Here is a 111,929-nt window from a genome sequence, read left to right on the forward strand (position 1 = left end):
GTTTTAAAACAAGAATATTAGCAAAAATTACAGCATTAACTTTAGTTCAATATATCAATAAATTCATCTTTGATAGACCAATAAATAATATTAAAAATCAAATAATTTAATTACACCCAACGGGTTATCTTTATAATCAGGAAGAGCGTTTATTTCGCGAAAGATATATTCAGCAAGAGATTTTATAGACTCAAACCCGTAATCCTCTGGCACATCAATATCTCGGATACCCAAAGACTCAATGGTAGCCATGACTACTCTCGTACTTACAGGCTTACCAACTTTATCTTTGATGTTGTGCATCAAAAATTCTATGTTATCAAATTGATTTTTCAATGTGGTAGGTTAGGGCAAAAATGAAAACTCTTTTTTATCTAAAGAATTACGAAGCTTCTTGAGCTTCCACTGGTATGAAAATTGGGTGAGGCATTTGAACTTGTTTGTGAGCTATAACTTTCTCATAAGCGTTTTCATATCCTTTAATGAATTTATCAATCGTAAAATTATCGATTACTTTTTTACGGGCATTTTTGCCCATTTGTAAACGCAATTGTTCATTTTGAAGTAATTCTACAACTCTGCTTCCAATTTCGATATAATCTTTAGGTTTGCATATAAATCCACATGAAGCATCTAATGCTTCAGAAACTCCACCAACGTCAGTAGCTACAACCGGAATTCCACAACTCATTGACTCAATAACTGTATAAGGAAATCCTTCTGATATAGAAGTTAAAATTGAAATATCGCCTTCACAAAATAATTGGTGTGGTTTTGCATGATAACCGGCTAATTTGAAATTTTCTTCAAGTCCAAGCTGAGCAATTAAATCGGTACACTCTTTGGTATATTCAGGAACGGCATTATTATCACCATAAACCAAATATTGAACATTTGGTATTGACTTTTTAACTTCACCACATGATTTAATCATGGTAATTATATCTTTCAATTCAAAGATTCTAGCCGCAGCAACAACCGTGGGAACATCTCTTAAATTTTCAGGTTTAGGCGAAGGCGAAAATAAATTATGGTCTACACCGTTATAAATAACATCTATTTTATCAGGATTAGCACCATACATTTTTTCCCAACTCATATTGAATTTATTTACTGATAATATAGCATCGGCTTTATAGTAAACTAATTCTGTTATACTCTCAGAAAAACGAATTAATAATTTTTTCAGGAAAAATGAATATTCTGATGTATTTATTGCAATTAATCGTTCTCTTATGAATACACCATGTTCAGTTGCAATAATTGGCGTGTTGTATTTATATTTTAAAACTAAGGCAGGAATAACAGGAAAACCAGAAATTGTTAAATGTGAAATATCTACCTTAGGAACATCTATTGAAATTGGAATTAAAAAACGATAAATCCATCTCATTCCCAATGTTAAATCATATAATGTTGCTTTCTCGTTATCTTTAAAAATAATTTCTTTAACAAGCGAACAAAATGTACTCCAAACTTCCTCGTGTAGCATGGTTTTTTTTGTAATCGTGCGTTTGGAAATATTCCCACATCAAAAACATAATCACATCAAAATCAGAAGCAACTCGTGTGTCAGAATATATACTTTTGATTAGCCTTCTAAAAATTGGAATAAATTTTTCAATTATGTCTTTATCATCTGATTTTTCTTTTATTCGAACAATTTTGTGAAACTTTTTGCCATAATCAATCATTTCTTGCGGCTCAAGTGGCGACCATAAAGGAACTTGTATTATTTTTTTAACGTTTTCTCCTAGCTCATACTTTGGTTTCAACTCATAATTAGCATTAATCGAATATAAAGAAAAGTTTGCATTGCTAACATCATTACACAACATATGTGACCAAGTTGAAACTCCACCACCATTAAATGGATAAGTTCCTTCTAAAATCAATAATATGTCATATTTTTTCTTCATAATGTTATACTTTATTTATTGGTTGAACAATTGTTAAAAAAATGTTTTTAGAATTACTATTTGGCTAACAATCACAGTACAAATTTATTTCGAAATTTGCAGTAATTACTATTTCTGACAATATATCTGTTAAAATTAAAAATATCATCGACGAACTGCATTTAGGTGAAAAATACATCGATGTAGTGCACACTTTAAAAGTGGTGAAATCGAAAATTGATAGTAAGAAAACAGAAAATTGAGATAATTTTAGTTGAAAAATGTCGTAAAAATCAAAAAATTAAACGCTCTCTGTATTTTTTGCCAATAGCTATATTAAGTTTGGTTTTATAGTCTTCAATTAGCCATTCACGATAATTTTTACTAGTTTTTCCGAGACAATTGACATATCGTATGACGCGACTTTCAATATCATCATTTAATAGCTTTGATAACATCCGAGCTGCTGTCAAATCAGTTGTATTATCCACACACATTAAAGCGTGTTGGTCAATAGATCTATCAATTACTTCTTTTGAACGCAAATTCTTGGCGGTAATTTTTTTAAATTCAGCTTCAATATCGATAGTTATTTCTGTTGATTTAGAAAACATTTTTCTTATAGCTTCGGGCATTGTATACTTAAAATGAGATTCAATTTCAGCATCATCTCTTAGATTTTCCAAATAAAACTCGGGCGATTTAAAAATATGTTGCCAATCTATTGGGTCGTTCCACAAACCAAATCGTAAAGCATTATTTCCTAAATCTATAACTATAAAACTGTCTTTGTTTGCTAGTTTTCTTGAACCACGACCAATCATTTGAAAATATAATGTCAATGATTTTGTGGCTCTGTTTAAAATAATACTTTCCACTGTAGGTTCGTCAAATCCTGTTGTCAATATACCTACTGAGGTTAAAATAGCGTCGGGCGTTTTCTTAAACCATTGCAAAATATCTTTTCTGTCCTCTGCTGATGTTGTATTGTCTAAATGTTTTATTGGAAATCCTGCTTCTTTAAAAGTTTGATATACATACAATGAAGTATTGATCCCATTGTTAAAAATAAGTGTTTTTTTTCTGAGTGATTTTTCTGTGTAAGCATGGAGTAATTTTTCTTGCATAACCATATTCATGTATAAATCATCGGAAGATTTTACAGTGTAATCTCCATTTATTCCAACCTTGAGCGATGTTAAACCAACGTCATAACTGTAAGTTGTAGCTTTTGCTAAAAAACCTTTGTCTATTAATGATTGAATAGTATCACCAACGATTAATTCACTGTAATTATGATGCATTGGCAATTTGATATTTGAGCTTAATGGCGTTGCAGTTACACCAAGGATGAAAGATTTTTTAAACTGGCTAAATAATTTTCTGAATGAATTATAATGCGCTTCATCAATAATTACTAATCCAACGTTATCAATCATTAATTTTTCGTCATTTAAACGATTTTTAAGTGTTTCCACCATTGCCACAAAACAAGAATATTCGTTTTGATCGGGCAATTCCTTTATTTTGCTATTGATAATTTTGTTTTTTACATCAAAACCTTTTAGCATTTTTGAGGTCTGCTTGCACAGTTCTATGCGATGCGTTAATACAACGACTTTTTTATCGTGTTTTGATAAAAACCGTCTAACAATTTCTGAAAAAATAACGGTTTTTCCTCCACCAGTTGGAAGTTGATACAATAAGTGGTAATCGCTTGGAGCGTTGTCTAATCGTTCAAAAATTTTGTCAATATCGCCTTTTTGGTAACCGTAAAGTTCCTTTTTTTCTTCAATTTCGATACTTAAATCTTTGTTAACCATATGTATTTTTACAATTTTGCAAAAGTACATTTAAAAAACACTTCACTCACAGTTTTCAGCTAAAATAACTGAAACTTAATATTCAAAACGCTCGACAATAGCATTAAAATCGGAAGCATTGACCCAGTTTTGCTCAATAGTTTCCTCTTTAATTGCTTCTGCTCTACTTTTAAAATCTTGTAAAATTCCGTTTTCGATTAAAAAAGCAATAGCTTGTTGAAAAGAAATGAGCATGCTTTTATAAAATGTTTCATTTTTTATTATTTTTTCAGAAGAGTAGGTTTGAACAATTTCTAAATTATAAAGCATTAAATCGGCAATAATGAAAGCATCAACTCCAAGTTTAGTGAATTGTTTTATGAACTTTTGCGCAACAGAACGACGCATTTTGGGTCTTTTCCCTCTAATTGGAAAATATTCGTTTGAAATTTTAAATTTTGCTTCTTCTAACAATTTATCTTCATTAGGATTGAAAACAAAGTCATAGTATGTTTTTACATCATTAAATTTATGATATAACTCAATTATTTGTTCTTCTAATTGCTCTTTGGTAAGTTCACTGAGGTATTTTTTTAAATCTCTTTTGCTCATTTTAAATGTATACGTACAAAAGTACTGGCTTTTTAGTATCTGTATAAATGTTATTACTTAATTTTGGCATTAAAAATTACATCATGATTAAACTTTTCAAATTTGTAGCCATTGCTGAAGGCATTTCATATTTAATTTTATTCTTTAATATGTTAGTTATTAAACCACAAAATCTAACATTATACAAAACCTTGTTGTTTCCTGTTGGAATGAGCCATGGACTATTGTTCATGGGTTATGTTTTACTGGCATTTATTATTAGAAATAATCAAAAATGGAGTTTTAAAGAATTGTTAATTGTACAGTTAGCTTCTCTGCTTCCTTTTGCTACTTTTTATGTTGAAAAAAAATATGTAAGAAATGCATAAAATCACTGAAAAAATATTTGGATGGAGTTATCCCATTTTTAAAAACCTTGATTTTGATGAAACGCTTTCCTCCTATTTAAGTCTGTTTGTCAATGTTTTATTACTTTCAATTTTATCTTATACTATTTTTTTAGCATCCAGATATTTCTTGGTTAGATTTATGATTGCATTAGCAAGAAAAACAAAAACTAAATTTGACGATTTACTGGTTTCAAATAAAACCGCAAAATATACGGCACATTTAATTCCTCTTCTTTTTATATATAAGTCTGTTCCAATCATTTTACAAGATTTTGTTTATTGGGAAACTATATTTGGCAAGCTAGTTGGAATCTATATCGTCATTCTTAGTCTTTGGATTATTAAAACTATTTTCAATGCACTTAAAGATTATTTAAAACAAAATCCTTCATTTAGTGATAAACCTATTGATAGTTACATTCAAGTAATTATGATTGTGCTTTGGGTTTTTGGCTTTGTTGTAATAGTGTCAAAAGTTTTTGATATCAGTACAGGGAAAATGTTAGGAACATTTGGTGCTATTTCTGCAATAATTATATTAATTTTTAGGGATACTATCTTAGGTTTTGTAGCCAGCGTACAAGTTTCTTTAAATGATATGGTTAGAATTGGCGATTGGATTACTTTTGATAAATTCGGTGCAGATGGTGACGTAATCGAAATAAACCTAGCTACTGTTAAGGTTAGAAATTTTGACAATACCACGACAACTATTCCTACCTACAGCATGATTTCAGACTCTTTCAGAAATTGGCGTGGTATGATTAATTCAAGTGGAAGAAGAATTAAAAGACATATTTTAATAAAAGCCAATACAATTCGTTTTTTAAATAAAAGTGAATTGGAAGAACTAAAAAAAATACAATTGGTAAGCAGTTACATCGAAAATCGCCAAATGGAAATTGATAAATTTAATGATACACATCAAATAGATAAGTCAATACTTATAAATGGTAGAAACATGACAAATTTTGGGTTGTTTCGTAAATACATCACCCAATATCTATATCAATATCCTGGATTGAATAAAGAAATGATTGTACTTTGCAGACAGTTACAACCTACGCCACATGGAATTCCACTTGAGATCTACGCGTTTTCAAGTGATAAAAGATTTGAAAATTATGAATATATCATGGCTGATATAATGGATCATATTTTTGCTTCTATTCAATACTTTTCATTGGAAATTTATGAAATGCCATCAGGAAAAAGTGATTTTATTATTTAATTTTTGATTTTTTTTCCTCTTTCTACCTAAAAAAATTGATTATCAATTGGAAAAAATTATATTTGTAAGGTTATTAACTTAATTTAATAATTTAATTTAATTCTAATGAAGAAATACTTACTAATTTTAGTACCATTTTTGTGCATTACAACATTTATTAACGCACAAAAGAAAGATGAAAATAAGAAAAAAAACCAAGAACTGATTAACGTTGAACCAGTAAATGAAGCAGTTGGTGAACGATTTAATAGATGGTCAATTGAAGCAAGTTTTGGTCAAGCAAAAGGTTCTAAACCATATACTGTAGGCTATTACGGAAACAAACCTGGTAGCTCTTTTGGAGGAATAGCTATTAACTCATACAGCATTGGAGCACGTTATATGTTCAGTCCAAAATTTGGTGTGAAAGCAAATGTTAACATCGATAATTTACAAGAACAAAATGGTTCTGGTAGTTTACCTTTTCAAATGGCTCATCATCAATTTACTGCCGAAGGTGTAACAAATTTGATGCGATTATTTGACATCCAAAAACAATCTGGTCGTTTTGGACTGTTATTCCATTTTGGTTTTAACATATCTAGTATGACGCCCGGAATGGGACCACAAGATAAAACAGAATGGAATGGCGGCGCTGTTGCTGGATTATCACCTCAATTTAGAATTCTTAAAAATGTTAGTGTTTTTGCTGATTTTACGATCAATTCAAATATTAGACAACATTATAATTGGGATGGAGTTACCTTTTCAGAACCTAATAATAATTTAACTGGAAGTTTAGTTCGTACTTCATTAGGTATTTCTGTTGCTTTAGGTAAAGGAAAAATTCACGGAGATTGGGCAATTATTGAAGACAAAAATGATGCAAAGCTTGACTCTTTAAATAGTAGAATTGGCGAAATTGAAGGTCTGATGAATGATAGCGATAAAGATGGCGTACCAGATTACCTAGATGTTGAAAACAATTCAATCGCAGGCGTTGCTGTAGATACTAAAGGTAGAATGGTTGATAAGAACAATAATGGTGTTGCCGATGATTTAGAGAAATATGTTGACAACTCTATCAACAATAATAACAATAAGACAGGTATTAACGATGGAATGCTAGATAAACTTATAAATGACGGTTATATCGCTGCTTATTTTAACTCTGGTAGTAAACAACCAACTAACGAATCATCCGACAACATAGGATTTATTTTAAATTATTTAAGAAATAATCCTAGTAAATCTGTTGATATAATTGGTTATGCCGATGAACTAGGAAATTCTGATAAAAACATTAAATTATCAAGCGACAGAGCACAAAGTGTTAAAACTATATTGATGAAATCAGGAATTAGCGAGTCTAGATTAAATATCGTTGGAAATGGTGTGGATGACTCTGTAGATAAAGACTCTGAATACGCAAGAAGATTGGTTCGAAAAGTTGTATTCAAGATAAAATAATTAACAAATAATTATTAATAACTATAATTTAACCTCTGCTTTTTAGCAGAGGTTTTTTTATAACTTTATAATAAAAAAATGGAAACTCGAGATATCACGGTACTTGAATTAAGAGGCAATGCAATTGGTTCAATTTTTAACCAATCTTCTGTTGAGGAAGCATTTCAAAATAAAACATTACGACCAATTCTTAAACTACAAAATGATTTACTAATTCAAGTATTTATCAACTATGCTGTAAAACAGAAAAGTGTGTTTTTTAGTCTTAGTCCTGATAAAAAATTAAATTACATAGAAAATGTTATTCAGCGAGACATTAAATTTAGAAATGCATTAAAAGGAATGATAATAGCTTTTTTTACTCTAGACGAATATGCGGAGTATATATTAAATTCTTCAAATTTAAATAAACGAATGATGAATATGCTCGTTGAAAGACTAAAAAGCCAAGTGCAGTTAATCGAGCTTAACTAGTAAATATCAAATTCGTAACATTTCTGCACGATTAATTTCCTGTTTTTTCTTTTTCCTACTGTTTTGAAAATTAAAAAAAGTCAATTTTTATTAAGGAAAATAAAATTCCCTGTGCTGATTTTCTGTTTTTTTTAAATAATTTCCACAAACTTGTAATCAATAAAAATTATATCATAATTATTGACTGAACGCAAATTTTTATTCTTTTCACAACATATTTTTTATTATAATTGTTAAAACTATTAAACATTTATGAAAGAAGAATATTTTAAATGGTATTCACCCAATTTAAGCCGTGAAATACAGATGCTAGTTTTTGGTCATTCAGGATACCCAATCATCCTATTCCCTACTTCTATGGGAAGTTTTCACGAAAATAAAGACCAAGGATTAATAGATAGTGCTCGATGGTATATTGAAAACGGACTGATACAAATTTTTTGTCCAGACAGTATTGATAAAGACAGTTTTTACAATAGAAATATTCATCCAGTACATCGCATTCGTAATCATATGTGGTATGATAAAATGATTTGCCACGAAATTGTAGAACGTGTTAAAAACAATACTCATGCCGGAAAAGTAGCTGTCGCAGGCTGTAGTTTTGGAGGATATCACGCAGCTAACTTCGCCTTTCGTCATCCAGGTTATGTTAGCCACATGTTTTCCATGAGCGGTGCTTTTTCTATCAAAAGTTTTATGGATGGACATTGGGATGATGATGTATTCTACAATTCACCCGAAGATTATCTACACGGATTAAACGATGGCGAATTATGGAATATGGATATTATTCTAGGAACATCCAATTGGGATATTTGTCTAGATTCTAATTTGAAATTAAGTAAAGTTTTAGCTCAAAAAGACGTTCCACATTGGCTTGATATTCGTCAGGATAGAGAACACGATTGGCCGGTTTGGAGAGAAATGTTTCCTCACTATTTATCTAGAATTAAATTTTTCTAAAATAATAAACCAAATCGAGTTTGGTTTAAATAAAACAAAGAAAGTAGTAAACCGAATCGAGTTTGGTTCAAGCAAAACAAAGAAAGTAGTAAGCCGAATCGAGTTTGGTTTAAATAAAACAAAGAATGTATAAAGCCGAATCGAGTTTGGTTTAAGCAAAACAAAGAAAGTAGAAAGCCGAATCGAGTTTGGTTTAAACAAAATAAAGAAAGTAGAAAGCCGAATCGAGTTTGGTTTAAGCAAAATAAAGAAAGTAGAAAGCCGAATCGAGTTTGGTTTAAGCAAAACAAAGAAAGTATAAAGCCGAATCGCGTTTGGTTTAAACAAAATAAAAAATTCAATAAGCGTAAATAAATTTTAAAACAAAAATTATAATCAACTAATAGCAGAATTATGAAAAAGATTGGAATTTTATTCGGAATGGAAGATACTTTTCCGCAAGCATTTATAGACAGAGTAAATTCAAAAAATGTAAAAGGTATAGTTGCCGAGGCAGTGACTATTGACAAAGTGGTGCAAAACAAAGGTGGCGAATATGCTGTAATTATCGATAGAATTTCGCAAGACGTTCCGTTCTATCGTGCTTATTTAAAAAATGCAGCGTTAACTGGAACCAATGTAATTAACAATCCGTTTTGGTGGAGTGCTGATGATAAGTTCTTCAATAATGCGCTAGCTGATACACTTGGTGTTCCATTGCCAAATACCGTAATACTTCCTTCAGCTGAACATCCAACTGATACCACTTCCAAATCATTTAGAAATCTTAAATATCCTATGGATTGGGATGGCATTTTTGACTACATCGGATTTCCAGCTTATATGAAACCTTATGCTGGCGGTGGATGGAAAAACGTTTATCGATTAGAAAACAAAGAAGAATTTTGGCAAAAACACCAAGAAACGGGACAATTAGTAATGCTTCTGCAAGAAGAAATTGTTTTTCAAGACTATTATAGAGTGTATTGTTTAGGTGGAAAAGCCGTTCGTATAATGCCTTATGAACCAAGAAATCCGCATCATTTGCGCTATGTAGTTGAAAACCCAAATACGGATAAAAAACTAATGGCAACTATTAAAGATTACACACTTCGTCTTTGTAAAGGCTTAGGATATGATTTCAATACAGTAGAATTTGCTGTTCGCGACGGAATTCCTTACGCAATTGATTTTGGAAATCCAGCTCCAGATGCAGAATACACTTCGGTTGGTGCTGAAAATTTTGAATGGGTTGTAGAAGAAGCGGCTAAAATGGCGATAGATTTTGCTAAAAAACACAAAGACGGAAAAATGAACCTCACTTGGGGAACATTTATCAAGGATTCTGTTAAATAGTTTTTAGTCTCAGTAATCAGTAAACATACTGAGAACTGCGACTGCTACTGAACACTAAAAGTAATGATTATGTCAAAAAAATTACCAATATTCACACTTGGTGTGGAAGAAGAATACCAAATAATTGATCCTGAAACACGTGATTTGCGCTCTCATTTATCCAAAATTGTAGATGGTGCAAAAATCATTTTAAACGAACAGGTAAAAGCTGAAATGCACCAATCTGTTGTTGAAGTGGGAACCAATATTTGTAAAAATGTAAAAGAAGCTAAAGACGAAATTCGATTTCTAAGAAGTAAAATCGTTGAACTTGCTCATAAACAAGGATTGGTAGTTGGTGGTGCAGGAACGCATCCTTTCTCTCGTTGGCAAGACCAACCAATCACTGATGATCCGCGTTATCATCATATTGTTAACGAATTGCAAGATGCGGCTCGTTCTAACTTAATATTTGGAATGCATTGCCATGTTGGTATAGAAAATCGCGACATTGGATTGCAATTGATGAACCAAGCAACGTATTTTTTGCCACATATTTTTGCGCTTTCTACTAATTCTCCTTTTTGGGAAGGAAGAAATACGGGTTATAAATCCTTCAGAACCAAAGTTTTTGATAAATTTCCACGAACGGGTTTACCAGAATATTTTGATAGCGTTCAGTCGTATGATAACTATTTGGATACGTTGGTAAAAACAGGTTGTATTGATAATCCAAAGAAAATTTGGTGGGATTTACGTTTGCATCCTTTCTATGACACGATTGAATTTCGTATCACCGATATGAGTTTGACTGTGGATGAAGCCATGTGTATTGTGGCAATTATTCAAGCTATTGTAGCAAAATTGTATAAATTAACTGTTTCAAATACTAGTTTTAACATCTATCGAATTGCCTTAATCAGAGAAAATAAATTCCGTGCCGCTCGATATGGTATCGAAGGAAATATGATTGATTTTGGACTGAAAGAAGAAGTTGAAACCAAACTTTTATTACACGAATTGTTGGAGTTCATTGACGATGTAGTTGATGAATTGGGCAGTCGCGACGAAATTAATTACATTCATACCATTTTGAATGAAGGAACTGGTGCTGATAAACAATTGCGTGTTTTCGAACAAACCAAAGATTTATCAAAAGTTGTGGACATGATTACAACAGAATTTACTAAAGGACTTTAAATACTTAAAAATGAAAACATTAAGATTACTATTTTTATTTACTTTATTTTTTTCTAACTTTATTGTGGCGCAAAAAGATGTTCCTCAGTTTGAAATAAAAATTTCTTTGCAAAGAAATAAAGTTGTTTTACAAAAAGTTTCTGGAACAAATTTTATTGATATGTCTATTAGCAAAAATGAATTTTATCTCAATCAAAACGGTATGATTGACATCGATAAAGATCAAGAAGAATTAACAATCTCTGACTTTGTTTTTAGTATCAAAAAAGTAGGTAAAACAATTTATTTTAAGAGTTTTAAAGGTACTATTTGGCGAGATATGAGTATTGTATTAGATGATTTTTCATACGGTGTAATTAATCAAAACGGAATCTCTACCAAACCCCTTTAAATTATTTCTTTTTTGTTACTATTGCATAATAATTTATTCCAATGAACAATACCATCAAAATAGCGATTTTAGACATGTATAATGGCGAACCCAATCAAGGAATGCGCTGTATTATAGACATTATCAATCGATTTAACCAAATAGTTACGTTTCAGATTTTTGATATTAGAGGAAAATCGCAGTTCCCCGATATTAAAAAGTTTGACATCTACATTTCCACTGGCGGACCAGGAAATCCATTAGAAGGCGATGGAAATTGGGATTTAAAATGGTATGATTTTATCGACCAATTGTGGCAGTGGAATAAAGAGCAATCCCGAAGTGTCGGGACAAAAAAGCATGTCTTATTCATTTGTCACTCGTTTCAAATGGCTTGTCATCACTTTGGTTTGGCTACATTGAATAAACGAAAATCAACTTCTTTTGGCGTAATGACCATTCATAAAACCGAAGACGGAACAACCGATCCAGTTCTTGAAGGTTTACAAAATCCATTTTACGCTATCGATAGCAGAGATTATCAAGTGGTGCAACCAAAATTGAGTATTTTTAAGAAAAAAGGCGCTCAAATTATTGCTTTGGAAAAAATCCGAAATCATGTTGAATACGAACGAGCGATTATGGGAGTTCGATTTTCGAATGAATTTGTGGGTTTACAATTCCATCCTGAAGCCGATGCCCTGAGCTTTGTGGCTAACCTTAAAAGCAAAGAAAAAAGAGAAAATATCATCGCGATGAAAGGTAAAACCAAATTCCGAGACATGCTTGAGGATTTATTGGACGAAGATAAAATCTACAAAACCAATGAAACGATTATCCCGAATTTCCTCCGAATTGCTATAAACGATTTGATGAAACATAGAAAAACGTTATCTAATTAGTATCAAGTAAAAAGTATTAAGTATCAAGACTATATTTTGACTGTCAAAATCTTAATACTTAATTTTCCTGTCTTAATACTTTAGTCTTAATACTCAACCAATGAACACCAACTATAGAAATCAATTCAACCAAGCTTTTTCAGTAGAAAAATACAATGCTTTTATTGACGACATTAACTCTGATTTTGATTATAAAGTAACCTTTAGAATCGGAGAAACACCTTTTTTTATTCCCAATGAATTAAAAGAACAATTGCTCGAAGGTTGCCAACAAGTAATTGATTTTATTCAACGTGATGATTTCAAGAGTTTAACCGAAAGAGCTTTGGAACTCAACAGAAAAGTACCAAATGAGGATAATCATACTACATTTTTAGCCATCGATTTTGGAATTTGTGAAGAAGATGGAAAAATCGTTCCTAAGCTGATTGAAGTACAAGGATTTCCATCGTTGTTTAATTTTCAAAATCATTTATCCGAAAAATTCGTTTCGCATTATCCTTTTTTATCAGAACTCACACCTTTTTTGAATGGTTTAAATCAAGAAAGTTATTTGGCTTTAATTAAAGAAGTTATTACTAATAACATTCCAATAGAAAATGTAATTCTGCTGGAAATTGAACCTGAGAAACAAAATACCAAAATCGACTTTTATTACTGCAAGAAAGACATCGGAATACCTTTTGTTTGTGTAACTGAATTATATGAAAAAGGAAATCAATTGTTTTATAAAAATGACAAAGGAGAAGAAATTCAAGTAAAGCGAATTTACAACCGTGTGATTTTTGATGAATTGGATTTACGCACTGATTTGCAACTCAATTTTGATTTCTCAAAAAGCTATGATGTAGAATGGGCTGGACATCCAAACTGGTTTTTCCGAATTAGTAAATTTATTTTGCCTTATTTGAAAGGAAAGTATTTTATAGAAACCACACTCCTATCTGATTTAAAGGAAATTCCAAATGATTTAGAAAATTATGTATTAAAACCTTTGTTCTCTTTCTCAGGAAGTGGCGTAATTTTCCACGTAAAACGAGAAGATATCGAAGCCGTGACCGAAAAAGATTTATACATTCTTCAGAAAAAAGTACATTACAAACCTATTATTCAAAGTCCTGACGGATTGGTAAAAGCCGAAGTTCGCTTGCTAGCCGTTTGGCCAAAAGATGACGGAAAACCAACATTAGTAACCAATTTAGTTCGACTAAGTCGTGGCGAAATGATTGGCGTAAAATTTAACAAAGACAAAGACTGGGTTGGCGGAACTGTTGGAATGTTTGAGAAGTAGTTTAAATTACTATTATTTTAAACACAAACTTGTCATTTCGTAGAAGGAGAAATCCAATAAGAATGGGTTTAATAGATTAACATAAAAGAAATTATGCAAAAAGAGCTTATTAAAATTATTGAACTAGAAAATAGTAATGATTTTGAGTTAGCATTTCTAGAATATGATAATTTATACAATCAAAATAAAAGTGATTTCGAAGTTTGGAAATATTTTTATTTTTTTCTTTGGATAATAATAGAAAATATGCCTAATGATTTTGTTGAAAAAATAAAACGAGAAGAAAGGTTAAAAGAAATGTTTTCTGATGGTAATTCAAAATTCTCAAATAATCCTGAATTTAATTTTATTGTTGGCTACACGATGTCTATTTTTCCATATGAGTTTGGAGATTTTGACGAATATGAAAAAAAAGCAGAAGAGTTACTTGAAAAAGCAAGAAATCTTGACCCAATTAATCCAATTTATAAAATGGTTTGTTTAAGTAGTTCTATAGATGATAATTCAGAAGAATATCTTTTGGCTTCGGCTGAAGCTGCACAAATTGTAAAAGAAAAATATAACGGTATCGGACTTTATAATGATTATTTTATTCAAGTTTTATATAGGATATAAAACTCTATATCGATTCAATACAAAAAGTTGAATTGAAGTGACTATTATGTGATTTCTCCTTCGTCGAAATGACAACTTAGAGATACATCTTTTTTATTTCCAAAAAACTCTTTTCTGTTGTAACCAATCTCTCTACGATTTCTTTTCGCAATACTTCCAAATCATCAAATTGTAAATACTTTGACCAAGCGGTTTCGGTTAAAATTTCTTTAATGACTTTAATGGTTTTTGCAGTTTCAGAAGCATTTCTTAGAACATATTTCGGCTCATAATCTGGTGAAAGTTTATGATAAAAATTTACTTCCTTTCCCGAAGTTTCGGGACTAAAATCTACTTTTATAAAAAACAATTTTGAGGTTTCATCATTTGGATAGAAATCGGTCCAATGTGCAAAACCAACTTTAGTTTGCTGCGATTTGAAGTTTTCATCGGCTATTAATCGCCAGCGACAATTGGCAGCTCTTCCCCAATGATTGGAAGTTCGATACACACCAACTTCCGTAAAAATATAACCACTACCCGATTTGCTTTTGTGATTTATCGGTAGATTTTCAATTTCAGCAAAAGAAACTTCTCGCCAAAGGCAAAAAGTGTGTTTGTGGAAGTTGAGTTTGGTGTAGGTTTTCAAGAAACTTTTTTTTTAAATCGTAAATTAAAGTCAATTTAATAAAACCATTAAGATATTAAGTTTCATTAAGATTGTTGAGCTTAATTTTCTTAATCTCTTAATGGTTTCAAAAAACAATTAATTTAGATTGAAAAATTTAAACTAATAATTTGTGAATTTTTATGTTACTAATTAATGCAATTTTTTTACCGCTTCTTGTTGTGCAACGGTAGCAAAATCTCGAACCAATCTTTCGGCGTAATCATCTAATAATTCACGAACTCTGGCGTGATTATCGCTTTTTACAATCAATCCAGCGTGGTATTCTAGCGGCACACGGAAACACACTTCGCTATCGTTGAAACCCGATAAATCTGGATGTTCAAATTTGGATAAAGTCAATACAATTCCGGCAAAGCCTTTGTTTATTTTTGGTAATTTATATTCTTTACCTTTTACTAAACTATCTTCAATTTTTGCCCATTCGCTCCAAAGATTTACACTCGAAGCTGCTTCGACCATTTCGGCTAAATGCGCGCCACCAACTCGCGACGATGTTTCTAAAAAGTAAATTTTTCCGTCATCATTGCATTTGATAAACTCGGTATGATTGGCACCGTGTTGCATACCAAAAGCTTTCAAAACTTGTTCGTTTACTTTTTTGATTTCTTTATCATCTTTGGTATTGTATGGAATATTGGCACTTCTAAAAATGCCGCCACCTTGCGAAATTTCCATTGGTGTTGCTAAATATTGTGATGTAATCGAAAATAACGTTTTACCTTTTAAATTTAAACCATCACAATGATAAACTGCGCCAGGTTTGAATTGTTCCACCAAATATTTAATACGATTTTCATTACCTAATTCATGAATTTTTTGCCACAATTCTTCTTTGGAATGTACTTTCATAATTCCTGATGCTGAAGCTTCGGAACGCGGTTTTAAAACCCATGGTGCGTCAACGCTATCGGCAAATTCATTGATTTCTTCATCGTTGAATAAAGCACTAAACGCTGGAATTGGAATTCCTGCATCTTTGGCACGCATGCGCATAGCGAGTTTATCACGGAAATATCTTCCAGTGGTTTGTCCCATTCCAGGCATACGAAGGTTTTCACGAAGAAACGCTGCTTTTTCTACATCAAAATCGTCCAATGCAACGATTCCATCAATTTTTTTATGACGCATTAAACCTGCAACTCCTGCAAGCAAATCGTCTAAATTCCAATCAACATCTTGTCCAGGCATGAAAAATATTTCATCAATATATTCCATTGCCCATGGTTTATCACGAAGTTTTTCAGAGGTAATTAAATAGACACGATTTCCTTGTTTTTTTAAATTGATTAAAAAATCATTTCCTTTAAAATAATTGGAAATACAAATAAAATTTTTGATTGGATTTTCCATATGCTATAGATTTTCGATGAATTTAGTAATTAAATGTACGCCATAAGCCGTAGCGGTTTTGGTTTTGGCAAATTCGCTGTCGCCAAAAGCAACTCCAGCAATGTCAAGATGTGCCCAAGAGGAATGTTTTTCGGTAAAAAATTCTAAAAATTTAGCTGCCGAAATTGCTCCAGCAACAGGTTTTCCTGAATAGTTTTTTACATCGGCAATTTCGCTATCGATATCGCCTTTATAATCGTCCCAAAGTGGTAATTGCCACAACTTCTCTCCTATTTGGCTACCTGAATTTTGCAGTTTTTTGGATAAATCTTCATTGTTAGTGAACAAACCAGCGCATTCGTAACCTAAAGTTCCCACAACACTTCCAGTTAAAGTAGCTAAGTCAAGAACCGTTTCGGGTTTGTAATTTTTAATTAAATACGATAAACCATCGGCAAGAATTAATCGACCTTCGGCATCAGTATCAATGATTTCAATGGTATGACCTGAATAACTGTTAATCACATCACTAGGTAAAAACGAAGTCGCATCAACAGAGTTTTCACAAGCAGGAACAATTGCCGTAACTTGATACGGTAATTGCAAATCGGCTATCAATTGCATTGCGCCTAAAACAGCTCCAGCTCCAGCCATATCGCATTTCATTTGCACCATTCCAGCTGTTTTAATATTCAAACCACCAGTATCAAACGTAATTCCTTTTCCAACCAAACCAATATGTTTTTTGGCGTTGGCTGGATTGTATTCCATAATTATAAATTGTGGTGCGCGAGCACTTCCTTGCCCAACGGAAAGGAACGAATGCAAACCAATTTCAGTTGCTTTTTCTTTGCCAAAAACAGTTACATTGAAACCATATTTTTTTCCAGTTTCGGTTGCCCAATCGGCTAAGTATTTAGGTGTTACTTTATTAGGCGGTAAATCAACTAAGTTGAATGTTTCAAGTTGTGCTTGTGCGATTTTAATTCCTTTTGAAATTATTTCGTCTAGATTTTCTTTAGCAATATATTGAAAGACAAAATCATTTGTCAAAAAAGGATGTGCTTCTGTTTTTTTATAATGTCCTAAATTATATGTTCCTAAAACTAATCCTGAGAACAAGGCTTCTACTTGTTCGTTTTTAAGTTCATTTGGAACAACAACAATAAGATTTTTGCTAAAAAGTTCTTTTTGTTTTGCAGCAATTCTTCTAAATATTATTTTAATTGATTTATAATCAATTTCTTTTCCTAATCCAATGAAGATATGAGTACAATCGTATTTTTCTACTACATAATGTGTGTCTTTCTTTCCATAAAATACTTTTGATGGCACAGAAATTCCGTGATATTCTATGGGAATTATATTTTTTTCATATGTTTCAAAAACAGGAATTAAAATCGTTCCTGAGAAATTATCCAGATTTTGTATTTGTTTTGTTTTCATTTTTTTATTTTTTTCTTAACCACTAAGAACACGAAAGAAGCAAGAAGCTCAACAAGTTATTAATATTTAGGATTTGATTTAATTACTCATTTTTATCACTAAAATACAACCATTCAATAGCTTTGGGAAATTCGTCACTCCAATAGACTTCGTTGTGTTTTCCTTCCATATTGATACTTAAACGGATTTTCATTTTGTCTTCGTAGCCTTCTTTTTTTAGCAATCGTTTTTTAAACTGCTTTACATGATCAATCATTGTCGCACTTTCATCGCCTCCAGCATAAAGATAAATTCTCATGTCTTGTGGTTCATCCATATCTAGAAAAGACAATTTTATTTTTGGAACAACCCAAAGTGATGGTGAAAAAATCATCAATTTTCCAAAAACTTCAGGATACATAATTCCAGAAAAAATACTTACTAATCCGCCCATTGAGCTTCCTCCAATTCCCGTAAATTCTCGTTCGGGTTTCGTTCTGAAATTATCGTCTACAAAAGGTTTTAGTGTATCGGTTAAAAAGCGAATGTATTTTTTTCCTTGACCATTTCCTAAAACGGTATTGCCAACGTTGTATTCTTTTATGCGTTCTTTTTCAGCATGTTCCACTGCAATAACGATTATTTTCCCAATGTTATACTCCGCCATTACGGCTAATTTTTTATCAATTTCCCAGTTGCCATATTTGGCTTTTTCATTAAACAAATTTTGAGCATCTTGAAGATATAACACCGGATAATGTTCTGTTGATGTCTTGTAGTCATGTGGTAATAACGCCCAAATTCTTCGGGTTTTATTTAGTTGTGGGATTTCAAATTCTTCGGAAATAAGATGTACTTCAGGTAAAAATTTTGATTTAAAAGGCAACCAATTGTGTCGCCATTTAGCAACATGTTCTTTTCTGACGCCATTGTGTTGTTTGCAACTTCTATTTTCGGTACGATTCCCGAATTTGTCAATTTCAACCTCACTCCAATCACCGCGCGTAAATTTATAGAGTAATTCATCGGGATAATTGAAATCGCGAGCAAACTTATAGTGATATAGGCCTTGTCCAACGCGATCCATTTCAAATTTTTTGTCCTGCGTTACCCAATTGTTGAAATTTCCTGAGATATAAACTGGTCGTTCGTCGTCTTCGTCTGTGGTTAAAATAATATTGAGTTGGGGTTCAACTATTTTTTTGATTGCTAAATTGTCTGTCAGACTACTTAATTCATTACTCATTGTGGCTACTATTATCTTTACTTGATTAAAGGTAAATATACAGCAATGGTTTTTGTTTACAAAGTATTTTAAAAAATTTAGTTGATGTTTTATAAACTACAATTTTTATTGAAGTAAATGAATTTTAATTAAGCATTAAACAAAAAAACCTAATAGTTGTTGGCTATTAGGTTAAATTGTAAATTAAAAATTAAAGAAAAATTATTCTTTTTCTTCTTTATTTTCTTGTGTTTCTACATTTGTTGAAGCATCATTAGCTCTTATTTCAGTATGACGAATTTCGCCACCGCTTGTGCCTACTTTTTGAGCAATAAAAATACCAATTATAGAAATGCCTAGCACAAGGAATGATAGTAGTTTAGCTTTACTGTGATTTTTAAAGTTTGTGTATAAACCTAACAAAGAAACCACGCCCAAGACATACAAAACTACAGCAAGTTTTTCTGCAATTTCCTCGTGTTCATGAATAATTTTCTTTCCAATATTTGGCATTTCCTCTACTATTTCCTCTGCACCTTCGCCAGTTGACATACTGATAGCTGCAAATATTGCAGCAATTACGAATAAAAAATAAGAAACATTTTTTATTGATTTATTTTTTAATAGAATTCCACTCAAAAGAATTCCTGCGCCAAAAATCGTCCCAATGATAGGAAAATGATTAACTAAAAGATGTAGATGTGCGTCGTTCATAATTTTTTTGTTTTATTGGTTAATTGTAATAATTACTTTAGTTCCCTTACTTTCCTCACTCTCAATGTTAATATCAAATTCGAGCAAATCGCATAACCTTTTTACGATGGAAAGACCAAGTCCTGTTCCTTTAATCTCGCTTTCGTGAGTGTTTTTAGAACGATAGAATTGATTGAATATTTTATCCATATCATCCTTAGCGATGCCAATGCCATAATCAATGATAGAACAACTGATTTTAGTATGTTCTTCATGCAATTGAATTAAAACATCTGAACCTTTATTAGAATATTTTATAGCATTTGTCAATAGATTGTTGATTATAATCGAAAACAAATAACTATCTGTTTTTACTATTAATTCTTTAGAAAATTCAAAATTTAATTTTAATTTTTGATCGGCGATAGCGACCTTATTTCTAGAAATAGTGTCAGCAATCAAATTATTTAAGCTAATTTCTTCAAGTTTTAAATTTTGTTTTTGATTTTCAAATCTAGCCAATAAAAGCAACTCATCTACAAGATTGTTTAAGCGATTAACTTCTAGAATACAGTATTCAATTTTTTCTTTATATTCCTCAGGATTACGAGGTTTACGTACTAAAACTTCTAATGTTCCCTTAATTACAGCCAACGGTGTTCTAAGTTCATGCGAAGCGTCAGAAGTGAATTGCTTTTCCCTTTCTATCGCATTTTCAACTCTATCCAATAAGTTATTGATGGTCTTTGACAAGGTGAACAATTCGTCTCGATTGGCAGGCAAAGGAATTCGAGATTTTAAATTATCTTTTGTGATAACATTTGAAGTTTGGATGATGGAACTAATTGGTTTTATGCTTCTACCCGCGATGAAGCGCGCTATAAGAAAAAGTACAATTAATATCAATGGATAAGCGACCACAAGTACTGTAAATAAATTATTTAAAACCAGTGCAGTATCAACAAGTGAAACCGCAACAATTAAATAGCCAATAATTTTACTGCCTTGATATAAAGGAACTTGTATTTGACGAACGGCAATGTTTTCCAGTTTGGCATCAAATAGCGTATTGTTTGGAAGTTCAGAATAAAAGTTAAGTTGTTTTTGTTTTAGATTAGGAGATTTTTCAACCAATGCGCCCAATTCATCTACAAACTGAATAAAAGCCGGACTTACATCTACTTTATTTACTTGAGCCGTTTTCCATTGCTCTTCTCTAACTAAGAGTACGCAGTTTTCGATAACTTCAATCTCTTTTAGATGTTTTGCTACTTCAATTTTTATGTCATTGTTTACTTTTACATACACGCTGTAACGTACAATGGCATAAATAACAAAAAACACTACAAAAATTAATAGTGCTGTTGAAAATAAATAATTAGAAGCGATTCTGTTTTTAAAAGATAGTCTTTGCATTGTTAATCATTAGCGATGTAACCAACGCCACGAATGGTTTTGATATAATCTTCATCAACTTTTAAGTTTAACTTTTTTCTTAATGCATTCATAAATACATCAATAACGCCAGTATCATAATCAAAATGAATATCCCAAACCTCCTGTATAATTTGTGTTCTAGAACAAACAACACCTTTATTTTTTACTAAATAGTGCAGTAAATCAAATTCTTTTTGAGTTAAAGAAACTTCTTTCTTATCTACTGTTACTTGATGTTTTTGGATGTTAATTTCTATCGGACCAAGATTCAGAACATCATTTTCGTTTTTATCCCGAAGCTGCACTTTTATGCGCTCTAGCAATTCTTCAAAGCTAAAAGGTTTTTTGATATAATCATTAGCTCCACTTTTTAAACCTTCGACGGTTTCCTGAACAGTATCTTTTGCAGTTAAAAAAATAATAGGTACATTATTGTTCTCTTGCCTAATTATTTTACATAACTCTAAACCTGTCATTTTTGGTAGCATCCAATCTAATAAAAGCAAGTCAAATTTAGTTTGTTGAAATTGTTTCAAACCTTCTTTGCCATCGTTAGCAGAAGAAATGCTATAGCCTTCTTCTTCTAAACCTTGTTTTAAGAATTGAATAATTCCATCTTCATCTTCTACTATTAGTATGTGCTTCATCTCAATGAACAATTTTATTGAAAAATAAATTTAAACGCCATGGAGGCAATATCCGCCTCTAATGTATCACTTCTTGAGTAATGATTGTAACGAAAATCAATATTTTTTAACCCAAATTTCCAAATGTGTGCTTTTGTAAAAATATCTACATAAGAAGCACCTACACCATATTGATTGCTACTAAATTGAGATAAATCATAATCTGAGGTATAATATTTTTCAGTTGAAGTATGAGTTTCAAAAGGAGCAAAATATTTAGATGCAGTTTGAGTGTAAAAACGGTACATCGGGAAAACACTAAATTTATCATTCAATTTAATTGGAATTTCAATATTAGCCGTGTGCGATGTAACTCCCCAATCATCAAAATAATATCGATAGTAAGTTCTTATTTTGAAAGTTTCATTCACATAATAATTTAAACGCAAGCCAACCGGAAGTTTAAATCGATTGCCAGGTAAGCGTTCTATATCATCGGCTAACCTGTAAACACCAGTATTTTCGGGCGTCTCATAAACAGGAATGAACTGATTTTTACCGATATAATAATTTTCCTTATCAGCAAAATAAATTCTGTGGTAAGGAGTTGACAACATTCCTTCTTGTTGCAATACATCAAAAAATAGTGAAACTTGTGATTTTTTGGTCAAAATTTGCGAAAAAGCAAATGATAATGAGTAAGAATTTCGATTAACGGATTGCCAAGTTTCAAATTTTGATGGTAGATATCCATCTGACATTTCGCCAGCTTGATTATACACTGTAACTCCCGAAAAGTATCCATTATTTAAAAATGCACTGCCATATTTAGAATACTCATAAAGTTCAGTTGGATAAATAGGTCTCCATTGGTCTAAATAGACATTAGCTTTCAAACTTAATTCGGTATTTTTTTCATTAAATAGTTTTGCAATTCCACCACCAAAACCTATAGAAGTGTAATCATATTCATTAGAAAAGGAAACATCGGCACTCCAAATAAAATTTCTATCGTCAGAGCTATGACTATAATTAGCAGTAATACTTGTCAAGGCATCTTGAGCCGAAGCACCAGAAGATGCTAACCATGGCGTGCCGTAAGGCCCATTTTCATTTTCAACTTTATCATCATCTCCACCACCAGAAGCTCCTGAACTATTAAATGGGTTAATATTACTAGACGAAGCAGATGTATAAGCTGATATTCCTGCATCTACAGTCAAAATATCATCATCATTTAGTGGCATGCTGACAACAATATTTGATGCGAGGTCAGTTAACTTTTCCGAGCCCATTCCACCAGAAACTGCAGAGTGTATTCCATCTTGTTTGTAATAGCTAATTAAGAAATCTACTTCAGTAGCATCTAAAACCCTCTTTTTAAATGTTGCTGTGGTATCTTTCTCTTGTGCATTGGCGCAAAAGGCAACTAATAGGGCAAATACAAATAGGTACTTTTTCATTTTTTTATTAATTACAACCACAACCACCGCCTGTTTTTCCTCCATTGGCTCCAGCTGCTGCTTCGCGATAGACTTGGAAAGTAACATCATATCGTTCCGCAGGTTTACCCGCTAATTTCATGTCGGGATCATTAATATATTCCTTTTCATACTCTTTCACAACAGTGCATGAAGACAGTAAAACAAAAACTATGAGTAATCCAAAAACTTTATTCATGTTGGTATTTTTTTAAATCAATATTTTTTGACGTAGCTATTTTTCCTTCTTCATCAACCATAATACAACCTATTCCTGGTAATTGATTAACAAAATCCATCCCTACTTCTTTTCCCATTACAAATACACCAGTAGCTAACGCATCAGCTAGTTCAGTGGTTTGTGCAAAAACACTTATACTAATTAATCCTGTTGCAGGATAACCAGTTCTAGTATCGATAATATGAGAATATCTTTTTCCGTTGAAGGTTACATATTTTTCATAACTACCCGAAGTTTCAACAGCAGTATCTTCTATTGGAAAAGTTGCAAATATTTTATTTTTATTCATAGGGTTTTTAATTCCTACTTTCCATTGTTCACCATTGGGTTGCTTTCCCCAAGAGCTTATATCACCTGATACGTTCACCAATCCTGCACTGCAACCTTTTGACTTTAATAATAACTTTATTTTATCGGCTATATATCCTTGACCGATACCACCCATACCTATTTTCATACCCTCGTCTTTAAGCATGATAGTTTGATTTTCTTTGTCAATAATTATTTTTTGATAGCCAACTTTTTCAACCGATTTTTTGATGGCATCTTCCGATGGCATTGCAGTCATACTTCCGTCGAATTTCCAAATTCTATCCATTGATGCATAGCTTATATCAAATGCTCCATCTGTTAGTTTAGATATTTTGATGGCGCGTTCAATTAATTCGATTAACTCTAAGGGAACTTTGACTGCTTTTTTCCCAGCATTTTTATTGATTTCTGAAAGAGGTGTTGTAGGTATCCAATCGGATATTAAATTTTCTATTCGTTTTACTTCGGCTACGGCATCGTCTTCAAATTGAATGGCTTGAACACTATCTTTTGCTACAACGGTTATTTCAAACGGACTACCTAATAAACTAACTTTTCGTTTGTGAACTAGCTGTGCCTTGGTATTTATTCCAATTAATAATACTATTATGATTAAAAATCTTAGCATAAATTATTTGATTATTGCTTGTAATTCAGCGATATATTTATCAGCAGTTTGATTTTCGTATCCTTTTTTAGCAAGTACTTTTCCATTTTTATCTAATACAACAACCAACGGAAAAAATCCTTCCTTATTGTAACTATCGGCTAAGACTAGATTACCTTTTTTAATAGCTTCAGGAAGAGTATTGGCTTTCTTTTTAGGGAAATCAGCACGCAATAAAACTAGCTTGTTCTCTGAATAATTCTTAAAAGCTTCCGATTGCCAAACATTTTTATCTAACTTGATACATGGCCCACACCAATCTGAACCTGAGAATACTAATAATATATTTTTGTTTTGTTCATTTGCCTGTTTTTTAACTTCTTCATAATTAGTTTGCCACGATTGTGAATAAGTCCAGCAACTAAAAATCAAAGCCGAAAGGAGAAGGATGTTTTTCATAAAGCAATTTTTGTGTTGGTAAAGATTTCAATGTTATTTTCAAATACGTAGTAAAAATATAGCTTTTACCTCCAACAAAAACTGACATCTGTCATCTTTAATCAAACATTAATCATAACTTAAGCAAATGTTAATTAAATAAAAAATCATTATAATAATGTTATGGTAAGTTTGTTTTACAATAAACATCGAGCCAATGAAATATTTTAAAATAACCTCTCCTTTTATCAACTTACTTCTAGTTTTCATCTTTGTTAATGTAATTTTGAGATTGGTACTTCTTTTTCATCCCATCACGCAATCTAGTTTTGGTTGGATTGAATTAGTAAAAATATTTTCTTTTGGTTTTGTTTCTGATGTGCTATTATTTATTGTTGGTAGCCTTTTTCTATGGTTGTATTTATTGTTTTTATCAGACAGCAAATATGATAAACCACTTGGATTTATCGTTTTTGGAAGTTTGATTTTGTTATTGCTTTATATTTCATTTGGCAACACTATTTTAAATGAATATGGTAGCGCAGTTCCTAAAATTGCCATTATTTTTTTATCGTTAAAAACGTTGTTTTTTGGATTGATATTATTTTTACCTCAATACAGAAAAAACATTCGAACACTACTATATACTAGTACAATTTTCATTTTTGTATTGATTATTATTCAAAATGCTGTTAGTGAATTTTTCTTTTGGAATGAATTTGGAGTAAGATATAACTTCATTGCAGTAGATTATTTAGTGTATACAAATACCGTTATAGGTAATATCATGGAGTCTTATCCAGTAATTCCATTGTTTGTAGGCGTTGGCTTGATTACTGCTTTGTTTACCTATTTTATATTAGTGCATACAAAACCGTTTTTACTACAACTTCCAACTTTTACTGATAAAATCAAAGGTTTTGGTTTGTATATAATCAGTTTTATGATTGCACTTTATACATTACCGATGATGGCCGATAAAGAAAAATCAGCCAATGTATTCACAAGTGAACTACAAGCCAATGGTATTTACAAATTTTATGTAGCATTTAAGAACAGTGAACTTGACTTTGAAACTTTTTATAAAACAATACCAATGGATGAAGCTTTCAAGATACTACAAAAAAATCTTCAAGGTATTTCAAAATTCAATGCATCGCATACAATAAAATCAAATAAAATTGAAATACATAAAAACGTGGTACTTATCACAATTGAAAGTTTAAGTGCCGATTTTATGACCGAATTTGGTAATGAAAAAAAACTAACTCCTTTTCTTGACACATTGGCACAACAGAGTTTACAGTTTACCAATTTATATGCTGTAGGCAATAGAACAGTTCGCGGATTAGAAGCTGTTACACTGTGTTTACCGCCAAGTGCAGCCGAAAGCATTATTAAAAAATCGGATAATAAAAACAAATTTAGTACCGCGAGAGTTTTTAAGAAAAAAGGATACGCTGTGAAGTTTATGTATGGTGGCGATGCTTATTTTGATAACATGCAAGACTTTTTTGGTGGAAATGGATATGATATTATTGACAAGAAGTCGTTTCAATCTAATGAAATTACTTTCGAAAATATATGGGGAGTTTGTGATGAAGACATTTATGTAAAAGCTATTAAAGTCATGAATGAAGAAGCAAAACAAAACAGACCTTTTTTCAATCATATCATGACGGTTAGCAATCATCGACCTTTTACTTATCCCGAAGGTAAAATTGATATATCTAGTCAATCAAAATCTCGAGATGGCGGAGTTAAATATACTGATTATGCTCTGCAGCGATTTTTTATGATGGCAAAGCGACAAAATTGGTATAAAAATACCGTTTTTGTGATTTTGGCAGATCATTGTGCGTCGAGTTCAGGAAAAACAGAATTACCGTTAGAAAAATATCGCGTACCAGCTATGATTTATTCACCAGGATTTATTGCACCGCAAAACTATGATGTTTTAATGTCACAAATAGATGTAATGCCTACCGTTTTTGGATTGCTAAAATTTAATAATCAAAGTAAGTTTTTTGGAGAAAATGTATTTCATAAAAATTACCAACCACGAGCATTTGTAGCTACTTATCAGGATTTAGGATTACTAAAAGATAACACTCTCACAATTATTTCACCAATAAAACAAGTAAAACAATTTGAGCTACAAAGGATAATAGTTCCTAAAGTAAAATCAGTTTTTCAATCGCATTACAACGAAAAACCTATAAAAAAATTAAGGGAAGATTTGGTTAAAGAAACAATATCATACTATCAAACAGCAGCATATTTGTTGAAAAATAAAAAACTTAATTATTAAATAAATAAAGCCATTTCTTTGGAAATTAATTTTTTGCATCTCAAAAATGCTACTTATTTTTTTAAAGTAACTTCACGTTGTTTTATCTAATGGAAATCCTTTTTTTTATTTCCATCAATTCATTACTTTAGTGCCTTGAATACTTATTGATTGAATATATTATTGTAACTCATAAATCTTAAAATAATACCACATGAAACTACTCGGAATTAGCTCTAGAATAAATCATCCCGAATATGGAAAAGGCGTAATAACAAATGTATCTACATCGGAATATTGGGTTACATTCATTGATAGCGGACTGGAAACTATTCCAATAGATAGTGAATTTGAAGTCATTGAAGCGTCAGATAATGAGCTTGATACTGTTAGTTTTTATGAAGTGGAACAAAGTTTACTTTCTATTTTAAAAAAATGGAATGGCCTTGGTGAACCTGTCGCCATTGCCGATAAATGGAAAGGTGGAAATTTAAAATTAGAGCCAGGTCAAGCGGGAGTTGCAGGGAAAGACGTTCCAATAGATGTTTTTTTTCATAAAATAGTTATGCTTCGTGATCGTCTTCGCGTTATGGAACAAAAAATAAACGCAAGTAAACTTGAGGAAATAGAAAAAATAGAATTGCAGCAATATATTACAAGAATATATGGCACTCTAACCACTTTTAATGTATTATTTAAACTGCAAAGTCAATATTTTGTGGGCGAAAAAACAAAGTAACAGTTCTGGTTTTAAGGTTTTTTTCATTTATAACTGCATGGTAATTTTGATGTAAAAAATGAAATAAATATAGCATTCTAACCGCATTTTTCTGTTATCTTTATAGTTCAAAAAAATTAACCATGAAAAAAACAATTACAGTAATAGCCATCTTTGGTCTGCTCGTTTTAGGTTGTAAAAGTTCTACTTCGAATAATGCAGCTAATTCGCTAAATCTTGCACTGGAAACAAAAAGTAATAGTGGCGTAACCGGAACCGCTGTTTTCACTCAAAAAGGAGATGACGTTGCTCTTGTTGCAAAAATGAAAGGATTAAAACCAGGAGTTCACGCGATACATATTCATGAAAAAGCAGATTGTTCGTCTGCTGATGCTACATCGGCTGGTGGACATTGGAACCCAACGTTTAAAAAACATGGGAAATGGGGAGAAACAGAATGTCATAAAGGCGATATTGGCAACTTTATTGCTGATGCTAACGGAAACGGAACAGTAACTTTTAAAACTAATGAATGGTGTATAGGTTGTGAAGATGAAACAAAAAATATCATTGGAAAAGGCTTGATTGTTCACGACAAACCCGATGATTTTATTACACAACCTACCGGAAATGCTGGAGCAAGAGTAGCATGTTCTGCCATTATAAAATAGGAATTTCACATGATTAATCCATCGACTCATGGCTGGATAGTTAAATTTTTTGAAGAGCATAGGCAATCGCCTCATCATTTTCCCGAAACTGAATTACACTTTTATTTACAAACTAGAGCTACAGGGTTTATTTTTGGACACATCGTTGGTTTTGATGTTTCGCATCCTATTGAAATTTCTAAAAGACTACCGCAAGAATTATCAAAAATTGGTTTGCTCAATTCACTTTATCAAATGTTTCGTTTAATAACAAAAACCAATAATCCAGAAAAATTTATAACCGAAGTACTAAATTTTTATAACACAACTTCACCAAAAGGATTTAATCCGTTACAAAAAATACTTCAAAGCAGTTCACCAGAACAAAAACTTGAAAAAATTATACATGACAGAGTACAAACCAACGAAGATTTAATAACTAAGAATTTCTCTCATGTTATTACTAACGCATTACTATTTATAGATGTTTTAGCTTTCAAACAACACTTAGAATATGGAAAAATTTCTAATACCTATAGTAATAAAATAGAAGGAATTGTGATTGCTATTGTTTCGCTTTCATTAAAAGTGAAAACAAACATTTCTCAACATGACAATTTATTATTGAAACTTTTTGATGCCTCGGTACGTTTCAACAAAACATTCGATACCAATATAAAAACTATTGAAGATTTAGATTTGAGTTATCTTAAAAATGATTTAGAAAAGTTTTACTTGATTGATTTAGCGGGAATTAGTTTGTGGAGTGATGAAAAAGTGGAAAATGAAGAGCGCTATTTTTTGTATCAATTGGGAAATAATTTAAATATTGACGACACTTTTGTAACAAATAGTATCGATTTTATCAATGGATTTATCGCTATTTACAAGAAAGAAATACCTTATTTTAATTACTCAAATCCTGTAAAACACTTTTATGATCAAACTTCCGAAAGTGTTTTAATTTTAATTAGTAGAAATAAAAAACGGTTGTTAAAAGAAATATCTCAAAGCAAAGAATTGATGCAACTTTTAGCAAAATCAACACATAAAGATTTAGATAAAGACGAAAAGAAGAAAATCAAGAAACAGCTATTAGATGTTTGTAAAACAATTCCATCGCTCACTATTTTTCTATTGCCTGGAGGAAGTTTATTGTTACCATTACTAATTAAATTCGTTCCAACGTTATTACCTTCATCATTTAATGAGAACACAGAGGATAAATAATTTTTATCCAATACATTATACTTCGATTATATAGTTGTCAATCCATGAAAAATACTCATTTCGCAAATTACTTTTTTCTTCTTTGATATACTTTAAATAGGCTTCTGCGATGGGACGCATTGATTTATTTCTTAACCATACCAAATGCCAACTTGATTGAATCGGAAAGCCTTTCATTGGAATAATCTTTAAAGTTCCGTTTTCCAGTTCGTTTTTAAGTCCAATAATAGGCATAATTGAATAACCCATACCTGCAATAACAGCTTGTTTAACTGCTTCGTTTGAGGTAAGTTGTATTTTTTTTGCTGATTGTAAACCATTGCTTTGGAGGTAATTTTCAATAACTAGTCTAGTTGCTGATCCTTCTTCCCTAAAAAGCAAAGGAAACTCATGAAACAAATCGGGATTGTCATAAAAATTTTCAGTTGATACACGATGATTTCCAATTAAATACAATTTATTTTCAAGTAAAACATCTGATTGCAATTGAATATCATCGGGTAAAATAGATACCAACGCAAAATCTATTTCATTGTTTTCTAAACTTTTCACCACTTTTGATTTATTGGTTACATCCATAACCAAATCGATACCTTTATTTTTATTTAAAAAATCAGACAAAAAATAAGGCATTACATATTTACCGGTTGAAACCACAGATAACATTAATTTACCTGATAAAATGCCCTGAAAAGTTTTAGATTTATAATTTATAGTAGCCACTTCATCCAATACTTTTTGAGCAGTGATAGCTATTTCATTACCAAAATGGGTAATATATAGTTGTCTTCCAATTACTTCAGTGAGTGGAATATCAAACTGTTCTTGTAGTTTTTTAAGTTGAATTGAAACCGCAGGTTGCGTTAAATTTAGTTCGTCTGCCGCCTTGGTAATGCTTTTTGTTTCTGTAATTTTTAAAAAAATTTGGAGCTGATGAAGTGTATATTGCATAAAAAATAGTTATGTATAGTATAACAAATATAAATAAAAATATATAGATATAACGATGTAAATTTGCAGTAAACAATTTAACTTAATTATTATTATGCAAAGAATAACAATCGCAAAAGGAGACGGAATAGGTCCAGAAATTATGGACGCTACATTAGAAATCATCAAAGCAGCAGGCGCACAACTTGAATATGATGAAATTGAAGTGGGTGAAAAAGTTTATTTATCTGGAAATACATCAGGTATAGCAAAAGAAAGTTGGGATACCATTATTAAAAATAAAGTGTTTTTAAAAGCACCTATTACAACACCTCAAGGCGGTGGTTATAAAAGTCTAAATGTTACCACTAGAAAATTTTTAGGATTATACTCAAACGTTAGACCATGCGTAAGCTTATATCCTTTCGTAGAAACAAAACATCCAAAAATGGATATTGTAATTGTTCGTGAAAATGAAGAAGATTTATATGCTGGCATTGAACACCAACAAACAGACGAAGTGGTGCAATGTTTAAAAATAATCAGTCGTCCAGGTTGTGAAAAAATTATTCGTTACGCCTTTGAATACGCAAAAGTATACGGAAGAAAAAAAGTGACTTGTTTTACTAAAGATAACATTATGAAACAATCGGATGGTTTATTTCACCAAGTATTTGATGAAATAGCAGCTGAATATCCTGAAATCGAAAACGAACACTGGATTATTGACATTGGTGCGGCAAAAATGGCTGACACACCTGAGGTTTTTGATGTTATTGTTACTTTAAATTTATATGGTGATGTATTATCTGATATTGCAGCACAAATTGCTGGTTCAGTTGGTTTAGCTGGTTCTTCTAATATTGGTGAAGAGTGTTCTATGTTTGAAGCTATCCATGGTTCAGCACCAAGAAGAGCAGGTCAAAATATGGCAAATCCATCTGGATTGTTACAAGGTGCTGTTTTGATGTTAAATCATTTAGGACAAACGGAAGTTGCTACTAAAGTTCAAAATGCGTGGTTAAAAACTTTAGAAGACGGAATTCATACATATGATATTTTTAAAGAAGGCGTAAGCACTCAAAAAGTAGGGACAAAAGAATTTGCACAAGCTGTAATTGCTAATTTAGGTCAATCACCAAAACAATTAAACGCAGTAGATTATCAAAAAGGTCAAGTTCTTAATTTACCAAAATATAAGAAAAGACCACAAGCCAAAAAAGAATTGATAGGTCACGACATTTTTGTGCACTGGAACGGCACTAATGCAGATGAATTGGCTGCTAAAATGAACAAAATTGGAACTTCTAATTTGAAATTAAATATGATTACCAATCGTGGTATTAAAGTTTGGCCAGAAGGTTTTTCGCAAACATTCTGTACAGACCATTGGCGATGCCGTTTCAAATCAGAGGATGGAAAAGCAATTTCTAAAGATGAAATTATTTCGTTACTTCAACAATGTATTGAAAACGAAATTGATACCATAAAAACGGAGAACTTGTATATGTTTGACGGAAAAATGGCTTTTTCACTAGGACAAGGACAATAATAATTAAAATTATGAATGTACAATTAGTATCTGGAGAATTTAGCAAAATTGAAACTTTGAATATGGTTACTCAAATGTTTGAAATGAGAATAAAATTTCATGAGGACAAAATTAAGAGTTTGCATAACGAAGAAGATATAAAAATGAGAGAGAAGAAAATTAAATTTCTTCAAAATGAATTGGCACAAGCTAGAGCATATCTTGTAAACAAAGATGAACCAATAGCGGTTTCATGCACAATTTCATTGTAGTTTTTTCGTAAGAATAAATTAATGGAGATTTTTGAAGGTAGAAAACTAGTCATTGCTACAAAGCATCATAAAGAAAGTGTTATTGCTCCTATTTTAGAAGCTAATCTAAAAGTTAAGTGTTTTGTACCCCATGATTTTGATACCGATACTTTAGGAACATTCACAGGTGAAATAGAGCGTAAAAATGATGCGTTGTCTACAGCAAGACAAAAATGTCTTCTGGCTATGGAACAATCAAATTGTGATTTAGGAATTGCAAGTGAAGGTTCTTTTGGACCACATCCAACGATCTTTATAGCTCATGCTGATGACGAATTTCTAATTTTCATTGATAAAAAATACAATCTAGAAATAATTGTAAGAGAGTTAAGTCTCGATACCAACTTTAATGCAGCAACTATAAATAGTTTTCAAAATTTGGTTGATTTAGTAAAGAATGTTGGATTTCCTGAACATGCGGTAATTTTAAAAAGTACTGCACCTAATGATAATTTAGTTGTTAAAGGAATTCAATCCTGGGAATTATTAGAAAAGAGCTTTCATAAGCTCACTACTAATAATTCCCAAGTTGCTGTAGAAACCGACATGCGCGCTTTGTTCAACCCAACGCGAATGAAAGTCATTGAAAAAGCGACTGAAAAACTAGTTGAAAAAATTAAATCGTTGTGTCCTGAATGTAAAACGCCAGGTTTTGGTGTAGTAAATAGTAAGTCAGGTTTACCTTGTGAATGGTGTGGATTACCAACTAATTCTACGAAATCACACGTTTATCAATGTCAAAGTTGTAACTTTGAACAAGAGAAAATGTTTCCTAATGATAAAAAAACAGAAGATCCAATGTATTGTGATCGCTGCAATCCATAAATTATGAATGAAGAAATATTAAAAGCGGCAACCTTGTTAAAGCAAGGTAATGTTGTAGCTATTCCAACTGAAACAGTGTATGGATTGGCCGCGAATGCTTTTGATGGAAATGCAGTTAAACAAATATTTGAAATAAAACAAAGACCTTTATTCAACCCATTAATTGTTCATATAAAATCCATTGATTATTTAGAAAATATTGTTTCTTCCATTCCGCCGAAAGCAATGATTTTAGCTAAACATTTTTGGCCTGGTGCATTAACTTTAGTATTACCAAAAAAAGAGATTATACCAAATGTAGTGACGGCCGGAAAAGATACTGTTGGAATTCGTGTGCCTTCTCATCCAACAGCCTTAGAATTATTAAACCAATTAGATTTCCCTTTAGCCGCACCGAGTGCGAACCCTTTTGGCTATATAAGTCCGACAACTACCGCACATGTTCAAAATCAATTAGGTGCAAAAATTCCATTTATTCTTGATGGAGGAAATTGTCAAAAAGGTATCGAGTCAACTATAATTGGATTTGAAAATAACGAACCTATACTCTACCGAGTTGGTGCGATTTCAAAAGAAGAAATTGAAAATTGTATTGGTAAAATAAATAGTAAAACAAAAGCTGCTTCATCACCAGAAGCGCCAGGTATGTTGAGTAAACATTATTCACCGCGGACACCATTGATGGTTTCTGATGATATAATTTCTGATTTAGAAAAATATAAAAACCAAGCAGTAGGATTTATTGTGTTTTCTGATTTAAATCTTAATGCATCAGAAAAGTACATTCAAGTATCAACTACCAGTAATTTAGAAGAAGCAGCACAAAATTTATATGCCGCGATGCATCAATTAGACGCGGCTGGTTTTGAATTAATAATTGCTGAAAAATTTCCTGAAACGGGTTTAGGAATTAGCTTAAATGATAGATTATATAGAGCTCAAGAAGTTGAATTTGATGAAAGTACTTTAAAAGAACTTAAAACGCTAACTCGAAAATAATTGGACATGAATTTAGATTTACTCTATGAAAATTTAACTAGTCCTGCGTTACTATTTTTTATTTTGGGCATTTTAGCCGTTCAGTTAAAAAGTGATTTAGAAATTCCGGCGCAATCTTCGAAGTTTATATCACTTTATCTACTATTTGCGATAGGTTTTAAAGGCGGACAAGAATTAGCGCATAGTACTTTTACGCCAGAAATACTGTGGTCAATTGTATTCGGAATATTCATATCAATTGCTATTCCAATATATACTTTTTTTATTCTGAAAAAAAAATTAGGTATTGAAAATGCTGGTGCAATTGCTGCATCATATGGTTCAGTGAGTGCAGTTACATTCGTTACTGCTGTATCTTTTTTAGAACTTCAAAAAATGACATTTAATGGTCATATGGTAGCGATAATGGCATTGATGGAAGCACCAGCCATTATTGTAGGAGTAATGTTAATTACTTACTTTTCAAAGAATAACGCTATAAAATTATCCAAAATCGTAAAACATTCTTTTACTAACGGAAGTGTGTTTTTAATAATAGGTAGTTTAATCATCGGTATGGTAACAAGCGATAATCAAGCACAAGGGATAAAACCTTTTACCACCGATTTATTCAAAGGCTTTTTAGTTATTTTTCTTCTTGATATGGGAATGACTAGTGGAAAAAAATTAGGTGATTTTATTAAAAATGGATGGTTCACCACCGTTTTTGCTCTATTTGTTCCTTTATTAAACGGCGCTATAGTTGCTTTTTTCAGCCAATATGTAACTAGTGAAATTGGCGATCGATTTATTTTTGCTGTATTAGCTGCTAGTGCATCTTATATTGCTGTTCCTGCTGCGATGAAAATTGCAGTACCTAAAGCAAACCCTGGCTTGTATCTTCCTATGGCTCTTGCTGTAACTTTCCCTTTTAACATTACCATCGGAATGCCTTTGTACTTTGGAATAGTCAACATTACTTAAATATAATTAACTTTTGTTAATCATAAATTATAATTATAGTTTTTATATTTGCATCAGAAAATATTATAATTATGACTATTACCCAGTTGAAGTATGTACTTGCTGTTGCAGAACACAAAAATTTTACACTCGCAGCAGAAAAATGCTTTGTTACACAACCTACTTTGAGCATGCAAATTCAAAAAATTGAAGAGGAACTTGATATTCAAATTTTTGATCGCTCAAAAAAACCAATTCAACTTACTGAAATTGGTCAAAAAATTGTTAATCAATCCAAGAATATTGTAAATGAAGCAGATAGAATTCAAGATATTGTTGATCAGCAAAAGGGTTTTATTGGTGGTGAATTTCGTTTAGCGATTATCCCTACAGTTATGCCAACGCTGTTACCTATGTTTTTAAATAATTTTATAAAAAAATATCCGAAGGTTCAATTAATAATCGAAGAATTAAACACGGCTGAAATCATCACACGTCTAAAAAATGGTCATTTAGATGCTGCAATTGCTGTAACACCATTAGAAGACGAAAAAATAAAAGAAGTTGTCTTATATTTTGAACCTTTTGTCGCTTATATTCCCACTAACCATCAATCTTTTCACAAAAAAGAAATCGAAATCTCAGATTTAAATTTAAATGAAATATTACTGCTTCAAGATGGGCACTGTTTTAGAGATGGAATTTTAAATCTTTGTAAAAATCTAAATTCGGATGAAAAAAACCATTTTCAAATAGAAAGCGGCAGCTTTGAAACATTGATTAAATTGGCAGATGAAGGTCTAGGAACTACACTTCTACCCTACTTGCATACGCTTGATTTAAATGAAAAAGACAGAGAAAAACTGAAGCATTTTGTAGAGCCAAAACCAGCAAGAGAGGTAAGTTTAATCTATCCTAAGAACGAGCTAAAAATTCATATTATCGATGCTCTACGATCAACAATTGCAGGAGTTGTGAAAGGCGCGATTACTTTTCAAAATGTTGAAATCATTAGTCCATTACAAAAAAAATAAGGAGCTTTTGCACAAACTCCTTATTTTCTTTTTTTAACTAACAACAGTCAAACATTGTTTGAGCTCAGGATGTTCTGAAGTAAAAAATTGCAACCATTTTTTCAGCTGCTCAATTTCATACGGTAATAAATTTCTAACTGCTTTTTTTAATTCCTTAGCAAAAAGAACCGGATCAAAACTAACTCTCTCGAGTACAGATTTTGTGTAATCGTAAATCATTCGTGGCATAATTATTAAGATTTGGGGTTATCTTATTGTAAGAACGTAACGTAAATGTACAGCAAAAAAAATAAATTATCAAAAATAATATTGAAAAAACATCGTTTAAACACTAAAATAATCGATAAAATGGAATAAATGAATAAATTATAAAGCTTTATCTTACTTTATTTTGTTAAAAAAAATAAAACTATTATTGCCGATAGAAATGATCAACTTTTTATTTTATAAACACAATGTTGTAGTTCTGGTTTTTTATCGACAAATTTCATTAACCATTTTGTCAATTTTTCAAATTCGTGTGGAAGTAAAACTCTGTATGCCTTTTCAAGCTCTTTGCAAAATAAAGTAGCATTAAAACTCACTTTTTTTAATACAGATTTTGTATAGCATAACATTGATTTTGACATAATAAAACAAAATTTAAAATTACAATTCAATTTCTAGTAAAATTATATCTCAAATTTAAAAATATTATTATCACAAGAATTAAATTAAAAGTTAAAAATATTTAGTAAAAATGTTAATATTTCAAATATCATTTATAACCACGCAACATTTCTCTTTTGCCTGGCGGACCAACTAATTTTTCTACTTTAAAACCTGCTTGTAACATGGCATTCTTAATAGAAGTTCTACAAGCATAAGTAACCAATATTCCTCCAGGTTTCAAGGCATCATACATTTTGTTGAAAATTAGTTCAGACCACAATTCGGGTTGAACTCTAAATCCAAAAGCATCAAAGTATATTAAATCGAATGACTCCTTATCGTTTATATCTTGAAAAAACTGTTCTCTTTTTACCAAGGTGAAATCTTCTGAAATTGGTACCACTTCGTTCCATGCGGATTTATGAATTAAATCAAAAACAGTACTTTTATTTTTGTCAATTTGTTCCACAAAATTCATTTTTAAAGCTTCATCATATGAAACTGGATAAGCTTCAACACTGGTATAATGAACAGATTGATGATTTTTTTGAGCTTCAATAAAAGTGATAAAAGCATTCAAACCAGTTCCAAAGCCAATTTCCAAAATAATAATGGGTTTCCCTTTAAAAAGTGAAAACCCATTATTGATAAACACATGATAAGCTTCCTGAATTGCCCCATGTTTCGAATGATAATTTTCATTCCAATCAGGCAGATGAATAGTTGTAGAACCGTCTTTGGTGGTAATGATTTCTCTCTTCAAATACTATTTTATATATAACTTTTTTATTCTAGGAATTGGTCCACCACATTTTTGTTGGTGACATTTTATGCAGGCATCAACACCGTTATTAAAATGTTCTTTTGCATTTTTTGGATCTTTATAAATCAATTCTTGTGCAGCAATAAATTTGGACGCTTGTTCTTTAAAAAAATCGTCATTTTCTGTCTGATCAGTCATCACTGCTTTATGAATTTTTAAAAAATGTTGAGGAAATTCACCAATTTTTTCACCTTTTTTAATACGTTCTTTTAGTCGTTGATTATCAACATACATTTGTTCCATCAAAGTTGCCATTTCTGACATTTGATACATCTCAAGTTTCTTTTCACTTTCAGGTACACATTTTTCAGGTTGATTTTTATCAGCACTAATTTCTTTTTTTTGACAAGAAACAAGTGTAAAGAAGCTAAAAACAAGTAAAATAAGGATATTATTATTCATTGATAGGTAGCTATTTTTTTATGTAAACACCAGAAGCTAGGAAAGAATATGTTACTTCAGGTTTAGTAATTTTGGCAATTTCAGCGGAAGACTTTCCACCATCTTTTGCATAATGCTTTAATTCATCAACAGATATAACGTCAACAAACGCTTTTCCACTTACAATAGCTAAACTATTATCAGCATTAAGTGGAACAAAAAAGCCGTAATCCACAAATTTCACAAACGAAGTATCATCGCCAGCCAAGTCCATTTTCATCCAACAACCTTTCTTTTTACAAACCGATTTAATATTAGATTGAAATTGAACATTAATTGTATCTCCTTTTTTAAGGTTTTTATATTTCTTGAGCATTTCATCTTTACTCAAAATTTTACCTACTTTAAATTTTTCACCAAATAATGCGTAGTTTTTACTATCAAATGTTTTTGACGCTGATTTGGATTGCGCTATTATAGTAGAGCTAATCACTAACAAAAAGGCAACTAATAAAAGATTTATTTTTTTCATTTTTAAAATTGTTTAAGTCTCACAAAGGTAGAAATATTAACACTTGTATTGTATCTATTGACAAAGAATTTCTTTTACCGTTGATAAATTATACTCAAAAGCCATCTTTGTTAACGAAATTTATAAAAATCATTCATTCTTTTTTAAGGTTGTAAAAACAAATAATTTTTCATTAGTTTTACAAAAAAATAGTATTCAACTTTTAATTACTTGGAAACACTTCATAACTAATTAATATATAATTACATATGACTTTTTTCTTTATTTAATTTTTAAATAAATGATGTTAAAAACACCTAACGAAATCGATATAGTTAGAGCTAAATCTTCAAAAATTACTGAAGTCGATTTTGAAAATCTTTCTTTTGGAAATATTTTTACAGACCACATGCTCGTTTGTGACTTTAAAAACGGCAAATGGGAAAAACCAATAATAAAACCTTACGAACCATTTCTAATCGATCCTTCGGCTAAAGTTTTTCATTATGGTCAAGCTATTTTTGAGGGAATGAAAGCCTATAAGGATAATCAAGATGATGTTTGGTTGTTCAGACCTGATGAAAATTTTCATCGTTTTAACAAATCAGCCTCGAGAATGGCAATGCCCGAAGTTCCTGAAGATATTTTTATCGGTGGTTTAAAAACCATTGTAGACTTAGAAAGAGATTGGGTTAAAAAAGGATTAGGAAACACGCTTTACCTTCGACCATTCATGATTGCTATTGGTTCAGGCGTTATTGCTCAACCGTCAACTCAATACAGATTTATGATAATACTTTCGCCAGCGCGTTCTTATTATCAAGGAGAAGTTAAAGTAATTATTGCAGAGCATTATAGCCGTGCGGCAAATGGTGGTATTGGCGCAGCGAAAGCCGCTGGTAATTATTCGGCGCAGTTTTATCCCCAAAAATTAGCGCAAGAAAAAGGATTTCAACAAATCATTTGGACGGATGATGCAACGCACACTAAGCTTGAAGAAGCTGGAACGATGAATGTTTTTTTTAGAATAAATGATACCATAATCACAGCGCCTGTGAGCGAACGAATCCTTGATGGTGTAACCAGAAAGAGTTTGATTGCATTGGCAAAACGCGAAGGAATAAATATTGAAGAACGAGATGTTTTGGTAAATGAAATTGTAAAAGCAGCAAAAGATGGAAGCCTGAAGGAAATTTTTGGTGCTGGAACCGCAGCTGTTGTTAGTCCTATTGTTGGGTTTCAATACCAAGAACACTATTATGAATTGCCTAAACTTGAGAACTCATTAGCAATGCATTTAAAAGAGGAAATTACAAAAATTCAATATAAATTGGCTGACGATACTTTTGGTTGGACAGTAAAAATTTAGTAGTCATATAAAAGTTTTCAGACATATGTAAATAACTCCAAGAAAACTTGGAGTTATTTATTTTAAAATTTCCTCAAAATTGGGTTTGAAATAATTTGGACCTTTCATTACTTTTCCGTCTTCTCTGTAAATAGGTTTTCCATCTTCGCCCAGTTTACTCATGTTACTTCGTTGAATTTCATCAAAAACTTCTTCAATCTTATGCTGTAATCCGTGTTCTAAAATTGTTCCACACAAAATATAAAGCATATCGCCCAATGCATCGGCAATTTCTACTATATCATCGTTCTGAACAGCTTCAAGATATTCCTCGTTTTCTTCTTTCATCAAATTAAAACGAAGCGTATTTTTTTGTTCTCCCAAATGACCTTTCATTTCATAACTAACACCTAATCCGAATGAGGTGTGAAATTCTTTAACAGCGTTGAGTTGTTTTTGCATAATTTATTTTATTAATTGACAACGCAAATTACAACTTTACGTCACAAATGTCTAAATTTGTTCAAAATTTCAAATTTATGTTCACAACTGGTCAATGGATTTTTGCTGCCTTATTTTTTATAGCTTTTGTAATTGCAATGTTTATTGCCTACGGCAAAGACAAAGGATTACATCAAAAAATGTATAAAGGAAGTTATAAAATATTAATAGGTTTTATCGTTTTCATCCTCATACTATTTTTCATAAAAGTATTTTTAAAACATTAATGACCTCGTTTTATCGAGAGTTTCCTGTTTCAATACTATCAAAATAAAACAATAGATGCGAATTTTAAAGTACTTTTTTCTACTCATACTCTTACTTCTAATAGGTATAACAGTTTATGTTGCCACCCAAAAAGGAGATTTTGAAATAGTAAAAAGTGCCATAATAAAAACGCCTAGAAGTACGGTTTTTGATTATGTAAATGATTATAAAAACTGGGAAACTTTTGGTATATGGATGCATAAAGAAAACAATATGAAAATTGAATATCCAACAAAAACAGCTGGTGTAGGTGCATTTAGCTCGTGGAAAAGTGATTTTGGTACTGGCGCTATTAAAACTTATTTTGTTCAAGAAAATGATAACATTTATCAAAAAACCAATTTTAATGGCACAAATGCTACTATATTTTGGAAATTTAAAGACACTATCGGTGGCACAAAAGTTTCAGTTCTTTGCAAAGGAAAAATGGATGTTTTAACAAAAATAAAAATCTTTTTCAAAGGCGGAATTTCATCAGTTTTGACAGATGTTTTTGAAAAAAGTTTGGTAAAACTAGACAAAACATTAGCATTTGAAATAAAAACCTATTCAATAAAGGTTAATGGTATTGTTCAAAGAGGTTCTGGATATTGCATTAAGCAAACAGTTTCATGTAAAATAAAAAATGTTTCAAAAAACATTAAAATTATCTTGCCAAGACTGGTTCGTTTTTTCAAAAAAAATAATATCAAAATGGTTGGCAAACCATTTGTTTTATATGATACCTATGACTTATCCAAAGATTTTGTAACTTTTTCAGTTTGTATTCCTACTGAAAAACAAATTTTCATTTCTGCTGTGAGTGATATGACTACTGCTGAAATCGTTCCTTTTACTTGTTTAAAAACAACTTTAATAGGTGATTATTCACATATAAACGAAGCGTGGAAAAAAGCGGAAAAGTATATCGTTGATAACGGATTGGTTCAAAATTTTGCCGGCAAATATGTAGAAGTCTATGTCAAAACTATAGATGATGTAAAACAACCTTCAAAATGGGTTACCGAAATTTACATTCCTGTCTTTCCAAAAGTTAGTGTTGTACAACCTCTTGTTCCCGTTATTAAAACAGAAGCTCAAACAGTGGAACCAGTTTCAACTCCTGCTGAAATTCCATAATTTTTCAACTAATTAAACCTTTTAGCGTATCTTTATTCCAATTGATAAATTTTCGCTTTGCAAGAAGAAAAAGAATTCATTGAAGCATTAATAAATCCAAAAACGCAAAATCAAGCGTTTGAAAAGCTCTTGCGCGAGTATCAAAAACCACTTTACAATCATATTAGAAATATTGTTCTTAATCACGACGACGCCGATGATGTGTTGCAAAATACCTTCGTGAAAGTTTTTCAATATTTGAAAAATTTTAAAGGAGAAAGTAAATTATTCTCCTGGATGTATCGTATTGCTACTAATGAAGCCATCACTTTTATCAACTTAAAAGCAAAAAGAAATGGCACAACTAGTGAAGCCTTACAAAGTAAAATAGTAGATAATTTGAAAGCAGATAGTTATTTTGATGGTAATGAAATTCAACTCAAGTTACAAAAAGCCATTATTTCATTGCCTGAAAAACAGCAATTAGTTTTTAAAATGAAATATTTTGAAGAAATAAAATATGAAGACATGTCAGAAATACTAGGCACATCTGTTGGTGCTTTGAAAGCATCTTATCATCATGCTGTAAAAAAAATTGAAAACTATATGACAACAAATTAAACCAAATACAATTAAAAAAGTCTATAAAGCATGAAAGAATTTAAATTAGATAATGGATCAAAAATCAATTCGGGATTTAACGTTCCTGATGATTATTTCGATTCATTCTCAGAAAAACTACTAACCAAATTACCTGCGAGTGAGACAAAAGTATTTTCAATTTTTGAAAATAGAAAAAAATGGTTTTTTAAAGTAGCAGCTATTTTGATTTTATTGCTATCAATTCCGGTATACTTTATATACCAATCGAGTTCGAATGAAATAAATTCAGAAGTATTAGAAGATTATCTAACCTTTCATTCCAACATTACAGAGGAAGAACTAGTAAACTCTCTAGAAACCGAAGATCTAGAAAAAATTAAAATTGACTTACAACTTGAAGAAGAAGATTTAGAAGAAATTTTAATTAACAATTTCGAATTTGAACAATACTTAATTAATTAAATTATGATACATAAAAAAATAATTCTTGTCATTTTAATATCGTTTTCAGCATTTGGGTTTGCGCAAAATGGCTTACTTATAAAAGGCAAAAGAGATAAAATCAAATCTTTAAAAATAGCCTTCATCACTGATGAACTATCATTAACTTCTGAAGAATCTGCCAAGTTTTGGCCTATTTATAATGCTTTTGAAGAAAAACAGCAAGACATTAGAAAACAAAAAATGAAAGGCTATTTAGATAGAATAGATGACGATTCACTAAATAAAATGTCCGAAAAAGAGGCTTCAACTTTATTGTTACAAATGGAAAGCACCGAAGACGAGTTGTATCAAGCCAAAAAGAAATTAATCAGTAATTTGAAAGGTGTAATTCCTCCAATTAAAATTTTAAAGCTCAAGAAAGCCGAAGAAGATTTTAACAGAAAGCTATTGCAACAATATAGAGATAAGCGACCAAGATGAAACTTAAAAAGAGCGAATGCTCTTTTTTTTATTCAATAAAATATGGACATGAAAAATAGATTTAAAAAAAATGTACATTTGCAATCCTTTTTAACATTATTTTATGAATGCTCATAATCATCAGCTTCACAGCAAACTTACCACTGGTGGATTACTAGTAACATTAGGAATTATTTATGGTGACATCGGAACTTCGCCTTTATATGTAATGAAAGCTATATTAGGAGTTCATGCAATTTCGAGGGATATTGTTTTAGGAGGAATTTCTTGTATTTTTTGGACATTAACACTACAAACAACACTAAAATATGTCATTATCACGCTAAGTGCTGATAACCACGGCGAGGGCGGAATTTTTGCCTTGTTTGCTCTTGTAAAAAGGACCAAAATTAAATGGCTAATTGTACCAGCCATAATTGGTGGTAGTGCTTTACTTGCCGACGGAATTATAACACCACCCATTTCAGTATCATCAGCAGTTGAAGGACTTAGAAATTTTAATCCAGAAATAAACACAATACCTATTGTTATAGGAATTTTAATTGCATTGTTTACCATACAGCAATTTGGTTCAAAGCTTGTTGGGCGTTTTTTTGCACCGATGATGCTAATTTGGTTTACTATGTTAGGAGTTTTAGGAACTATTCAAATTCTATCAGATTTCAGTGTTTTCCATGCTGTAAATCCCTATTATGCCTATGAATTACTGCAAATTCATCCTGAGGGTTTCTTTGTTCTTGGCGCAGTTTTCCTTTGCACAACAGGAGCAGAAGCTTTATATTCTGATATGGGTCATTGTGGAAGAAAAAACATTAGGGTAAGTTGGATTTTTGTTAAATTGATGTTGCTTTTAAACTATTTTGGTCAAGGTGCTTATTTAATAAATCACGAAGGACAAACCTTGGCAGAGCTTGGTGGAAAAGCAGGTAATCCGTTCTATTTAATTATGGCAGATTGGTTTTTACCGATTGGAATTGTAATTGCAACTATGGCTGCTGTGATTGCTTCACAAGCGCTGATTAGTGGTTCTTTTACTTTAATTAATGAAGCAATGCGTCTTAATTTTTGGCCGAAAGTTAAAATTAAATATCCTACAGAAGTAAAAGGTCAACTTTATATTCCGTCAATAAATTGGTTACTTTTATTAGGGTGTATTGGAATTGTTTTGTACTTTAAAGAGTCTTCTAATATGGAACATGCATATGGTTTAGCTATAGTTTTATGTATGATAATGACCACTGTTTTATTGAATTTTTATTTGATTTTAAAAAGAGTTAAACTATTTTTCATCATTCCATTAATAACAGTTTATATAGTAATAGAATTCAGCTTCCTTTATGCAAATGTTGTAAAATTTTTTCATGGTGGTTTTGTAACATTAATAATTGCAATTGGCTTAATAGGCATCATGGCAACTTGGTATTTGGCCAAACAAATTAGTAAAAACTATACTAAAATTGTCAAAATTGACGATTACAAAAAAGTACTTTCTGAGTTAAGTGTCGATTTATCTATACCCAAATATGCTACACATTTAGTATATATGACTAACTCAAACAGAAGCGACGAAATTGAAGAAAAAGTAATGTATTCTATACTTCAAAAAAGACCAAAACGTGCCGATTTGTACTGGTTTATTCATGTAAATGTATTAAATGAGCCTTATAAAAAAGAATATAAGGTCACTGAAATAATGAAAGATGATATGTTTAGAATTGATTTCTATCTTGGTTTTCGTGAGCCAACTAAAATTAATTTGATGTTCAAAGAAGTTTTAAAAGATATGGTGAAAAATGGCGAAGTTGATATTACAAGTCGATATGAGTCATTAAATAAAAATAATATTATTGGAGATTTTAAAGTTGTATTATCTGAAAAATTCCTTTCAAACGATAGTGACTTAACCTTTTTTGAAAAAGTAGTAATGAACACTTATTTCATCATCAAAAAATTCAGTTTATCTGAAGAAAAAGGTTTTGGATTAGATAGTAGTTCTGTTAAAATTGAGCAATTTCCGTTAGTTCTGCATGCACCAGAAAAAATTGAGATGCACAGAATTAGAGGCGATAAAACTATATTGTAATCTTTCTATCATTAAATATAACATCATTATTTTTAAAAAAAAGATTAGATGAAAATATAGTATTTTAGATTATTTCATAAGTGTGTTTTTGAGAAATAGTAATTTTGATTATAAAATGCTAAATAAAAATTTGATACCCTACACTTTTGTTACGTGAAATATTTTTTAAATCATTTACTGAATTTAACAACATAATTGTTTGATTTGAAATAATTGAATTTGTAAAATCCAAAATAAAATGTCGTGTTAAGTTTTTTTGTGATTTAATAGATGTAATATTTATCATTTTAAATTTATTTGAAAAATTAAAAAGTTTTGAGTTTCAATATCCGATTTTAAACTAAACTATGGCATAAATAGCAAGTAATAATGTATCATTTCTATTTTTAGGCAGTTAAATTTGATTAACTGTATTAAAAAACCAATATCTTTGTTTGCTTATTTTTATTACAACATGCGATTACATCGAAACTTAGTCTATACCACCATTGACGCTTTAAATGCTATTTTTAACGAAGGAGAATATGCTGATAAAGTTGTTGCTCGTTCCCTAAAAAAAGACAAACGTTGGGGAAGTTCCGATAGAAAATTTGTTGCAGAAACCATCTACGAAATAGTTCGCTGGAAAAGACTGTACATGGAAATTGCCGATGTTAAAGAACCATTGAATAGAGAGCAATTGTGGCGAATATTCGCTGTTTGGGCAGTTTTACGTGGTTATCCGATACCAGATTGGAGACAACTAGAAGGTACGCCTGAAAGAAAAATTAAAGGCCGTTTTGACGAATTATCAAAAATTAGAAAAATGCGTGAGTCCATACCTGATTGGATGGATGAGTTAGGTTTAAAAGAATTAGGAGAAGAGTTGTGGACAAAAGAGATTGAAGCTCAAAACAAGCAGGCACAAGTTATTTTGAGAGTTAATACTCTTAAAACTACAAAAGAAAAACTTCGAGCTATTTTAATGGATTTAAATATTGAAACCGATTATTTAAAAAATCAGCCTGACGCTTTAATTTTGAAAGAAAGATCTAACGTTTTTTTGACTGATGCTTTTAAGGAAGGTTTATTCGAAGTACAAGATGCTTCTTCACAATTAGTAGCCGCTTTTCTAGATGTTCAACCTGGTATGAGAGTTGTTGATACTTGTGCTGGTGCTGGTGGAAAAACTTTACATATGGCTTCATTAATGCAAAATAAAGGACAATTAATTGCTATGGACTTGTATGAAAGCAAGCTGAAACAATTAAAACTAAGAGCCAAAAGAAATGGTGCTTTTAATATAGAATATCGAATAATTGACAGTACCAAAGTGATAAAAAAGCTCCATGAAAAAGCTGATCGAGTATTAATTGACGCACCATGCAGCGGACTAGGGGTTTTAAAGCGAAATCCTGATGCTAAATGGAAATTGCAACCAGAATTCATCGAAAACATAAAAAAAGTGCAAGCCGAGGTGTTAGAAAATTATTCTAAGATTGTAAAACCAGGAGGAAAATTAGTGTATGCTACATGTTCTATTCTTCCATCTGAAAATCAAGAACAAGTTAATCGGTTTTTAAACACTGAAATCGGTAAATCCTTTACTTTTATAAAAGATACCAAAATATTAGCGCAAGATACTGGCTATGATGGCTTCTATATGGCATTACTTGAACGAAAAAATTAAATAATATAATGAAAAAATTAATCACATTACACTTTTTATTAACCTGCTCTATCATTTTTTCGCAAGCTGGTGCACCAGCAAGCCCATATTATAATGGATTTAATTGGACGCAAACAGGTACAAACTTGCGAAATGCTTTAGCACAAACTACTATTAATAGGCATACTAATTTTTTGTCTTATACTCCTGATGTTTGGAATGCACTTAAAATTGTAGACTTAGACCCAACAAATAGCAATAACGTTCTATTGGTATATGGATGGGAAAATGGCTCCGACGCCGATGTAACAAATGATCGCTCTAGAAATAAGGAATTTAATAGCGGTGCTGATGGAAATTGGAATAGAGAACATATATTCGCACAATCTCTTGGAGTTCCTGATTTAGGGCAGTTCGGACCAGGTGCTGATGCACATATGTTGCGAGCTTGTGATGTGCAAAGAAATAGTAATAGAGGAAATAGATTATTTGCCGCTGGTTCAGGAAACTCGGGACCTGTTGGAGCAAATTGGTATCCAGGAGATGAATGGAAAGGAGATGTAGCACGGATTATTATGTATATGTATTTGCATTATGGTATACAATGTCTACCAACATATGTTGCAACAGGAACTACAAATGCTAATGATCCCAGCATGGTTAATCTTTTACTCCAATGGAATGCGGAAGATCCTGTTTCTCAATATGAAGATAATAGAAACACCTACTTGGGTAATCCATTTAATGCCCTTGGACAAGGAAACAGAAATCCATTTATCGATAATCCATATTTAGCAACTTTAATTTGGGGTGGACCAATGGCACAGAATAGATGGCCGACGGTATTTCTTGACAATCCAACTTTTGACTTCGAAAACACGATATCAATCTATCCAAATCCGGCTAAAGACATCATCACAATTCAATCAAATAGTGCTGTGGAAGAAATTGACATCATCACTATAAATGGTCAACTAGTTCAGCAAATAAAGAAACCAATTTTTGATAACAATACTTACTCTATAAGCAATTTACCAAAAGGATTTTATTTTTTGAGATTTACTTCCGATAATGCATCAGCTACAAAAAAAGTAATCATAAACTAAATTTTATTTTATTTTTTCAAATAAACTCTGTTGTAAAGCAACAGAGTTTTTTAATTGTGATTAAAGCTATTTATTGTTTTGCACGAAATACACAGAAAACATTGATTTTCTTTGTATTTCAACAGTAGTTTACTATCTTTCGCCCTCAAATTGTTTAACCCTTAAACATTCACAAAATGTTAGAAGAAAAGAATGATAACCTGCAAGATGCAGATGGAAGTGTAATTAATAACTCATCAGAATTTTCCGCTACCGAAGCTTTAAACCAAGCTTCATCAAGTGAAGAAAATATTGAAACTGCTTTAGAAGTAGAAATTCCTAAAGAGGAAACTATAACACCTGTTCCAGATACATCAACAGAGAAAGTTGTTGCTATTTTAACACAGGAACTTACAGAAGACGAGATTGAATTAGCTACTGAAATCAGAGAATTGGTAGAAGAAACGGTTGAAAATACTGATGAAGCACCAGTTGAAGAAACGCGTTTTAATGAAAATAGTATTAATTCGTCAGTAAAAGAATTAGCAAATGATAACGCGATTGTAGTAATAGCTGCTGACGAAAATATAGCATATACAGAAAATCAATTCGTTATTAATGCCATTGAACAAGTTAATGCTGAAGAAAGTGAAGATGAAACTTTGAAAGATCGACATGAAATTCCAATGCTCGATTATGAAGCACTTTCAATGGAACAGCTCGTTGATGAGCTAGGACATTTAGTTACCATTGAAAAAGTAATGTCTGTTAAAGACCATGTAGAAGAATTAAAAAAATCTTTTTTATCAAAATACCACCATTTTATTGAAGAGAAAAAAGAAGAATTCTTAGCTGAAACACAAAGTAACGAAACAGAACCTAAAGAAGATTTTCACTATCACTTTCCACTAAAAATAAAATTTGATCAATTATATACGCAATACAGAAATACATTAAATAATCATTTTAAAAGCCTTCAAAACAATCTAAAAGCTAATTTAGAAAATAGATTATCGATAGTTGAAGAATTGAAAAATCTTGTTCATAGTCAAGATAGTATTCCTGTTACGTTAAAAAAATTCAATGATTTAAGAGATCGTTGGAAAGTTGCTGGTCCGATACCGAAAGATAAATACAACCACGTGTGGAATAATTATCATTTCCACTTAGAAAATTTCTATGACATTCTACATTTAGATAGAGAGATTAGAGATTTGGATTTTAAACATAATTTAGTACAAAAGCTAAAAATTATTGAGCGCGTTGAAGAACTAATTAAAGAAGATGATATCAATAAAGCTTTCCGTGAGTTACAAGACTTACATCGAATTTGGAAAGAAGAAGTTGGTCCAGTTTCTAGAGAGCATCGTGATGAAATTTGGAACAGATTTAGCGAATTAACCAAACAAATGCATGATAAGCGCGAAGTTTTATTTGAAAAGCTCCGTGAAGTTGAAACCAATAATCTTGTAAAGAAAAAGGAACTTATTGAACAAATTGAAGTTTTAGCCCAAGAAAAAGTGAGCTCTCACACAGCTTGGTTAGCACAGGTTGCAAAAGTTGAAGTCTTAAGAGATGAATTTTTCAAGACAGGAAAAGTACCATCAGAAGTTAATGAAGCAACTTGGACTGCTTTTAAAAATGCAGTTAGAGACTTCAACTCGTTAAAAAACTCTTTTTATAAAGAAATTAAGAAAGACCAAAATGACAATCTTTCTAGAAAGCAAGCACTTGTAGCTAAAGCCATTGAGTTAAAAGATAGTACTGACTTTGCTGCCACAACACCATTGATGAAACAGATTCAGGAAGAATGGAAAACCATAGGTCATGTTCCAAGAAAATTTTCCGACAAACTGTGGACTGATTTCAGAACGGCATGTAATCAATATTTTGAAAAGCTTAAAGAAGAAAGAAGCGAGTCCAATGCAGAGGAACTAGAAGCCTTCGAAAAGAAAAAAGAATACCTAGAAAAATTAAAATCTTTCGAGTTAATTGGAGAGCATAAATCAGATCTAGACTCTATTAAAGCACACATTGAAACTTGGAAGAGTTTTGGAAAAGTTCCTTTTGCTCGCAGACATATTGAAGGTAAATTCAATAAAATACTCGATGCTTTATTCGAAAAACTGACTCTTAGTAGAAAAGACAATGAAATGGCGCGATATGCCAATAAACTTGACCATTTAGCCGGAACAGACTCTAGAAAACTAGATAATGAAAAAGTTTTTATCATGCGTAGAATCGAAGAGGCTCAGAGCGAAATTTTTCAATTAGAAAATAATATTCAATTTTTTGGTAGAGCTAAAGCCGATAACCCCATGGTTAAAGAAGTTTTGAAAAACATAGAATTGAAGAAAGAAGAATTAGCCACATGGAAAGAAAAGCTAAAGCAACTTAAAAATTTTAAGATAGAATAGATAAAATTCCTCTAGTTAACGCTAGAGGATTTTTTATTGTTGAATTTTTGCTGCTAATAAATAAATCACAGCCATTCTAATTGCTACACCATTTTCTACTTGATCCAATATTACAGATTGTTGAGAGTCGGCAACATCAGAAGTAATTTCTACACCGCGATTGATTGGCCCAGGATGCATGATAACAATTTCTTTGTTCAGCGAATTAAGCAACGATTTATCAACGCCATATTGCTGCGCATATTCTCTTGTTGATGGAAAAAAATTAACATCCATTCTTTCGTTTTGAACTCTAAGCATGTTTGCCACATCACACCATTCAAGTGCTTTTCGAAGATCAGACTCGACCGATACTCCCAAACTTTCAATATATTTCGGAATTAATGTTTTTGGTCCACAAACTTTTACTTCTGCACCTTGCATTTGAAGCGCAAAAATGTTAGATAACGCTACTCGGGAATGCAATATATCACCAACAATTACTACCTTCTTTCCTCCCACTTCACCCAATTTTTCTTTAATCGAAAAACTGTCCAATAAAGCTTGTGTTGGATGTTCATGAGCACCATCACCAGCATTAATAATACTTGCCTTTACATTTTGTGACAAGAAATATGCTGCTCCAGGATTGGCATGGCGCATCACCACCATGTCTACTTTCATTGCAAGGATATTGTTTACAGTATCAATTAGAGTTTCTCCTTTTTTTACAGAAGACTGTGCCGCTGAAAAACTAATCACATCAGCTGACAACCTCTTTTGTGCTAATTCAAACGAAAGTTTTGTCCTCGTGCTATTTTCAAAAAAAATATTGGCTATCGTAATATCGCGTAAAGAAGGAACTTTTTTTATAGGACGATTAATAACTTCTTTAAAATAATCAGCAGTTTCAAAAATCAAGTTGATGTCTTCTCTTTTTAAGTATTTTATGCCTAATAAATGGTTAACGGACAGTTCGGACATTTTAGTAATTTATTGAATGTTTTTAATCTAAATTAAATCGAAAATAATTAATCTTAAATCAAGTAAACTGCATCTTCTCCATCTTTTTCATTCCAAGAGACAATTACTTTTTCATTATTAATAACATCTACTTGTCTTCCCCGGTAATCAGGCTGAATTGGTAGGTGTCGACTGAATCTTCTATCTATTAATACCAAAAGTTCTACTTCTGATGGTCTCCCAAAAGATTGAATAGCAGTTAATGCTGCATTAATACTTCTACCAGTGAAAAGTACATCGTCAATAAAAACTACTTTTTTATCTTCTACCAAAAAGTCGATTTGGGTTTTATTTGCTTCTAATTGTTTTTCTCCTCTCCTAAAGTCATCACGGAAAAACGTAATATCTAAAAATCCGAGCTTAACATCTTTGACTTGATAATTTTGTTCTAAAATATTTTTAATACGGTTTGCAAAAAAAATACCACGTGGTTGAATACCTACCAAAACTGAATTTGAAAAATCAAGATGATTTTCAATTAATTGACAAGCCAAACGATGGAGTATGATATTGACTTCTGTAGAAGTGAGCAATATTTTTTGACTCATAGCAGTGTTGTTTGGTATGCAAATATATGAATAATGAGCTAAGAATTAAAAAATATCATAGTTTGCAGAAATCTTAAGATAATAAATCCCGATATTAATTTTCATTGTTGTAACTTTAAATAAATATTATTGGTATGTATGAGTTAGTTTACATGAGTTCGGGAACTAAATTTCTTTTAGAAGAAGATATTCGTGGCTTATTACAAAAATCCCGCCAATATAATCTTGAACATAATATAACAGGAATTTTGTTGTATATCGATGGTGATTTTCTTCAAATTTTAGAAGGAAACAAGAATGATGTTTACAATCTATTTTCCAAGATACAAACCGATACACGACATAAAGGAATAATTGTTGTTCATGAAGGTAAAAAAGTAGCCAGACAATTTAACGAATGGACAATGGGTTTTCATTCATCATCCTACAAAGAAATCACTGCGATAACAGGATTAAACGATATTAGTAAAAACAATTTACAAAATATTGGCAATAAAAAAGCATTATTGCTTTTAAATACTTTTGTAAAATCGCACAGTAATAGAATTTATTAAAGATAGTTTTACTCCGATTTTTCAATAAAAAAACCCAAGTTTTAGCTTGGGTTGATTATCACTAGTTATACATTTTCTTTCTCAACTCTTGAACTTTCTCATCGTCTAAGTATTCGTCAAAAGTCATGTATCTATCAATAAATCCATTGGGAGTAATTTCAAGCACCCTATTTGCGACAGTTTGCGCAAACTCATGGTCATGTGTTGTAAACAATACGGAACCTTTAAAATTTTTCAGTGAATTATTGAATGCTGTAATCGATTCTAAGTCTAAGTGATTTGTTGGCTCGTCTAACATCAACACATTAGCGCGAATCATCATCATTCTTGACAACATACAACGAACTTTTTCACCGCCAGAAAGGACCGTACACTTTTTCAACGCTTCTTCTCCCGAGAAAATCATTTTTCCCAAAAAACCACGAACATAAACTTCATCTCGCTCTTCTTCGGTTTTTACAAACTGGCGTAACCAATCAACTAAATTCAAACTTCCATCAATAAAAAATTCACTATTATCATTTGGCAAATAAGATTGAGTGGTTGTAATTCCCCAATCATAAGTTCCTGCATCAGCTCTTTGATTTCCATTTAATATTTCATAAAAAGCGGTTGTTGCACGCGAGTCTTTGGAAAAAACAACTACTTTGTCGCCTTTTGCCATGTTTAAATCAACATTTTTGAATAATACTTCGCCATCTACAGAAGCAGCTAAGTTTTGAACATGCAAAATTTGATCACCAGCTTCTCTTTCAACATCAAAAATAATAGCAGGATATCTTCTACTTGAAGGTTTGATTTCGTCTAGATTTAATTTTTCAATCATTTTTTTACGCGAAGTAGCTTGCTTAGATTTTGCTACGTTGGCACTAAAACGGCGAATGAATTCTTCTAACTCTGCTTTCTTCTCTTCTGCTTTTTTATTTTGCTGTGCTTTCTGACGTGCGGCCAATTGACTGGACTCGTACCAAAAAGTATAATTTCCTGAAAAATGATTAATTTTTCCAAAATCAATATCTGAAATATGAGTACAAACGGAGTCTAAAAAATGTCTATCATGAGAAACAACAATAACGGTATTTTCATAATTGGCCAAGAAATTTTCTAACCATGTGATGGTTTCAAAATCCAAATCATTGGTTGGCTCATCCATTACTAGCACATCTGGATTTCCAAAAAGTGCTTGTGCCAAAAGGACACGAACTTTCATTTTCCCTTCCATTTCACTCATCAAAGTATAGTGCATATCTGACGATATTCCTAGATTCGACAACATAGAACCCGCATCAGACTCTGCATTCCAACCATTCATTTCTTCAAATTGAACTTGCAACTCTCCTATTCTATTGGCATTTTCATCAGTATAATCTGCATACAAGGCATCCATTTCAGATTTTACGGCAAATAGTACTTTATTTCCCATCATCACAGTTTCCAAAACCGTATGCTCGTCAAACATATTGTGATTTTGGTTCAAAACCGACATTCGTTTACCTGGCTCAAGTATTACTCTTCCCGATGTTGGATCAATATCACCTGCAAGAATTTTCAAAAAAGTGGATTTTCCTGCGCCATTAGCTCCAATGATACCATAACAATTACCTTGCGTAAAAGTGGTATTAACTTCATCAAATAATATTCTCTTGCCAAATTGTACCGATAAATTAGAAACTGTGAGCATGGACTAAAATGTTTTATTTTTTTGCAAAAGTAATGAATAGTGTTCAGTGATTAAAATAAAAAGCAGCTAGTTTTATTTGTAAAAAATAAATTACAATAAACGAGATTTTAAGCGATTTTAAAAAAATAGACTTCCCAGATAAATAACAATAAATCAGACTTTTTGTGCTAATTATATTTAACTAATGATTAACAGAAATATTCGATTCATCTAGATATTTTTGTTGTTGATGTATCTTCAAATATTATTGTTAAGTCAAATGAAAAAAATCAGTTTAGCACTGGTACTATTTTTGTTTTTTGCTTCATGCAAAAGCGATTTTAAGGCAAATGACTATGTTGCGTATTTTGGTGGAGAAATAGTAAATCCAAATAGTGAATACGTTTACTTTTGCAAAGATAATGAGGTAATTGATACCTTAAAGCTCGACAAAAAAAACCGTTTTTTTATACATTTCGACTCCTTGTCTCCAGGATTATACACCTTTAAACACGAACCCGAATATCAATATGTATATTTTGATAAAAATGATAGCTTAATGGTTCGAGTTAACACTAAAGATTTTGACGGCTCACTATCTTTCTGCGGTCGTGGTGATGAGAAAAATAATTTTCTTATTGAACAATATTTAAAAAATGAAAAGGATAAAAATAATATGTTTCCTGTTTTTCAATATGATGTAGTTAACTTTCAAAAGTTTATCGACTCTACTTATCGTGATGCCAAAAATTTCTATACGACAAAAAAAAATGAAATAAAATGGAATGAAGAGTTTGATAAATTTGCCCGTAGCTCTGTCGATTTACCTCATTATTCTAAAAAAGAACTGTATCCGAGGATGCACAAAATGAGAACTGGGGAAGATGTGTATGAAAAAATTCCGAAGAACTTTTATGATTATAGAAAAACTGTAGACTGTAACAATGCACTGCTATCTACTTATTCCCCTTTTGTGAATTATTTGTCACATTTACTAAATAATATGGCTTCTATTAATTATCATAATCATTTTTCGGATGTTGATTTATCTTTAAAAACTAATATCAATAAACTTACCATTGCAGACACTTTAATTAAAAACGAAAAGATTAAAAATATAATACTTAACAATATTGCTTTTCAATACCTACTTGAAGATCAGAATATCGTAAATAACAATATTTTTATCGATACTTATTACAAATATTCTACTGACAAGAGTTATAAAAACGAGATTTTAAAAATTGGAAATGCGATTCAACTTTTAAAACCAAATTATGAACTACCAGCAGTAGAATTAATAGACAAACTAGATAATAAACTAACATCTGATAAGGTAATTTTAAAAAATACTGTTGTGTTTCTGTGGACAAGTAAATCAATATCTCACCTAGAAGCGGTTCACAAAAAGGTTATTGCATTAAAAAAGAAGTATCCAAAATATCAGTTTATTGCCATTAACGTAAACGACACTCAAAAAGATTGGAAAAATTTGCTATCGAACTATAAATTTGATGGTATAACAGAGTTAAGGTCTACAAACTTTGAAGACTTAAAGGCAAAATGGGCTATTAATAAAATACAAAGAACCATTGTCATGAATGAAAAAGGTAAGATCAAAAATGCTTTTACAAATATCTTTGAAGTAGATTTTGAGAAAAATTTAAAATAAATTTTCGGTCAGTAGTATTCATAGTCATGTTAAATGAAAAAGTCGATTTTCTAATGAAAATCGACTTTTTTTTAAATAACTTCTTTTATTGATTTACTTATTTCCTTTGGCATGGTCAGCTAGAAATTGAGCCAAACCAATATCTGTAAGAGGATGTTTTAACAGTCCTAAAATTGATGATAATGGTCCAGTCATAACATCAGCACCAATTTTTGCACAATTAACTACGTGCATCGTGTGTCGGACAGAAGCAGCTAAAATTTGTGTTTCGTAATCGTAATTATCATAAATATCACGAATTTCTTGAATTAAAGCTAAACCATCAGTTGAAATATCGTCTAATCTTCCTAAAAAAGGAGAAACATAAGTTGCACCAGCTTTTGCAGCTAGCAAAGCTTGACCTGCAGAAAAAACTAAGGTAACATTTGTTTTCACTCCTTTATCAGAAAAATATTTACAAGCCTTAATTCCTTCTTTTGTCATTGGCAATTTTACAACTATTTGCTCATGTAAATCTACTAACTCCTCACCTTCTCTAATCATTCCGTCATAATCAGTTGCTATTACTTCTGCACTTACATCACCATCTACGATATTGCAGATGTCAACATAATGTTTTAGGATATTATTTTTTCCTGTTATTCCTTCTTTTGCCATTAATGTCGGATTCGTAGTTACGCCGTCAAGAACACCAAGCCCTTGCGCTTCTTTAATTTCATTTAAGTTAGCCGTGTCAATAAAAAATTTCATAGTTGTATATATATAAAAGTTGTGTTTACATTTTTTAACAGCGCAAAATTACGAAATCAATTTCAATAACAATTACCATATAAAAAATCAATTCCAAAAACAAAATTCAATTGCAATAGCAAAATCAATATTTGTATTCTCAATTTTTAAATTTGAAGTTGATTTTTTGATATTGATTTTTTATGATGTTATAGCTTGTAATGGTTCATGAGCATTTTTTCATACACTCTATCGGGTAGAATTCTTTTCAAAACGATGGAGAATTTTTGCATAAAAGCGCCAACTTTGTAATGCAACTTTGGATTTTTAGACTGAATAATTTGATAAACTTCTTTGGCAAAATCATTAGGATCTTCTCCACTATGCATATGCGAATTCATCATTCCAAGTGTATTTTCATAAGCATTTTTATAAACAGAACCATCAATTATCGGAGCATGATAGCGATGAGCTGCAATTTCTGTTGCAAATTCTCCTGGTGCAATATTGACGATAGCAATTCCAAACGGTTTAACTTCGATGCTTATCGCTTCAGAGACCAATTCTAAAGCACCTTTTGAAGCCGAATAAATACCACGATAAGGCAAACCCATATAGCCTGCTATCGAAGTTATATTTATAATCATGCCTGATTTCTGTTTTCTCATTTGTGGTAAAACAGCTTTAATTACTTCTATTGGACCAAAAAAATTGGTTTCAAAATTATTTCGCATTTCATCTGTTGGCGTTTCCTCAATTGGACCTGTTATTCCTACTCCAGCATTATTGATTACGACATCAATTTGACTTGACGTTGCAATAATCTTGTCAACTGCGTGTTTTATACTTTCTTTATTGCGAACATCCAAAGCAATCAAAGGAAATACTGAATTCGTTATTTTTTCTGGATGGCGACTAGTGCCATATACAGTAAAACCTTTGTGGAATAGAAATTCACCGATGGCTTTTCCAATTCCTGACGAACCGCCTGTAATTAATACTACTTTACTCATTAAAAATTTAAATATTATATTTTTAGATATTAGATATAAATCTTGCTAAAGATAATTAGTTTATTTTGATACCCAAGCCATGATTTTCGCTTAAGATAATTTTACCATTTATAATTGTGCTTCCTTTCGCTATATCGTTGGCAATTAAATTAGCACCATCCAAATCGGCATAATCGCACAACGGCGCTAAAACTGCACTAGCCGAAATTCCAATTGTAGACTCAGTCATGCAGCCTATCATTATTTTAAAGCCCAATTTTCTTCCGTTTGAAATAATTCCCAAAGCGGGTGTCAAACCGCCACATTTTACTAATTTAATATTAATGCTACGATAATGATTTTGCAATAAATGTAAAGATGCACCATCTTGACAATCTTCATCAGCCATCCAATTCGCAAATTTATTTTTGTTCAAAACTTGATAATTTTCGTAACCAGGTTGCATCGGTTGTTCCAGATAACTAAATTTTAAAATAAATTCCATGTCTTCTATAAACAAACAGTTTTCTTTTGTGAAACTGCCATTGGAGTCCATTGAAATATCTTTATTTAATTCTGATAATTTTAAAATATCAGCTTCATTAAAATGATTACATTTTACTTTAAATTTTGACCAAGACGATTTTTCAATCCTTTTAATTTGATTTTCAACTGTATCGATACTAATTGTTAATGAGGACTCGGGAAGTATTGAGTTATTAATCGTATTTAATTCTGTAACACTTTTTTTTTCAAGCTTTCCGAATAAATCCCAATAAGCGCAATCTAAAGAAGAACGCAGAAATGATGGTAAATTCAAACTAAGTAAAAAAATATAGAAATCAGTAGGATAAACAATATTTTGCTTTTCGATTTGAGTTTTTATCTTGTCTAAAATAATAGTAAAATCTGAAAGACTGATTTGGTAATAATCTATCGAAGTACATTCACCGTAACCTATACTTCCACTTTTTTCAAGCAGTACAATCAACGCTTCTCTGCTGGTGTAATTTCCATACGCAATAGAAAAAGTTTCTTTCAATTTAAACTTTACTATTTGCCAAGATAATTTCATGGAAAAGGAATTGGTGAAAAAAAAATAATCCGAGAAATTTCGGACTGTATGTAGTTTTTCAAAAGATTCTGAAACGAGTACAGAATAAAAAAAATGGCAAGCTACCTACATCGCACCGCTCAACCACATACCTTTGCTATGTTCCCATCCTGGAGGATTTTGCAGGAGCTGGTCGTGTAGGACTTGCCGATGCAAATATACAATCTTTTTAATTTTTCACAAGAATTTAAGAGCAATATAAATATATTTGTCAGTACAAAAATTAGTGTAACTCATGAAAAATTATAATCTATTAGTAACCATTTTATTAGCTTTAAACTTGGTTAGTTGTGGTGTTGGTCAAAAGGAAAAAGAAGGATTTTTCAGTTTTGATGAAAACAGTATGAAGCCCATGTATCAGGCCAACGAAAAGTTTGAAATCAATTTGTTAAATCAAAAAAACAAAACTATAGATAGTATAATTTATTTTGCAAATAAACTAAAAGTTAGCGCAGTAAAAGGCAATAACAAATTTACACTTGATTTGGCTGGAAAAAAATTGGGGTATCAAAACATCAAGGCACTTGTTTATTTTGAAGGTGATACAGTTTCGCTTCGAACAAGAGTAGAAGTTGCCTCAGGTATTGTTCCAAAACTTTTGAATTATACACTGGTTAATTCCTACCCTCATGATATAGAAGCATTTACTCAAGGCTATGAATTTTATCGTGATACATTAGTAGAAAGCACTGGACAAAATGGAAAGTCATATATTGCTAAAGTAGATTACAAAACAGGGAAAACTTTCAAAAAAGTAGATTTAAATCAACAATATTTTGGCGAAGGAATCACAATTTTAGAAGATAAACTCTACCAATTAACTTGGCAAAATGGCGAAGGATTTATTTATGATGCAAAAACAATGAAGAAAATTAAATCTTTCTCTTATGATAAAAAAGTGGAAGGTTGGGGTTTGGCAAATGATGGAAAATACCTTTATCAGTCAGATGGCACAGAAAAAATCTGGATTATGGATCCCAAAACCCAAAAGTTGTTAGATTATATAAATGTTTACACCAATGATAGTAAAATAAAAAGTGTAAATGAACTTGAATGGGTAAATGGAAAAATCTATGGAAACATTTGGTACAAAGATGCTATTGCTGTTATCAATCCAAAATCAGGCGCTGTGGAAGCAGTATTAGATTTGACTGCGTTAAAAGCAAAAATCAAAAACCCAAAAGCTGATGTTTTAAATGGAATTGCGTATAACAATAAAACAAATACCTTGTTTATTACAGGTAAAAATTGGGATAAAACATTTGAAATAAAAGTAATTGAGTAAACTTATAACTATTCAACAAAAAAAAGCGAGCTTAAAACTCGCTTTTCCTATTTTTTCTTAAACTCCATTTTATCTTTGTCATACACCAACATATTTTGCTGTGTTTTATTTTTTTGGATAATGGAACCGTCAGGATTTAAAATAAACTCAAAACCTTCCCTCCTTATTTTTTCTTGAGTTTCAGAAGCAGTCTTGTTTTTGTCTAGAAAAACTTTTTCTGTCATATTATTGGTTAGTTGATAATTTGAGAATACTTGCTTCTTTGCGGTCATTTCATAAATAACCGAATAAACCATTGATTTATTTTCAGTTTTCAGTTCTGTTTTTGTGATGCTTGTTTCTGTCCATGACAGCAAATACAATTTGACACCATTGGCGGTAAAAGATGTCAACTTGCAATTTATTGGAGTAAATGTAGCATCTACCGTTTTGACAACTATTGCATCTTTTGGTTTACCTTTTTCAATTATAGCAACTTGAAAATTACTGTTTCTAACTTCAACCTGAAAATTGTCTAATTTTGGTAAAGCCGAGGTTTCATTACCTTTCTGGGCTGGAGCTTTCTTTTTTTGACTAAAACTAGCTATAGATAGAAAACTAACAATTAACATCAAATATATTTTCTTCATAGAATTAAAGAGTTTGGTAAATAATAGATGCCCAATATAAAGAAATAATTAATATGATTAAAATATTATAAAAGAAAAAGCCGCCATGCAATTAAACATGACGGCTTTCCCATTCAAAACTAAAACTTAGTCTTTTTGTGATTTTACAGCTAATGAATAAATCACTAAACCGAAACCGATTTTGTTGATAGCATCAGCAATGTTGTAAGCAACATCGATGTTACCTTTAGGTATAAAACTAGAATACCAACCGTCAGTTCCCATCATATATCCTAACGGATAGATAGCCCAACCAACTAAAACAAACCAACATAAAATTTTGTGTGCAGCCAATACATTTTCTCCAGCAGCTTTAGCTAGTTTAGCAGCTTCACCAAAGTAGATCTCATACACGATTGCAAAGTAAGCTACCCCAGATACAAAGCCCCAGAAAGCAGCTTGATCCATGTAAACAGCCTCACCTAAATAACCTGTTACAAGCATTATTACAGAATAGAAAATCATTTTCCATAATAAACTTTGTTTTGCACCAGCAACCTTTAAGATTAGGTAAAATTCAAGACACATCATTGGAACTGTAATAATCCAATCTACATATCTAAAAAACGTTGGAGATTCTTGGAACGCTGCCCAATAATCTCTCATGTAGTAGTAATGCACAGCTGCAACAAAAGTAATCAAACCTGATACTAATACTGAAGTGCGCCACTTTTTGTCAAACTGGTTTAATGACAAAAAGAAAAAAGCTGATGCAGCCATCATGGCCATACAGCCTGTAAAAAATGTAAATCCTACATAATCAGTAGGTAGCATCTTCGCAGTCGTAAGTGCTGAAAATAAGAAAGTGTTTAACATAATATAAAGTTTTAAATTTGTTTAGTCAAATATAAAAAAGATTAAACAAATAAAAAAATATTTTGTTTAATATTTTATTATTATATTTAAACATTATTTAAAATTGTATGCAAAAAATATCAAACATTTCAATACTACTAAGCTTTTTAGGATTATGGCTTACCTCTTTCCTTAAGAATGAGAATCAATTAATTATAGGATTTTTATTAATATTGACTTTTGGAATCATTCATGGAGCAAATGATTTACTCCTAATAGAAAGCATAAATAAAGCAAAAACACAAACTTATAAAAAGACATTAATTCATTACATCGTAGTTGTTTTAGTTGCGGTTCTATTATTTAGTTTTATTCCTTGGTTAGCTTTACTGCTATTTATTGTTGTGAGTAGTTATCATTTTGGTGAACAGCATTGGGAAAGAATGGATATTTATAGTAATAAAATTGCTAAAATAGCATTTCACAGCATTTATGGATTGTTTATACTTTTTTTACTATTTAATTTTCATGACAAAGAAGTGTTGTCTGTAGTGTATGATATTACTGGAATTGATTTTAACTACATTGATATTTCTTTATTTCTTAAATCAATTGGTGTATTACTATTAGGTATGTTCATTTATAATTACTTTAATTCCATAGTTTTTAAAAAAAATATTTTGATTGAATTATTATACCTATTAGTCTTTACAATCATTTTTAAAGTAGGAACTTTAATTTGGGCATTTACAATTTATTTTATTTTTTGGCACAGCATTCCATCATTAGCAGACCAAGTCAAGTTTTTATATGGTACTGTATCTTTAAGCAACTTTAAAGTTTACATCAAATCAGCATTTTTATATTGGATGATTTCAATAATTGGTATCGTTATATTATACATACTATTGAAAGATTATAAAATATTTGACTCCATATTCTTTTCATTTTTAGCAGCCATTACATTTCCGCATGTTATAGTGATTGAAAGGATGTTTGCTAAACAAAATGAAAAAACCGAGTAATCGCTTACTCGGTTTTCTATCATTTTGAAAAAGGTATTTACTTCACTTCTTCAAATTCTACATCTTGCGTATTATCACCATTTGATTCTGCTTGTGGTTGAGCTTCTTGAGCTTGACCTTGACCTGCACCACCTTGAGCATACATTGCTTCTGTTGCCACTTTCCAGGCCGCATTAATGTTATCAAGACCTTTTTGAATGGCATCTAAATCTTGAGATTGGTGTGCCATTCTCAATTCAGTCAAAGCAGCTTCAATGCCTACTTTGTGATCATCAGATAATTTATCTCCTAATTCTTTAAGTTGACTTTCTGTTTGGAAAATCATACCGTCAGCTTCGTTCAATTTATCTGCTTTCTCTCTAGCTATTCTATCGCTTTCAGCATTCATTTCGGCATCTTTTTTCATTCTTTCAATTTCTTCTGCTGTTAAACCCGAAGAAGCTTCGATACGAATATCATGAGATTTTCCAGAACCTTTATCGGTTGCTGATACTTTGATAATACCATTGGCATCAATATCAAAAGTTACTTCGATTTGAGGAACGCCTCTTGGTGCTGGTGGAATTCCATCTAAGTGAAAACGACCTATAGTTTTATTATCTGCAGCCATAGTTCTCTCTCCTTGAATAACATGGATTTCCACACTTGGCTGGTTATCTGCAGCTGTTGAGAATACTTGTGATTTTTTGGTAGGTATTGTAGTGTTGGCTTCAATTAACTTCGTCATTACATTACCCATTGTTTCAATTCCTAATGACAAAGGTGTAACATCTAACAACAATACATCTTTTACATCACCAGATAAAACGCCACCTTGAATTGCAGCTCCAATAGCTACTACTTCATCAGGATTTACTCCTTTCGATGGTTTTTTACCGAAAAATTTCTCCACTTGCTCTTGAATAACTGGAATTCTTGTAGAACCTCCAACTAAGATTACTTCATTAATATCTGAAGTTGATAAACCTGCATCTTTCAATGCTTTAGCAACTGGTTCCATAGAACGTTTTACCAAAGATTCTGCAAGTTGCTCAAATTTTGCACGAGTTAATGTTTTAACTAAGTGTTTTGGACCTGTAGCTGTTGCAGTAACATAGGGTAAGTTGATTTCTGTTTGAGTAGAAGATGACAACTCGATTTTTGCTTTTTCTGCAGCTTCTTTCAAACGTTGTAATGCCATAGGATCTTTACGTAAATCAATACCTTCTTCAGTATTGAATTCGTTTGCCATCCAATCGATAATTACTTGGTCAAAATCATCGCCACCTAAATGTGTATCTCCATTTGTAGATAATACTTCAAAAACTCCGTCACCTAATTCAAGAACAGAAATATCAAAAGTTCCACCACCTAAGTCGTATACAGCAATTTTTTGGTCAATTCCTTTTTTATCTAATCCGTAAGCTAAAGCCGCAGCTGTTGGCTCATTGATGATACGCATTACTTTTAAACCAGCAATTTCACCCGCTTCTTTTGTAGCTTGACGTTGTGCATCGTTAAAATATGCAGGAACAGTAATAACAGCTTCAGTAACTGTGTGACCTAAATAGTCTTCTGCTGTTTTTTTCATTTTTTGAAGTGTCATTGCTGACAACTCTTGCGGAGTATAAAGTCTTCCGTCAATATCAACACGTGGTGTGTCATTATCTCCTTTTACTACTTTATAGGCTACAGTTGATGCTTCTTTTGCGCTTTCTGTATACTTGTTACCCATAAAACGCTTAATCGACGCTATGGTTTTTGTTGGGTTAGTCACTGCTTGTCTTTTAGCTGGATCACCTACTTTAATTTCGCCACCTTCTACAAATGCAATTACAGACGGTGTTGTTCTTTTCCCTTCTGCGTTAGCAATTACAACTGGTTCTCCACCTTCCATAACTGCTACACAAGAATTGGTTGTACCTAAATCGATACCAATAATTTTTCCCATTTTATTTTTTGTTAATTGTGTTTAATTTTTAAAACTTATGTGGCATAAGACAACTTTTGTGCCAAGCAACAAAAGAGAATAAAATGTCAGTATACTAAAAATAAATATGACAAAGTGACATTGCTTAAATAAAAAGTCCCAACTTTTCAGCTAGGATTTGATTTTCTAATCGTTCATTGATATCAAGAACTCATCGTTATTTCTGGTTTTCTTTATCTTATCATTTATAGTATCCATGGCTTCTACTGGATTCATATCGGCTAGGAACTTGCGCAAAATCCACATTCTTTGAAGTGTTTTTTCGTCTAACAATAAATCATCTCGTCTTGTGCTTGAAGATGTCAAATCAATAGCAGGGAAAATTCTGCGGTTGGCAATTTTTCTATCCAATTGTAATTCCATATTTCCTGTTCCTTTGAATTCTTCGAAGATTACTTCATCCATTTTTGAACCGGTTTCGGTTAATGCAGTAGCGATGATACTCAACGAACCACCATTTTCTACATTTCGAGCGGCACCAAAAAAACGCTTTGGTTTTTGCAATGCATTGGCATCAACTCCTCCAGAAAGTACTTTTCCAGACGCAGGTTGAACCGTATTATAAGCTCTTGCCAAACGTGTGATTGAATCTAAAAGAATAACCACATCGTGACCGCATTCTACTAAACGTTTTGATTTTTCCAAAACAATATTAGCAATTTTCACATGCTCAGAAGGTTCTCTATCAAATGTTGAAGCGATAACTTCACCACGAACACTTCGTTGCATATCGGTCACTTCTTCTGGTCGTTCGTCTATCAACAAAACAATCAAGTAAACTTCAGGATGATTTGCAGCAATGGCATTGGCAATGTCTTTCAGTAACATTGTCTTACCTGTTTTTGGTTGGGCTACAATCATTCCGCGTTGTCCTTTTCCTATTGGAGAGAATAAATCTATCACTCTTGTTGAAACACTAGCTTGTCTATCGGCGATATTAAATTTATCCTTTGGAAAAATTGGTGTTAAATGTTCAAACGAAACTCTATCGCGAACTACTTGTGGATCGTGTCCGTTTATTTTTAAAACTTTCACCAATGGAAAAAACTTTTCTCCTTCTTTTGGTGGACGAACCACACCTTTAACTGTATCGCCAGTTTTTAATCCAAATAGACGAATTTGTGATGTAGAAAGATAAATATCATCGGGTGAAGCTAAATAATTATAATCCGAAGAACGGAGAAAACCATAACCATCGGGCATCATTTCAAGAACACCTTCACTTTCTATAATTCCATCAAATTCATAATCAGAGTCGCGAAAATTGTTAGGCTTTTTACCTTTAAAGTTGGGATTGTTATTGTTCGCTTTTTCATTCCCGTTACCATTGGATTGTGGTCGGTTTTGCTGTGCCTCTGCCCTATTTTGATGTTTTGGTCTTGGCTCGCGATTGGTATTGGGATTTTGACTTGGATTGACAGCGACTTCTGATAGATTTTTCTCTGCAGTTTCTAAACTGTCTTCTGTGGGTTCAGCAACAATTTCTTCGGAAGAACTTTTTTTATTTTTATCGAAAGGTTTTTTAAACTTCGGATTCTTGTTTGGAATTATTGGATTTTGTTCTGTTTTTTCTGGTGCTTGAAAATTAGTGTCAAATAAATCGCTTTGAGTTGTCTCAATCGGCTTTTTAGTTTCGGGAAGAATTCGCGCTCTTTTGGTTTTACTTTCAGCAACATTTTCATCAGTCACCTGAGGTTTTTCAGATTCAGCTGTTTTATTTTGTTGCTCTAAAATTTGGGAAATTAACGCCTCTTTTTTAACACCAGCAACTTTTATTGTCTTTGCTAATTTAGCAATTTGTTGAAGCTCAGATAGCTTCATTTCTTTTAACGCAGAAATATCAAACATGAATATTGTTTTGATTTAAATTTTAATTTGGAAATACTACAAATGTGGGTAGAAATTTATGATACAGAAAAGTCCGAAGGCTGAAGTACTTGCGGATTTGTTATGCAATAATACAAATAATATTTTACCATGCAATAGTATTTTTTAAAAAGAAACTATATTTTTGTCTACCAATTTTTAGTTCATGTTCAGAATTCAAACCTATTATTTACTCGGCTGTTTATTTATTAATGCCATTCTACCTTTTATTTTTCCTTTATGGAAGGATCTAAATGGCAAATCCTTTTATTTCATGATGGATATTGTTTATGTAATTCTTTTCGGATTAAGTAATACTTTATCACTATTGAGTATCATTTCACATAAAAAAAGACAACAACAATTTGTCATGGGCAGATTGAATATCATATTAAATTTAATTTTATTAGGATTATTTGTGTATCGAACACTAAACACATCTGGAGAAACAGCTATTTCTGAGAAAGGTGTTGGGATGTTCCTACCTATTTTTTCTATCGTACTTTTGGTTTTGGCCAACAAAGCCATCAAAAAGGATGAAGATCTCGTAAAATCTGTCGATCGATTACGATAAACCTATAAACTTAGTTTTTTAGTGCTGCGAAAATCCCAAGCGAAAGTTTGGGATTTTTATTTAATCTGAACTTGTTTCAGATTCTATCGACATCTCATTTATATTGACAATTTTAAATAATTTGAAATGAACAGAGTTAAATGTGATGGTAATTTTAAAATATTACTAATAATAGAGGAACCTAAACGTTATTTTTTTTCTTTAAGTATTTGATATATAGTATAAATCCAAAAATAATCATGGCGATACCAATAATTCGTAAACTGTCGCCCAAAATAGAATTTCCTTCAATAGTTACGCCAAAACCTTCAACAATTCTAGGTAAAAAACCACCAAAAACAATTAGCAAAATCGGACCCGTTTTTTTTGATAAATCATTCATGTTAAACAATTTAATAGTTTAAAAAAAAATTGATAAAAACATATTTCAAATATATAAAACAAAATGATAGATGTAAAACTCCAAACTTCCAACTAACCTACTTCTTCCCTATTTCAACAATCTCCAAATTCTGAATTTTGTCTCCATCAATTTCAAAACGAAGCATCGTTCGAACTTGATGAAAACCATAAATGCCACAAGCTCCAGGATTCATGTGAAGAAGATTAAGTTTTTTGTCAAACTGAACTTTCAATATATGTGAATGACCACAAATGAAAAGTTTGGGAGGATTATTTTGAATTTCTGACCTAATAGTTTGATTGTATTTCCCAGGATAACCTCCAATGTGGGTAATCCAAACATCAACGCCTTCACACATAAATCTATTATTCATTGGAAATTCCATTCGGGCTTTTTCATCATCTATATTACCGTAAACGGCTCGTAATGGTTTTAAAGATTTCAAAGCATCGGTAACTTTCAAATCACCAATATCGCCAGCATGCCAAACTTCGTCAGCTTGCTGAACATATTTTATAATAGTATCATCAATATGGCTATGCGTATCTGAGAGCAACAGAATTTTCGTCATGAAGCAAAAGTAAATTAATAATTGAAATTTGAAATTGCACATGCTCTTCTATTTTGTAATTTTGCAATCCAAATAAATTTCTGTCAACATTGAGATATTTCATAGAATTAGCCTACAAAGGAACAAACTATCACGGTTGGCAATATCAACCCGATGCCAATTCTGTGCAGGAAACACTCAATAAAGCATTGTCTATTTTACTAAAAACTGAGATAGACATTGTTGGCGCTGGAAGAACAGATACTGGAGTTCATGCCAAACAAATGTATGCTCACTTTGATTTTGATAATCAAATAAATGCCTCGCAACTCGTTAACAAACTTAATTCGTTTTTACCCAAAGACATAGTTATTTTTGACATTATCAATGTAGCTGACGATGCTCATGCACGTTTTGATGCCAGCCGAAGAACCTATGAATACCACATTCATACTTTTAAAAGCGCTTTTAATAATGAAGGAAGTTGGCTATATAAAATTCCCTTGCATTTAGATAAAATGAACGAAGCGTGTCAAATTCTTTTCAAATACAATGACTTTGAATGCTTTTCTAAAACCAATTCTGATGTAAGAACATTTAATTGTAGTATTTTTGAAGCCAATTGGAAGCGCGATGAAAATAAAATTATCTTTACCATTGCTGCCGATCGGTTTTTGCGGAATATGGTTCGAGCTATTGTAGGCACAATGATAGCTATTGGAACAGAAAAAATTACAGTAGTAGATTTTGAAAAAATAATTTTAAGTAAAGATAGAGGTCAAGCCGGATTTTCAGTTCCAGCGCATGGTTTATATCTTACGCAAATTGAATATCCCTTTTTAGAAATTAAAAAATTTATATAGAGGAAAAATAACTCTCACTAACAAGATTGAAACTTTCCTCATAACGAAATAATGGAAGCAAAAGCATTTGACACACGGTTGTTTAAACGCATTTTAAAATATACCAAACCCTATAAATTCAGATATTATGGTGTAATTTTATTCGCGGTTTCATTATCAGTTTTTGCTGCACTTCGTCCCTATTTATTAAAACAAACTGTTGATGAATATATAAAACCTAAAGATGAATATGGGTTGCTGTTTTATGTAACCATTATGGGAGTCGTACTTATTTTAGAAACATTTTCATCCTTCTTTTTTGTGTACTGGGCCAATTTGTTGGGACAAGATATAATAAAAGACATTAGAATTAAATTGTTCAAACACATGTTGAGTTTTAGAACAAAATATTTCGATAATACACCAGTTGGTCAACTTGTTACTCGTTCAGTATCAGATATTGAACAAATTGCCCGTATTTTTAGTCAAGGATTGTTCATGATAATTAGTGACATGCTAAAAATGGTTGTTGTACTCATTTTTATGTTTTACATGAATTGGAGATTAACTTGGATTGTAATACTGGCGATGCCAATTTTAGTTTACATCACACGAATTTTTCAACGAAAAATGCAAATCGCATTTGAAGAGGTTCGAAATCAAGTGGCCAATATGAATACTTTTGTTCAAGAACGTGTTACTGGAATGAAGATTGTACAACTTTTTAATAGAGAAGCTATCGAATATGAAAAGTTTAAAGAAATTAATCAGAAACACAATAAAGCGTGGATAAAAACTATTTTTTATAATTCTATTTTCTTCCCGATTGCTGATATTATTTCTTCATTAACTCTTGGTGCTGTCGTGCTTTATGGAGGATTTCATATTTTGGATGGTGACAAGTTTACCACATTTGGCGATTTATTTTCTTACACCATGTTTATTGGAATGTTATTTAATCCCTTAAGACAAATTGCTGATAAGTTTAACGAAATGCAAATGGGAATGATTGCAGCCAATCGTGTTTTTGATATTCTAGATAGTGATAAGGATGTCCAGTTAGATGGTGCGAAAACAGCCAATCATTTCCAAGGGAACATTCGTTTTGAAAATGTTAGATTTGGTTATATCGAAAATGAGGAAGTATTAAAAGGAATTAATCTAGATGTTAAAAAAGGAGAAACAATTGCGATTGTGGGTGCAACTGGTGCAGGAAAATCTACAATTATCAATTTATTAAATCGTTTTTACGAAATAAATTCTGGAGCCATTTATGTCGATAACCAAAATATAAATGATTTTAAATTAGAAAGTTTACGAACACAAATAGCTATTGTTCTGCAAGATGTATTTCTTTTTGCAGATACCATACACAATAATATAACGCTTAACAATGCTGAAATAACCCGCGAAGAAGTAATTGAAGCTGCTAAAAAAATTGGCGTTCATAAGTTCATAAAGAGCTTACCTGGTGGTTATGATTATGATGTTAAAGAACGTGGCGTAATGCTTTCCTCCGGACAAAGACAGTTAATTGCATTTTTGCGAGCCTACGTCAGTAATCCTAGTATTTTGATTTTGGATGAGGCAACCTCTTCTATAGATACTTATAGTGAGGAATTAATTCAAAAAGCTACAAAAAAAATCACAAAGGGCAGAACTTCCATTATCATTGCACATAGACTAGCTACAATTGTTAATTCTGATAAAATTATTGTAATGGATAAAGGTCAAATTGTAGAAGAAGGTACGCATCAAGATTTAGTTACTAAAGAAAAAGGATATTATAAAAATTTATATGATTCGCAGTTTGCTGTAGATTTAAACTAAAAAAACACAAAGCAAAAATGAATTTTTTATGTTTTTTTTGCTAATAAACTAACGAGCAATTCATTTTGTAACTCCATCAAAACAGTAATCTTATTTTGGTTATCCACTATACTTTCTATCAATTCTGGAGGAGTAGAATAATTTATAGTAGAGTTATTTGGATTGACCACATATTGATTGCCTTTAAATTTTGCATTGCCAAAATTCACATTTTCCACATTTTTAAGTAATTCATAAACATCAGTTTCAAAACAATCGGCAATTTTTAAAAGGTTTTCTGAATTTGGTATCGATTTGTCTGATTCCCCCTTGCCAATAGCGGCTTTGGAGATATTGAGTTCTATTGCCAACTTTTCTAATGAAATTCCTTTTTTATTTCTGTAATTACGTAGTTTTGTTCCTAGAGTCATTATTTATAATTTTTAGCTAAAGTATGAAATAAACTCTAGTAACCAAAAAAAGACACTTTAGTTTACCTTTACTTTAATTGTTATGAGTTTACTTTGAACAAATCATTCTTACATTTGTTTTAGCAAACTAACTGCAGTGGTTAATTAAAATTATTGTAAAATGTTTTTTGGTAAAAAAAATATTTATTAATCATCTAAAAAAAACAGTAATGATGAAAAAAGAAAAATTAAGTTTAGATGCCTTTAAAGCAATGGCGGACAATGTACAAAGCGAAGAGGTAATGAGTAATATTGAGGGCGGAACATGGTCTGACTGCCACGGATTTTGGGGTTGGTTAGGGAAAGCATGGAGATCAAATAAAGAAGAAAACGGTCCTAATTCTGCTGGATTTAGCTGGGGCGAACAATAATTTATTTGCTACATACACGACTAATTATTAGTCGTGTATTTTTTTAAAGATTATGACTTATAAAAAAAACATTTTCTCTTTATTATTAATAGTTTTAATCTTCACTAATATTTTTAGTGTTTTTTCACAAAACAAAAATACATTTTTTACAGGAAGTATAGTGCAAAATTCCTTTGTAGAGGAAATACCTTTTGATTTAGTTGAAGGGCAAATAATAATAAAAGTCGATATCAAAAATAATATTTATAATTTTTTATTCGATACTGGAGCACCAGTTGTAGTTGACATTCAAATTGCTAATTTATTAAAGAAAAGTAAAGTTTATCAAAACGTTTTTGATAGTAATGGAAATATACAGAAACTTCCTAAACAGAAGATTAATGATTTGAAAATAGGTAAAATTGTTTTTAAAAATATTACAACTATAGTTTCAGATTTAAATTACATTAAAGAAATTGGATGTGTTAATATTCAAGGAGTTATTGGTGCTAATTTAATGGCAAATGCGGTATGGCAAATAAATTATGCTCAAAAAAAAATTATTTTTACAAACAATATAAAATCGCTGCATTTGTCTTCAGATTTTAAACCTATTAAATTTACTATAGAAAAAACAGGAACTCCTATAATCCCTTTTTATATAGAAGAAACCAAAGCTGATAATGTAATAATAGATACAGGTTCAAGAGGATCTTTTACAATATCAAAAAATGATTTTCAAAATATTCACAAAGACTTGAGGACTATAATAAGTTATGGACTTAGTCCGGGTGCATTTGGAGTCGAATTGGATACAATGCAAACGTATAAATGTAAAAACATTTTAATTGGAAATAATTTAAAACTTGATTCAACACTTGTTTCTATTAGAAATAGAAAAGTGACAAAAAAAATAGGTTTTGAAATTCTCAAGAATTATATAGTCACATTAGATTGGAAAAATAATGAAGTATATTTTCAAGAGTTGATTTATACTCCTTTAGAAAACAACAATTCGTTTGGATTTAATTTAATTTATTATGAAGGTAAGGTAATTATTGGAAAAATCTATAAAAACTCTTCAGCTGATTTAAAGGGGATAAAGATATTTGATGAAGTTTTGAAAATAAACGATATTAATTGTGAAAATTTATCAAATGGTGATTATTGTTTATTAAAGAGAGATGCTTTTAATAGCAATAAAATTAAAATTACTATTAAACGAGATAAGATGTTATTGGATTTGATTTTAATAAAATCAGACTTATTTAGAATATCAGAATAATATTAAATTGTTAAATTTCTTTATGAATAACCCTATATACAATATTTCAAAACCCTTTTTAAACGATGGTTTTGCAAAACTAAACCAAAACATAAAAATACTGCTTTATAAAAAAAAAGAAGACATTTTTGATTTTATAGATTTTGAAAACGATAAAATATTTTCAGAACCATTATTGTTTGCTTATTTTAACAACAAGTTGCAAAAGAGTCAATCCATAGAATCTGTGATTTATGGTTATTCTGAAAAAAATATAAAATTTGATTTGTTTTCGGACGAGTTTGGCAGAATATATTTACCAAATATCGGTTGGTTTTTAACAAAAAAGCCAAACGATAGTTTTGTTTTTGACAAATCAAATATGAAATTATTTAAAGAAAACATAGAAATTGATTTTGTTTTGGAAGAATTAGAGATTGTTGAAAATACTTCTATTGAACTTTTAAAATATTCCATTCCTTTATTAAAACAGTTTTACTTCAATACAGAAAATCATCTATTAGATGTTGAAATAGAAAACATTACAAAAAAACAAATTAAGTTTTTAACCATAGCATATAATCTAATAAGAACATTCGTTTCTACTCAATATGAACTCATTGAAAAATATTCACCAAAATGTGTGATTTTTTATGTTGACACATATCAGAGAAATTCATTTGCTACATTATCTGCCCAAGGAATCGGTTTTTTCAATGCTTATCAGGATGACTACGATGATGTTTTTTTTGTGGATGATATTGCACATCAAACAGGCCATGTAATATTTAATATAATGATTTATGAATCAAATCGATTTTTTAAAAAAGATAAGTATACAATTCTTGAAGTAATAAATATGCCCGATGGATCTTTGATTGAAAATAGGGATTTGCATGTTATTTTTCATGCGCTTTATACTTATTATACTAGCTTCATCTGTTTGGATGCTTGTATAGAAAACAATGTTTGGGAAGGCAAAAAAAAACATGAAGCTATGGGTAGAATAGCATTTTATATTAACAAATGCTATAGTGATATATTACTGATTGATAATCCAATACATTCCGAAGAAAAAGCCACTGAATATTTCACAAATGATGGTTTGCTAATTTATAGAGAATTAAAGATAAAATGGAAAGATATGTATAAGAAATGGTTTGACACTACAAAGCACTTTGATATGAGCAATCAACCATATAATTTTACATATTCAAAATTTTTAGAATTAAACCCTTTACCACAAAACTAAATTTTAAACAGTATATCATGATAAAAAGCATAATAACAATATCCCTATTTGTTGCTTTAAATTGTTTTAGCCAAACAACTCCAAAGGAATTAGCAGATAAAAAAGCAAAACAAGAAGCAATAATAAAAGAACATTTGGAAAATGGAGCGTGGCAACATATGATGTTTTCAAAAGAGTGGCAAGATAACATTGATTTAGGATTAAAAAAAGACAGTACAATTGCTTATTTATGGCAACAAAAAGCAATGCCTTATTTTAAATTAAGAAAATGTGAAATAGGTATGCCTTTTATAGACAAAGCTGTTCAATATGACGCAAAGAGATGGCAACCCTATCGTGCATTTATTAAGTGCATTTTTGCAAGAAATTATAGAGATGCAAAATTAGATTTTGAGGATTGTATAAAAAAGTTTGGCAATAATTATGAGATGGATCATACCTATAATTTTTATATTGGATTGTGTTATTTGCAATTGAATGAATATGAAAAGGCGGAACAAAAATTCAAAGAATATAATGAGGATATTTTAAAAAATCGTCAAGGATTAGAACATCCTACGGCTCTATTTTATTATGGAATTTCAAAATATGAATTACAAAAATGGGAAGAAGCAATTATAGAATTTGATAAAGCACTTAAAATTTATCCAAATTTTTCTGATGTGAAATTCTACAAAGCCATGTGTTTTATGAAAATTAATAAAGAAAAAGAAGCTATGACATTGCTAGACGAAGGAAAAAATGATGACGAAAAAGGTTATACAATTAATGAGGATAATGCTATTTATGAAAAATATCCTTACCAGGTTATATGGAAATAAAAAATAAATTTCCTCATTTCAAGCAATTAGATTCTAGAGACTGCGGCCCCACCTGTCTTAGAATGATAGCCAAGCACTATGGCAAAAAATTTTCGAGAGAATTTTTGAGAGAAAAAGCTAACATTACACTTACTGGTGTTACGATGGCTGGCATTGCAGAAGCAGCAGAAGCTATCGAGATGCGAACTCTCGGGATGAGAATTTCAATGGAGAGTTTGGTTGCCGAAGCTCCTACTCCATTTATTGTCCCGTGGCGACAAAAACATTTTGTGGTAGTTTACAAAACATCAAAAACTAAAATATATGTTGCTGACCCTGCTCAAGGTTTACTTACCTACACACATGAAGAATTTAAGAAAGCATGGACAAATACAACTGACGATACAGGCTTTGTCTTATTATTAGAACCCAATGCACAGTTTTATAATTTAGAAGAGGACAAAACAAAAGTAAAAGGATTTTCTTTTCTACTGCCTTATTTTAGACCATATAAAAAACTAATTAAACAACTTTTTATTGGATTATTAGTAGCTACGGTTATTCAGTTTATTTTGCCTTTTTTAATGCAAACCGTTGTAGATGTAGGTGTTAATAATAGAGATATTCCTTTTATTTATCTAGTCCTTATATCACAACTAACTTTGATTTTGTCTCAAACTTTAGTAAGCATTTTTAGAGAATGGCTTTTAATTCATATAACCAGTCGTTTTAACATCAAAATGATATCTGATTTTTTGTTCAAAATGCTAAAACTCCCTGTCTTATATTTTGATACTCGAAATGCAGGAGAACATTTACAACGCATTACCGACCACACCCGTATTCAAAATTTTGTGTCTTCATCAACTTTGAATATGATATTTTCGATGATTACTTTTTTAGTATTTAACTGTATATTGATTTATTATAATCTTCAAATTTTCTTTGTATTTATTATTGGTTCTGGACTTTATGTGAGTTGGACTTTCTTTTTCTTAAAAAAACGAGCCGCCTTGGATTACAAACGTTTTGATGAAACATCTCAAAGTCAAACCAATTTATTACAAATAATTAGTGGTGTAAAAGAAATAAAACTAAATAATTCTCAAAGAAAAAACCGTTGGAAATGGGAATTTACACAGATTAGTTTATTTAAAACATCTTTGAGCTCTTTGAAATTATCACAATATCAATAATCTATTGGAGCTACATTTATTAATGAACTAAAAAATATTATCATTACTTTTTTGGCTGCTACAGCTGTTGTCAAAGGGAATTTAACTTTAGGAATGATGATTTCAACACAATATATTGTAGGTCAATTAAATCTACCTTTGAGTAATTTTATAACTTTTATTCAAACATGGCAAGATGCAAAAATAAGTTTAGAACGATTATCACAGGTGCATACTCGTGATGATGAAGATTTAATCTCTGCAAACAAAGATAGAGAGCTACCGCAAAATAAGTTTATTGAATTAAAAGATTTATCCTATAGGTATGGAGGAAAATCGACACCTTTTGTTTTAAAAAAAATAAGTTGTGTTTTCCCAGAGGGCAAAACTACAGCAATTGTTGGAGCAAGTGGTAGCGGTAAAACCACCTTAATGAAATTATTATTAAAATTTTATGAACCCACTGTTGGCAGTATTACTATTGGAAATACAGAACTAAATGCCATTAATAATGATTTTTGGAGAATGAATTGTGGCGCAGTAATGCAAGATACTTTTATGTTTAATGATACTATTGCTGGTAATTATAATCGAAAAATTGAAATGTGCCACTTTGTAAATTGAAATGTGCCACTTTTTGAGCAAATATAAACATTCTTTAAATAACATTTAAACGAAATTTAAAGCCCCAATAAGGGGCTTTTTTATGTACTTGGAGAACCGTAACGCTCAATCATAAGCAAATCGGGTTTATACACATCTTTTACATCTGTATTCGGCTCAAAGGTGCTAAATTCTTTCTTCTGTGGCTTTTTTATAATTATTCCGTTACTTATATCAAATAACGCTTTTTCAATCAAACGTAGCCCCATAGATTGTAATTCATGCTCCCATAATAGTCGTGCTGCTTTCCTTGAGTCCATTGCGTACATTTTAGGATCAATAAAGCAAAAGTCCTGGTAAGCAATATCGCCTCTATCGATACCGTCATTTAACCAAAATACAGAACCTCCAGTTATTGGGTCACGCATTCGGATTGCCCACTCAATAGATGAACGCCCACGATGGCGAGGTAATAGACTCGGATGGTATCCAATCCACCCAATTTTAGCCTTGTACCTTGTTTTCTTTCCTATATAATCAAATGAATGGGCAGTAATTCCAATATCTACATTGTCCGGGAAAGTATCAGCGGTTAATGTTCCTGCTGGTACATGCTTAATCCCAAAAGTATGAGCTATTTTTGTAACATACTTATCATCTAATGGCGAACATACGCCTACAATTTCGACAAAATCAAGCCTATTACAAAGGCTGAAAACTTGCTCTCCGAAATACTTTTGTCCAGATATAAAAACTCTTATTTTTTTCATTTTCCTAAATATTTAAACGCCTGTACGGCTCTAAAATGGCCACCATAACCACACCCAGTTATCGTGCCTTTTCCAGTTCTATTAATACTATCTTTACTCCTTACTTTATTTGAGCCGTGGAGCATTGCATTAGTTTGAAGCCATTTGTTAGAATGCCTCAAATAACCGCATAATTGTGGGTGTGAAGTATGAAAAAAGGTGTGATATTTATGCCCACATCTTCCGTTACCGTCTAAATGATATTGCATTACTTCATTTAAAAAAGCAGTTCCAACGCCTGCACCCTGCCACTCGGGCATAACAACTAATCGGGTTGCACGGTAAGCCTTTGCAGTAAATAAAGGGCAAACGGCTAAATGAGCCACAAGCTCTCCGTTTACCGTAGCGACAAAATATTCAGCTGCAGGAGGGTGGGGCAAATCTAAATAATAATGCTCTTTAAAATACTTCCAGTAAGTTCCGTTTGTCTTCCAAATGTCGAGCTTGATAGGTGGGCGTTTTTGGACTTTTTTTTTACTTCACCAGTTCGAGTATCATATACCCAATCTGGTTGCAACCACTCTACAATATCATAGTGACATGAAAGTAGTACGATTTGTTTGCCTTTTGTTCGCCTCCACGATTTAGCGAAAGCCGATGCACCAATTTGAGCTATTTGACGGTCAACGACACTCGTAAACTCATCAATAACCACTTTGTCGGGAGCATCGCAAATTAGCCGAGCTAATCCCGCTCTATATTGCTCTCCATTGGATAACGCCTTAAATGGGCGTAGCCAAGCCGGAACATCTCCAAGACCTACAGCCGATAAAGATGCCGTAACTTCATTTAAGGACTTTTTAGGGGCGATATTATCTACAATGGGTAAATTATTATCCCAACCCGAATAAAGGTCGTGAATAGCAACATTTGACCAAATTTGCTTACCTATTGAAGTTTTGCCTGAACCCGATGCACCTACAATAAGTCCTATTTGCCACTCGTCATCTTCTATTGGTAGCTCTGCCGTATGTTTCCACTCGTGGCCACTTTCGGTATTAAATAACGATTTTACTTTTTAAGCTCTAAAACTCTCAAAGTTTTTACAACTGTGATTTACTTCAATTTTCATACACTAACTACTTTTAAATCTTTAAACCCCATTTCTTTTAATTTTTCAAAAATTTGTTTTTGCTCCTCCTCGTTACTACACTTCACGATAACGGCATGTTGTTCTTTGTACCTAAAATTTTTACTCATTCGTTTTTTGATTGATGATTAATTAATGATTATATTTGTGCCTCTGACCACTAAACATAAAAAACCCACAAGCTAAAGAAGACTTATGTCCTCCGTAGCCTGTGGGTTCTTGTTTAAAAAGTGGTCAGAGATTTTTTAAAGCGGAGGACTTTTTTACGCTATCCTACCAAAGCGTTGATTTTTTTAAAAATCCACCTCCTTAATGACTTTTGCCACTAATTTGGTGGATTTTTTATTAAACAACTTTATCCGTGGCTTTCGCCGTTTCAAAAGTGTTTAAAACAGGTGGTCTCTATGCCAGTCCCTAATGCTTACAATTTCTCTAGCAACTCGGGTAGACTCTATCGCCTCCTTACGGGTTACAATTTCTATCGCCCTAACAGGTGGTGTCTTTAACCTCCTTACAATCTTTTAGACTAATTTATAATCTAGTGTTTTTCTTCCAATATTTTCATCATACTTTAATATCATTTCTAATACTCCTTTTGAATTGGAATAATAGGTTTTATCGCCTTTTTTTACTTTAATTCTAAACCTTAAATAAACCCAACTTCTATTATCATGATTATTTTTAGTGCCATAACCAAGAGCTAAACTCTGAAATTGATTAGCATTTTTAAAATAGAACGCTTGACCAAAGTCTAAAACCATGTCCTTACCAGTAATCAAAATTTCAGAAGGTCTTTTTGGGTTTTGAGGATCAGGATAAATGGCATGTTTAAATCCTGATGATTTAAGTTTTATTCCACCAGTTCTAATTGTTCTTTTTGGCTTGTATCGGTCAATTAACAACCAAACTTCGTCAGCTGCTTCTAAAATCCAATCTTCTTTTAATTGCATTCGCAGTAAATGAACTTGATTAATGCCGTTTACATTGTACTGCTTTTGATTTTCAAATTTGCTCCAAGAAAAATCTAACTCAATATTATGGATGGCCGATTCAACTGCTTTACGAGCTACATCGTTAAACTCATCGGCAAACAAGATGTATTTTGTTTCTTTATCGGCAACGGCAAGTAGCTTTTCTGCACTATCTTGTTTTTGTTCTATGTCAAATACTGTACTCATTCTATATTGCTTTTAAATCGTTATAATCACGGAGCTTTGTTTCATATAAAGCCTCCAAATCCTTAGCGTCTTCTAAAATTCCTTTTGTAAATTGAATTTCATAAAACAACCTTTTCAGTTCTTGACGACGATAATCTAAACTTTCTCTATCGGTAACATCATGATTTACTTTTGGTAAAGGGTCTAAAAAAATCTCATCTTCTTTTAACCCTAAATAGTCCGTTGGATTATCGGTTTCAACTTTTATCAATTTTTCGCCTTTTGGCAAAACATCCTTATCAATTTCATTGCTATGAAAAGCAACTACAACTCTTTCTACGATATGTAAATAATAATTTGTCTTTGTCATTTTTTCCAAATTGCTAAATAGTTAATAATTGAGCGACTTCTATTTTCAGAGTTGTTACAAGCTACTACAATTCTACCATTTGAATATTGAACTTGATAATTACACCAAAAAGAGTCGTCTCCATTAACATCACCGCTAAAATTTATTTCCCCTATTGAAGGAACAAACCCAACTAAATGATAAATGTTATAACCTGATGGAGGATAGATGTAAGCATAATTTACTGTAAAATTGAACATATTAGGACCAGTTGCTCTATTATATGTAATTGTTGAGCCATGTGTAAATGCTAAATCATTAAATGGTTTGTTTTTTATATAGGCATCACTGGTAGGAGATGTCATATTCCAATCCGCTTGAACATTTACTTCCGCACCTGCTTCAATAGAGTTTAAATGATTAAGCATTGAAACCGTAAAGGCTAAATAATTTGGGTCGATAACTACACCTGCAGGAAGTTCAAAATTTGAAAGCTCTTGAATAGTTTTTAATCTTTGAAGTTCCCCAAAGTAAAATAAATCAATCCCACCAGTTCCGCACTTTGCATAAATAGTTCTATACGCTGGCAAACTATCTAAAACACTATCATCATTAGCATCTGTATTATAGTTTACATTTTCAAATTGCTCAATAATGGTAACGGTATCTGCATAATTACCGCCGACAAAAGGAATAATCTCTCCATTGTAAGAAATAAAACCGTTTGACACTACCATTGCAGCAGGGTCAGAACCTGTTACCACAACTCCAGTAATTATTGTTTTTTCTCCTGCAAGTTGTGCCAAAGCTCCAAGCGGCTCACGAAACGCATCTTGAATAAAGCGTAACGTTTTATTTGTACCGGGAAACCCAGTAGCAGAAACGATTAATTTATTACCTAAACCCATAATATTATATAGTTTTTAACGAATAGTTTATAATAGTCAATTTGTGCCTTCATTTTAATTAATAAGGCGTTTTCTTCTTGAGTATTGGTTGGTTTTAAATCAATTGGAACTAATACCAAAAAATCTGCGCCATCTCCAATAAACTCGCTTTCTTCACGAAAATAAACAGGCTTGTTATCGCTTTCTTCATAAAACAAAACGGGCTTGTTTTCTTCGGGTTCATAAAACCACAACGGCTCTCTTAAAATGGCATTTCTTATAATAATTCTACGTTGTAGGTTATCAAAACTATCATTCAAAACCGCCTGTAAATAACATATTTGCGAATTATGATTCACTTTGTATAATGCCTGACGGCGAAACTCCAAAAACTCCAAGTGTAATAGAACTACAGGTTTAAAAAAAACCTCGAGCAATTTTATAGATCTAATTTTACGCAGGAATACTGGCAAATTAAGTATGATAAAAGTTCTCCAATTTATGTTATAAACATTGTCCATTACTCTGAATAAGGTATATAGTTAATTAGTAATTCGCTTTCGTCTAATTTCATGTATCCTGCGTCGGCAATGCGTATCTCGTTAATCGCACCTACATTTTGAACTCCTGTAGTACTATAATCATAAGCTCCATATTTAGAGTATGCCTCACGCACAACTGGTAAATTTACTCCCGATACTTGCTGTAATTTGTCGGTAAGGTGTGTTAATACAAGTTTACCGTTTTCAAAATCAATCGACTTCAAGTAATTTTTAATCTGTGTAATTACGGGAGTGGGATTAGTTCCGTCCAATCTTGAGCCGTCTGCACCTAAAATTAGCGGATCATAATAAATATCCATTTTCAACTTTAATAAGTCGGCCTCTCCAGTTGTAACATTAACAACCGTTCCAGCATCGGCAATATGTTGATTGAAATACACGTCTAAAGCGGTTAAATGTTCGGGCAAAACGGGTGCATACTCTCCTCCCAAGGTTCTAACTACTTTTAGCCTTAATGTTCCGTATCCGTTTTGTACAACTCTTACCGAAGCTGCATTACTAATAATTTTTGCGTTGGCTATCTGCGTATCCGTTAATCCTGTTGTATCGTAATAGTCTGTATCTTGAACCAAGGGAACTCCGTATAAAAAGGCAAGTGCTTTTTCTCTGTACCATTTAGGAGTATGTATTCTTGACGAGGCAATACGCTTTTCAATTTCTGCTTTAAAGGTTTCCCAATATTGCTCCTGTACATATTGAGCAAAGGCAATAATCCAAACCCACAACCTCCAAATTGCGACTTTACTGGTACTATTTGCCGAGTTTAACGTTTGCTCTTGCTCCGTTAATACTTCTAACGCATTAAGTTCAACCGCTGTGGCTTTTGCGTCTAAAATAGTCTGTTGTATTTCCTTTATTGATCTACCCATTTTATAAACTTATTGCAAACTCATAGGCAAACATATCATCTAAAGCGTTTGATAGCTCTAATGTGTTAAAACCACAAGCCGGAATTAATTTTTTATTTTCGTAAAACTCTACTATTTGCTCATCTTTTGAAATTCCATTTGGAACTGATAAAACAGAACCCGGACTTAAAAAGTCAGCAATACCAATATTATTTTCTACAGCCATTTGAACGATACCGTTTAATGTTCCGCAATGGTGTAGCGTAAAATCTAAAAGGCTTTGATTATGTAGTAGTGTTTTTTGCATTTGCTTTTAAAATTCTATTTTCTTTTTTTAACTCGATTATTTCTTGCTGTTGAAGTTTAATTTTTCTGTCCTTAATTTTCAACTCCTCCTCAAGAAGTAATACTTTTCGATTCATTAAATCTTCAAACTCTTTGTAACGAATTTCATAACGACTTTTTAAATCGTCGAGAATTTCTTTGTAATGGCCAGATAATTTAATATCATTTTCAATAGCCGTAGTTTCGGCATTTTCTCGAGCTTGTAGTACCTCTACTTTATATTTGCTCTTTGCAAACAAAAAAGTAAAATATCCTGTACCGCCTACAGCAGTTAAAATTGATGTGATATACACTAAAAAATTGTCCATCTTATTGTATTGTATGGTTAATAGTTCCTGTAACAGCTCCATTAGGAGCGGTAAGCCCTGCCGTATAAATTACTTTAGCTTCTTTAATTTCGTCAACAATTGCTTGAGCCAGTTTTTGTGCAATTCTATCAACGCTCGCATTATGGTCTGACTCCTCCGTTTGCTCATCAATGAAAGCCTGTTTTATTTTGTTCTTTAGTCTGTTTACGTCTAACATTTAATTACCTTTTAAAAACTGATTAAACCTATTTTCAAGGGCGATAAAATCTGCAATATTCACAAGATTAATAGTTGGCCCGTTATTCGTTGTAAATTTCATAGCCTTAATAGCTGTAATTAAATCAGCCATTAGTTTTTTTAGCGTTTCGTTTTCCTTTTTCAAAAGAAAACCGTCTTTATCAATATTAAAGTGAACGCCGTCTATTTTTAAATCCAAGCCGTCTATTTCGGAGTATGCCTCTACATACAAATTTTTCAAATCCTCGTTTATAGGGCTTACCAAAACAGAACTCCCAACTTTAGGAAACAAATAAAACTTTTTATCGTTGCCGTCAATAACCGCCGATAATCTTACATCGGTGTATTCAAGTTCGTCATCGGTTACTTTACAAGTTCCGGCAGACTTATCGACGGATAAAACTTTAACCGGGAATGTATCGACATCCCTTTGTTTTAGTTTTCTAAATGCGTCGTGTAACTCTTTCTCCATTATAGTTTATTGCCTATTGTTATTTTTCGCCTTGCTCCTCCAGTTCCAAAAGTGGTGACTACCTTTTTTATAAAATAGTTTCCCTCTCGGTTTGGATGCTCATTGTCTAATAATTTTGCTTTCATTCCCCTGGTTGCATACGGAATTAAAAAACTCGTTACATCGCCCTCAAAGCCATCATACTTTAATTTTTCAATTTCGGCATTAGCCATCTCCTCCAATTTTTTAGTGTCGGAAATTACACTTGTATGGTAGGTTCTTTGCTCTCCGTCTGGGTCGCCTACCTCGATACTTTTACGTTTATTTTCTTTGTCGATGTAGGTGTATTTAATCTTTATCTTTCTTTCTTCTTTGCTTTTAAACTCAAGGTTGTTTTCTACTAAATTGTAGTTTAAATCATAAACTACCGTTTGACCTACATTTGTGAGTTGTTGCAAACCGCAATACAACTTACCCTCATCATTAATAAAAGCCGTCATTAATAAATCTTTTTTCAAAGATTCCAGAACTTGAGCTCCGTTTGCATTTTTGATAATCCATTTATCTAAATTTACACTCGGTATATTATCGGCGAGCTGCACAAGAGTATCCTTTACAACCTCCGTTAAAATTTCTTTCATTGTTGTTTTTTCCCAACTCCTTGTAATGTTTTTTCGTCTTAAAACCCAAAGAGCGTCCTCGCAATGAATTTCGAGGGGAATTTTTGGGCTTATCTTTTTTACAAAACCTGTAAACTCAACCCCCGAATATTTACCCTCGTAGCCTAAAGTTATCGTTACTTTGTCGCCTACTTTAATAGCATCTTCTGTAAATTTTTGCTCTCCGTTTTGTCGTACCTTAAAACGAGTGGGCAACTTAATTACAGCCGTATCGCTCAACTCCTCAACAGACTTGGTAATTTCAATTTCGTTTACTTGATTGAAAATATAACTACCTATTTCTACTTTACTCTCCAGTATAAACATTATGCTAACAAGTTATTTTTTTCGGTATCTTTTTCGTTTAAATCGGCGTAAAAATCTTGATCACTAATTGCAGAAATCGTGTAACGTTGCAAACCCGATTCTCCTACCATTTCATCAAACTTTATATCTTCAATTACTAACTTTCTAATGCCAAACAATTCTAAAAAGGCGTTCGTTTCAACTTCTAAAGCGTCATTAATATCAACCAAATCATTAAGTATCGCCACTTGGTCTGCCGGGTATAGTTCCGGCTCATCTACATTAATACAAACGCCCTTAATTGAAATCGTATAATCTTCGGTACAGATGTACTCTTTAACCGTTCCTTTGCGTTGTTTTCCAACGGTGGCCGTTTTAACGATTGTCTTTGTTAGTCCAAGCGATAATAACGGCTCATTAGGTAACTCAAACATTTGCCCTTTATATGACAATTTCAATTGTAGGAAGTATTTACCTCCCCTTATTTGCTCCGAGTTTATCCCTCTTAAATCGGGTAACTCAAATTTTGACTTGTTTTTTTTCCACCATTCCGGAAAATGTGGGCCTACATAGTCAAACAAAGCTCGCGCGGTTATTTCTCGTAAATTAAACTCTGCCATTATCCTGTTTGCATTTGGTTTACGCTGTTTACAGCTCGCAATAACATTTCTTGCACTTTCTCTCCTAAATTACTCAAACCACTTTCGGTACTATCTACATAAATTTTAGTGTCATCCTGTAGCTTTTCAATATTGATAGTGATATGCGTAATTTTTGAACCTCCCGAAACAATGGAGTCCGATTTTGATTTGTCTTTTCCAGTTCCGTCGCCTTTACCAAGTCCGTTGGTTTTTTGCTTATTTAGATAATCATCGTATGCCGATGTACTTGTGTCTTTTTGACCTAATCCACTAAACTTGCTTTTTAAACCGTTGAAATCCTTTTTAATTCCGTCCGTGTCTACGGTTATTCCTACTTGGCTAAACTCATCTTTTGCCTTTTTAGCAGAGTCAACCATTTTTTTATAACCGTCTGAAATTGATTTTTTACGAGCCTCGACATCGTTGTTAATTTGGGAAATCATCTTTTGATTTTCTGCACTATCTCCCATACCGACTGCCTCTTTAAACTTGTACCAACCAAGTTTAATCTTATCAATCCCAATCATCAAAACATTAACCAACGTATTAAAATTCGCTTTTACATAATCGGTATAGGCTTGCCATAAGAATTTAGCACCATTAACAGTATGCCTCCAACTTTCTCCCCAGCCGCTGGTATATTTCATAACCATACCAATAACCATGATTAGAGCAATTACGCCTAAAACAACCCAAGTAATTGGATTTACCAACATTAAAGCGTTGTAAACACCTATTGCATTGTTCCAAAGCCACCAAGCGGCAGTTATTGCTACTATTTCCGTTGCAAATGGCGTTAGTATTTGAGTGATTGCATTTAGACCAGTTGTAAACCAGTCAACAATTAATAATACGCCACTCATTACGTTTCCAAACGTACTCAAAACTTCACTTGCCCCCGAAATTCCGAAGGCTACTTGCACAAAGTTTGAAAGAGAAACAACAACTGGCTCAATCATACTCCAAAGAATATTAAACCATTCAGAGATATAAGGTAAATACTCTGTTAAGAATGCAAGCCCAGAGCTTAGTATAGAAATTACAGCCGTAAAAATTCCCCCAGACTCTCCGCCAACAGCTACTAAAAAACTATTCCATTGGTCTCCTAAATTGGATATTTTACCGCCCAAGGTTTTAGAGATTGCCTCCATAGAACCTGCGACACCTGTCATTTGTCCATACTGCATCAAGGCATTACGGATTGCCTCCTCATTATTTTTTACTTCTTTAGTTACTCCTTTGAAAGAAAGCGTTACTTTGTCGCCATTTTTCGAGGCTTTAATACCAAACTCTTTTAACCTTTCAAACTCTCCTGTTTGAGCGTCAAGCATTGCCTCTGTTAATTGATCAAAACTTTTACCTTGAGAGCTTGCCAAATCTCCGAGTTTTGTCATTTCTGACTTTGTAGGAGCAAAACCTCGATTTACCAATTTTACAAATGAGCCAGTTAGCTCATTTAATTGAAATGGCGTTTTAGCCGCAAAGTCGGTAAGCATATTTAAGGCAGCAGCTCCAACCTTATCCGATTGAAAGGTATTAGTAAGAACTGCATTAAATTTTTCATATTCCGACCGAGCTTCGATTACTTTACTACCAAAAGCCATAATTGCACCAACAGCAAAGACAGCAACTAACTTGCTTTTTAGTTTGTCCATGGTATTGCCTAAACTATGGGAGGTTTTCTCAACCTTTTTTAAAGAGTTATCCATACCGTCAACCTTTGTTTTTGTAACGCCTACAGAACTCGCTACTTTTTGTAAAGTGGAGCTCGCCATATCTTTCATTTTAATGATAAATTCGTATGCGTTCATTACGTTGGTATCTGTGAGTTTTCTTTTTCTTTGGTTCGTATAAAGTGTAAATTTTGAAGCTCCTCCGCCCAATCCTCATCGTCCAAACTATTTGGATCGGGAATGTGCATATAGTATCTCAAGTAAGCATCAAATAATCTTATGTCTAAATGCTCGGCAAGTTCATAAGACGAGGGGTCACTGTTATCAATGACCGCCTCGTTTAGAGCTTTTTTAGCGTTGCAACTTTCTTATTTTGCAGTTTTTCAATGGCCTGATATAAAGGAAAACGAACGCTTGCTTTTTCTTTATCATTAAAGGCGTCGTCCTTTTCTAAACAAACCATTTCAAACAATTTCTCTTGTGTAACAAAAGGTTTCCCGGAAGGGTTTTTCTTTTCGGCAATTTTAATATCTTGACGAGTAATTACTCGCACTTTACATTTTGCCTCTCCAATAATGATAATTGAATTATTACCCTCCGTAATAATTTCGGCATCATCATAGTTAAAGAACTCTGTTAATTCTTTTCGTGCTGGGAAGAAATACTCATCGACTGTTTTAATCTCGGTATCTCCACCAATAAATAAGGCCTCTAACATTACCTCTCCAAAGGCAAGCTCTCCGTCTTTTTGCATAGCCGTAAATGCTCTTTTGAAATCGGCCATTTTTGGCATTCTTAAATATGCCGTTTTATCGTCTACAGGTAGCTCGTAAACTTCCCCATATTTTTCTTTCCACTCGTTAATTTGCTTTTGTGTCATTTTCTTAAGTTGTTTTTTGTTATTCTTTATGTACTATAATTCTAACTACCATAGAGGATGCCTCTATACAAGCTCTAATAGCCATGCCTTTTAATGTGTTGCCCAAGTAACTTTTAACTTCAATATCATTTACAGTATCAATAATTTTAGCAAATGTTGTTTTTACTTCGGTTACTTTGTCTACTTGAGTATTTTCTAAACCTTGTGTTACCACAACGCCTACTGCTTTTTGTCCAAATGTTTGCTCCATTTTTTTGATTTTTAAAAAAAGCCACTCACTAAAAAGTGGCTTTTTACAATATTTATTTTGATTCTAACAATTAGACCGTATTCGTTTTATCGGTTCTTGGGTGTAACTCTTAAAGTGTAAATCGTAATTCTCGAGCAACTTTTCCCTGTATGGAATTAACTTATTTTTACTCTCCGTTCCTTGCCATCCTACGTCCAATACAACTGCAAATAAAAAGGTTGGTTCGTCAATCGGTTTCTTGGTGGGATTTGCTCCCGGCATAAAAACTGCCTCAACAAAAACAGCAGGGTATTCTAATACTACGATTACAGGAGTTACCTCTTGAGCCTTAAACTCTTTGATAATTTCCATTTTTTGCTTTTGCTCCGGCTTGGCTGTAGTAGTTGCCATGGCCGTGAAACTAATCATCCCGATTAATAACATAAAGAGCCCTTTAATTGGTCGCATTTTTATTGTTGTGGTTTAACTTCTAAAAAGATAATTGGTAACTCAACTAACATGTTTTTATCGCCTTGCTTCATTGCCTTTTTGTTTTCGGTAAATTCACAGCTGCTCAAAACATCCGTTACAGATTGTCCGCCATCCTCTGGAACATAAGAAACAATAATATCAAAGTTCAAATCCATAATACTCTTGTTAGGAGCATCTTGAACCATTGCCTCAAGTTCACTTTGCCAAATGGTAACTTTACCCTCATAGGATTTATTCCCTCGAGTGATTTTATGGCCTTTATTACCTCGACCACGCAAAACATCTTTTTCCTGTTTTTCCGTGTACTCAATTTCGGTAATGCCTTCTAAAATTCTACCTCCAATAGAAATAGATAAGTCGGGCCAAGCATATTGTTTACTGCTAAATGTGCTCATGCTATTCTAAATTTGTTGTAAATCCTATGTTTACAGTTATGTAATCACTATAACCAACTGGCAATAATTGTAAATCAACAGTTAGGTTGTTCGTAGAAAGAACATTTTGATTTTCGTCGATGTAGGCTTTAACTCCCGAAAGTTTACCTAAATCAACCATTAAACCTTTAATTTGTCTTTCGATTGCATTTTGCCACCCTTTAATAATAGCCGGGTGTATTGTTCCAGATGATGTAACTTGTATTTCATCCGATAACTCCTCAACTAATGTATTGTAGGCAATAAGTACCGCCTCATCCATTACTAAACCTCTTGCAAGAGAATTAAAGTCGTCCGTTGCACCTGTTAAGGTTTGGTCGCCTGTAAAGTAGTAACCCGAGCGGTTCGCAAAACTTCTTAAAAAGATGTAATTCTTATTGTGGATTGCGTCCCAAGCCGTGTCTAAACTTTCTACGGTTTCTCCATTAGTAAAATAAGCGTTGAAAGGTTCAACCGCACCGTCTTTTACTCTTGAGATTTTTCTTTGAGTTGGAATACTTGCTAAACGACCTAAAGCCAAACCAATAGAAGCCTCTTTTGATGCGTCTGTATTGGCTAACAAAATGGAAACTTTGTTGAAGTTTGTAGTTTTGTAGTCTTTTAAGTCGGCAACCGTTCCGCTAAACTTGTTACCCGAAATAATGGCACGTACTGGAAAGTATCTGCCGGAATAGTCCTCACACAACTCCTGTGCTTTTACAACAGCAAGAGCTACATCACTATCCAAACCGTGGGTAATAGTCTCGGTAGAACCTGATTTTTTTAGAATACCTAAAATTCTAATTTTACCCGAAGCATCTGCCAATAGTTTTTTTGCATACGATTCTGATAAATCTGTCATTTGTTCCATAGTTACTGCTTGAGTAACTACCATAAACCAAAGTTCAGCTCCTTTTTTAGCCTCTGCGTAAAACGCTTTGATGTGTTTGTGTGCAAAAGCGTTTGTTCCAGTTTCTTCTATTCCTAAATTTTCAGCCTCCTCAAGAGAGAAAATTTGGTAAGAATTACCCGCAGTAACTTTATTTGATCCTGCTACCGTAGCTCCAGTTAATACCAATCCCGGTATCTTTTGAATGTCCGCTTGTAACAATCCCAAACCATTGCTTGAGATGTTAAATTTTATGTTTGGTAAACTCATACGATTTTGAAAAATTTAAGTACATAACAAAGCCCAAAACCTAACACAAAAGCAATAATCAGATGAAAAAAGGTATATCCTGTTTTCTTTTTACTCTCCGAGTTACTTTTACTTATTACGCTCGAGGTTTCTTTTAATAATTCGTTTTTGACTTTGGCTACAATAGCCAAACTGTCACACGTTGCCGTCGCTTGAATTGTATCGTGTACAATTCTAATTTTTACCTTTGCTTGACCACTCGTTTGAGTGAAAACCTTTGGCTTTGAAACGGTGTTTAAATCGCTTTTAAAACCAATATCGGCTAAAGGGATTTTTATACTTGTTTCGGCTTTTGGTGCAAACAAAGTGGTGTCTTTGTAGGTTACAACCTTTTCGGATGTGAAACTCTTTTCACTTTCTGTTTTTTGAGTTTCCTGCCGAACTGATCGGCAGGAGCTCAAGAAACAACTAAAGGCTAACACTAATAACAAAAGCGTTTTCTTAAACATTTTTATATTCGTTTTTTGCATCAAAACTCGGACACGCTTTTTTTACTTTTGGAAAATCCCTGTGTCCTTGAATTACTGCCGTTGGAAATTGTTTTTTTAAGTCCTTGAGTAATTTTAGTAGGCTTGCCTTTTGGGCAGGAGTTCTATTGTCTAATGGTTTATTATTTGCATCAACACCGCCCAAATAAGCAATATTTATTAACACACTATTGAAACCTGCAACGCCATTAGAAACTTGTTCTATTGGTAATAATGTAACTACTAAACCGTCGGGCATAATAATAAAGTGGTAGCCGGGCATTTTCCAACCTAAATTAATTTTCCAGTACCTTTGAATTGCGGCAATGCTCGTTTTTTGAGAGGTTGCTGTGCAATGCACGGCTATATACTTTATTGTTCTCACTTTTTAATCAATTGGATTATTTGCTTTATAGTCCTCCAACGCCTTAATCAAAGTCTCCGCTTTTTGGTCGGGAGTTTCAATATTTAAGACTTTTACTAAAGCCTTAATAGCGTTGTAATTTTCCTTTTTTAATCCAGACGCTAACAACTGTTTTTGCTCCTCGGTTAATTGATTATTGCCGTCTTCAGTTTGGTCTGTGTCGCTTTCAACATGGTTCGGGTTCTTGAAGTCGAAAACTTCATTACCCTCTAATGTATTAGCGTGATCAGATGCGAAATTTCGCTTTAAGAACATGAAACCATCAGCAGTTAAAAAAACTACTTTAGCATCTTTGTTTTTTGCAAAATATTCGGTTGCTTTTTTTTGTAAAGCCTCTTTATCAAAAGAGGCTTCCTTTACTAACTCGCTCATTGGTTACAGAATTGCTCCCAAGTATTTTGGGTTGGTTGCACGAATGTTGCCTACAAGAGCTCTTTGAGCAAATGAAATTTCGTCAGACTGCGATGCAGCAGAACGTAAAGTTTCGTAAACTTCGGTGTCACCAAAACAACGGAAAACCTCGTCAGTTACCCAAGTGAATGAGCAAACTTTGTCTCCATTTTCCTTTACCGCCCCAAAAGGTTTTTTAACACCTGTAGAAGTATAAAGGGCGTTTTTGTTGTATCTGAATACTTTAAAGCCGTACATTGTGTTTGTACTCAAAATCTCTTTATAAAGGTTTTTGTTTTCCTTTTTGATTCGAGCCATGTGGTCAGCTGTTAAACAGATATTCATACCGTCGTAAATATCAAGGCCATTGTAGAATGCCTCCATATCAATAATTGCATCAATGATTGAAGCGTTTGCGTCCAAGTTCATGATTTTGTTAAAATCATTATTCGCATTTGGCGACCAAGCGAAAGCCGCTCTTACACCGATATTTTTAGATAACGATGTTTTGTGACGGTTGATAACACTCATACGTTTGTTGTATGATAACTCAACTTCTTGTAAGTCTCTGTGGCGAGTTCTTGCCGTTGAGTAGGTTTTTAAAACTACCTCATTAGGTATATCCGTGATAGCCTGTAAAGGCAAATCATTTTCGTTACCTTCAAAATAGTTTTCGTAAACATCTGGCTCGATACCTGCCTCTGCAAGGTGGAGCTTATTGTTTTCTACGTACTCGGATTTATCCGTAGACGCAAAAACAAAACTTGTATTTGGGATTGGATTCTCTTGAATACCTGCAATCCAAACTTCCTTTTGTAAACCTGCCATTTATCTCTTTTTTTTATGGTTATGATTATTTTTTCTCTACGTGTCTAACTCCGTTAGCGTAGTCTTTAGCCAATTTTGCATATTGCTCTGGGTTTTCTTCTTTGATTTTGCGAAGTTTTACCGTGTCGAATTTTTGCAAATAGTCGAAAGTCTCCTCTTGAGTTCCGGCACCGTTACCAGAGCCTTTGCCTCCAAGTACAACCTCTTTAACAGTTTGGTGTGTTGCCGCTTGGCCACCCTCTGCCTCTTTATCCGAAATCAATTTTGAAAGCGTGACTTTTTGACCGTCAAAATCGCTCTCAAATGCGTTGATTTGCGTTTGTTTCAATGCCTCGGGAATTAATCCTAAAGACACCGCCTTTTCAACTAAAGCGGTAGCCTCTGCTGTTTGGATACCCTTTAATTTTACCTTTAAATCGGACGCCTCTTTTTCTGCGGTTTCTTTGGCTAATTTTAAGCCCTGTACTTCCTTTAAAACAGTGTCCTCTGTACTATCTGCCGATAGTGCTAATGCTAATGCAATGGTTTTTAAGTGTGACATATTTCTATCGTTTTCTAATTTTACTTTTTGAAGTTGCACAGGTTTTCCGTCTTTGGATAGTTTAATAGCATCATCGTTACCGCCAATATCAACTATTGAAATCTCTACCAGTTTACACGCCGTAACCGTTTCGTAAACTTGACCCGGTAAAACCAATTCTGTGTCTGATGATGTAGCTTTTACATCTGCGTACATGGAAGCCATTCGGATATAACCACGTTCTACCTTTCCGGCAATCTTTTGGGCGAACTCGTCTTTTTCGTCAAATTCTATCGTAGCAACTAAATCGGTGTCTTTTTTATAAATTTTAAGGCAACGCCCAATAACGGCACTTCCTTTACCGTCTTCCTTTTTTTCAAACTCTCGCTCGTGCATAAATAGCACTACCGGGTTACGCATATATTGAGTATAATCGATACCGTCCGTTAAAATGCGGTATTTATACTCGTTTACGTTTTCGGTATTTATGATAAAATCATGAGTCATTTTACATCCTGTTTTATTTTGGGTTTTGTCTAAATCTTGGAGCAAAATTGTAGCGTTTTTGAAGTATAAAAAAATTGAGTTCCAACGCTTGTACTCAATAAATACAAGGGTTAGGCAAAATAAACACAAGGTTTGAAATTGAATTTTATTGCTAATTATAGGAAGTCGAATTTTGCTCTATGAATGATATATTATTAGATCGTAACGGCGACTTAAATTTTAAAAATGGCGACCTTGATATTGGCTATTCTGATAACCAACATCAAGAACATATACTCATTGCCAATAAAGGGGAATACAGAGAGTTCCCGGAGCTTGGCGTAGGCATACACCAAATGCTTGACGATGACAATTACATGAGTGTATTAATTGAGGCAAAGAAAAACCTCGAGTACGACGGTATGAAAATTAACAATATCAAATTTGAGGCAAACGGTAATTTAAACATCGATGGACAATACAAGTAAAAAGGGCGGTAGATTAACGGCAGTTGAACGTGATTATAAAAAAAGCCAAGGCAAAGACTTATTTATAAAAGGCTTTACGCTTACCAATATTTCAGAAATTATAGGGGTGGGTGTTAAAACGCTATCTGGGTGGAGAGATACCGACGAATGGGAAAAGGAAAAGGAGCTAAACAATATTAGGCCTTCCGAAATTAAACGTATGATTTTAGAGTACGTTCGTGACTTAAAAAACGGAGATACTCCACTATACAAAGCCGATGACCTTTCCAAAATTTCGGCTGCCTTTGATAGGCTAAACGATAGCCGTAAAAAAGCGGTTTACACTATGGAGAGCTTTGATGATTTTAGTCAGTTTATGATGGTAAAAGCCGGGAACAATACAGGCAAAAAACGTGAGGATTTAATCGAGTTGTTAAAATTAGTTAGACCCTATTTTGACCAATATATAACCGAACTATTGCAACATGACTAAAACGGAATTAAAAGAGGCAAAAGAAAAATATTTTCAAAAGTCTAAAATGATTCAGTTACTTTCTTATAATTCGCTTTTCAAAGAAACGGCGGAACAACAAGAACAACGAATTAAACGACTTTTAAAGCCGGAAAACTATTTAGAGTTTTTCGAGTATTACTTTGGCGTAAATTCAGGGTTAGCCTTGGCGGATGCTCCGTGTGCTCAATTTCATTTAAACAGTTATTTAAACGTATTTAAAAACCCTTTAATAAAACAGCAACGCCGTTGGTTTCGTGGTGCGGCTAAATCAATACATACAAACGTTGGTAACCTCACTCACTTAAAAGAAAATAACGAAGTGAATTTTGCCTTAATCATTGGTAGAACCGAAGGACACTCTAAACTTTTGCTTTCTGATTTACAGCTGCATTTAGAAAGTAACGAACGTTATATAAAAGACTTTGGTTTACAAATGCAATACGGCTCTTGGGCAGACGGACAATTTGAAACCAATGACAGTAAGTTTTTTATGGCGTTAGGTTTAAATCAACCTTTTAGAGGTTTAAGAAACAATGCAAATCGTCCAGACTTTGCCTCAATGGATGACTTGGAGGACAGAAAACAGGCTAAAAATATTGAACTTACTAAAGAGAATGTTCAAAAGTTAACAGGTGATTTAGGAAAGGCAGGACAAAAAGGAAGATTTAGACAAATTATGCCAAACAATTACATCGTAAAAAATGGAATTGTTGACGGCTATGCAGAGAAATATAAAAACTCTCCAAACCTTGACATTTCAACCGTTAATTTATGCGATAAAGATTTTAATCCATCGTGGCCAGAACGCTATACAAAAGATGAGTGTATTGATATTGTAAACGATACCGATTACCACACAAGTCAGCGAGAGGATTTTAACAACCCTGTTGAGGAGGGAAAAAGAATTAAAGCAGAGTGGATACATTATAAAAAAACACATGGCAATCAAATTCATAACGGGTTAATTAGTCATTGGGATTTATCGTACTCCGATGATGGCGATTACAAAGCCGGGGCAATAGTTTCAATCGACAAAGGTCGTGCTCATGTTTTGGAAATCTTTAACAGACAAACCGCCCGACCTGTAGCAATGAATATGCACTATGAGTGGCAAAAAAAATACAATTTAAAAGGTATGTCTATCATTTCTTTTTATGACGCTACAGCTGCTCAAAAAGTTGTTTATGAGCCTGATTGGTTAATAGCGTGTGAAGAAAACAACGCCGTTGATATTCCGTTTCCTGACCACGCCTCGGGAGATAAACACGACCGTATAGATGCTACGCTTACCAGTGCTTTTATGCGTGGTTTAATAACATTTGATGAAAAATTAAAAGATACTCCAGATATGGAAAAGGCTTTAGATCATATTTTATCATTTGAAAAAGGTTGTAAAACGCCCGATGATATTTTAGATGTTTTAGAAACCTGTGTTAGAAAAGGTAGGCTCTTGTTTGGTTATTCTCAAAAAGAAGATAGTAACCAAAAACCAGTAATCGGAAAACGCAATAAAAAACGCAGAGTATGACACCACGAAAAGAACTATTTACAAAAATACAAGAGGCACTTAAAAACGGTGTACAAGAGTTGGAGTTAGTGGATTTACAACGTAAGCAATTTGCAAACCCCGAAAAGAACTACCCGAGTTATTGGACATCTGCCTTAATTGATATAAAGGCAATTCGTTGGGAGAGTATGGTAGAAAATAAACAAGAGGGCGAGTGTACCGTAGATGTAACGCTTTATTGTAAAGACGGATGGCTTGACCAACACGACGGAACTGCGGACGCAAACGGAGGTTTAACCGAGATTGATTTAATTGATGCAATGGTTGAAAGCCTACAATTTTTAAAAGGCGATTATTTCAAACCATTAGAGTTAAATAACGAAAGTTCGGAGGATGTTGATAGCGAAATAATGAGCTATACGCTCTCCTTTACCACTTTAATTTACAGGAGAGTTAATCCAAGATACAGTAATAGAACTATAACCATAAATCCTTGATTATGTTTTTAGAAAAGGCAGAATTAAAAACAGTTGCTACCGATGAAATTATTAATAAAATCATCAATAACGACGACAGTATAGTAACCGATATTATTTTAGAAAGCATTGATTTAATGTCGAGTTATTTATATCAATATTTCGACACCGAAGCTATTTTTAACGCTTCGGGAGACGACAGAAATAGAACCGTTTTAAAACACTTAAAAGGCATTGTAATACATGAAATTTACATCCGCCGTACAAAGGTTTTTAACGAGGTTGCCAAGGCACGATATGACGAGGCCATGTTATGGCTCGAAAAAGTATCGGAGGGCAAAATAAAACCTCCGTTGCCTATTAGACAAAACGACACCGATGGAGATGGAACTCCCGACACTCCTGCAACTTTTATGAAGTTAGGAAGTCGTAAAAATTACAAAAACCATTTCTAATGGCGGATTTATCAGAGTTGCAAAAACTACTCGATAGAGCCGCCCATGAAATGCCAAACAATGTTTTACGGATTATTGGAGTTGAGGGTAAAAACTTTATTGCAAAGAATTTTAGAGATGAGGGATTTACCGACACCAGTACACAAAAATGGGAGGAGCGTAAAACAGAAGACAAACAAGGGCGTGATATTACAAGGTACAGAACCAGCAGGAGAGGTAAGGCAGGGAATTTAAACCGATACGGTAGTAAAAATAAAGACAGAGCTATATTAACAGGCTTCGGAACTGGAGGCGATAAGTTAAAAAACTCCTTTCGTTATAAAATAAGTTTAGGAAGTAGTCAAGTTAGTTTTTACACCTATAAGGAATATGCCCAAAGACACAATGAGGGACTTGATGGAATGCCTAAACGCCAATTTATGGGTAAATCAAATTACTTGAATACCCAAATAAGTAATAAAGTAAAAAAGGAACTGGACAAATTATTAAAAAAATAGTATGCACAAAAATCGAAATAAAAACAGGACTCAAAGCCCAATAAAAGGAATTACGAAAAGTACCGTAAACCTTTCGGGTAACGCAATAGGTAAAAAAGTAACTTTATCGGGTGCAGATACCCAAAATATTGAAAAAGTTACCAAACTAATGGTTGATGTTATCCGCCGTCAAAGACGCCTTTGGAGAAAAGAGTTAAACGATTGGCAGGCTTCACGATTTGCACGTTATCAAGCGGAAGTTCCTAAAACTTACTTAATGCAAGAATTGTATCAAGATGTTATGCTTGACGGACACCTTACAGGAATTACAGGTAACCGCACGTTAAGAACCACAAACAAAGATTACATTTTTACCATTGACGGTATTAAAGATGATGCTTTAACGGAACTTATCAAGGACAAAGAATGGTTTGAAAATATTATCCAATGGGCTCACGAATCAACCTATTACGGTTACTCTTTAATTTGGGTAAAAGATTTTGAAAAAGGTAACATTAAAGAAGTGGAACTCATCGAAAGAGGTTTAGTTGTTCCAGAGCATAAAGTTTTACTTTATGACATCAATGCCGATAAAGGTATAGATTACAGCACCATTAAAGATATTTTGTTATATGCCCAATTTTACGACAATGTGGGTTTATTAGAAAAAGCTGCGGTATATACTATTTTAAAACGCCACTCTTGGGGTAGTTGGGATGAGTTTGAGGAGTTGTTTGGTATTCCGATACGAATAGCAAAAATAGCTTCACAAAGTGAAACCGTAAAAAATGAAGTTGCAGGTTGGTTAGAAGAAATGGGGTCAGCTCCTTATGGGGTATTTCCAATTGGTACGGAGGTAGATATAAAAGAAAACAGTAAAACCGACTCATTTAATGTATTCTTTCAAAAGATTAAAGCGTTAGATGCAGAGCTTTCAAAATTGGTTTTACATCAAACCATGACTACGGAAAACGGATCAAGCAAAGCACAAGGGAGCGTACACGAAAATACGCTTGAAGAGGTCATCTATGCAGACGAAAAAAAGGAACTGGCATTCCTTAATAATCGTTTAGTTCCTGCCATGCGTTTGCTTGGTTACAAAATACCAGATAAAGCAAAAATAGCTGTTGAAAAAACTACCGACCCAAACGACCAAATTAAAATCGACGGAGTTTTGTTAGGTGCAGGTTATGTGTTAACTCAAGATTACATCGAGGAGACTTATGGTGTAGAAGTGGAAAGTATGCCGGGAGCTACTCAAGAAGTTAAAAACCCTGATAATACAAAAAAGCGTTAAGCCTGCTTAAATTGCATTATCGAACTCATTGCTGTGGCGAACATGAACCTATAAAGTTAAGCAAAGAGGACGACGATTTAAGTAGGCTAATCGAGGTTTATTTAAGGCAACTTTTTGACGATAGAGCCGTATCATCTGAAAATCAAAAGAAACTTTGGGAGTATTATTATAAAGAACTTTCGCAGGCAGTTGATGCAGGATACAAACCAAATCCCGAAATGTACGACCCCGCTTTAGCTCATTCATTAAAGTATAATGTTGCTCAATTTTCTGCATTTAAAGAAACAAGCTTTAGAAAACAGTTAGAAGCTGCACTTACTAAAGACGGTAAAATATTGCCTTGGGGAGAATTTAAAGCCGTAGCAGATGAGTTGCATATAGAGTATAATCGTCGTTGGTTAAAAACCGAATATCATCATACTGTAGCGGTTGCCAATATGGCCGAAAAGTGGCAGGAGTTTGAGGCGGATGCCGATTTGTATCCTAACTTGAAAATTGTAACCGCAGGAGATGCTCGAGTGCGTGAATCGCATAAAATTTTAGACGGTTTAACTTTACCCGTAAACCACTCCTTTTGGAAAAGTCATACACCGCCTTTTGACTGGGGGTGTCGTTGTGGTATTGTTCAAACAGACGAGGAGGCAAGCGAAAAAATTCCAAATTTCAAGTTTAAAAAGGAACATGAAAACAACCCTTATTATAGTGGTCAAATTTTCAACGGCAACCCTTATGAATTAGGACTTATTCCAGGAGATAAAAAAGAGGCAAAAAGCAAAGCCGCTAAATACTTTAATAATAAAGTTTTGCAGTCGGATAGATCGGAGCAATTCAAAACATTATCAACTACCAAAAAGGGCAAAGTTTTAGAGCATTTATTAACTAAAAAAGGTGGAGATTATGACGATATTATAAAAACGGCTACCGAGTTTTCAAAGATGGGTAAAACTGCCGAGTTGATGCCAGAGATTAACGAAAAGGAGAAAACAATAAGAAGCCTTATTTTTCCAAATCTTAAATCAAAGACATCCAACCCGGATTTAAAAGTAGGTAATTTGTTCTTTGATATTAAACGACCAAAGGCAATAAAGAATATTTTAGGGAATGCAAACGGAGCATCAAAGCAGGGAGCAATAGCTGTTATTAGTGATAGTCAATTAGACAAACCGCTAACTGATAAAATAATGCAAAATAGGGCAATTCACATCTTTAAAGATAAGAATTACCAGTTTGACCAAGTAATTTTTTTAAAGGACGGTAAACTAATTATTTTCAATAGAAAAGGCGTATAATGTAAATACACTATACGCCTTAGCGTTGCCCGACCCTCGAGTCTGACAATGCAAATATACAAATAATTTAATTACTTTTTAAAAAGCGTTTAAAAAAGTGAAGTTTGGTTTGGGTTGGATTGATTTTTTAAAATCGGTTTATCGGAGTAAATACCCTCATAGCTCACAATTGCTTCTACCGTTCGCTCTGCTAAAAAGACTTTCTTTGCCACCTCCTCAATAACGCACTCAATACGCCACTTGGGGTATTTGTTTTGCGTTTCGTGAAACAGGCGACGAACATAATTATTACGCTCTTTAAATCTTTGCTCTTTAGACATGTAGCAAATTTATAAAGGAACGTTTAATTTTACAAGGCGATTTTTTTACATAAAAAAAGCTCACATTTCTGCGAGCTTTCTCCTGTCTAATTTTAAAAAAATGAAAAAAGGGAAGTGATTATTTACAGGTGCTTTCTCCCAAAAGTACACCGTATGCGTTATCTCTATTTTTTGACTTCATTGTGCCATATTCAACAATTTTAACAGCATTAATATCGCCTTTGTTTTCCGCTACAATTTCGCAAAAATAAGAAGCTAAACCGTTTCTATTTGTACCGTCATTTTCAACCGCTATGTATAAAACTTTGGCATCTGTTAAAACTGCATCTTTAACTTTACTCTCTTTTTTTACTACCTCTAAAACAACTTTATTTATTGAATCGTTGTTTATTGTTTTTTCTTGAGTTGGTTCATTGGTAGCCGTTGAACCTTTACAAGTCTTAAATATTACCAATAACACTATTGATAAAACCACAATTCCGATAATTTTCTTTTTGTCCATTTTGTTTGCCTTTTTATAGTTAATTATTTTATTTGAGTCTTCGTATTTCATACTTGTAATGCCTTTTATTTCTCTACCTCCAATAGTTACTTTGACATCATCTATATTTTTATTTTCTTCTTTCTTTGAATCCATTATTAAAATTTTTACAAAATTAATGTTTTGTTTTTAGTTTTTTTTACGTTTTTCCACATTAATACCTTAAATCCGTCCAATGTATAATTTTACCTTTAAAGTTTTTATTGAAATAGGCAAATAGCTCGTCTGGAGTATCAAATCCGTCGTTATTGGCAAAAGTAGGAATTGTGTAGGAACTTGAAACTACAGAGCCATTAAATAAATAGGCATCGCCATAAAAACGGTCGTCAATCTTAATAGTACATATTCTGTCAAATTTTGTGCCTAAACAAGTATGGTTTTCTGTGTTTTCTTTCCAAATGAACTCAATTTTTTGTGTGCTTACTACTGGCAGAACTGGAGCAAAACGATACATATTAGGTTGACGAACATTTATGAAAAAATCTATTTTAGTACCTACTTTCCAACGTTCTTTTAAGTCCTCTCGAACCGTATGTAATTTTGGATTAACTGAATCAACTTTTGCTAAAAAGTCATCCACATACATATAATTTAAAAAATCTCCTGCGTCATACAAATGGCCAACTGTACCAATGTATTTTTCGTGATCAGTTTTTTCATACTCGTTAAGCATTCCCTTTAATATTTTCTCAACAAAATATGTAGGACTACCGTTTATTATTGTGCTATATGGTAATATCATTGATTTTAATTTTAGTTGCTATTTGTTTTACTACTACGGTTGTAACCGCATTGCCGAGCATTTTAAACCGTTGTGTTTTTGGGATTGGTTTTACTTTGTCGTTATAAATTCCAAGTTTTGTCCAGTCATCCGGGAAACCTTGCAGGCGTTCGCATTCAATTTCGGTTAATCTTCTGATGGAGTCGTTAATCATTACGCCGTGCCTATCTTGGCAGTTCAAAGTAAACGATGGCTCACCGTCTTCTTTAAATCTTCTACCGCTTTGCCTTTTGTCGGTTCGGTTTGGAGTTAAGACGGCTCTAATTTTTATTACACCTTGACCGCTTCCGTCTTTTCTTGCACGTGCCGGAATAGTAGGAACATTATTAGATTGCACTTTTCTAAAACCTTGACCGTCTTTGTAGGTTCGTAATGTTCCGACTTCTATAGTAGTCATATCGGAGTGTAAACCGCCACTATTTCCGCCTCCAGTTAAACAATTGGCAACCTTTGGCACTTTTATAAAGGTGTCGGTATTTCTGCCACCCATTCTACTGGTTACAGTGGTACTACATTGGGCTTGAACCCTGTTTTTGTTTGATTGGCTTTTTTTACTAAAAATTTGACCATTTTCTCCGATAGGAAATACTCCGAGTTCACTTGCTCCTGCAAGATGTCCAACAAGGTAAATTCGCTCTCTATTTTGGGGTAAAAACCACCTTGTATTAAGCAATTGCCATTCAAGTCGATAACCCCCAATGTTGGTAAAGGCTTGCATAATTGCCCAAAAGTCTGCACCATCATTTGAGGAGAAAGCCCCTTTAACATTTTCCCAGATAAATACACTTGGTTTTGTTTCAGTAATGAGCCTAATTGCCTCGAGGATAAGGCTACTTCTTTGTCCGTCCAACCCCTCTCTTTTTCCTGCCAAACTAAAATCTTGGCAAGGACTTCCGAAAGTGATAACATCGGGGCGGTCAATTGACTCTCCTCGAACATTTGTAACTGATCCGACATAAATAGAATCTTTAAAATTATACTTGTAATTTGCTATTGCGTGTTTGTCTATTTCAGAGAAATAGTGTTTTTTAATGGCGTAACCTGCATCAATAAATCCCTTTGTAAATCCACCTATACCAATAAACAACTCTAATAAGACTATTTCTTTTTTAGGCTTTACTCCAGTCATCTTCAAAGTATCGTTGATTTATAAAAGTGGATAAATGAGCCTTTCCAGTTCCTTTACGTTGTAAATATTTATCGTAACCGGGCACAGCTAAAAAACATTTGATAATATCGGCCTCTTTTAATTTTTTGAATGCCTTTTCGCTTTCAATACGTTTAACCTTTAAGTTGTATTTGTCCCAAAGTGCCTCAAAGGTTAAAACGGGTTCGCCTTTTACAATTTCAAAATTGGCTTTTAGTTTAGTTTCCCATTCTTTTATTTGTTGTTCATAATATGGGAAATTACCTTTTTTAAAAAGCCAGTTAAATTGCACTTCTGAGGGTATGCCCTCTAAAACTTTAAACTCATTTAAAGTACCGTTTAAATGATATTTAAACCGCCATACAGTTGCAGAGTTTTTACTTTTTACGGTGTAGGTAATTAACTGGTCGTTCATGCTAATTTTTGGTTTAAATCATCAATTACAAGGTTTACTCTTAATCTTACATAGTGGTTATCGGTGTAAGTGAATAACTCCCTTAAAATAATTTCTAATGCCCAAGCCTCGTGATACTTTAATGTAATTTTATGCTTCTTTTTTGTATCGAATAAAGTGGCTTTTTTTACTAATTGTTTGGCTTTACTATCGAATTTATCGGCTAAATCGTAACCGATGGAGCGATAAACATTTACTTTTTTATCGTTTGACCTTTCCATATCGTAGATGTAACTTAAAAGTTCATTTACGGCAATAATAGAGTCGTTATTTAGTTTGAGTTCTATTTTCATTTTCTCTCATAAATTTCAAATTGAACGGAATAAGCTCGAGCATCGGGATTATATTTTCTGTATGTTGGTATTTGTTTCGGATCATCTCCAAACTCGATAAAACATTTGCGAATACTTTTAAGTTGCTCCTTTAAGTGTAGCTTATCTTTAGCAACTAATGTTAACGGTCGTTTATCTCCACCGTTATCATTTTTATACCATTTAATAGTCATAGTTCCTTCGTATGTTTTCATCTACAGTCGGTTTTTGGTTCGGTTAATATTTTTCCACAATAATCGCATTGTATAGCGGTTTTTTCGCAGTTTGCTACAACTTCAATAACTACTGTTGAAGTGTCGGCGTGGTTACATCCTTTACATTCATCTGATGTACAATAATCGTTTTCGGGTCGGAGGCAATAGCCATCTTCCGTATGTTTACAAGGTTTCATTTGTGAATACTTTTGATGATACCGTTTAAAGCTGCAATTACTTTTTCAAGTTCAAAGGGTTGCATATCCTTGAGTGGCTTTTTTACTGGCGACCTATCGGACTTTAAAAAGTTGCTTAATCGTTCCATGTCGGGAATTTCTCCATATTTGTCGCTTGGTACAGTCCATTGAGCCTGATACATACAAGATAATATTACCCGATGCTTTTGGTTTGATTTGTCAAACGTTGCCCAATTCTCGGAAGGTTTATTTACTGGTGTTGAGCCTTCCTGTGTCATAATGATTTTTTTAGCCTGTGCTTGAGTAATTGACTTTAAACTTGTACGCTTTACATCGCCAGTAACCCATTGCACCCATTCGGCTTTAATATCATCTTTGTACTGGCAGTTTTTCATTATCCGATTAACTTGCCATGTGAGTATAGGCAAGTGGTCGCCTATGGTCTCATTTGGTTTTACTTTCGTTGCCATCGTCAATTAATTTGTTTAAAGCATTATTTATAATTTGCCAAGATGGGTTTTGATGACCTGCGTATGATTTAGGTATTTCCGCTAATGCCTCTTTTAATGCAAAAACACATTCGTCAATTGCCTCTAAATTATATTTTTGAGCGAGGTTGCCCGCAAGTGATATTAATTCCGTATTTGCCTCCATTTTTAAAGTATCGGAATAATCATTCCCACACTCGCCCGACCAAACTGCTGCTATTTTATAACCGTCTTTAACATAAACATCATGCCTGTTGTTAATATTTACATACCATTCTCCTTGAGTAATTTTTTTGTTTGCCATTGTTGTATAATTTAAAAATTTGCTCCCGGCAAAGACTCGAACTTTGACTGTATGCCATTCGGGAAATCCACCTGACTAACTATTTATATCCTCTGCTATTTCATCAGCTTGTTTGCCAATGATTTTTAAGAGTGTTGGTAAATCATCGTTCCACTCCCAAAGTCTACCATCTACCCAACACTCCCAAGTGTCGCCTCTAAATGAAATTTCTATCATAGTCTAAACTTTATAGGTTGCCTTTGTGTGTTTCTTGAAATTTGGGTTACTTATTACGGCTTTTTTATAGTTGGTAAAAGCGTTTCGTTCTTGCTGTGTAAACTCCTCTCGAGCTATCCAATTGCCGTTACTGTCTTTGTAAATTTCTTTACCGTTTACCTCGTAAACCTCGTGGTCTGTTATTGGGACAATTGTTATCATACCGTAAATCTGAACTCTAATTTTTTAGGAATACCGTTTACATCAATAAATTTCCAACCGCTTACATACATAGAGTTTTGACGGCGTTGCTGTGCATTGAATATAATCTCTAATCCCTCGTTAAACTTTTCGGAGTTGAACTCATCACGTAGTTTGCTTAATTCGATAATTTTAACTGGGTTTAACATTCCTGTTTTTGCATTTGGCTTTAGGAATGTATTAACCATTTTGGCTAATTTTTTCACATTCTCGTCATCGGTAGCCAATGAGTTGATGTAACTCTTAATCATTTCCACACCGGAACTCTCCGTACCATCAAAACCAATCGTTACATTGTAGCCAATGGTTATAGAGGCACTTCCGTCTGAAAGTGTAGAAGTATGGCTATCTTGATTGTTTTTTTCAACACCGTATATATCGGCTTTGAGTTCTTTGATATGGTTGTAATCTTTGAAAAGAGCTGCGATAAAATCCTCAACGCTTTTGTGTTGGTTTACAAGGTGATCAATTTTACGGTTTACAAAGTCCTCCGATAGTTCTTTTAAAGCCTTTACGTTTTCGGTTTTTTTGGCTTTTTCTTGCTTTTCAAGCTCTTTGGCTTGCTCTACTAATGCCTTTCTCTCCTCGGGAGTTAAATCGGCTAAATTAATTTTACTCATGTTACTTAAAATTTGTGGTTCGTGTACTTCAATGTCGTTAATGTTGTTATTCATAATCTTTGTTTTGAGGTTGCCAGTTTTTAAAATGGACGGTTTTTAAAATGGTTTGTATTTTTGTTTCTATGTTTTCGGGAACTCGGTAAAATCTAACTTTATCATAATCGAGCTCTCTAAAGAGATAGTTTTTAAAGTCCATCATTGCGGCTCTTTCTTGATTTATTAAAATTCGCTCGGTAATGGTAAAGTGTTGTACCTCCTCGGTGTCGTATTGTAATACCGTAAGCAAATCAGCAATGCGGTTATTTACATTTTCTAAATGGTAGTCAAAATTCATTCTCTTTGCTTATTAGTTGCTGTTGTAATTCTCTTAAATCTGCCTGTACCTTAATACGGTCGGGGTGGCTATGGTTATGCTCAAGCCAATACTCGAGCTCCACTATTTTATTTTTAATTTGCTGTATGGTCATGATTGATAATGTTTAGCTTTTTAGCCTCGTGGATTAAAATTTTTGGGTAACGATTGAATATTTGAATAGAACATCTATTAAATACCTGCAAAGCATCTTTTGGCTTTATATTAGTTGCTCCATCATACTCTTGCATTATCTCCAAAAATTCGGCTTCAATTTTTTTAAACTCGGTTAAAAAATACTTGTTAATAGGAGTGTTTGCTACAACCTTTTGGAGGTCGTTTGTGTAGTTAATTGCGAAGTCCATACACCAACGTAGGTAAATGTTCATTACCATAAACTCGTAATCTTCCTGCGATTTGTTTAGCCTTACTAAAATTGCTTTCATAGTTAGTTGTTTAAAATTTGACTTCCGTGATACAGCATTGCTGTTTGTTCGTTTATTGTTATTGTGCCTCCCGGACATCTACCCGAAATAAAAGCAGTTAAGCCCTCGATGTGAACTATAATTTTTGCCAGTTTTTTACAAAGTTTAGCAGTTGCCGTGTAAGGCTCTCCTTTTTCTTCATGAGCTAAAAAAATCATGGTTGTAGTTGGGTATTGTAAAGCCAATCTTCGGAGTTCCCCATTTTTTAACTCGTCGTTGTAAACTGTTGTATTGTCAAAAATTATTATTTTAGGTGCATGGCGTTTATTTAATTTTTCTTTAACCTCTCCCAGTTCCACATAATCTGAAAATAAAAGCCGTTTGTTTTTTGGATCTACTCCGGCTCTTTTAACGGCATCCTTGAACTCCTTTTCTAAACCCTCCTCGCCCGAGATGTAAAGGGTTTTTTCATATTGGCTTAAATAGTCCGCTAACTTGAGAGCAAAAGTGGTTTTGCCGTGCTTTTCTTTTCCGTAGATAATCCAAATACCGCCTTTAGATGGTTGCCCAAAAATGGAACTCCACAAGCCCTTAAATTCAAATAGTTTAAAAGTTTTGGAAAGGAGGATATTCGTATTTATCGCTCTTGCCATTATGCTCCTATTTTTATTAAGGTTTCTAAATACCTAAGTGTTGTTTCTTTTCTCAAGCATTTTTTAACCAATAATTGTACTTTGTTCTGGTCGGGAGTGTTTGCTTGTGCAACCGCTCCAATTAGCTCCGAATAAAAAGCGTTACGGTCTAATTTGCCTTGTGGAACTAATTTTATAAACTCATCCGAGAAACGGCTAAATATTTCAGCATATCCTACCTTTTTACCGTTGATACCTCGCTCAATTTTTGCTCTTAATCCGTCCGCTCCAATCATATACCAACCGCAAACGCCATCTGTACCGTTCCACAGTTCTTTAAGTTCTAAAAAGGCCGTGTATTCTAAATCTCCTGCCTCGTCTAAAACGATAAGAGGCAACTCAAGAGTTGTTAAATAGTATTTTAAATTGGCTTTAACATCTACATACTTCCCGGTATTGTCGATACCCACCGTTTTCGCTAAAAGTCTAACAAATTGTTGTTTGGTTTTAGCTTGAGAGCAATCCACATAAAAAGTATTTTTCATTTTACGAATGATGTGTTTAGTGCAATAGGTTTTACCTATACCGCAGTCATCCACTAACACCATGGATTTGCTCAACTCTTTACAAAATCTTAAATTGTCCTCAATCTCGTTGTAAACAGATGTTCGGGCAACTTTCCATTTATCTTCGTAAACTTTTACTTGTAATTCACGTCCTAAAGTGATCCAAACCGTATCTGATAAAATACGCTCGGTTTCGCCGTTTTTAATTCTTGAGTAAATGGCAGGTTTAATGCCTTTTGATTTTGCATAATCGGAGTCAGAGCCTCCGTAGTTTTCTCTTGCCTCTAAAAGAGCGGTTACAACTTTTTGTTTAAATTCGTTTGTCAGGTTCATAACGTGTCAGGTTAAAGGTTAAAATTGGAACGCCATCCTTTTGGTTGAGCGTTGTTTATTAATACTAAATTGTCGTCGTTTTCGTCTTCAAAAACTTCTACAGGCTCCTCATTAAGTTCAAACCTTTTAAGGTTTGGAATGGTAAAGCCGTTGCTTTGTCTTTTTGGTGTATTTTCTAAAATATTAATGTTATCGATGTTGTTTCTTTGGCGTTTTGCAAATGCTTCTACAGATGCTACATATGCACTTTGCAACTGGTAGGCTTTGTCGTCTATTCCGTCCACTCTTTCGGCTTTTGCTCTGTTATATTTTGGCATTGGCATAATTTCACAAATCAAGCGTTCTTTATAGTACACTAATGCTTTTAAAACAGTTCCGTCGTTGCCGTCTAACCAATAAACATCTACCTCCTTATCCTCGATAATTTTCATTTTTTCGATAAGTGCCTCTCCAAGTAATATTTCGTTTGCTTCTGCTATGGCACGTTTCTCGCCTTGAAGTGTAATGTATCCTAATTTGCACGAGGTTTTAGTTTTATAACCAATTACAGGAAGTATTGCGGCCCAGTTGGTAGGTTTTAAATTTGGGTTTTGATTTTCTTTGAAGTATTCCCAAACAGAAACCTCGGGATTTTCCGGGTGTGGTTTATTGTTCCAATCTACCAAGTTTGATAAAGTCATATTAACCAACTGGTCGTAAGGAACTACCATTTCTTTTTTACCTTTTGCCTGTAAAGCTCCTATTTGGTTTTTTTCGCTTTTTGCTGTAGGCCTTGCCATCCAACCTGCCTCTTGTTTTTCGTGTCCGTAGCGTAACTCTCCAAATGCTCTCTCGATATACTTTGCACGAGCGTTGTTTGCTTCAATTCGCACCTCTTGGAACATTGCACCAGGTTTCAATAAGGAATCTCTAAAAGAACTGTTTAACGAACTTTCACACTCGAGCTCAAACGGAAGACAAAAACCCCAATCGGTATAGTTGCGTACCATTTGGCGGTAAAAATCTACGATTAAGCCCTCTTTTGTTTTACCATATACAAACGTGGTAAAACAGCGGCTCGCTACATCCATTCCGATATAATACCAAAGGCGGTCGCCTTTTTCATTGTAGATAAATGGAGGTTGACGGTCATCGATTGAGATAATTGAACCCGCTAATTTTGGTAATTCCATTTGATGATGTGGTTTGTATTGTCCCATATACGCCTGACGGTTTCCGCTACGTGAGGCATGAGTAGCAATGCGGTTTTTCCAAGCATTTAAGTAATTGATAATGGTTGCCTCCGATAGTTTTGGAAATTCTTTAGGGTTGTAAAGTTCTCCTGTGTCCTCGTTGTACACTTGAGCATATCCACTTAAAAACGCCTCATAGCTTCGAGCTATTTCGGTAGGACTTGGTTTGTGAGATTGATTTTTAAACAACGCATTTAAAATCATTTCTACACGGTCATCTACTTTTCGGGCATTTTGTTTACCCGTTCCGTTAGGGTCTTTAATCAACGAGTAGTATTTATTGTCTTTATACGCTTTTAATGACTGTTTAAATCGTTTTGAAACAGGTAGCGTATGTTCGTAGCCGTAATTTATTTTTAGTGAGTTTTGAAAACTCTCAACCTCGTAAATAAGAGTATCAATTACACCTCTTGAACTACCTCTCAAACTAATTCGCTTTTGCTCGAGTTCTATAACTGCATTCATAACGCTTGCATTGATTACATAACGCTCTTGCTCATCTTGTTTAAGAGCCAAACCGTTTCTTTTGAAAGTGCTGTAGTATCTACGTGCATCTGCATCTTCTTTATAGAATAACTCCAACGGGTTTTCTACTTTTCGAGGGTCGCCAAGGGCTTCTTGTATTTCGGGTTTTAGCGTATCAAAGTCAATTAACCCTTTCCCACTTTTAAAGCACCCATCAAGTCTCTTAATTCCAAATGGCTTATCTTTATATCTCCATAATTCTTGAAGTAAGTTCTTTTCTGAATTCCAAAATTTTGGAGTTAGCTCCCAAGTTTCTACCGCTACTTTGTTATGTTCGTATATAAAAGGCATGTTTTATATTTTTTGTTCCGACCAAGGACTTGAACCTTGCACTTGTAGGCGACAAACCTGTATCGGATAATTATTAGATTGACTTTAATCGGTTAATAATTGACCTTTTGATTACAAAGCCAAAAAGCATAGTAACCTTTTCAGAGTAGGCAATCCTGTCAAGTGCCTCGTTTAGATGATGAATAATTTTAGTTGTGATCATAGTTTAAACTTTTTGAATTGCTTTATTAATTTCACGTTCCATTTGCTTGTAGTCTTCACAAATTTTAAGTGAGGTATCACTCGTACGCTCTCCTCGTAAGGATTGACCGATAAACTGTGTGCTTAACCCGTATTTTTGTTTTAACTGTTTAATAATAGCAGGGTTATACTGATTGTAAGATTTCTTTTTGCTACTTTTGTCCATTGCTTAACTTGTTTCAAATTGTTTAGCAAATATATACAGTATTCTGTAATTTACAAATAAAAAATACAATTTTCTGTAAATTTATTTATTATGAAAGAAATAACTATAAGATTTATAGAGGTTTACAACTATCTTTTAGATATAAAGCAAGTAAAAAACGCCTCTGATTTTGCTGAAAAAATAGGCATAAGCAACTCTTTAATGAATGAAATATTAAAAGGAAGGTCAAATGTAGGTATAAAGCCAATACAGAGTACTGTAAAAAAATTCTATGGTTTAAGTTTGGACTGGATTATTAAAGGAGAAGGAAAAATGAGTAAGGATTTTGAAATTCCAGAACTAAAAGAAAAACACCCTAATGAGGAGTGGGCAATAGAAAATTACGGAATACCATTAATCCCAATAGAAGCGATGGCGGGATTTGGTACAGGGGAAACCTCTATATTAGAATTGGATTGTGAAAAATTTATAGTACCAACGTTTAAAGGGGCAGATTATTTAATTCAAGTTAAAGGTTCTTCAATGTACCCAAAATATAATAGTGGAGATATTGTGGCTTGTAAAAATTTATCTTTAAATGATGTATTTTTTCAATGGAATAAAGTTTATGTGTTAGATACCGTTCAAGGGGCGTTAATAAAACGAATTGATGTAGGGCCAGATGATGAACATGTTATGATTGTGAGTGATAATGAAAAATACAAACCTTTTCCTTTACATAAATCTGAAATTCATGCAATAGCAATAGTTATGGGTGTAATAAGATTAGAATAATACAACTTTTTTTATTACAAAAAATAATTTCATTATATAAACAACTGGTTTTAAAGTGTTTAATGTTTTTTATATATAAATAACTATGTATGTATAGGGGGTAGTTACTTGCATTTTTTTGACAAAAACAGCTATTTTTTACACTTAAATAGTGTTTTACTATCTATGTGAAAACATATAATTGTAGAATATAGAGTAGAATATAGTGTAGTTAGAATATTAAATAATTAAAAAAACGATGTTTTGGTTTTGTTGCTTTTAGGGTACAAAAAAAGGCTTAAAAATTAAGCCTAAATGAGCGGTTTTTTTGTTGTAAAGCCTTGTAAATGGTAGTTATTAGTAAATAACGCTCCGAAATGGCAAATAAATAACCTTGTACGGAATTTAAACGACAATTAAAGAGTAATTAAATTGCAGTTAATGGTAGTTATTGGCACATTTTAATTTAAACAAAAAAAGGACTTTTTTAGTCCTAATTAGTTGATTTTAAACGGCTTTTCAACCTTTTTTATATTATATTATTATTACATTTTAATTTATAGCCTATATAATATATCAGAGTCTGAACAAAATGAAATGATTGACAAAGAGAAACTAAATAAAGCTGCTTTTGTGGCCAATATGGATGATTTTATTCAAAAACTACCCAACAAGTATAAT

At 32.6% G+C, this 111,929-nt stretch carries 132 protein-coding genes, 1 other RNA gene and 2 pseudogenes (1 of these 135 running past the window's edge); 56 read left to right on the plus strand and 79 right to left on the minus strand.

Annotated features, from left to right (window positions below; genetic code table 11):
* Positions 1–110 (plus strand): annotated as a pseudogene (locus WFZ85_RS06880) (IS982 family transposase); the annotation flags it as partial.
* On the opposite strand, the gene WFZ85_RS06885 reads toward WFZ85_RS06880, so the two are convergent.
* The 5 genes from WFZ85_RS06885 to WFZ85_RS06905 form a co-directional block, all read right to left on the minus strand.
* The gene (locus WFZ85_RS06885; RefSeq protein ID WP_342695556.1) at positions 91–336 is read right to left on the minus strand and encodes a hypothetical protein; all 246 of its coding nucleotides are present in this window, start codon (positions 334–336) and stop codon (positions 91–93) included. The pseudogene WFZ85_RS06880 and the gene WFZ85_RS06885 overlap by 20 nt on opposite strands.
* A 46-nt stretch (positions 337–382) precedes the next feature.
* On the minus strand, positions 383–1,492 hold the full coding sequence (gene pelF, locus WFZ85_RS06890) for a GT4 family glycosyltransferase PelF (RefSeq protein WP_342695557.1): 1,110 nt from the start codon (positions 1,490–1,492) through the stop codon (positions 383–385).
* Complete coding sequence (locus tag WFZ85_RS06895; protein WP_342695558.1) at positions 1,449–1,919, minus strand: DUF3492 domain-containing protein; 471 nt, start codon at positions 1,917–1,919, stop codon at positions 1,449–1,451. The genes pelF and WFZ85_RS06895 overlap by 44 nt, the downstream gene beginning before the upstream one ends.
* A gap of 272 nt (positions 1,920–2,191) precedes the next feature.
* Positions 2,192–3,721, minus strand: a complete 1,530-nt coding sequence (locus WFZ85_RS06900) for a DEAD/DEAH box helicase (RefSeq protein WP_342695559.1) — start codon at positions 3,719–3,721, stop codon at positions 2,192–2,194.
* A 75-nt stretch (positions 3,722–3,796) separates the two neighbouring features.
* Positions 3,797–4,312 (minus strand): DUF6155 family protein, encoded by a 516-nt coding sequence (locus WFZ85_RS06905; protein WP_342695560.1) that lies wholly within the window; start codon positions 4,310–4,312, stop codon positions 3,797–3,799.
* An 83-nt stretch (positions 4,313–4,395) separates the two neighbouring features.
* Between WFZ85_RS06905 and WFZ85_RS06910 the strand changes: the two genes are divergently transcribed.
* The 11 genes from WFZ85_RS06910 (at position 4,396) to WFZ85_RS06960 (ending at position 14,513) form a co-directional block, all read left to right on the plus strand.
* Positions 4,396–4,680, plus strand: a complete 285-nt coding sequence (locus tag WFZ85_RS06910) for a DUF3817 domain-containing protein (protein ID WP_342695561.1) — start codon at positions 4,396–4,398, stop codon at positions 4,678–4,680.
* Entirely contained in the window at positions 4,673–5,932 is a 1,260-nt protein-coding gene (locus WFZ85_RS06915) for a mechanosensitive ion channel family protein (protein ID WP_342695562.1), read from the plus strand. Before WFZ85_RS06910 ends, WFZ85_RS06915 begins: the two co-directional genes overlap by 8 nt.
* Before the next feature lie 105 nt (positions 5,933–6,037).
* The gene (locus WFZ85_RS06920) at positions 6,038–7,381 is read left to right on the plus strand and encodes an OmpA family protein (RefSeq protein ID WP_342695563.1); all 1,344 of its coding nucleotides are present in this window, start codon (positions 6,038–6,040) and stop codon (positions 7,379–7,381) included.
* A gap of 78 nt (positions 7,382–7,459) precedes the next feature.
* The gene (locus tag WFZ85_RS06925; RefSeq protein ID WP_342695564.1) at positions 7,460–7,855 is read left to right on the plus strand and encodes a glyoxalase; all 396 of its coding nucleotides are present in this window, start codon (positions 7,460–7,462) and stop codon (positions 7,853–7,855) included.
* A 252-nt stretch (positions 7,856–8,107) separates the two neighbouring features.
* Positions 8,108–8,821 carry an esterase family protein gene (locus WFZ85_RS06930; protein WP_342695565.1) on the plus strand — a complete coding sequence of 238 codons (714 nt, stop codon included), beginning with the start codon at positions 8,108–8,110 and terminating at the stop codon, positions 8,819–8,821.
* A gap of 393 nt (positions 8,822–9,214) precedes the next feature.
* A complete protein-coding gene (locus WFZ85_RS06935; protein WP_342695566.1) occupies positions 9,215–10,156 on the plus strand; it encodes an ATP-grasp domain-containing protein in 942 nt (313 codons plus the stop codon).
* A 69-nt stretch (positions 10,157–10,225) separates the two neighbouring features.
* Positions 10,226–11,335, plus strand: coding sequence for a carboxylate-amine ligase (locus WFZ85_RS06940; RefSeq protein ID WP_342695567.1), 1,110 nt, complete (start codon positions 10,226–10,228; stop codon positions 11,333–11,335).
* Positions 11,336–11,345: 10 nt separating this feature from the next.
* Positions 11,346–11,726: a hypothetical protein gene (locus WFZ85_RS06945; protein WP_342695568.1), complete on the plus strand. Its 381-nt coding sequence runs from the start codon at positions 11,346–11,348 to the stop codon at positions 11,724–11,726.
* Positions 11,727–11,767: 41 nt separating this feature from the next.
* Positions 11,768–12,607, plus strand: a complete 840-nt coding sequence (locus WFZ85_RS06950) for a type 1 glutamine amidotransferase (RefSeq protein ID WP_342695569.1) — start codon at positions 11,768–11,770, stop codon at positions 12,605–12,607.
* A gap of 100 nt (positions 12,608–12,707) precedes the next feature.
* Positions 12,708–13,898, plus strand: a complete 1,191-nt coding sequence (locus WFZ85_RS06955; RefSeq protein ID WP_342695570.1) for a hypothetical protein — start codon at positions 12,708–12,710, stop codon at positions 13,896–13,898.
* 93 nt (positions 13,899–13,991) lie between these two features.
* Entirely contained in the window at positions 13,992–14,513 is a 522-nt protein-coding gene (locus WFZ85_RS06960; protein WP_342695571.1) for a hypothetical protein, read from the plus strand.
* Between the two features lie 76 nt (positions 14,514–14,589).
* Here WFZ85_RS06960 and WFZ85_RS06965 read toward each other — a convergent pair whose 3' ends face one another.
* From WFZ85_RS06965 to WFZ85_RS07015, 11 genes are all read right to left on the minus strand, one after another.
* On the minus strand, positions 14,590–15,141 hold the full coding sequence (locus WFZ85_RS06965) for a hypothetical protein (RefSeq protein WP_342695572.1): 552 nt from the start codon (positions 15,139–15,141) through the stop codon (positions 14,590–14,592).
* A gap of 171 nt (positions 15,142–15,312) precedes the next feature.
* Positions 15,313–16,533: an ATP-grasp domain-containing protein gene (locus tag WFZ85_RS06970; RefSeq protein WP_342695573.1), complete on the minus strand. Its 1,221-nt coding sequence runs from the start codon at positions 16,531–16,533 to the stop codon at positions 15,313–15,315.
* 3 nt (positions 16,534–16,536) lie between these two features.
* A complete protein-coding gene (locus tag WFZ85_RS06975) occupies positions 16,537–17,958 on the minus strand; it encodes a leucyl aminopeptidase family protein (protein WP_342695574.1) in 1,422 nt (473 codons plus the stop codon).
* 82 nt (positions 17,959–18,040) lie between these two features.
* Positions 18,041–19,183: an alpha/beta hydrolase gene (locus tag WFZ85_RS06980; RefSeq protein WP_342695575.1), complete on the minus strand. Its 1,143-nt coding sequence runs from the start codon at positions 19,181–19,183 to the stop codon at positions 18,041–18,043.
* Positions 19,184–19,384: 201 nt separating this feature from the next.
* Positions 19,385–19,876 (minus strand): DUF2231 domain-containing protein, encoded by a 492-nt coding sequence (locus WFZ85_RS06985; protein WP_342695576.1) that lies wholly within the window; start codon positions 19,874–19,876, stop codon positions 19,385–19,387.
* A gap of 12 nt (positions 19,877–19,888) precedes the next feature.
* A complete protein-coding gene (locus WFZ85_RS06990) occupies positions 19,889–21,271 on the minus strand; it encodes a sensor histidine kinase (protein WP_342695577.1) in 1,383 nt (460 codons plus the stop codon).
* 2 nt (positions 21,272–21,273) lie between these two features.
* Positions 21,274–21,939 (minus strand): response regulator transcription factor, encoded by a 666-nt coding sequence (locus tag WFZ85_RS06995; RefSeq protein WP_342695578.1) that lies wholly within the window; start codon positions 21,937–21,939, stop codon positions 21,274–21,276.
* 14 nt (positions 21,940–21,953) lie between these two features.
* A complete protein-coding gene (locus WFZ85_RS07000) occupies positions 21,954–23,381 on the minus strand; it encodes a DUF3570 domain-containing protein (protein ID WP_342695579.1) in 1,428 nt (475 codons plus the stop codon).
* Positions 23,382–23,388: 7 nt separating this feature from the next.
* Positions 23,389–23,598 (minus strand): DUF4266 domain-containing protein, encoded by a 210-nt coding sequence (locus WFZ85_RS07005; RefSeq protein WP_342695580.1) that lies wholly within the window; start codon positions 23,596–23,598, stop codon positions 23,389–23,391.
* Complete coding sequence (locus tag WFZ85_RS07010) at positions 23,591–24,580, minus strand: FAD:protein FMN transferase (RefSeq protein WP_342695581.1); 990 nt, start codon at positions 24,578–24,580, stop codon at positions 23,591–23,593. Before WFZ85_RS07010 ends, WFZ85_RS07005 begins: the two co-directional genes overlap by 8 nt.
* Positions 24,581–24,583: 3 nt before the next feature.
* A complete protein-coding gene (locus WFZ85_RS07015; protein WP_342695582.1) occupies positions 24,584–25,018 on the minus strand; it encodes a thioredoxin family protein in 435 nt (144 codons plus the stop codon).
* A gap of 196 nt (positions 25,019–25,214) precedes the next feature.
* Between WFZ85_RS07015 and WFZ85_RS07020 the strand changes: the two genes are divergently transcribed.
* The 4 genes from WFZ85_RS07020 (at position 25,215) to WFZ85_RS07035 (ending at position 29,885) form a co-directional block, all read left to right on the plus strand.
* On the plus strand, positions 25,215–27,308 hold the full coding sequence (locus tag WFZ85_RS07020) for an LTA synthase family protein (protein ID WP_342695583.1): 2,094 nt from the start codon (positions 25,215–25,217) through the stop codon (positions 27,306–27,308).
* Positions 27,309–27,501: 193 nt separating this feature from the next.
* Positions 27,502–28,026, plus strand: coding sequence for a hypothetical protein (locus WFZ85_RS07025; RefSeq protein WP_342695584.1), 525 nt, complete (start codon positions 27,502–27,504; stop codon positions 28,024–28,026).
* A 122-nt stretch (positions 28,027–28,148) separates the two neighbouring features.
* Complete coding sequence (locus WFZ85_RS07030; protein WP_342695585.1) at positions 28,149–28,676, plus strand: superoxide dismutase family protein; 528 nt, start codon at positions 28,149–28,151, stop codon at positions 28,674–28,676.
* A gap of 9 nt (positions 28,677–28,685) precedes the next feature.
* Positions 28,686–29,885 carry an LETM1-related biofilm-associated protein gene (locus WFZ85_RS07035; protein ID WP_342695586.1) on the plus strand — a complete coding sequence of 400 codons (1,200 nt, stop codon included), beginning with the start codon at positions 28,686–28,688 and terminating at the stop codon, positions 29,883–29,885.
* 15 nt (positions 29,886–29,900) lie between these two features.
* On the opposite strand, the gene WFZ85_RS07040 is transcribed toward WFZ85_RS07035, so the two are convergent.
* Positions 29,901–30,836: a LysR family transcriptional regulator gene (locus WFZ85_RS07040; RefSeq protein ID WP_342695587.1), complete on the minus strand. Its 936-nt coding sequence runs from the start codon at positions 30,834–30,836 to the stop codon at positions 29,901–29,903.
* Between the two features lie 94 nt (positions 30,837–30,930).
* Between WFZ85_RS07040 and WFZ85_RS07045 the strand changes: the two genes are divergently transcribed.
* The 6 genes from WFZ85_RS07045 (at position 30,931) to WFZ85_RS07070 (ending at position 36,457) form a co-directional block, all read left to right on the plus strand.
* Positions 30,931–32,367, plus strand: coding sequence for an NADP-dependent isocitrate dehydrogenase (locus WFZ85_RS07045; RefSeq protein WP_342695588.1), 1,437 nt, complete (start codon positions 30,931–30,933; stop codon positions 32,365–32,367).
* A gap of 11 nt (positions 32,368–32,378) precedes the next feature.
* Positions 32,379–32,618, plus strand: coding sequence for a hypothetical protein (locus WFZ85_RS07050; protein ID WP_342695589.1), 240 nt, complete (start codon positions 32,379–32,381; stop codon positions 32,616–32,618).
* A 21-nt stretch (positions 32,619–32,639) separates the two neighbouring features.
* Positions 32,640–33,482, plus strand: coding sequence for a DUF6671 family protein (locus tag WFZ85_RS07055; RefSeq protein ID WP_342695590.1), 843 nt, complete (start codon positions 32,640–32,642; stop codon positions 33,480–33,482).
* 3 nt (positions 33,483–33,485) lie between these two features.
* Positions 33,486–34,481 carry an L-threonylcarbamoyladenylate synthase gene (locus WFZ85_RS07060; protein ID WP_342695591.1) on the plus strand — a complete coding sequence of 332 codons (996 nt, stop codon included), beginning with the start codon at positions 33,486–33,488 and terminating at the stop codon, positions 34,479–34,481.
* Between the two features lie 6 nt (positions 34,482–34,487).
* Positions 34,488–35,444: a sodium-dependent bicarbonate transport family permease gene (locus WFZ85_RS07065; RefSeq protein WP_342695592.1), complete on the plus strand. Its 957-nt coding sequence runs from the start codon at positions 34,488–34,490 to the stop codon at positions 35,442–35,444.
* 71 nt (positions 35,445–35,515) lie between these two features.
* Entirely contained in the window at positions 35,516–36,457 is a 942-nt protein-coding gene (locus WFZ85_RS07070; RefSeq protein WP_342695593.1) for a LysR substrate-binding domain-containing protein, read from the plus strand.
* A gap of 33 nt (positions 36,458–36,490) precedes the next feature.
* Here WFZ85_RS07070 and WFZ85_RS07075 read toward each other — a convergent pair whose 3' ends face one another.
* The 4 genes from WFZ85_RS07075 to WFZ85_RS07090 form a co-directional block, all read right to left on the minus strand.
* Complete coding sequence (locus WFZ85_RS07075) at positions 36,491–36,685, minus strand: hypothetical protein (RefSeq protein WP_342695594.1); 195 nt, start codon at positions 36,683–36,685, stop codon at positions 36,491–36,493.
* Between the two features lie 529 nt (positions 36,686–37,214).
* Complete coding sequence (mnmC2, locus tag WFZ85_RS07080) at positions 37,215–37,871, minus strand: tRNA (5-methylaminomethyl-2-thiouridine)(34)-methyltransferase MnmC2 (RefSeq protein ID WP_342695595.1); 657 nt, start codon at positions 37,869–37,871, stop codon at positions 37,215–37,217.
* A 3-nt stretch (positions 37,872–37,874) separates the two neighbouring features.
* Positions 37,875–38,333 (minus strand): hypothetical protein, encoded by a 459-nt coding sequence (locus WFZ85_RS07085; protein WP_342695596.1) that lies wholly within the window; start codon positions 38,331–38,333, stop codon positions 37,875–37,877.
* Between the two features lie 10 nt (positions 38,334–38,343).
* A complete protein-coding gene (locus WFZ85_RS07090; protein ID WP_342695597.1) occupies positions 38,344–38,844 on the minus strand; it encodes a DUF4920 domain-containing protein in 501 nt (166 codons plus the stop codon).
* Positions 38,845–39,124: 280 nt separating this feature from the next.
* On the opposite strand from WFZ85_RS07090, the gene WFZ85_RS07095 reads away from it, so the two are divergent.
* A complete protein-coding gene (locus WFZ85_RS07095; protein ID WP_342695598.1) occupies positions 39,125–40,192 on the plus strand; it encodes a branched-chain amino acid aminotransferase in 1,068 nt (355 codons plus the stop codon).
* A gap of 57 nt (positions 40,193–40,249) precedes the next feature.
* Here WFZ85_RS07095 and WFZ85_RS07100 read toward each other — a convergent pair whose 3' ends face one another.
* The gene (locus WFZ85_RS07100; RefSeq protein ID WP_342695599.1) at positions 40,250–40,633 is read right to left on the minus strand and encodes a nucleoside triphosphate pyrophosphohydrolase family protein; all 384 of its coding nucleotides are present in this window, start codon (positions 40,631–40,633) and stop codon (positions 40,250–40,252) included.
* Between the two features lie 77 nt (positions 40,634–40,710).
* Here WFZ85_RS07100 and WFZ85_RS07105 point away from each other — a divergent pair, with 77 nt between their 5' ends.
* From WFZ85_RS07105 to WFZ85_RS07145, 9 genes are all read left to right on the plus strand, one after another.
* Positions 40,711–40,899 (plus strand): hypothetical protein, encoded by a 189-nt coding sequence (locus WFZ85_RS07105; RefSeq protein WP_342695600.1) that lies wholly within the window; start codon positions 40,711–40,713, stop codon positions 40,897–40,899.
* A 55-nt stretch (positions 40,900–40,954) separates the two neighbouring features.
* Positions 40,955–42,058 carry a GyrI-like domain-containing protein gene (locus tag WFZ85_RS07110; protein WP_342695601.1) on the plus strand — a complete coding sequence of 368 codons (1,104 nt, stop codon included), beginning with the start codon at positions 40,955–40,957 and terminating at the stop codon, positions 42,056–42,058.
* Positions 42,059–42,115: 57 nt separating this feature from the next.
* Positions 42,116–42,658 carry an RNA polymerase sigma factor gene (locus WFZ85_RS07115; protein WP_342695602.1) on the plus strand — a complete coding sequence of 181 codons (543 nt, stop codon included), beginning with the start codon at positions 42,116–42,118 and terminating at the stop codon, positions 42,656–42,658.
* A 30-nt stretch (positions 42,659–42,688) separates the two neighbouring features.
* Positions 42,689–43,102: a hypothetical protein gene (locus WFZ85_RS07120; RefSeq protein ID WP_342695603.1), complete on the plus strand. Its 414-nt coding sequence runs from the start codon at positions 42,689–42,691 to the stop codon at positions 43,100–43,102.
* A gap of 3 nt (positions 43,103–43,105) precedes the next feature.
* On the plus strand, positions 43,106–43,564 hold the full coding sequence (locus WFZ85_RS07125; RefSeq protein WP_342695604.1) for a sensor of ECF-type sigma factor: 459 nt from the start codon (positions 43,106–43,108) through the stop codon (positions 43,562–43,564).
* Positions 43,565–43,667: 103 nt separating this feature from the next.
* Positions 43,668–45,647, plus strand: coding sequence for a KUP/HAK/KT family potassium transporter (locus tag WFZ85_RS07130; protein WP_342695605.1), 1,980 nt, complete (start codon positions 43,668–43,670; stop codon positions 45,645–45,647).
* 454 nt (positions 45,648–46,101) lie between these two features.
* Positions 46,102–47,316, plus strand: a complete 1,215-nt coding sequence (locus WFZ85_RS07135; RefSeq protein ID WP_342695693.1) for an RsmB/NOP family class I SAM-dependent RNA methyltransferase — start codon at positions 46,102–46,104, stop codon at positions 47,314–47,316.
* Positions 47,317–47,324: 8 nt separating this feature from the next.
* Positions 47,325–48,401, plus strand: coding sequence for an endonuclease (locus WFZ85_RS07140; protein WP_342695606.1), 1,077 nt, complete (start codon positions 47,325–47,327; stop codon positions 48,399–48,401).
* Positions 48,402–48,577: 176 nt separating this feature from the next.
* Positions 48,578–50,797 (plus strand): DUF349 domain-containing protein, encoded by a 2,220-nt coding sequence (locus WFZ85_RS07145; RefSeq protein ID WP_342695607.1) that lies wholly within the window; start codon positions 48,578–48,580, stop codon positions 50,795–50,797.
* Between the two features lie 33 nt (positions 50,798–50,830).
* On the opposite strand, the gene WFZ85_RS07150 is transcribed toward WFZ85_RS07145, so the two are convergent.
* Positions 50,831–51,760: an aspartate carbamoyltransferase catalytic subunit gene (locus tag WFZ85_RS07150; protein ID WP_342695608.1), complete on the minus strand. Its 930-nt coding sequence runs from the start codon at positions 51,758–51,760 to the stop codon at positions 50,831–50,833.
* Positions 51,761–51,813: 53 nt separating this feature from the next.
* The gene (pyrR, locus tag WFZ85_RS07155) at positions 51,814–52,347 is read right to left on the minus strand and encodes a bifunctional pyr operon transcriptional regulator/uracil phosphoribosyltransferase PyrR (RefSeq protein ID WP_342695609.1); all 534 of its coding nucleotides are present in this window, start codon (positions 52,345–52,347) and stop codon (positions 51,814–51,816) included.
* 134 nt (positions 52,348–52,481) lie between these two features.
* Here pyrR and WFZ85_RS07160 point away from each other — a divergent pair, with 134 nt between their 5' ends.
* Positions 52,482–52,901, plus strand: a complete 420-nt coding sequence (locus WFZ85_RS07160; protein WP_342695610.1) for a BLUF domain-containing protein — start codon at positions 52,482–52,484, stop codon at positions 52,899–52,901.
* Between the two features lie 61 nt (positions 52,902–52,962).
* Here the strand turns inward: WFZ85_RS07160 and WFZ85_RS07165 are convergent, their stop codons facing one another.
* On the minus strand, positions 52,963–54,582 hold the full coding sequence (locus WFZ85_RS07165; RefSeq protein ID WP_342695611.1) for an ABC-F family ATP-binding cassette domain-containing protein: 1,620 nt from the start codon (positions 54,580–54,582) through the stop codon (positions 52,963–52,965).
* A gap of 259 nt (positions 54,583–54,841) precedes the next feature.
* Here WFZ85_RS07165 and WFZ85_RS07170 point away from each other — a divergent pair, with 259 nt between their 5' ends.
* Positions 54,842–56,233 carry a TlpA family protein disulfide reductase gene (locus tag WFZ85_RS07170; RefSeq protein WP_342695612.1) on the plus strand — a complete coding sequence of 464 codons (1,392 nt, stop codon included), beginning with the start codon at positions 54,842–54,844 and terminating at the stop codon, positions 56,231–56,233.
* A gap of 93 nt (positions 56,234–56,326) precedes the next feature.
* On the opposite strand, the gene fsa is transcribed toward WFZ85_RS07170, so the two are convergent.
* The 4 genes from fsa to ffs all read right to left on the minus strand — a co-directional run bounded on the left by fsa (position 56,327) and on the right by ffs (position 59,218).
* Positions 56,327–56,983 carry a fructose-6-phosphate aldolase gene (gene fsa / locus WFZ85_RS07175; protein ID WP_342695613.1) on the minus strand — a complete coding sequence of 219 codons (657 nt, stop codon included), beginning with the start codon at positions 56,981–56,983 and terminating at the stop codon, positions 56,327–56,329.
* 188 nt (positions 56,984–57,171) lie between these two features.
* Complete coding sequence (locus tag WFZ85_RS07180; protein WP_342695614.1) at positions 57,172–57,975, minus strand: SDR family oxidoreductase; 804 nt, start codon at positions 57,973–57,975, stop codon at positions 57,172–57,174.
* A gap of 55 nt (positions 57,976–58,030) precedes the next feature.
* Positions 58,031–59,029 carry an enolase C-terminal domain-like protein gene (locus tag WFZ85_RS07185; protein ID WP_342695615.1) on the minus strand — a complete coding sequence of 333 codons (999 nt, stop codon included), beginning with the start codon at positions 59,027–59,029 and terminating at the stop codon, positions 58,031–58,033.
* A 91-nt stretch (positions 59,030–59,120) separates the two neighbouring features.
* Positions 59,121–59,218: signal recognition particle sRNA small type (gene ffs / locus WFZ85_RS07190), an RNA gene on the minus strand.
* An 85-nt stretch (positions 59,219–59,303) separates the two neighbouring features.
* On the opposite strand from ffs, the gene WFZ85_RS07195 reads away from it, so the two are divergent.
* Positions 59,304–60,353: a glutaminyl-peptide cyclotransferase gene (locus WFZ85_RS07195; protein WP_342695616.1), complete on the plus strand. Its 1,050-nt coding sequence runs from the start codon at positions 59,304–59,306 to the stop codon at positions 60,351–60,353.
* Between the two features lie 47 nt (positions 60,354–60,400).
* Here WFZ85_RS07195 and WFZ85_RS07200 read toward each other — a convergent pair whose 3' ends face one another.
* Both WFZ85_RS07200 and WFZ85_RS07205 read right to left on the minus strand, forming a co-directional pair.
* Entirely contained in the window at positions 60,401–60,982 is a 582-nt protein-coding gene (locus WFZ85_RS07200; protein ID WP_342695617.1) for a hypothetical protein, read from the minus strand.
* Between the two features lie 126 nt (positions 60,983–61,108).
* On the minus strand, positions 61,109–61,837 hold the full coding sequence (locus WFZ85_RS07205; protein WP_342695618.1) for a bacteriorhodopsin-like: 729 nt from the start codon (positions 61,835–61,837) through the stop codon (positions 61,109–61,111).
* A gap of 107 nt (positions 61,838–61,944) precedes the next feature.
* Here WFZ85_RS07205 and WFZ85_RS07210 point away from each other — a divergent pair, with 107 nt between their 5' ends.
* Complete coding sequence (locus WFZ85_RS07210; RefSeq protein WP_342695619.1) at positions 61,945–62,841, plus strand: Brp/Blh family beta-carotene 15,15'-dioxygenase; 897 nt, start codon at positions 61,945–61,947, stop codon at positions 62,839–62,841.
* 37 nt (positions 62,842–62,878) lie between these two features.
* On the opposite strand, the gene dnaK is transcribed toward WFZ85_RS07210, so the two are convergent.
* Both dnaK and rho read right to left on the minus strand, forming a co-directional pair.
* Complete coding sequence (gene dnaK, locus WFZ85_RS07215; protein WP_342695620.1) at positions 62,879–64,771, minus strand: molecular chaperone DnaK; 1,893 nt, start codon at positions 64,769–64,771, stop codon at positions 62,879–62,881.
* A 165-nt stretch (positions 64,772–64,936) separates the two neighbouring features.
* Positions 64,937–66,658 carry a transcription termination factor Rho gene (rho, locus tag WFZ85_RS07220; protein WP_342695621.1) on the minus strand — a complete coding sequence of 574 codons (1,722 nt, stop codon included), beginning with the start codon at positions 66,656–66,658 and terminating at the stop codon, positions 64,937–64,939.
* Between the two features lie 184 nt (positions 66,659–66,842).
* Here rho and WFZ85_RS07225 point away from each other — a divergent pair, with 184 nt between their 5' ends.
* Entirely contained in the window at positions 66,843–67,250 is a 408-nt protein-coding gene (locus WFZ85_RS07225; protein WP_342695622.1) for a DUF4293 family protein, read from the plus strand.
* 181 nt (positions 67,251–67,431) lie between these two features.
* Here the strand turns inward: WFZ85_RS07225 and WFZ85_RS07230 are convergent, their stop codons facing one another.
* Entirely contained in the window at positions 67,432–67,632 is a 201-nt protein-coding gene (locus WFZ85_RS07230) for a hypothetical protein (protein WP_342695623.1), read from the minus strand.
* A 97-nt stretch (positions 67,633–67,729) separates the two neighbouring features.
* Positions 67,730–68,224: a metallophosphoesterase family protein gene (locus WFZ85_RS07235; protein ID WP_342695624.1), complete on the minus strand. Its 495-nt coding sequence runs from the start codon at positions 68,222–68,224 to the stop codon at positions 67,730–67,732.
* A gap of 89 nt (positions 68,225–68,313) precedes the next feature.
* Between WFZ85_RS07235 and truA the strand changes: the two genes are divergently transcribed.
* Both truA and WFZ85_RS07245 read left to right on the plus strand, forming a co-directional pair.
* On the plus strand, positions 68,314–69,066 hold the full coding sequence (gene truA, locus WFZ85_RS07240) for a tRNA pseudouridine(38-40) synthase TruA (protein WP_342695625.1): 753 nt from the start codon (positions 68,314–68,316) through the stop codon (positions 69,064–69,066).
* 51 nt (positions 69,067–69,117) lie between these two features.
* Complete coding sequence (locus tag WFZ85_RS07245; RefSeq protein WP_342695626.1) at positions 69,118–70,875, plus strand: ABC transporter ATP-binding protein; 1,758 nt, start codon at positions 69,118–69,120, stop codon at positions 70,873–70,875.
* A gap of 26 nt (positions 70,876–70,901) precedes the next feature.
* Here the strand turns inward: WFZ85_RS07245 and WFZ85_RS07250 are convergent, their stop codons facing one another.
* On the minus strand, positions 70,902–71,285 hold the full coding sequence (locus WFZ85_RS07250) for a helix-turn-helix domain-containing protein (protein WP_342695627.1): 384 nt from the start codon (positions 71,283–71,285) through the stop codon (positions 70,902–70,904).
* 209 nt (positions 71,286–71,494) lie between these two features.
* Between WFZ85_RS07250 and WFZ85_RS07255 the strand changes: the two genes are divergently transcribed.
* The 6 genes from WFZ85_RS07255 to WFZ85_RS07280 are packed head-to-tail and all read left to right on the plus strand — an operon-like array spanning position 71,495 to position 76,789.
* Complete coding sequence (locus WFZ85_RS07255; protein ID WP_342695628.1) at positions 71,495–71,695, plus strand: hypothetical protein; 201 nt, start codon at positions 71,495–71,497, stop codon at positions 71,693–71,695.
* A gap of 52 nt (positions 71,696–71,747) precedes the next feature.
* Positions 71,748–72,959: an aspartyl protease family protein gene (locus WFZ85_RS07260; protein ID WP_342695629.1), complete on the plus strand. Its 1,212-nt coding sequence runs from the start codon at positions 71,748–71,750 to the stop codon at positions 72,957–72,959.
* Between the two features lie 22 nt (positions 72,960–72,981).
* Positions 72,982–74,190: a hypothetical protein gene (locus WFZ85_RS07265; protein ID WP_342695630.1), complete on the plus strand. Its 1,209-nt coding sequence runs from the start codon at positions 72,982–72,984 to the stop codon at positions 74,188–74,190.
* Positions 74,191–74,207: 17 nt separating this feature from the next.
* Complete coding sequence (locus tag WFZ85_RS07270; protein WP_342695631.1) at positions 74,208–75,011, plus strand: tetratricopeptide repeat protein; 804 nt, start codon at positions 74,208–74,210, stop codon at positions 75,009–75,011.
* The gene (locus WFZ85_RS07275) at positions 75,002–76,186 is read left to right on the plus strand and encodes a cysteine peptidase family C39 domain-containing protein (protein WP_342695632.1); all 1,185 of its coding nucleotides are present in this window, start codon (positions 75,002–75,004) and stop codon (positions 76,184–76,186) included. The genes WFZ85_RS07270 and WFZ85_RS07275 overlap by 10 nt, the downstream gene beginning before the upstream one ends.
* Positions 76,187–76,237: 51 nt before the next feature.
* Complete coding sequence (locus tag WFZ85_RS07280) at positions 76,238–76,789, plus strand: ATP-binding cassette domain-containing protein (RefSeq protein WP_342695633.1); 552 nt, start codon at positions 76,238–76,240, stop codon at positions 76,787–76,789.
* 80 nt (positions 76,790–76,869) lie between these two features.
* Here the strand turns inward: WFZ85_RS07280 and WFZ85_RS07285 are convergent, their stop codons facing one another.
* Both WFZ85_RS07285 and WFZ85_RS07290 read right to left on the minus strand, forming a co-directional pair.
* A complete protein-coding gene (locus WFZ85_RS07285; RefSeq protein WP_342695634.1) occupies positions 76,870–77,538 on the minus strand; it encodes a formyltransferase family protein in 669 nt (222 codons plus the stop codon).
* Complete coding sequence (locus tag WFZ85_RS07290) at positions 77,535–78,026, minus strand: GNAT family N-acetyltransferase (RefSeq protein ID WP_342695694.1); 492 nt, start codon at positions 78,024–78,026, stop codon at positions 77,535–77,537. The genes WFZ85_RS07285 and WFZ85_RS07290 overlap by 4 nt, the downstream gene beginning before the upstream one ends.
* A gap of 261 nt (positions 78,027–78,287) precedes the next feature.
* Between WFZ85_RS07290 and WFZ85_RS07295 the strand changes: the two genes are divergently transcribed.
* Complete coding sequence (locus tag WFZ85_RS07295) at positions 78,288–78,428, plus strand: hypothetical protein (protein ID WP_342695635.1); 141 nt, start codon at positions 78,288–78,290, stop codon at positions 78,426–78,428.
* 760 nt (positions 78,429–79,188) lie between these two features.
* Here the strand turns inward: WFZ85_RS07295 and WFZ85_RS07300 are convergent.
* From WFZ85_RS07300 to WFZ85_RS07405, 22 genes are all read right to left on the minus strand, one after another.
* Positions 79,189–79,845: a hypothetical protein gene (locus WFZ85_RS07300; protein WP_342695636.1), complete on the minus strand. Its 657-nt coding sequence runs from the start codon at positions 79,843–79,845 to the stop codon at positions 79,189–79,191.
* A gap of 1 nt (position 79,846) precedes the next feature.
* Positions 79,847–80,194: a hypothetical protein gene (locus tag WFZ85_RS07305; RefSeq protein WP_342695637.1), complete on the minus strand. Its 348-nt coding sequence runs from the start codon at positions 80,192–80,194 to the stop codon at positions 79,847–79,849.
* A complete protein-coding gene (locus WFZ85_RS07310) occupies positions 80,191–81,081 on the minus strand; it encodes a hypothetical protein (protein ID WP_342695638.1) in 891 nt (296 codons plus the stop codon). Before WFZ85_RS07310 ends, WFZ85_RS07305 begins: the two co-directional genes overlap by 4 nt.
* Positions 81,072–81,419 carry a hypothetical protein gene (locus tag WFZ85_RS07315; protein WP_342695639.1) on the minus strand — a complete coding sequence of 116 codons (348 nt, stop codon included), beginning with the start codon at positions 81,417–81,419 and terminating at the stop codon, positions 81,072–81,074. Before WFZ85_RS07315 ends, WFZ85_RS07310 begins: the two co-directional genes overlap by 10 nt.
* 161 nt (positions 81,420–81,580) lie before the next feature.
* Entirely contained in the window at positions 81,581–82,492 is a 912-nt protein-coding gene (locus WFZ85_RS07320; protein ID WP_342695640.1) for a hypothetical protein, read from the minus strand.
* 1 nt (position 82,493) lies between these two features.
* The gene (locus WFZ85_RS07325; RefSeq protein WP_143065620.1) at positions 82,494–82,778 is read right to left on the minus strand and encodes a hypothetical protein; all 285 of its coding nucleotides are present in this window, start codon (positions 82,776–82,778) and stop codon (positions 82,494–82,496) included.
* Positions 82,756–83,124 (minus strand): hypothetical protein, encoded by a 369-nt coding sequence (locus WFZ85_RS07330; RefSeq protein WP_342695641.1) that lies wholly within the window; start codon positions 83,122–83,124, stop codon positions 82,756–82,758. Before WFZ85_RS07330 ends, WFZ85_RS07325 begins: the two co-directional genes overlap by 23 nt.
* A 1-nt stretch (position 83,125) precedes the next feature.
* Positions 83,126–83,341 carry a hypothetical protein gene (locus WFZ85_RS07335; RefSeq protein WP_342695642.1) on the minus strand — a complete coding sequence of 72 codons (216 nt, stop codon included), beginning with the start codon at positions 83,339–83,341 and terminating at the stop codon, positions 83,126–83,128.
* Positions 83,342–83,833, minus strand: a complete 492-nt coding sequence (locus WFZ85_RS07340; RefSeq protein WP_342695643.1) for a hypothetical protein — start codon at positions 83,831–83,833, stop codon at positions 83,342–83,344.
* Positions 83,833–84,798, minus strand: coding sequence for a late control protein (locus tag WFZ85_RS07345; RefSeq protein WP_342695644.1), 966 nt, complete (start codon positions 84,796–84,798; stop codon positions 83,833–83,835). Before WFZ85_RS07345 ends, WFZ85_RS07340 begins: the two co-directional genes overlap by 1 nt.
* Positions 84,798–85,397 carry a DUF6046 domain-containing protein gene (locus WFZ85_RS07350; protein WP_342695645.1) on the minus strand — a complete coding sequence of 200 codons (600 nt, stop codon included), beginning with the start codon at positions 85,395–85,397 and terminating at the stop codon, positions 84,798–84,800. The genes WFZ85_RS07345 and WFZ85_RS07350 overlap by 1 nt, the downstream gene beginning before the upstream one ends.
* Positions 85,397–87,229 (minus strand): hypothetical protein, encoded by a 1,833-nt coding sequence (locus WFZ85_RS07355; RefSeq protein WP_342695646.1) that lies wholly within the window; start codon positions 87,227–87,229, stop codon positions 85,397–85,399. The genes WFZ85_RS07350 and WFZ85_RS07355 overlap by 1 nt, the downstream gene beginning before the upstream one ends.
* Positions 87,230–87,431: 202 nt before the next feature.
* Positions 87,432–87,971 carry a hypothetical protein gene (locus WFZ85_RS07360; RefSeq protein ID WP_091467190.1) on the minus strand — a complete coding sequence of 180 codons (540 nt, stop codon included), beginning with the start codon at positions 87,969–87,971 and terminating at the stop codon, positions 87,432–87,434.
* Positions 87,972–87,990: 19 nt separating this feature from the next.
* Positions 87,991–88,221, minus strand: coding sequence for a hypothetical protein (locus tag WFZ85_RS07365; RefSeq protein ID WP_342695647.1), 231 nt, complete (start codon positions 88,219–88,221; stop codon positions 87,991–87,993).
* A 63-nt stretch (positions 88,222–88,284) separates the two neighbouring features.
* Positions 88,285–88,668, minus strand: a complete 384-nt coding sequence (locus WFZ85_RS07370) for a hypothetical protein (RefSeq protein ID WP_091467194.1) — start codon at positions 88,666–88,668, stop codon at positions 88,285–88,287.
* 2 nt (positions 88,669–88,670) lie between these two features.
* A complete protein-coding gene (locus tag WFZ85_RS07375) occupies positions 88,671–89,087 on the minus strand; it encodes a hypothetical protein (RefSeq protein WP_091467196.1) in 417 nt (138 codons plus the stop codon).
* 1 nt (position 89,088) lies between these two features.
* On the minus strand, positions 89,089–90,264 hold the full coding sequence (locus WFZ85_RS07380) for a DUF2586 family protein (protein WP_342695648.1): 1,176 nt from the start codon (positions 90,262–90,264) through the stop codon (positions 89,089–89,091).
* The gene (locus WFZ85_RS07385; RefSeq protein ID WP_342695649.1) at positions 90,261–90,752 is read right to left on the minus strand and encodes a hypothetical protein; all 492 of its coding nucleotides are present in this window, start codon (positions 90,750–90,752) and stop codon (positions 90,261–90,263) included. The genes WFZ85_RS07380 and WFZ85_RS07385 overlap by 4 nt, the downstream gene beginning before the upstream one ends.
* Positions 90,745–91,155, minus strand: coding sequence for an N-acetylmuramoyl-L-alanine amidase (locus WFZ85_RS07390; RefSeq protein WP_342695650.1), 411 nt, complete (start codon positions 91,153–91,155; stop codon positions 90,745–90,747). Before WFZ85_RS07390 ends, WFZ85_RS07385 begins: the two co-directional genes overlap by 8 nt.
* A 3-nt stretch (positions 91,156–91,158) precedes the next feature.
* The gene (locus WFZ85_RS07395; protein WP_342695651.1) at positions 91,159–91,566 is read right to left on the minus strand and encodes a hypothetical protein; all 408 of its coding nucleotides are present in this window, start codon (positions 91,564–91,566) and stop codon (positions 91,159–91,161) included.
* Between the two features lie 3 nt (positions 91,567–91,569).
* Positions 91,570–92,412 carry a hypothetical protein gene (locus WFZ85_RS07400; RefSeq protein WP_342695652.1) on the minus strand — a complete coding sequence of 281 codons (843 nt, stop codon included), beginning with the start codon at positions 92,410–92,412 and terminating at the stop codon, positions 91,570–91,572.
* Between the two features lie 25 nt (positions 92,413–92,437).
* A complete protein-coding gene (locus WFZ85_RS07405) occupies positions 92,438–93,484 on the minus strand; it encodes a hypothetical protein (protein WP_245745617.1) in 1,047 nt (348 codons plus the stop codon).
* Between the two features lie 134 nt (positions 93,485–93,618).
* Between WFZ85_RS07405 and WFZ85_RS07410 the strand changes: the two genes are divergently transcribed.
* From WFZ85_RS07410 to WFZ85_RS07445, 8 genes are read left to right on the plus strand one after another with little or no spacing between them, the layout of a single operon-like run.
* Positions 93,619–93,906 (plus strand): oxidase, encoded by a 288-nt coding sequence (locus tag WFZ85_RS07410; protein ID WP_091467210.1) that lies wholly within the window; start codon positions 93,619–93,621, stop codon positions 93,904–93,906.
* Positions 93,890–94,378 (plus strand): terminase gpP N-terminus-related DNA-binding protein, encoded by a 489-nt coding sequence (locus tag WFZ85_RS07415; RefSeq protein ID WP_091467212.1) that lies wholly within the window; start codon positions 93,890–93,892, stop codon positions 94,376–94,378. Before WFZ85_RS07410 ends, WFZ85_RS07415 begins: the two co-directional genes overlap by 17 nt.
* Positions 94,371–95,927 carry a hypothetical protein gene (locus WFZ85_RS07420; RefSeq protein WP_091467214.1) on the plus strand — a complete coding sequence of 519 codons (1,557 nt, stop codon included), beginning with the start codon at positions 94,371–94,373 and terminating at the stop codon, positions 95,925–95,927. Before WFZ85_RS07415 ends, WFZ85_RS07420 begins: the two co-directional genes overlap by 8 nt.
* On the plus strand, positions 95,924–96,403 hold the full coding sequence (locus tag WFZ85_RS07425) for a hypothetical protein (protein WP_342695653.1): 480 nt from the start codon (positions 95,924–95,926) through the stop codon (positions 96,401–96,403). Before WFZ85_RS07420 ends, WFZ85_RS07425 begins: the two co-directional genes overlap by 4 nt.
* A gap of 2 nt (positions 96,404–96,405) precedes the next feature.
* Entirely contained in the window at positions 96,406–96,837 is a 432-nt protein-coding gene (locus WFZ85_RS07430; RefSeq protein ID WP_091467219.1) for a phage protein Gp36 family protein, read from the plus strand.
* A complete protein-coding gene (locus tag WFZ85_RS07435; protein ID WP_342695654.1) occupies positions 96,837–97,334 on the plus strand; it encodes a phage morphogenesis protein in 498 nt (165 codons plus the stop codon). Before WFZ85_RS07430 ends, WFZ85_RS07435 begins: the two co-directional genes overlap by 1 nt.
* A gap of 1 nt (position 97,335) precedes the next feature.
* Positions 97,336–98,610, plus strand: coding sequence for a phage portal protein family protein (locus WFZ85_RS07440; RefSeq protein ID WP_342695655.1), 1,275 nt, complete (start codon positions 97,336–97,338; stop codon positions 98,608–98,610).
* 11 nt (positions 98,611–98,621) lie between these two features.
* Positions 98,622–99,899 carry a phage minor head protein gene (locus WFZ85_RS07445; protein WP_342695656.1) on the plus strand — a complete coding sequence of 426 codons (1,278 nt, stop codon included), beginning with the start codon at positions 98,622–98,624 and terminating at the stop codon, positions 99,897–99,899.
* A gap of 89 nt (positions 99,900–99,988) precedes the next feature.
* On the opposite strand, the gene WFZ85_RS07450 is transcribed toward WFZ85_RS07445, so the two are convergent.
* The 19 genes from WFZ85_RS07450 to WFZ85_RS07540 form a co-directional block, all read right to left on the minus strand.
* Positions 99,989–100,219, minus strand: a complete 231-nt coding sequence (locus WFZ85_RS07450) for a hypothetical protein (protein WP_091467230.1) — start codon at positions 100,217–100,219, stop codon at positions 99,989–99,991.
* Between the two features lie 118 nt (positions 100,220–100,337).
* On the minus strand, positions 100,338–100,856 hold the full coding sequence (locus tag WFZ85_RS07455; RefSeq protein WP_342695657.1) for a hypothetical protein: 519 nt from the start codon (positions 100,854–100,856) through the stop codon (positions 100,338–100,340).
* Positions 100,857–100,914: 58 nt separating this feature from the next.
* On the minus strand, positions 100,915–101,502 hold the full coding sequence (locus WFZ85_RS07460; RefSeq protein WP_342695658.1) for a hypothetical protein: 588 nt from the start codon (positions 101,500–101,502) through the stop codon (positions 100,915–100,917).
* Positions 101,486–102,670, minus strand: a complete 1,185-nt coding sequence (locus tag WFZ85_RS07465; protein ID WP_342695659.1) for a DNA cytosine methyltransferase — start codon at positions 102,668–102,670, stop codon at positions 101,486–101,488. Before WFZ85_RS07465 ends, WFZ85_RS07460 begins: the two co-directional genes overlap by 17 nt.
* Entirely contained in the window at positions 102,651–103,103 is a 453-nt protein-coding gene (locus WFZ85_RS07470) for a hypothetical protein (RefSeq protein WP_342695660.1), read from the minus strand. Before WFZ85_RS07470 ends, WFZ85_RS07465 begins: the two co-directional genes overlap by 20 nt.
* Entirely contained in the window at positions 103,100–103,435 is a 336-nt protein-coding gene (locus WFZ85_RS07475) for a hypothetical protein (RefSeq protein ID WP_342695661.1), read from the minus strand. Before WFZ85_RS07475 ends, WFZ85_RS07470 begins: the two co-directional genes overlap by 4 nt.
* Positions 103,432–103,668, minus strand: coding sequence for a hypothetical protein (locus WFZ85_RS07480; RefSeq protein ID WP_091467245.1), 237 nt, complete (start codon positions 103,666–103,668; stop codon positions 103,432–103,434). The genes WFZ85_RS07475 and WFZ85_RS07480 overlap by 4 nt, the downstream gene beginning before the upstream one ends.
* Positions 103,665–103,865 carry a hypothetical protein gene (locus tag WFZ85_RS07485; protein WP_342695662.1) on the minus strand — a complete coding sequence of 67 codons (201 nt, stop codon included), beginning with the start codon at positions 103,863–103,865 and terminating at the stop codon, positions 103,665–103,667. Before WFZ85_RS07485 ends, WFZ85_RS07480 begins: the two co-directional genes overlap by 4 nt.
* A complete protein-coding gene (locus WFZ85_RS07490) occupies positions 103,862–104,335 on the minus strand; it encodes a hypothetical protein (protein WP_342695663.1) in 474 nt (157 codons plus the stop codon). Before WFZ85_RS07490 ends, WFZ85_RS07485 begins: the two co-directional genes overlap by 4 nt.
* Entirely contained in the window at positions 104,310–104,657 is a 348-nt protein-coding gene (locus WFZ85_RS07495) for a hypothetical protein (protein ID WP_342695664.1), read from the minus strand. The genes WFZ85_RS07490 and WFZ85_RS07495 overlap by 26 nt, the downstream gene beginning before the upstream one ends.
* Before the next feature lie 75 nt (positions 104,658–104,732).
* Positions 104,733–104,873, minus strand: a complete 141-nt coding sequence (locus WFZ85_RS07500) for a hypothetical protein (RefSeq protein WP_342695665.1) — start codon at positions 104,871–104,873, stop codon at positions 104,733–104,735.
* A gap of 3 nt (positions 104,874–104,876) precedes the next feature.
* A complete protein-coding gene (locus WFZ85_RS07505) occupies positions 104,877–105,074 on the minus strand; it encodes a hypothetical protein (protein ID WP_342695666.1) in 198 nt (65 codons plus the stop codon).
* Complete coding sequence (locus WFZ85_RS07510) at positions 105,071–105,787, minus strand: DUF3164 family protein (RefSeq protein WP_342695667.1); 717 nt, start codon at positions 105,785–105,787, stop codon at positions 105,071–105,073. The genes WFZ85_RS07505 and WFZ85_RS07510 overlap by 4 nt, the downstream gene beginning before the upstream one ends.
* Positions 105,780–106,067, minus strand: a complete 288-nt coding sequence (locus WFZ85_RS07515) for a hypothetical protein (protein WP_342695668.1) — start codon at positions 106,065–106,067, stop codon at positions 105,780–105,782. Before WFZ85_RS07515 ends, WFZ85_RS07510 begins: the two co-directional genes overlap by 8 nt.
* 113 nt (positions 106,068–106,180) lie before the next feature.
* Positions 106,181–106,531: a hypothetical protein gene (locus tag WFZ85_RS07520; protein ID WP_342695669.1), complete on the minus strand. Its 351-nt coding sequence runs from the start codon at positions 106,529–106,531 to the stop codon at positions 106,181–106,183.
* Between the two features lie 2 nt (positions 106,532–106,533).
* The gene (locus WFZ85_RS07525; protein WP_342695670.1) at positions 106,534–107,163 is read right to left on the minus strand and encodes a P-loop NTPase family protein; all 630 of its coding nucleotides are present in this window, start codon (positions 107,161–107,163) and stop codon (positions 106,534–106,536) included.
* The gene (locus WFZ85_RS07530) at positions 107,163–108,041 is read right to left on the minus strand and encodes an ATP-binding protein (protein ID WP_342695671.1); all 879 of its coding nucleotides are present in this window, start codon (positions 108,039–108,041) and stop codon (positions 107,163–107,165) included. Before WFZ85_RS07530 ends, WFZ85_RS07525 begins: the two co-directional genes overlap by 1 nt.
* A gap of 11 nt (positions 108,042–108,052) precedes the next feature.
* Positions 108,053–110,089: a hypothetical protein gene (locus tag WFZ85_RS07535; RefSeq protein ID WP_342695672.1), complete on the minus strand. Its 2,037-nt coding sequence runs from the start codon at positions 110,087–110,089 to the stop codon at positions 108,053–108,055.
* 205 nt (positions 110,090–110,294) lie between these two features.
* Positions 110,295–110,495 carry a hypothetical protein gene (locus tag WFZ85_RS07540; protein WP_342695673.1) on the minus strand — a complete coding sequence of 67 codons (201 nt, stop codon included), beginning with the start codon at positions 110,493–110,495 and terminating at the stop codon, positions 110,295–110,297.
* Positions 110,496–110,585: 90 nt separating this feature from the next.
* Between WFZ85_RS07540 and WFZ85_RS07545 the strand changes: the two genes are divergently transcribed.
* Together WFZ85_RS07545 and WFZ85_RS07550 are read left to right on the plus strand one after the other, a co-directional pair.
* On the plus strand, positions 110,586–111,269 hold the full coding sequence (locus WFZ85_RS07545) for a LexA family transcriptional regulator (RefSeq protein ID WP_342695674.1): 684 nt from the start codon (positions 110,586–110,588) through the stop codon (positions 111,267–111,269).
* A 549-nt stretch (positions 111,270–111,818) separates the two neighbouring features.
* A pseudogene (locus tag WFZ85_RS07550) lies at positions 111,819–111,929 on the plus strand (ATP-binding cassette domain-containing protein); its annotated part runs 342 nt beyond the window's last position; the annotation flags it as partial.

The organism is Flavobacterium aureirubrum (genome assembly GCF_038739835.1).
Taxonomy (GTDB): Bacteria; Bacteroidota; Bacteroidia; order Flavobacteriales; family Flavobacteriaceae; genus Flavobacterium; species Flavobacterium aureirubrum.

What these genes read in the sequence shown, in the direction of transcription:
- WFZ85_RS06895 (WP_342695558.1), bottom strand. Translation starts at nt 1,919, where the DNA reads ATGAAGAAAAAATATGACATATTATTGATTTTAGAAGGAACTTATCCA.
- WFZ85_RS07010 (WP_342695581.1), bottom strand. Translation starts at nt 24,580, where the DNA reads ATGCTAAGATTTTTAATCATAATAGTATTATTAATTGGAATAAATACC.
- WFZ85_RS06930 (WP_342695565.1), top strand. Translation starts at nt 8,108, where the DNA reads ATGAAAGAAGAATATTTTAAATGGTATTCACCCAATTTAAGCCGTGAA.
- WFZ85_RS07000 (WP_342695579.1), bottom strand. Translation starts at nt 23,381, where the DNA reads ATGAAAAAGTACCTATTTGTATTTGCCCTATTAGTTGCCTTTTGCGCC.
- WFZ85_RS07400 (WP_342695652.1), bottom strand. Translation starts at nt 92,412, where the DNA reads ATGGCAGGTTTACAAAAGGAAGTTTGGATTGCAGGTATTCAAGAGAAT.
- WFZ85_RS06960 (WP_342695571.1), top strand. Translation starts at nt 13,992, where the DNA reads ATGCAAAAAGAGCTTATTAAAATTATTGAACTAGAAAATAGTAATGAT.
- WFZ85_RS07210 (WP_342695619.1), top strand. Translation starts at nt 61,945, where the DNA reads ATGCAAAAAATATCAAACATTTCAATACTACTAAGCTTTTTAGGATTA.
- WFZ85_RS07005 (WP_342695580.1), bottom strand. Translation starts at nt 23,598, where the DNA reads ATGAATAAAGTTTTTGGATTACTCATAGTTTTTGTTTTACTGTCTTCA.
- WFZ85_RS07030 (WP_342695585.1), top strand. Translation starts at nt 28,149, where the DNA reads ATGAAAAAAACAATTACAGTAATAGCCATCTTTGGTCTGCTCGTTTTA.
- WFZ85_RS07020 (WP_342695583.1), top strand. Translation starts at nt 25,215, where the DNA reads ATGAAATATTTTAAAATAACCTCTCCTTTTATCAACTTACTTCTAGTT.
- WFZ85_RS07480 (WP_091467245.1), bottom strand. Translation starts at nt 103,668, where the DNA reads ATGAAAACATACGAAGGAACTATGACTATTAAATGGTATAAAAATGAT.
- WFZ85_RS07045 (WP_342695588.1), top strand. Translation starts at nt 30,931, where the DNA reads ATGCAAAGAATAACAATCGCAAAAGGAGACGGAATAGGTCCAGAAATT.
- WFZ85_RS07320 (WP_342695640.1), bottom strand. Translation starts at nt 82,492, where the DNA reads ATGGGTAGATCAATAAAGGAAATACAACAGACTATTTTAGACGCAAAA.
- WFZ85_RS07230 (WP_342695623.1), bottom strand. Translation starts at nt 67,632, where the DNA reads ATGAATGATTTATCAAAAAAAACGGGTCCGATTTTGCTAATTGTTTTT.
- WFZ85_RS07470 (WP_342695660.1), bottom strand. Translation starts at nt 103,103, where the DNA reads ATGAACGACCAGTTAATTACCTACACCGTAAAAAGTAAAAACTCTGCA.
- WFZ85_RS07430 (WP_091467219.1), top strand. Translation starts at nt 96,406, where the DNA reads ATGTTTTTAGAAAAGGCAGAATTAAAAACAGTTGCTACCGATGAAATT.
- WFZ85_RS07015 (WP_342695582.1), bottom strand. Translation starts at nt 25,018, where the DNA reads ATGAAAAACATCCTTCTCCTTTCGGCTTTGATTTTTAGTTGCTGGACT.
- WFZ85_RS07340 (WP_342695643.1), bottom strand. Translation starts at nt 83,833, where the DNA reads ATGGAGAAAGAGTTACACGACGCATTTAGAAAACTAAAACAAAGGGAT.
- WFZ85_RS07025 (WP_342695584.1), top strand. Translation starts at nt 27,502, where the DNA reads ATGAAACTACTCGGAATTAGCTCTAGAATAAATCATCCCGAATATGGA.
- WFZ85_RS07060 (WP_342695591.1), top strand. Translation starts at nt 33,486, where the DNA reads ATGAATGAAGAAATATTAAAAGCGGCAACCTTGTTAAAGCAAGGTAAT.
- WFZ85_RS07270 (WP_342695631.1), top strand. Translation starts at nt 74,208, where the DNA reads ATGATAAAAAGCATAATAACAATATCCCTATTTGTTGCTTTAAATTGT.
- WFZ85_RS07075 (WP_342695594.1), bottom strand. Translation starts at nt 36,685, where the DNA reads ATGCCACGAATGATTTACGATTACACAAAATCTGTACTCGAGAGAGTT.
- WFZ85_RS07150 (WP_342695608.1), bottom strand. Translation starts at nt 51,760, where the DNA reads ATGTCCGAACTGTCCGTTAACCATTTATTAGGCATAAAATACTTAAAA.
- WFZ85_RS07475 (WP_342695661.1), bottom strand. Translation starts at nt 103,435, where the DNA reads ATGAAAATAGAACTCAAACTAAATAACGACTCTATTATTGCCGTAAAT.
- WFZ85_RS06980 (WP_342695575.1), bottom strand. Translation starts at nt 19,183, where the DNA reads ATGAGTAATGAATTAAGTAGTCTGACAGACAATTTAGCAATCAAAAAA.
- WFZ85_RS06935 (WP_342695566.1), top strand. Translation starts at nt 9,215, where the DNA reads ATGAAAAAGATTGGAATTTTATTCGGAATGGAAGATACTTTTCCGCAA.
- WFZ85_RS07100 (WP_342695599.1), bottom strand. Translation starts at nt 40,633, where the DNA reads ATGCAAAAACAACTCAACGCTGTTAAAGAATTTCACACCTCATTCGGA.
- WFZ85_RS06920 (WP_342695563.1), top strand. Translation starts at nt 6,038, where the DNA reads ATGAAGAAATACTTACTAATTTTAGTACCATTTTTGTGCATTACAACA.
- WFZ85_RS07435 (WP_342695654.1), top strand. Translation starts at nt 96,837, where the DNA reads ATGGCGGATTTATCAGAGTTGCAAAAACTACTCGATAGAGCCGCCCAT.
- WFZ85_RS07330 (WP_342695641.1), bottom strand. Translation starts at nt 83,124, where the DNA reads ATGGACAATTTTTTAGTGTATATCACATCAATTTTAACTGCTGTAGGC.
- WFZ85_RS06945 (WP_342695568.1), top strand. Translation starts at nt 11,346, where the DNA reads ATGAAAACATTAAGATTACTATTTTTATTTACTTTATTTTTTTCTAAC.
- fsa (WP_342695613.1), bottom strand. Translation starts at nt 56,983, where the DNA reads ATGAAATTTTTTATTGACACGGCTAACTTAAATGAAATTAAAGAAGCG.
- WFZ85_RS07235 (WP_342695624.1), bottom strand. Translation starts at nt 68,224, where the DNA reads ATGACGAAAATTCTGTTGCTCTCAGATACGCATAGCCATATTGATGAT.
- WFZ85_RS07495 (WP_342695664.1), bottom strand. Translation starts at nt 104,657, where the DNA reads ATGGCAAACAAAAAAATTACTCAAGGAGAATGGTATGTAAATATTAAC.
- WFZ85_RS07440 (WP_342695655.1), top strand. Translation starts at nt 97,336, where the DNA reads ATGCACAAAAATCGAAATAAAAACAGGACTCAAAGCCCAATAAAAGGA.
- WFZ85_RS07165 (WP_342695611.1), bottom strand. Translation starts at nt 54,582, where the DNA reads ATGCTCACAGTTTCTAATTTATCGGTACAATTTGGCAAGAGAATATTA.
- WFZ85_RS07095 (WP_342695598.1), top strand. Translation starts at nt 39,125, where the DNA reads ATGATGTTAAAAACACCTAACGAAATCGATATAGTTAGAGCTAAATCT.
- WFZ85_RS06970 (WP_342695573.1), bottom strand. Translation starts at nt 16,533, where the DNA reads ATGGAAAATCCAATCAAAAATTTTATTTGTATTTCCAATTATTTTAAA.
- WFZ85_RS06955 (WP_342695570.1), top strand. Translation starts at nt 12,708, where the DNA reads ATGAACACCAACTATAGAAATCAATTCAACCAAGCTTTTTCAGTAGAA.
- WFZ85_RS07385 (WP_342695649.1), bottom strand. Translation starts at nt 90,752, where the DNA reads ATGTTTAAGAAAACGCTTTTGTTATTAGTGTTAGCCTTTAGTTGTTTC.
- WFZ85_RS07485 (WP_342695662.1), bottom strand. Translation starts at nt 103,865, where the DNA reads ATGAAACCTTGTAAACATACGGAAGATGGCTATTGCCTCCGACCCGAA.
- WFZ85_RS07120 (WP_342695603.1), top strand. Translation starts at nt 42,689, where the DNA reads ATGAAAGAATTTAAATTAGATAATGGATCAAAAATCAATTCGGGATTT.
- WFZ85_RS07065 (WP_342695592.1), top strand. Translation starts at nt 34,488, where the DNA reads ATGAATTTAGATTTACTCTATGAAAATTTAACTAGTCCTGCGTTACTA.
- WFZ85_RS07465 (WP_342695659.1), bottom strand. Translation starts at nt 102,670, where the DNA reads ATGACTGGAGTAAAGCCTAAAAAAGAAATAGTCTTATTAGAGTTGTTT.
- pyrR (WP_342695609.1), bottom strand. Translation starts at nt 52,347, where the DNA reads ATGAGTCAAAAAATATTGCTCACTTCTACAGAAGTCAATATCATACTC.
- dnaK (WP_342695620.1), bottom strand. Translation starts at nt 64,771, where the DNA reads ATGGGAAAAATTATTGGTATCGATTTAGGTACAACCAATTCTTGTGTA.
- WFZ85_RS07395 (WP_342695651.1), bottom strand. Translation starts at nt 91,566, where the DNA reads ATGAGCGAGTTAGTAAAGGAAGCCTCTTTTGATAAAGAGGCTTTACAA.
- WFZ85_RS07520 (WP_342695669.1), bottom strand. Translation starts at nt 106,531, where the DNA reads ATGAAAGCAATTTTAGTAAGGCTAAACAAATCGCAGGAAGATTACGAG.
- WFZ85_RS06910 (WP_342695561.1), top strand. Translation starts at nt 4,396, where the DNA reads ATGATTAAACTTTTCAAATTTGTAGCCATTGCTGAAGGCATTTCATAT.
- WFZ85_RS07195 (WP_342695616.1), top strand. Translation starts at nt 59,304, where the DNA reads ATGAAAAATTATAATCTATTAGTAACCATTTTATTAGCTTTAAACTTG.
- WFZ85_RS07260 (WP_342695629.1), top strand. Translation starts at nt 71,748, where the DNA reads ATGACTTATAAAAAAAACATTTTCTCTTTATTATTAATAGTTTTAATC.
- WFZ85_RS07420 (WP_091467214.1), top strand. Translation starts at nt 94,371, where the DNA reads ATGACTAAAACGGAATTAAAAGAGGCAAAAGAAAAATATTTTCAAAAG.
- WFZ85_RS07375 (WP_091467196.1), bottom strand. Translation starts at nt 89,087, where the DNA reads ATGAGCACATTTAGCAGTAAACAATATGCTTGGCCCGACTTATCTATT.
- WFZ85_RS07460 (WP_342695658.1), bottom strand. Translation starts at nt 101,502, where the DNA reads ATGATATTACCATATAGCACAATAATAAACGGTAGTCCTACATATTTT.
- WFZ85_RS07085 (WP_342695596.1), bottom strand. Translation starts at nt 38,333, where the DNA reads ATGAATAATAATATCCTTATTTTACTTGTTTTTAGCTTCTTTACACTT.
- WFZ85_RS06940 (WP_342695567.1), top strand. Translation starts at nt 10,226, where the DNA reads ATGTCAAAAAAATTACCAATATTCACACTTGGTGTGGAAGAAGAATAC.
- WFZ85_RS06905 (WP_342695560.1), bottom strand. Translation starts at nt 4,312, where the DNA reads ATGAGCAAAAGAGATTTAAAAAAATACCTCAGTGAACTTACCAAAGAG.
- WFZ85_RS07130 (WP_342695605.1), top strand. Translation starts at nt 43,668, where the DNA reads ATGAATGCTCATAATCATCAGCTTCACAGCAAACTTACCACTGGTGGA.
- WFZ85_RS07160 (WP_342695610.1), top strand. Translation starts at nt 52,482, where the DNA reads ATGTATGAGTTAGTTTACATGAGTTCGGGAACTAAATTTCTTTTAGAA.
- WFZ85_RS07425 (WP_342695653.1), top strand. Translation starts at nt 95,924, where the DNA reads ATGACACCACGAAAAGAACTATTTACAAAAATACAAGAGGCACTTAAA.
- WFZ85_RS07490 (WP_342695663.1), bottom strand. Translation starts at nt 104,335, where the DNA reads ATGGCAACGAAAGTAAAACCAAATGAGACCATAGGCGACCACTTGCCT.
- WFZ85_RS07365 (WP_342695647.1), bottom strand. Translation starts at nt 88,221, where the DNA reads ATGGAGCAAACATTTGGACAAAAAGCAGTAGGCGTTGTGGTAACACAA.
- WFZ85_RS07070 (WP_342695593.1), top strand. Translation starts at nt 35,516, where the DNA reads ATGACTATTACCCAGTTGAAGTATGTACTTGCTGTTGCAGAACACAAA.
- WFZ85_RS07500 (WP_342695665.1), bottom strand. Translation starts at nt 104,873, where the DNA reads ATGATAGAAATTTCATTTAGAGGCGACACTTGGGAGTGTTGGGTAGAT.
- WFZ85_RS07180 (WP_342695614.1), bottom strand. Translation starts at nt 57,975, where the DNA reads ATGAGTAAAGTAGTATTAATTACAGGCGGTTCGTCAGGAATTGGAAAA.
- WFZ85_RS07245 (WP_342695626.1), top strand. Translation starts at nt 69,118, where the DNA reads ATGGAAGCAAAAGCATTTGACACACGGTTGTTTAAACGCATTTTAAAA.
- WFZ85_RS07040 (WP_342695587.1), bottom strand. Translation starts at nt 30,836, where the DNA reads ATGCAATATACACTTCATCAGCTCCAAATTTTTTTAAAAATTACAGAA.
- WFZ85_RS07050 (WP_342695589.1), top strand. Translation starts at nt 32,379, where the DNA reads ATGAATGTACAATTAGTATCTGGAGAATTTAGCAAAATTGAAACTTTG.
- WFZ85_RS07205 (WP_342695618.1), bottom strand. Translation starts at nt 61,837, where the DNA reads ATGTTAAACACTTTCTTATTTTCAGCACTTACGACTGCGAAGATGCTA.
- WFZ85_RS07255 (WP_342695628.1), top strand. Translation starts at nt 71,495, where the DNA reads ATGATGAAAAAAGAAAAATTAAGTTTAGATGCCTTTAAAGCAATGGCG.
- WFZ85_RS07505 (WP_342695666.1), bottom strand. Translation starts at nt 105,074, where the DNA reads ATGATAACAATTGTCCCAATAACAGACCACGAGGTTTACGAGGTAAAC.
- WFZ85_RS07110 (WP_342695601.1), top strand. Translation starts at nt 40,955, where the DNA reads ATGCGAATTTTAAAGTACTTTTTTCTACTCATACTCTTACTTCTAATA.
- WFZ85_RS06950 (WP_342695569.1), top strand. Translation starts at nt 11,768, where the DNA reads ATGAACAATACCATCAAAATAGCGATTTTAGACATGTATAATGGCGAA.
- WFZ85_RS07055 (WP_342695590.1), top strand. Translation starts at nt 32,640, where the DNA reads ATGGAGATTTTTGAAGGTAGAAAACTAGTCATTGCTACAAAGCATCAT.
- WFZ85_RS07410 (WP_091467210.1), top strand. Translation starts at nt 93,619, where the DNA reads ATGAATGATATATTATTAGATCGTAACGGCGACTTAAATTTTAAAAAT.
- WFZ85_RS07415 (WP_091467212.1), top strand. Translation starts at nt 93,890, where the DNA reads ATGGACAATACAAGTAAAAAGGGCGGTAGATTAACGGCAGTTGAACGT.
- WFZ85_RS07310 (WP_342695638.1), bottom strand. Translation starts at nt 81,081, where the DNA reads ATGGGTTTAGGTAATAAATTAATCGTTTCTGCTACTGGGTTTCCCGGT.
- WFZ85_RS07530 (WP_342695671.1), bottom strand. Translation starts at nt 108,041, where the DNA reads ATGAACCTGACAAACGAATTTAAACAAAAAGTTGTAACCGCTCTTTTA.
- WFZ85_RS06990 (WP_342695577.1), bottom strand. Translation starts at nt 21,271, where the DNA reads ATGCAAAGACTATCTTTTAAAAACAGAATCGCTTCTAATTATTTATTT.
- WFZ85_RS07135 (WP_342695693.1), top strand. Translation starts at nt 46,102, where the DNA reads ATGCGATTACATCGAAACTTAGTCTATACCACCATTGACGCTTTAAAT.
- WFZ85_RS07145 (WP_342695607.1), top strand. Translation starts at nt 48,578, where the DNA reads ATGTTAGAAGAAAAGAATGATAACCTGCAAGATGCAGATGGAAGTGTA.
- WFZ85_RS07265 (WP_342695630.1), top strand. Translation starts at nt 72,982, where the DNA reads ATGAATAACCCTATATACAATATTTCAAAACCCTTTTTAAACGATGGT.
- WFZ85_RS06995 (WP_342695578.1), bottom strand. Translation starts at nt 21,939, where the DNA reads ATGAAGCACATACTAATAGTAGAAGATGAAGATGGAATTATTCAATTC.
- WFZ85_RS07200 (WP_342695617.1), bottom strand. Translation starts at nt 60,982, where the DNA reads ATGAAGAAAATATATTTGATGTTAATTGTTAGTTTTCTATCTATAGCT.
- WFZ85_RS07525 (WP_342695670.1), bottom strand. Translation starts at nt 107,163, where the DNA reads ATGGCAAGAGCGATAAATACGAATATCCTCCTTTCCAAAACTTTTAAA.
- WFZ85_RS07535 (WP_342695672.1), bottom strand. Translation starts at nt 110,089, where the DNA reads ATGCCTTTTATATACGAACATAACAAAGTAGCGGTAGAAACTTGGGAG.
- WFZ85_RS07350 (WP_342695645.1), bottom strand. Translation starts at nt 85,397, where the DNA reads ATGGCAGAGTTTAATTTACGAGAAATAACCGCGCGAGCTTTGTTTGAC.
- pelF (WP_342695557.1), bottom strand. Translation starts at nt 1,492, where the DNA reads ATGCTACACGAGGAAGTTTGGAGTACATTTTGTTCGCTTGTTAAAGAA.
- WFZ85_RS07455 (WP_342695657.1), bottom strand. Translation starts at nt 100,856, where the DNA reads ATGGATTCAAAGAAAGAAGAAAATAAAAATATAGATGATGTCAAAGTA.
- WFZ85_RS07170 (WP_342695612.1), top strand. Translation starts at nt 54,842, where the DNA reads ATGAAAAAAATCAGTTTAGCACTGGTACTATTTTTGTTTTTTGCTTCA.
- rho (WP_342695621.1), bottom strand. Translation starts at nt 66,658, where the DNA reads ATGTTTGATATTTCTGCGTTAAAAGAAATGAAGCTATCTGAGCTTCAA.
- WFZ85_RS06915 (WP_342695562.1), top strand. Translation starts at nt 4,673, where the DNA reads ATGCATAAAATCACTGAAAAAATATTTGGATGGAGTTATCCCATTTTT.
- WFZ85_RS07250 (WP_342695627.1), bottom strand. Translation starts at nt 71,285, where the DNA reads ATGACTCTAGGAACAAAACTACGTAATTACAGAAATAAAAAAGGAATT.
- WFZ85_RS06975 (WP_342695574.1), bottom strand. Translation starts at nt 17,958, where the DNA reads ATGAAAACAAAACAAATACAAAATCTGGATAATTTCTCAGGAACGATT.
- WFZ85_RS07355 (WP_342695646.1), bottom strand. Translation starts at nt 87,229, where the DNA reads ATGAACGCATACGAATTTATCATTAAAATGAAAGATATGGCGAGCTCC.
- WFZ85_RS06985 (WP_342695576.1), bottom strand. Translation starts at nt 19,876, where the DNA reads ATGAACGACGCACATCTACATCTTTTAGTTAATCATTTTCCTATCATT.
- WFZ85_RS07450 (WP_091467230.1), bottom strand. Translation starts at nt 100,219, where the DNA reads ATGTCTAAAGAGCAAAGATTTAAAGAGCGTAATAATTATGTTCGTCGC.
- WFZ85_RS07540 (WP_342695673.1), bottom strand. Translation starts at nt 110,495, where the DNA reads ATGGACAAAAGTAGCAAAAAGAAATCTTACAATCAGTATAACCCTGCT.
- WFZ85_RS07360 (WP_091467190.1), bottom strand. Translation starts at nt 87,971, where the DNA reads ATGACACAAAAGCAAATTAACGAGTGGAAAGAAAAATATGGGGAAGTT.
- WFZ85_RS07545 (WP_342695674.1), top strand. Translation starts at nt 110,586, where the DNA reads ATGAAAGAAATAACTATAAGATTTATAGAGGTTTACAACTATCTTTTA.
- WFZ85_RS07125 (WP_342695604.1), top strand. Translation starts at nt 43,106, where the DNA reads ATGATACATAAAAAAATAATTCTTGTCATTTTAATATCGTTTTCAGCA.
- WFZ85_RS07140 (WP_342695606.1), top strand. Translation starts at nt 47,325, where the DNA reads ATGAAAAAATTAATCACATTACACTTTTTATTAACCTGCTCTATCATT.
- WFZ85_RS07285 (WP_342695634.1), bottom strand. Translation starts at nt 77,538, where the DNA reads ATGAAAAAAATAAGAGTTTTTATATCTGGACAAAAGTATTTCGGAGAG.
- WFZ85_RS07105 (WP_342695600.1), top strand. Translation starts at nt 40,711, where the DNA reads ATGTTCACAACTGGTCAATGGATTTTTGCTGCCTTATTTTTTATAGCT.
- WFZ85_RS07275 (WP_342695632.1), top strand. Translation starts at nt 75,002, where the DNA reads ATGGAAATAAAAAATAAATTTCCTCATTTCAAGCAATTAGATTCTAGA.
- WFZ85_RS07185 (WP_342695615.1), bottom strand. Translation starts at nt 59,029, where the DNA reads ATGAAATTATCTTGGCAAATAGTAAAGTTTAAATTGAAAGAAACTTTT.
- WFZ85_RS07035 (WP_342695586.1), top strand. Translation starts at nt 28,686, where the DNA reads ATGATTAATCCATCGACTCATGGCTGGATAGTTAAATTTTTTGAAGAG.
- WFZ85_RS07325 (WP_143065620.1), bottom strand. Translation starts at nt 82,778, where the DNA reads ATGCAAAAAACACTACTACATAATCAAAGCCTTTTAGATTTTACGCTA.
- WFZ85_RS07510 (WP_342695667.1), bottom strand. Translation starts at nt 105,787, where the DNA reads ATGAATAACAACATTAACGACATTGAAGTACACGAACCACAAATTTTA.
- WFZ85_RS07300 (WP_342695636.1), bottom strand. Translation starts at nt 79,845, where the DNA reads ATGAGTACAGTATTTGACATAGAACAAAAACAAGATAGTGCAGAAAAG.
- WFZ85_RS07225 (WP_342695622.1), top strand. Translation starts at nt 66,843, where the DNA reads ATGTTCAGAATTCAAACCTATTATTTACTCGGCTGTTTATTTATTAAT.
- WFZ85_RS06925 (WP_342695564.1), top strand. Translation starts at nt 7,460, where the DNA reads ATGGAAACTCGAGATATCACGGTACTTGAATTAAGAGGCAATGCAATT.
- WFZ85_RS07380 (WP_342695648.1), bottom strand. Translation starts at nt 90,264, where the DNA reads ATGAGTTTACCAAACATAAAATTTAACATCTCAAGCAATGGTTTGGGA.
- WFZ85_RS07370 (WP_091467194.1), bottom strand. Translation starts at nt 88,668, where the DNA reads ATGCGACCAATTAAAGGGCTCTTTATGTTATTAATCGGGATGATTAGT.
- WFZ85_RS07090 (WP_342695597.1), bottom strand. Translation starts at nt 38,844, where the DNA reads ATGAAAAAAATAAATCTTTTATTAGTTGCCTTTTTGTTAGTGATTAGC.
- WFZ85_RS07515 (WP_342695668.1), bottom strand. Translation starts at nt 106,067, where the DNA reads ATGAATTTTGACTACCATTTAGAAAATGTAAATAACCGCATTGCTGAT.
- WFZ85_RS07335 (WP_342695642.1), bottom strand. Translation starts at nt 83,341, where the DNA reads ATGTTAGACGTAAACAGACTAAAGAACAAAATAAAACAGGCTTTCATT.
- WFZ85_RS07305 (WP_342695637.1), bottom strand. Translation starts at nt 80,194, where the DNA reads ATGACAAAGACAAATTATTATTTACATATCGTAGAAAGAGTTGTAGTT.
- WFZ85_RS06900 (WP_342695559.1), bottom strand. Translation starts at nt 3,721, where the DNA reads ATGGTTAACAAAGATTTAAGTATCGAAATTGAAGAAAAAAAGGAACTT.
- WFZ85_RS07345 (WP_342695644.1), bottom strand. Translation starts at nt 84,798, where the DNA reads ATGTTTATACTGGAGAGTAAAGTAGAAATAGGTAGTTATATTTTCAAT.